The sequence below is a fragment of the Actinophytocola sp. genome, assembly GCF_036378875.1.
Lineage (GTDB): Bacteria > Actinomycetota > Actinomycetes > Mycobacteriales > Pseudonocardiaceae > Actinophytocola.
Map to the genome: position 1 here is coordinate 1 of NZ_DASUVO010000120.1, position 84109 is coordinate 84109.

75 protein-coding genes are annotated in these 84109 nt (G+C 69.5%); 43 read left to right on the forward strand and 32 right to left on the reverse strand.

Translation table 11 applies throughout. The annotated features are described in order from the left end of the window. Nucleotides 1–171: 171 nt before the first annotated feature. Nucleotides 172–921 (reverse strand): MarR family winged helix-turn-helix transcriptional regulator, encoded by a 750-nt coding sequence (locus VF106_RS34665; RefSeq protein ID WP_330844158.1) that lies wholly within the window; start codon nucleotides 919–921, stop codon nucleotides 172–174. An 88-nt stretch (nucleotides 922–1009) separates the two neighbouring features. On the opposite strand from VF106_RS34665, the gene VF106_RS34670 reads away from it, so the two are divergent. Continuing rightward, nucleotides 1010–2140, forward strand: coding sequence for an ABC transporter substrate-binding protein (locus VF106_RS34670; protein ID WP_330844159.1), 1131 nt, complete (start codon nucleotides 1010–1012; stop codon nucleotides 2138–2140). Here the strand turns inward: VF106_RS34670 and VF106_RS34675 are convergent. Next, entirely contained in the window at nucleotides 2134–3147 is a 1014-nt protein-coding gene (locus VF106_RS34675) for an alpha/beta hydrolase (RefSeq protein WP_330844160.1), read from the reverse strand. The genes VF106_RS34670 and VF106_RS34675 overlap by 7 nt on opposite strands. A gap of 185 nt (nucleotides 3148–3332) precedes the next feature. Between VF106_RS34675 and VF106_RS34680 the strand changes: the two genes are divergently transcribed. The 3 genes from VF106_RS34680 to VF106_RS34690 are packed head-to-tail and all read left to right on the forward strand — an operon-like array spanning nucleotide 3333 to nucleotide 6704. Further along, the gene (locus tag VF106_RS34680) at nucleotides 3333–4148 is read left to right on the forward strand and encodes an SAM-dependent methyltransferase (protein WP_330844161.1); all 816 of its coding nucleotides are present in this window, start codon (nucleotides 3333–3335) and stop codon (nucleotides 4146–4148) included. Between the two features lie 4 nt (nucleotides 4149–4152). Then, nucleotides 4153–4968 carry an SAM-dependent methyltransferase gene (locus VF106_RS34685; protein WP_330844226.1) on the forward strand — a complete coding sequence of 272 codons (816 nt, stop codon included), beginning with the start codon at nucleotides 4153–4155 and terminating at the stop codon, nucleotides 4966–4968. Between the two features lie 56 nt (nucleotides 4969–5024). Next, nucleotides 5025–6704: an EAL domain-containing protein gene (locus VF106_RS34690; RefSeq protein WP_330844162.1), complete on the forward strand. Its 1680-nt coding sequence runs from the start codon at nucleotides 5025–5027 to the stop codon at nucleotides 6702–6704. A gap of 5 nt (nucleotides 6705–6709) precedes the next feature. Here the strand turns inward: VF106_RS34690 and VF106_RS34695 are convergent, their stop codons facing one another. Then, nucleotides 6710–6973 (reverse strand): hypothetical protein, encoded by a 264-nt coding sequence (locus VF106_RS34695; RefSeq protein WP_330844163.1) that lies wholly within the window; start codon nucleotides 6971–6973, stop codon nucleotides 6710–6712. Nucleotides 6974–7233: 260 nt separating this feature from the next. Between VF106_RS34695 and VF106_RS34700 the strand changes: the two genes are divergently transcribed. From VF106_RS34700 to VF106_RS34720, 5 genes are read left to right on the forward strand one after another with little or no spacing between them, the layout of a single operon-like run. After that, the gene (locus VF106_RS34700) at nucleotides 7234–8451 is read left to right on the forward strand and encodes a cytochrome P450 (RefSeq protein ID WP_330844164.1); all 1218 of its coding nucleotides are present in this window, start codon (nucleotides 7234–7236) and stop codon (nucleotides 8449–8451) included. Nucleotides 8452–8470: 19 nt separating this feature from the next. Then, nucleotides 8471–10894 (forward strand): sensor histidine kinase, encoded by a 2424-nt coding sequence (locus VF106_RS34705; protein ID WP_330844165.1) that lies wholly within the window; start codon nucleotides 8471–8473, stop codon nucleotides 10892–10894. A gap of 26 nt (nucleotides 10895–10920) precedes the next feature. Then, nucleotides 10921–11316 (forward strand): roadblock/LC7 domain-containing protein, encoded by a 396-nt coding sequence (locus VF106_RS34710; protein ID WP_330844227.1) that lies wholly within the window; start codon nucleotides 10921–10923, stop codon nucleotides 11314–11316. After that, nucleotides 11313–11690: a DUF742 domain-containing protein gene (locus VF106_RS34715; RefSeq protein WP_330844166.1), complete on the forward strand. Its 378-nt coding sequence runs from the start codon at nucleotides 11313–11315 to the stop codon at nucleotides 11688–11690. Before VF106_RS34710 ends, VF106_RS34715 begins: the two co-directional genes overlap by 4 nt. Next, nucleotides 11671–12279 (forward strand): GTP-binding protein, encoded by a 609-nt coding sequence (locus VF106_RS34720; RefSeq protein ID WP_330844167.1) that lies wholly within the window; start codon nucleotides 11671–11673, stop codon nucleotides 12277–12279. The genes VF106_RS34715 and VF106_RS34720 overlap by 20 nt, the downstream gene beginning before the upstream one ends. Nucleotides 12280–12286: 7 nt before the next feature. On the opposite strand, the gene VF106_RS34725 is transcribed toward VF106_RS34720, so the two are convergent. The 3 genes from VF106_RS34725 to VF106_RS34735 form a co-directional block, all read right to left on the reverse strand. After that, entirely contained in the window at nucleotides 12287–13702 is a 1416-nt protein-coding gene (locus VF106_RS34725; RefSeq protein ID WP_330844168.1) for a hypothetical protein, read from the reverse strand. Nucleotides 13703–13764: 62 nt separating this feature from the next. Continuing rightward, nucleotides 13765–14223: a hypothetical protein gene (locus VF106_RS34730; protein ID WP_330844169.1), complete on the reverse strand. Its 459-nt coding sequence runs from the start codon at nucleotides 14221–14223 to the stop codon at nucleotides 13765–13767. Nucleotides 14224–14228: 5 nt separating this feature from the next. Continuing rightward, complete coding sequence (locus tag VF106_RS34735) at nucleotides 14229–16109, reverse strand: bifunctional copper resistance protein CopD/cytochrome c oxidase assembly protein (protein ID WP_330844170.1); 1881 nt, start codon at nucleotides 16107–16109, stop codon at nucleotides 14229–14231. A gap of 57 nt (nucleotides 16110–16166) precedes the next feature. On the opposite strand from VF106_RS34735, the gene VF106_RS34740 reads away from it, so the two are divergent. The 8 genes from VF106_RS34740 to VF106_RS34775 all read left to right on the forward strand — a co-directional run bounded on the left by VF106_RS34740 (nucleotide 16167) and on the right by VF106_RS34775 (nucleotide 24747). Next, nucleotides 16167–16367 carry a DUF2997 domain-containing protein gene (locus tag VF106_RS34740; protein WP_330844171.1) on the forward strand — a complete coding sequence of 67 codons (201 nt, stop codon included), beginning with the start codon at nucleotides 16167–16169 and terminating at the stop codon, nucleotides 16365–16367. Continuing rightward, nucleotides 16358–16942 carry a 4Fe-4S cluster-binding domain-containing protein gene (locus tag VF106_RS34745; RefSeq protein WP_330844172.1) on the forward strand — a complete coding sequence of 195 codons (585 nt, stop codon included), beginning with the start codon at nucleotides 16358–16360 and terminating at the stop codon, nucleotides 16940–16942. Before VF106_RS34740 ends, VF106_RS34745 begins: the two co-directional genes overlap by 10 nt. Next, nucleotides 16939–18477 (forward strand): Ycf46 family AAA ATPase, encoded by a 1539-nt coding sequence (locus VF106_RS34750; protein ID WP_330844173.1) that lies wholly within the window; start codon nucleotides 16939–16941, stop codon nucleotides 18475–18477. Before VF106_RS34745 ends, VF106_RS34750 begins: the two co-directional genes overlap by 4 nt. 7 nt (nucleotides 18478–18484) lie before the next feature. Then, nucleotides 18485–20392, forward strand: a complete 1908-nt coding sequence (locus tag VF106_RS34755; RefSeq protein ID WP_330844174.1) for a hypothetical protein — start codon at nucleotides 18485–18487, stop codon at nucleotides 20390–20392. Beyond that, nucleotides 20389–21978, forward strand: coding sequence for an Hsp70 family protein (locus tag VF106_RS34760; protein WP_330844175.1), 1590 nt, complete (start codon nucleotides 20389–20391; stop codon nucleotides 21976–21978). Before VF106_RS34755 ends, VF106_RS34760 begins: the two co-directional genes overlap by 4 nt. Before the next feature lie 11 nt (nucleotides 21979–21989). Further along, nucleotides 21990–22397: a DUF1257 domain-containing protein gene (locus tag VF106_RS34765; protein WP_330844176.1), complete on the forward strand. Its 408-nt coding sequence runs from the start codon at nucleotides 21990–21992 to the stop codon at nucleotides 22395–22397. Between the two features lie 212 nt (nucleotides 22398–22609). After that, complete coding sequence (locus VF106_RS34770) at nucleotides 22610–23005, forward strand: histone-like nucleoid-structuring protein Lsr2 (protein WP_330844177.1); 396 nt, start codon at nucleotides 22610–22612, stop codon at nucleotides 23003–23005. A gap of 548 nt (nucleotides 23006–23553) precedes the next feature. Beyond that, the gene (locus VF106_RS34775) at nucleotides 23554–24747 is read left to right on the forward strand and encodes an esterase-like activity of phytase family protein (RefSeq protein WP_330844178.1); all 1194 of its coding nucleotides are present in this window, start codon (nucleotides 23554–23556) and stop codon (nucleotides 24745–24747) included. 3 nt (nucleotides 24748–24750) lie between these two features. On the opposite strand, the gene VF106_RS34780 is transcribed toward VF106_RS34775, so the two are convergent. Together VF106_RS34780 and VF106_RS34785 are read right to left on the reverse strand one after the other, a co-directional pair. Continuing rightward, nucleotides 24751–25926: a hypothetical protein gene (locus VF106_RS34780; RefSeq protein ID WP_330844179.1), complete on the reverse strand. Its 1176-nt coding sequence runs from the start codon at nucleotides 25924–25926 to the stop codon at nucleotides 24751–24753. Between the two features lie 126 nt (nucleotides 25927–26052). Further along, nucleotides 26053–29319, reverse strand: coding sequence for an ATP-binding protein (locus VF106_RS34785; protein ID WP_330844180.1), 3267 nt, complete (start codon nucleotides 29317–29319; stop codon nucleotides 26053–26055). 118 nt (nucleotides 29320–29437) lie between these two features. Here VF106_RS34785 and VF106_RS34790 point away from each other — a divergent pair, with 118 nt between their 5' ends. From VF106_RS34790 to VF106_RS34835, 10 genes are all read left to right on the forward strand, one after another. Beyond that, nucleotides 29438–30097 (forward strand): hypothetical protein, encoded by a 660-nt coding sequence (locus tag VF106_RS34790; RefSeq protein WP_330844181.1) that lies wholly within the window; start codon nucleotides 29438–29440, stop codon nucleotides 30095–30097. 142 nt (nucleotides 30098–30239) lie between these two features. Continuing rightward, nucleotides 30240–30584 carry a helix-turn-helix transcriptional regulator gene (locus VF106_RS34795; protein ID WP_330844228.1) on the forward strand — a complete coding sequence of 115 codons (345 nt, stop codon included), beginning with the start codon at nucleotides 30240–30242 and terminating at the stop codon, nucleotides 30582–30584. A 35-nt stretch (nucleotides 30585–30619) separates the two neighbouring features. Then, a complete protein-coding gene (locus VF106_RS34800; protein ID WP_330844182.1) occupies nucleotides 30620–31084 on the forward strand; it encodes a VOC family protein in 465 nt (154 codons plus the stop codon). A 193-nt stretch (nucleotides 31085–31277) separates the two neighbouring features. Next, nucleotides 31278–32942, forward strand: coding sequence for a serine/threonine-protein kinase (locus VF106_RS34805; RefSeq protein ID WP_330844184.1), 1665 nt, complete (start codon nucleotides 31278–31280; stop codon nucleotides 32940–32942). Nucleotides 32943–33002: 60 nt separating this feature from the next. Next, on the forward strand, nucleotides 33003–35042 hold the full coding sequence (locus VF106_RS34810; RefSeq protein ID WP_330844185.1) for a fibronectin type III domain-containing protein: 2040 nt from the start codon (nucleotides 33003–33005) through the stop codon (nucleotides 35040–35042). A 25-nt stretch (nucleotides 35043–35067) separates the two neighbouring features. After that, entirely contained in the window at nucleotides 35068–36018 is a 951-nt protein-coding gene (locus VF106_RS34815) for an AAA family ATPase (protein WP_330844186.1), read from the forward strand. 132 nt (nucleotides 36019–36150) lie between these two features. Next, nucleotides 36151–37272, forward strand: a complete 1122-nt coding sequence (locus VF106_RS34820; protein ID WP_330844187.1) for a DUF58 domain-containing protein — start codon at nucleotides 36151–36153, stop codon at nucleotides 37270–37272. A 65-nt stretch (nucleotides 37273–37337) separates the two neighbouring features. Further along, the gene (locus tag VF106_RS34825) at nucleotides 37338–39335 is read left to right on the forward strand and encodes a transglutaminase TgpA family protein (protein WP_330844188.1); all 1998 of its coding nucleotides are present in this window, start codon (nucleotides 37338–37340) and stop codon (nucleotides 39333–39335) included. Further along, the gene (locus tag VF106_RS34830; RefSeq protein ID WP_330844189.1) at nucleotides 39332–40435 is read left to right on the forward strand and encodes a serine/threonine-protein kinase; all 1104 of its coding nucleotides are present in this window, start codon (nucleotides 39332–39334) and stop codon (nucleotides 40433–40435) included. Before VF106_RS34825 ends, VF106_RS34830 begins: the two co-directional genes overlap by 4 nt. A gap of 10 nt (nucleotides 40436–40445) precedes the next feature. Further along, nucleotides 40446–41234 carry an FHA domain-containing protein gene (locus VF106_RS34835; RefSeq protein ID WP_330844190.1) on the forward strand — a complete coding sequence of 263 codons (789 nt, stop codon included), beginning with the start codon at nucleotides 40446–40448 and terminating at the stop codon, nucleotides 41232–41234. Nucleotides 41235–41238: 4 nt separating this feature from the next. On the opposite strand, the gene VF106_RS34840 is transcribed toward VF106_RS34835, so the two are convergent. Beyond that, complete coding sequence (locus VF106_RS34840) at nucleotides 41239–43782, reverse strand: fibronectin type III domain-containing protein (RefSeq protein ID WP_330844191.1); 2544 nt, start codon at nucleotides 43780–43782, stop codon at nucleotides 41239–41241. Between the two features lie 129 nt (nucleotides 43783–43911). Between VF106_RS34840 and VF106_RS34845 the strand changes: the two genes are divergently transcribed. The 3 genes from VF106_RS34845 (at nucleotide 43912) to VF106_RS34855 (ending at nucleotide 46760) form a co-directional block, all read left to right on the forward strand. Next, complete coding sequence (locus VF106_RS34845) at nucleotides 43912–45546, forward strand: glycosyl hydrolase family 28-related protein (RefSeq protein WP_330844192.1); 1635 nt, start codon at nucleotides 43912–43914, stop codon at nucleotides 45544–45546. A gap of 78 nt (nucleotides 45547–45624) precedes the next feature. Further along, nucleotides 45625–46323: a hypothetical protein gene (locus tag VF106_RS34850; RefSeq protein ID WP_330844193.1), complete on the forward strand. Its 699-nt coding sequence runs from the start codon at nucleotides 45625–45627 to the stop codon at nucleotides 46321–46323. Nucleotides 46324–46394: 71 nt separating this feature from the next. Continuing rightward, complete coding sequence (locus VF106_RS34855) at nucleotides 46395–46760, forward strand: hypothetical protein (RefSeq protein WP_330844194.1); 366 nt, start codon at nucleotides 46395–46397, stop codon at nucleotides 46758–46760. 395 nt (nucleotides 46761–47155) lie between these two features. On the opposite strand, the gene VF106_RS34860 is transcribed toward VF106_RS34855, so the two are convergent. Both VF106_RS34860 and VF106_RS34865 read right to left on the reverse strand, forming a co-directional pair. Continuing rightward, the gene (locus VF106_RS34860; protein WP_330844195.1) at nucleotides 47156–48541 is read right to left on the reverse strand and encodes a DUF2252 domain-containing protein; all 1386 of its coding nucleotides are present in this window, start codon (nucleotides 48539–48541) and stop codon (nucleotides 47156–47158) included. Between the two features lie 41 nt (nucleotides 48542–48582). Continuing rightward, complete coding sequence (locus VF106_RS34865) at nucleotides 48583–49428, reverse strand: helix-turn-helix transcriptional regulator (RefSeq protein ID WP_330844196.1); 846 nt, start codon at nucleotides 49426–49428, stop codon at nucleotides 48583–48585. A 122-nt stretch (nucleotides 49429–49550) separates the two neighbouring features. Between VF106_RS34865 and VF106_RS34870 the strand changes: the two genes are divergently transcribed. After that, on the forward strand, nucleotides 49551–50471 hold the full coding sequence (locus VF106_RS34870; protein ID WP_330844197.1) for an NADP-dependent oxidoreductase: 921 nt from the start codon (nucleotides 49551–49553) through the stop codon (nucleotides 50469–50471). A gap of 53 nt (nucleotides 50472–50524) precedes the next feature. On the opposite strand, the gene VF106_RS34875 is transcribed toward VF106_RS34870, so the two are convergent. From VF106_RS34875 to VF106_RS34895, 5 genes are all read right to left on the reverse strand, one after another. Further along, nucleotides 50525–50731 (reverse strand): helix-turn-helix domain-containing protein, encoded by a 207-nt coding sequence (locus tag VF106_RS34875; protein WP_088962527.1) that lies wholly within the window; start codon nucleotides 50729–50731, stop codon nucleotides 50525–50527. Next, nucleotides 50731–51213, reverse strand: coding sequence for a DUF2975 domain-containing protein (locus tag VF106_RS34880; RefSeq protein ID WP_330844198.1), 483 nt, complete (start codon nucleotides 51211–51213; stop codon nucleotides 50731–50733). Before VF106_RS34880 ends, VF106_RS34875 begins: the two co-directional genes overlap by 1 nt. 31 nt (nucleotides 51214–51244) lie before the next feature. Next, the gene (locus VF106_RS34885) at nucleotides 51245–54661 is read right to left on the reverse strand and encodes an alpha-glucuronidase family glycosyl hydrolase (RefSeq protein WP_330844199.1); all 3417 of its coding nucleotides are present in this window, start codon (nucleotides 54659–54661) and stop codon (nucleotides 51245–51247) included. Between the two features lie 279 nt (nucleotides 54662–54940). Then, nucleotides 54941–55258 carry a hypothetical protein gene (locus tag VF106_RS34890; protein WP_330844200.1) on the reverse strand — a complete coding sequence of 106 codons (318 nt, stop codon included), beginning with the start codon at nucleotides 55256–55258 and terminating at the stop codon, nucleotides 54941–54943. A 47-nt stretch (nucleotides 55259–55305) separates the two neighbouring features. Then, nucleotides 55306–55692: a VOC family protein gene (locus VF106_RS34895; RefSeq protein ID WP_330844201.1), complete on the reverse strand. Its 387-nt coding sequence runs from the start codon at nucleotides 55690–55692 to the stop codon at nucleotides 55306–55308. 127 nt (nucleotides 55693–55819) lie between these two features. On the opposite strand from VF106_RS34895, the gene VF106_RS34900 reads away from it, so the two are divergent. Beyond that, nucleotides 55820–56254: a papain-like cysteine protease family protein gene (locus VF106_RS34900; protein WP_330844202.1), complete on the forward strand. Its 435-nt coding sequence runs from the start codon at nucleotides 55820–55822 to the stop codon at nucleotides 56252–56254. Here the strand turns inward: VF106_RS34900 and VF106_RS34905 are convergent. The 3 genes from VF106_RS34905 to VF106_RS34915 all read right to left on the reverse strand — a co-directional run bounded on the left by VF106_RS34905 (nucleotide 56245) and on the right by VF106_RS34915 (nucleotide 61219). Beyond that, the gene (locus tag VF106_RS34905; RefSeq protein WP_330844203.1) at nucleotides 56245–57270 is read right to left on the reverse strand and encodes a hypothetical protein; all 1026 of its coding nucleotides are present in this window, start codon (nucleotides 57268–57270) and stop codon (nucleotides 56245–56247) included. The genes VF106_RS34900 and VF106_RS34905 overlap by 10 nt on opposite strands. A 78-nt stretch (nucleotides 57271–57348) precedes the next feature. Then, on the reverse strand, nucleotides 57349–59988 hold the full coding sequence (locus tag VF106_RS34910; RefSeq protein ID WP_330844204.1) for an AAA family ATPase: 2640 nt from the start codon (nucleotides 59986–59988) through the stop codon (nucleotides 57349–57351). A 13-nt stretch (nucleotides 59989–60001) separates the two neighbouring features. Further along, nucleotides 60002–61219 (reverse strand): pentapeptide repeat-containing protein, encoded by a 1218-nt coding sequence (locus VF106_RS34915; RefSeq protein WP_330844205.1) that lies wholly within the window; start codon nucleotides 61217–61219, stop codon nucleotides 60002–60004. Between the two features lie 131 nt (nucleotides 61220–61350). Here VF106_RS34915 and VF106_RS34920 point away from each other — a divergent pair, with 131 nt between their 5' ends. The 6 genes from VF106_RS34920 to VF106_RS34945 all read left to right on the forward strand — a co-directional run bounded on the left by VF106_RS34920 (nucleotide 61351) and on the right by VF106_RS34945 (nucleotide 67733). Then, complete coding sequence (locus tag VF106_RS34920) at nucleotides 61351–61632, forward strand: metal-sensitive transcriptional regulator (RefSeq protein WP_330844206.1); 282 nt, start codon at nucleotides 61351–61353, stop codon at nucleotides 61630–61632. Nucleotides 61633–61653: 21 nt separating this feature from the next. Continuing rightward, nucleotides 61654–61860: a heavy-metal-associated domain-containing protein gene (locus VF106_RS34925; protein ID WP_330844207.1), complete on the forward strand. Its 207-nt coding sequence runs from the start codon at nucleotides 61654–61656 to the stop codon at nucleotides 61858–61860. A 29-nt stretch (nucleotides 61861–61889) separates the two neighbouring features. Then, nucleotides 61890–62831, forward strand: a complete 942-nt coding sequence (locus VF106_RS34930; protein ID WP_330844208.1) for a DUF8832 domain-containing protein — start codon at nucleotides 61890–61892, stop codon at nucleotides 62829–62831. A gap of 209 nt (nucleotides 62832–63040) precedes the next feature. Beyond that, the gene (locus VF106_RS34935; protein ID WP_330844229.1) at nucleotides 63041–65239 is read left to right on the forward strand and encodes a heavy metal translocating P-type ATPase; all 2199 of its coding nucleotides are present in this window, start codon (nucleotides 63041–63043) and stop codon (nucleotides 65237–65239) included. A 98-nt stretch (nucleotides 65240–65337) separates the two neighbouring features. Continuing rightward, nucleotides 65338–66324, forward strand: coding sequence for a saccharopine dehydrogenase family protein (locus tag VF106_RS34940; protein ID WP_330844209.1), 987 nt, complete (start codon nucleotides 65338–65340; stop codon nucleotides 66322–66324). 68 nt (nucleotides 66325–66392) lie between these two features. After that, nucleotides 66393–67733 carry a serine hydrolase domain-containing protein gene (locus VF106_RS34945; protein WP_330844210.1) on the forward strand — a complete coding sequence of 447 codons (1341 nt, stop codon included), beginning with the start codon at nucleotides 66393–66395 and terminating at the stop codon, nucleotides 67731–67733. Nucleotides 67734–67735: 2 nt separating this feature from the next. Here the strand turns inward: VF106_RS34945 and VF106_RS34950 are convergent, their stop codons facing one another. Both VF106_RS34950 and VF106_RS34955 read right to left on the reverse strand, forming a co-directional pair. Then, a complete protein-coding gene (locus VF106_RS34950) occupies nucleotides 67736–68686 on the reverse strand; it encodes a M56 family metallopeptidase (RefSeq protein WP_330844211.1) in 951 nt (316 codons plus the stop codon). Beyond that, nucleotides 68683–69048, reverse strand: coding sequence for a BlaI/MecI/CopY family transcriptional regulator (locus VF106_RS34955; protein WP_330844212.1), 366 nt, complete (start codon nucleotides 69046–69048; stop codon nucleotides 68683–68685). The genes VF106_RS34950 and VF106_RS34955 overlap by 4 nt, the downstream gene beginning before the upstream one ends. Nucleotides 69049–69169: 121 nt before the next feature. Here VF106_RS34955 and VF106_RS34960 point away from each other — a divergent pair, with 121 nt between their 5' ends. The 3 genes from VF106_RS34960 to VF106_RS34970 are packed head-to-tail and all read left to right on the forward strand — an operon-like array spanning nucleotide 69170 to nucleotide 71816. Next, complete coding sequence (locus tag VF106_RS34960; RefSeq protein ID WP_330844213.1) at nucleotides 69170–69766, forward strand: DUF4352 domain-containing protein; 597 nt, start codon at nucleotides 69170–69172, stop codon at nucleotides 69764–69766. After that, nucleotides 69766–71331, forward strand: a complete 1566-nt coding sequence (locus tag VF106_RS34965) for a multicopper oxidase family protein (protein WP_330844214.1) — start codon at nucleotides 69766–69768, stop codon at nucleotides 71329–71331. Before VF106_RS34960 ends, VF106_RS34965 begins: the two co-directional genes overlap by 1 nt. Then, entirely contained in the window at nucleotides 71328–71816 is a 489-nt protein-coding gene (locus tag VF106_RS34970; protein WP_330844215.1) for a hypothetical protein, read from the forward strand. The genes VF106_RS34965 and VF106_RS34970 overlap by 4 nt, the downstream gene beginning before the upstream one ends. Here VF106_RS34970 and VF106_RS34975 read toward each other — a convergent pair. From VF106_RS34975 to VF106_RS35005, 7 genes are read right to left on the reverse strand one after another with little or no spacing between them, the layout of a single operon-like run. Beyond that, nucleotides 71722–73134, reverse strand: a complete 1413-nt coding sequence (locus VF106_RS34975) for an NADH-quinone oxidoreductase subunit N (RefSeq protein WP_330844216.1) — start codon at nucleotides 73132–73134, stop codon at nucleotides 71722–71724. The two genes, VF106_RS34970 and VF106_RS34975, sit on opposite strands and share 95 nt — an antisense overlap. Continuing rightward, a complete protein-coding gene (locus tag VF106_RS34980; protein ID WP_330844217.1) occupies nucleotides 73131–74627 on the reverse strand; it encodes a complex I subunit 4 family protein in 1497 nt (498 codons plus the stop codon). The genes VF106_RS34975 and VF106_RS34980 overlap by 4 nt, the downstream gene beginning before the upstream one ends. A gap of 2 nt (nucleotides 74628–74629) precedes the next feature. Next, nucleotides 74630–76447, reverse strand: a complete 1818-nt coding sequence (locus VF106_RS34985) for a proton-conducting transporter transmembrane domain-containing protein (protein ID WP_330844218.1) — start codon at nucleotides 76445–76447, stop codon at nucleotides 74630–74632. Nucleotides 76448–76450: 3 nt separating this feature from the next. Continuing rightward, nucleotides 76451–76756: an NADH-quinone oxidoreductase subunit NuoK gene (gene nuoK, locus VF106_RS34990; RefSeq protein WP_330844219.1), complete on the reverse strand. Its 306-nt coding sequence runs from the start codon at nucleotides 76754–76756 to the stop codon at nucleotides 76451–76453. Further along, nucleotides 76753–77268, reverse strand: a complete 516-nt coding sequence (locus VF106_RS34995; protein WP_414639128.1) for an NADH-quinone oxidoreductase subunit J — start codon at nucleotides 77266–77268, stop codon at nucleotides 76753–76755. The genes nuoK and VF106_RS34995 overlap by 4 nt, the downstream gene beginning before the upstream one ends. Before the next feature lie 52 nt (nucleotides 77269–77320). Further along, nucleotides 77321–78214 (reverse strand): complex I subunit 1 family protein, encoded by an 894-nt coding sequence (locus VF106_RS35000; protein ID WP_330844221.1) that lies wholly within the window; start codon nucleotides 78212–78214, stop codon nucleotides 77321–77323. Further along, entirely contained in the window at nucleotides 78207–78821 is a 615-nt protein-coding gene (locus tag VF106_RS35005) for a hypothetical protein (RefSeq protein ID WP_330844222.1), read from the reverse strand. The genes VF106_RS35000 and VF106_RS35005 overlap by 8 nt, the downstream gene beginning before the upstream one ends. A gap of 27 nt (nucleotides 78822–78848) precedes the next feature. On the opposite strand from VF106_RS35005, the gene VF106_RS35010 reads away from it, so the two are divergent. After that, on the forward strand, nucleotides 78849–79535 hold the full coding sequence (locus VF106_RS35010; RefSeq protein WP_330844223.1) for a hypothetical protein: 687 nt from the start codon (nucleotides 78849–78851) through the stop codon (nucleotides 79533–79535). 8 nt (nucleotides 79536–79543) lie between these two features. Here VF106_RS35010 and VF106_RS35015 read toward each other — a convergent pair whose 3' ends face one another. The 3 genes from VF106_RS35015 to VF106_RS35025 form a co-directional block, all read right to left on the reverse strand. Further along, entirely contained in the window at nucleotides 79544–79963 is a 420-nt protein-coding gene (locus VF106_RS35015) for an NADH-quinone oxidoreductase subunit A (RefSeq protein WP_414639127.1), read from the reverse strand. 73 nt (nucleotides 79964–80036) lie between these two features. Beyond that, nucleotides 80037–80936 (reverse strand): proteasome assembly chaperone family protein, encoded by a 900-nt coding sequence (locus VF106_RS35020; RefSeq protein WP_330844231.1) that lies wholly within the window; start codon nucleotides 80934–80936, stop codon nucleotides 80037–80039. 51 nt (nucleotides 80937–80987) lie between these two features. Next, a complete protein-coding gene (locus VF106_RS35025; protein WP_330844224.1) occupies nucleotides 80988–81920 on the reverse strand; it encodes a LysR family transcriptional regulator in 933 nt (310 codons plus the stop codon). A gap of 22 nt (nucleotides 81921–81942) precedes the next feature. Here VF106_RS35025 and VF106_RS35030 point away from each other — a divergent pair, with 22 nt between their 5' ends. After that, nucleotides 81943–82917, forward strand: coding sequence for a Gfo/Idh/MocA family protein (locus tag VF106_RS35030; protein ID WP_330844225.1), 975 nt, complete (start codon nucleotides 81943–81945; stop codon nucleotides 82915–82917). A 59-nt stretch (nucleotides 82918–82976) separates the two neighbouring features. Here the strand turns inward: VF106_RS35030 and VF106_RS35035 are convergent, their stop codons facing one another. Then, the gene (locus tag VF106_RS35035) at nucleotides 82977–84062 is read right to left on the reverse strand and encodes an IS630 family transposase (RefSeq protein WP_330844232.1); all 1086 of its coding nucleotides are present in this window, start codon (nucleotides 84060–84062) and stop codon (nucleotides 82977–82979) included. Nucleotides 84063–84109 lie beyond the last annotated feature (47 nt).

The window sequence follows — 84109 nt, forward strand, 5'->3', positions numbered from 1 at the left end:
AGAGGGTCTGCTGGAGCACACCGACGTGCTTGAGGGTGGTGGTGTAGGCGATGCCGTCGTACCCACAGGACATCCGGCCCATCCGCGCGGTCATCGTGATCAGAGTGGGCGGCCGCCGGTTGGTGCCGAGCAACAGCTTCGTGCCGTCCAGCAAGCGTTCGCGCGGTGAAACTAGAGCCCTGTGGGTTCGTATTCCGGCCACCGCTCGCGCAGGCGGCGGAACCGGGTCTGTGCCTGGCGGCGGTCGGGCATGCCGAGTGCGGCGGCGATCTGTTCCCAGGTCTGCCCTTGGGCACGGGCACTGTCGATGAGCTGGAGTTCGGTGAGGTCGATGTCGGCGCGGGCGGCAGAGACCCGAGCCAACGCGTCTGTGACGTCCGTCGTGTCCTCAATGTGAGGACGCGCACCAACGTCATCTGCCTGATGACGTTCGTCGTTCTGCCTGGGGTGGCGGCGCGTCTGCCTGTCGCGAATCTCGGGGGGTAGCAGCGCCATGCAGATGCCTTCCAGCTCGTCGAGCTGCTGGGCGCCGAGGGCGTCGAAGATCGTGGCGCGCACCGTGGCCAGATGGCTCGGGGCGATGGCCACGATCTTGGCGTAGCCGACGTCGGTCAGTGTGGCGATGTTGCTCCGGCCGTCCGCGGTGTCGCGCTCCCGGCGGACCCATCCTCGACGCTCGAGGTTGGCGACCACGTGGGACAACCGGGACCGTGAGCCTTGGGCCATGTATGCCAGGTCACTCATCCGCAGTGCTCGCCCAGGTGCCTCCGACAGCGCGGACAGGACGGCATAGCCGAAGTGTGTCAGGTCCGCGTCGCGCTGTAGCGGCGCCTCGACCTCGTCGGGCAGGTAGACGAGCGCGGCCGCGAAGAGCCGCCACACCCGTTCTTCCCTCGGGGTCAACCACCGCGTCTGTCCCACCTCGCCGAGGATAGTTGACAGTTGAAGCAAGTGGCAATACGGTGGCGCCGAGGTAGTTGAAGATTAAATCGAATTGGGAGGAGGTCCCATGACCTCATTGAGCAGGCGGCGGGTGCTCGGCGCGGGTGCCGCGATCGGGGCGGCGGCCCTGGGTACGTCGATCGTCGGCAGTGCCGGCGCGGCCGCGGTGTCGGGCCCCGGCACACGCGAGGAGAGGAGGTCGCTCGACGAGCTGTACGCCGACGCCCGACGGGAGGGCGGCGAGCTGGTCATCTACGCCGGTGGTGACACCTCGGACCAACAGGACGCCACCAAGCAGGCGTTCCTGTCGCGGTTCCCGGACATCAGGCTCACCATGATCGTCGACTACAGCAAGTACCACGACGTGCGCGTCGACAACCAACTCACCACCAACACCCTCGTTCCCGACGTGGTACAGCTGCAGACCCTGCAGGACTTCCCCCGCTGGAAAGCGATGGGCGCGCTGCTGCCGTACAAGCCGGCCGGCTTCTCCGCGCTGTACCCCCAGTTCCGGGACCCGGACGGCGCCTGGGTGAGCATCGCGGTCTACGCGTTCAGCTACATGTACGACGACACCCTCGGCAGCACCGGGCCCGCCACGCCGCAGGACCTGGTCGACCCGCGTTGGCAGGACGCCATCGCCTCCTCCTATCCGCACGACGACGACGCCGTGCTGTACCTGTACAAGCTCTACACGCAGGCCTACGGCTGGGACTGGGTGCGCCGGCTCGCCGCGCGGAATCCGCGGTTCGGCCGCGGCACGCCGACCCCGATCGTCGCGGTGGCCAGCAAGCAGAAGCTGGTCGGCATCGGCGGCGCCGGCTCGCTGACCGGACCCATCGCACCCGGCGTGCGGTGGGCGGTGGCGGACGGGCACCCGTTCATGGCATGGGGGCAGCGGGCGGCGATCCTGGCCCGTGCCAAGCACCCCGCCGCGGCCAAGCTCTACCTGAACTGGCAGCTCTCTCCCGCCGTGCAGCAGACCGCGTTCGACGGCTGGTCCGTGCGCACCGACATCACCCCCGTAGGCGGACTCAAGCCCATCTGGGAGTACCCCAACGCCCACCTCGACGGTTTCCCGCGCTTCATGGCCGACCGCGCCGACGTCGAACGGTGGAAGCAGACCTTCGCGCTCTACTTCGGCGAGGTCCAAGGTCCCCCGTCGCCAGGCTGGCTCGGACCGCATCCAGGTCAGTAGCGCGACACCATCTCGTCCGCCCAGCTGGCGACGGTTCGGTAGAAGGCATCCGCGTTCGGGGCGAAGTTGAACGAGTGGCCATAGCCGGGCTGCAGGTAGGTCCGCAGCTTCGCGGCCGGGGAGAAGTACGGCGCCTCGTCGCGGTGCAGGGTGGCCGGCGAGGTGCAGTCGGTGCCGAGCAGGGGCCCGCATAACAGCTCGTCCCGACCGCCCAGGGCGATCAGCACCGGTACGTCGATCAGTGTCGTGTACGGGGTCAGGGCCGCGACCCCGATGGCGTCGGCCGCTTCGGCGGCGGTGAAGGCGTCCTTTGTGGACTCCTCGTACGCCGCGACCGCCGCGCTCGGGTGGGCTGGGCGGTGGAACGCGCGGGTTCTCGTGCCCGGTCTGGTCGTGAGGTAGCCGGGGTCGTAGTTGCGGTTCGACAGCGCGGGATCCAGTCTTGCCGGGCGCAGCGACGCGACGAGGTCCGTCGCCGAGTCGACCGGGTCGAACGCGTGGGTCGTGCCAGCGGACAGCACACCGTCCACGTCGTGGTAGGTCGCCGCCTCGACGAGGCTGATGGCCGCGCCGAGAGAGTGGCCGCCCGCGATCACCTTCGCGTAGCCGGGGCCGACCGCGCCGGTGCGCAGCTTCCCGACGATCTGGTGCAGCACGCCGGCCTGTGTGAGCGTCGTCAGCTGTGCGCTGACCGGCCTCGAGCTGCGTCCGGTGCCCAGCCGGTCGACCGACAGCGTCGCGTAGCCGAGGTCGTTCATCCCGGCACGGAAGGAAACCAGCCCGAGTCTCGCCGGAAGATCCCAGTATTCGCTGGTGTAGGTGGCGCCCGGCACGAGCACCAGAACTGTCGTCGCCTGTCCTGGCTGGCAGAACCGCCCGAACACGGTCTCCCGCCGCCCGCCGAGTGAGACCGGGATTTTCAGGTCATCGCAGGCGATTTCCGCCGCCGCTCTGGCGGGTGACAACAGGCCACCGATCGTGACGGCGATCAGTGCGGTGGCAACCACGCGGCGTTGCGTGGATTTCAACCGAAAAATACTGAGATATCGCACGAAAGATTCCTTCCCTACGAGCAAGTACGGGCGGGCACTCTATGCCTGTCCACGACAGGAGTGGCATCACCCGATCGGGGTGCTGACACCGGGTTGGCGCATGCGCTGAGATACCTCCGAGCACAAATGGAGGTGCTTTGGTGAAAAGCGACCCGCTCGACAATCCTGGTGTGATCGATCCGAGTGTTCCCAATCTCGCCCGGGTCTATGACTTCCTGCTCGGTGGCGGGCACAACTTCCCGGCGGACCGGCAGTTCGCGGCGGCGGTTGCCGTGAAGGCCCCGTACATCGCCGACGCCGCCCGGGTGAATCGATCCTTCCTGCGACGAGCCGTGCTTTTCATGATTGACAACGGTGTTCGGCAGTTCCTCGACATCGGTTCCGGTATTCCGACGGTCGGCAACGTCCACGAGATCGCGCACCAGGTCGACCCGACCTGCCGGGTCGTCTACGTTGACAAGGAACCCATCGCGGTGGAGCACAGCCGAATCCTCTTGCGCGACAACGCTCGCGCCACCGTCGTACAGGCGGACCTGCGTGATCCCGACCACCTGCTGAGCCGCCCCGAGGTACGGGAGCTGCTGGACTTCAGCCAGCCCGTCGGCCTGCTCACCCTGCTGGTGTGGCACTTCGTGTCCGACGCGGAGGATCCCCCCGGCCTGATGGCCCACTACCGCAAGGAACTCGTGTCCGGCAGTCACGTCGCGCTGACACACATCACGCGGGACGGCGCGTCCCAGGACACGAACCGGGCGATCGACGACACGAGCCGGCGCACGCAGGACGCGATCTACCCGCGCGACCTCGCGGAGATCACCGACCTGTTCAACGGTTTCGAGCTGCTGGAGCCCGGCATCGTCGGGTGTCCCGCCTGGCGCCCAGAGGGTCCCGGTGACTTCTCCGACGAACCCAAGTCCAACAAGCTGCTCTACGCCGGTGTGGGCAACATCCCCTGACGTGATGGACGAAACCGGGAACTCGTCTTCGGCGGGCGCGGACATCACCGCGCCGAGTGCCGCCCGGGTGCTCGACTATCTCCTCGGCGACGCCAACAACTTCCCGGCCGATCGCCGGCTGGCCGAGGAGCTCCAACGCGCCCTGCCCGACATCACGATGCTCGTGCAGCTGGGCCGCACGTTCATGCGGCGCGCGGTGACCCACCTCGTGGCCGCCGGCGTGCGCCAGTTCCTCGACCTGTCCGTCGGCACCACCGCGATGGGCAACGTGCACGAGGTCGCGCAGGGCATCGACCCGACCTGCCGCGTGGTGTACGCGCACATCGACCCGATCTCCGTGGCGCACACCGGACGGCTGATCGCCGGCGTCGAGCGGACGGCCGTACTCCAGGCGGACCCGCGCGACCCCGCGAAGGTCCTGGCACGGGCCGGCGACCTGTTGGACCTCACCGCGCCGGTCGGGCTGTTGATGGTCGCGATACTCGAAGTCCTCCCGGATTCGACCAATCTGGTGAAGATGGTGGCTGGTTACCGCGACCGCGTTGTCCCGGGCAGCCATCTGGTGATATGCCACCTCACCGGTGACCGGCGTCCGGCCGAGATGGCCACGCTAGTCGAGGTCATGAGCGCGAGCCCGGATCTCATCTACCCGCGCACCCGCGAGGAGGTGGTCCGTTTGTTCACCGGCTTCGAGCTGGTGCCACCCGGCGTCGCCGACGCAGGCTGGCGGGCGGAGCGGCCGCTGGACCCGGCCGAGAAGCTGACCGCGACACAGCTGCATGTCGGCGTCGGCCGCAAACCCAGGGCAGGCACGGCATGACCGCGCCACTGCCCGATGATCCTGCGTTTGCGGTCTCGGACTGCGAGCTGGACCGCGTGGCAAGGAAGTGGGCCTACCTGGTCAGCATGCTGTCCTACGTCCCGTTGCCCCACAAGGACATCGAGCGGCGACTGCGCGACCTGGCGCACGAGGTGTTCGACGCGGTGGCGAGCGAGCCGCCCGACGTGGAGCGCGGCGTCGCCGTGGGCGAGCAGCTGGTGAAGATGCACTGTGTCGGCAGGACCAGCCTGCGGTGCAGTGTCGACGTGCTCTGCGACGCCCTGCTGACCGACGAGCGGCGGGGACGGACCGTCGGGCTGGGCGAACGCGTCGCCCGAGTGCTCAGCGCCCTCGCGTGCGGCTACGCCGACTCGGTGCGCTGGTACACCGTGGCACAGCAGGACGGCCTCAACCAGGCGCTGCTCGAGGCCGTGCGCAAGTCGGAGCAGAGCCTGCACGCCCGCGAGGCCGAGTGCGAGGAGGTGCTCACCGAGCTGTCGCTGCTGCGTAACGAGCTCAGCCACCAGCTGCTGCACGACGTGCTCACCGCGCTGCCGAACCGGCAGTTCTTCACGACACGCCTGGAACACGTGCTCAACATGGGCAGCCCGACGAGCGTGTACCACCTGGAGGTCCACGGCCTGGCCACGTTCGCGACCGGCCTCGGCCGGCAGGCGTGCGCACAGCTGCTGCGCATCGTCGCGGACCGTCTTTCCGGCGTGGTGCCCGGCGCGCAGGCGATGGTCGCCCGTTTCGAGGCGGGCCGCTTCGGCCTGCTCGTCGAGAGCGAGGCACCCGCACCCGACCCGACGCCGATCGTCGAGGCGATCCACCGGGCGCTCGCGGAGCCGGTGCACGTCGACGGGCTCGCCGTGGTGGTGTCGGTCAGCGTCGGCGTGGTGCAGAGCCCGCCGTACCGCGACGACCCGGTCGCGGTGCTGCACGCCGCGGACATGGCGCTACGTAAGGCGAAGCTCACCGGGCCCGGCCGTTGGACACTGCTCGAACCGGACCGGGACGGCGATGACCGCAAGGAACTGCGCCTGGCCGCGACCCTTCCGGACGCGTGGTGGACCGGTCGGCTGTACGTGGCGTTCCGGCGACAGGTCCGGTTGACCGACGGGCGGCCGGCCAGGCTCGACGCGCGGCTGCGGTGGGACCACGCGGAGTTGGCCGCACTCCCGCACGAGCGGTGCGTGACGCTCGCCGAACGGGTCGGCTTCGGCGAACGGCTCGGCGCCTGGCTGCTCGACCAGGCCGGCGCACGGCTGCGGTCATGGCCCGGCGAACTTCCGCTGACGGTGGTGCTCCCACCGAGCCTCGCGACGTCCCCGGACCTCCTGGCCGCCGTCGACCGGTCCGGCCTGCCGGCGGAACGGCTTCAGGTGTCCGTGCCGGCCGGCCTGGCCACCCGTGTCCCGACGGCACACAACCTCATCGGTCTCGCCAATGCCGGGGCCGCGGTCGCGGTGCACGACTTCCGCGGTGAGGTGGCTGTCCTGTCGGACGTGCCGGTGCACGCGGTGCGGCTCGCGCCCGCCCTGGTGCGAAGATCCGCGGAACGGGTGATGGGGCACGCGCTGCGCGACATGATCGGCCTCGTGCACGAGGCCGGCGCGGTCGTGGCCGTCGACGACATCTGTTCCGATTCCGAAGCGGACTGGTGGCGGGACGCGGGCGCCGACCTGGCCACCGGTCCACTGTTCACACCGCCCGAGGACCTGCCGCTGCCATGAGATGGCTACGCCGTCTTCCGCCATGATTGTTGGTCGGGTTGTCTGTCCAGTGTGATTTCCTGCGATGATTCCAGCTCTTCGGCGAAAATCCGGTCGATGCGGCGGTTGGCGCGGCGTGCGGCACGGGCCGCGACGGTCACCGAGCAGGCGGCGAAGACTCCCACGGCGACCGTGATCACCAGCGGGTTCGGGCCAAGGACGACGGTGGCGGCGGAACCCAGGAGTCCCACGCACAGCAGGGTTCTGACCGGCAGCGGTCGACGAGTCATGATGTGGCCTCTATATAGGCGGAGAAGAAACAGTTGACTACCTGACCGGGGTTACCGTCAGTCACCGAATTCGTCGTCTTGATATTCCCGTCCGTTACGCTCGGAAACCAGGACGGGTCGGTCGACACCCCTATTTTCTCCTCGTTGCCTGGTTGGGGGTGACAGGTTCCTGCCATGAGGTTGTGCTTGACGCCGGTTGCTCGTGACCGGTTGACTGCGCACCCACCGGGGGTGGCGAACCGAGAGGAGAGCACGGCGCGATGGAGCACGTCGGGCAGGAAGTGCTCAGCTATCCGCTGTCCAGTTCGGCCGCGCTGGAGCCTCCGGTCGAGTGGGACCGGTTGCGTCGTGAATGTCCGGTCGCCGACATCAGATTTCCCAGCGGGGACGCCGGAACTCTGATTACCAGATATGAAGACGTGAAGCAGTTGCTGTCCGACCCGCGGTTCTCCCGCGCGCTCGACGCGCCGGACGCCGCGCGCATCTCCGACACCGAGTCCGGTGGCGTGTTCAACAGTGCGATGTCGACGGTACTCCCACAGACCGGTGAGGCGCACCTGCACTGGCGGCGCCAGATCAGCAAGTGGTTCACCGTCAAGCGGATGAACGAGCTGCGCCCCGCCATCGAGGCCATGGCGGACGGTCTCGTCGACGACATGGTCGCGAACGGATCGCCCGCCGACCTGAAGGCGAGCCTCGGGTTCCCGCTTCCGGTCTGGGTCATCTGCGACATGCTCGGTGTGCCCGACTCCGACCGCGACCGGTTCGCCGGATGGTCGGACATGCTGCTCAACCTGGACCGGTACAGTCAGGACGAAGTCGCCGCCGCGATGGGCGAGTTCTTCGGCTACATCGGCCAGCACCTCGCCGCGAAGCGGGCGGAGCCCGGCGACGACATCCTCAGCGCGCTGATCGGCGGCACGGACGCCGAAGGCGAGCCGATGCCCGATCAGACACTCGCCGCCACCGGAATCGGACTGCTGGTCGCCGGGCACGAGACAACGGCGAACATGATCGGCAAGATGATCGCCATGTTGCTCGCCGACCGCCGTCACTGGGAGCGGCTGCTCGCCGAGCCCGCGCTCGTGCGGACCGCGGTCGAGGAGACGTTGCGGATGGATGCCAACTCCGGGTTCGGCATGGTCCGCTATCTTCCCGTGGAGACAGAAGTCGGGGACAGCGTGCTACCAATGGGGACGACCGTGCTGTGCAGCATGGCCGCGGCGAACCGGGACGAGACCGCGTTCGACCGTGCCGCCGAGCTGGACATCGCACGCAGTCCGAACCCGCACGTGAGCTTCGGCGTCGGTCCGCACTCCTGCCTCGGTCAGGCACTCGCTCGCACCGAGCTGCAGGTGGTGCTGGAAGTATTGCTGCGTAGGCTGCCCACGCTCGAACTCGCCGTCGAGCCGGACGAACTGGTCAAACTGGAAGGTCTGATCGTGGGCGGCCTCACCGAAGTTCCCGTGCGATGGTGAGTGACCGGAGGTTTGACCGGTGAGCGGGTTACGGCTCAGTGTTCGTGCACGCATTCTGTCCATCGCGCTGATTCCCAGCTTCGTGCTGCTCGCGGTCGGTATCGGCGCGTCGACCTACCTGGCGGTGGAGGCGTTCCAGCTGCGGGACGAGGTCTCCGAGTTGGACGCCGCGGTCGCGCCGAGTATCGAGTTCGGCCAGACAGTGCAGGAGGAGCGTCGCCTGTCCCTGGTGCTGCTCTCCGGTGACCAGTCGGTCAAGGAAAGCCTCGCCTCGGCGCGTGAGCGCCTCGACGCGCTGATGAAGTCGCCCGAGCTGGTGCGGGTGCAGAACACGATCAAGGAGGTCGCGCCCGAGACCGCCGGTCAGTTCGACTCGGACACCGAGCTCCTCGAAGCGTTCGGTCAACTCCGGCAGGGCATCGACGTCGGGCTCGTGCCCCCGGACCAGGTCTACCAGGTCTACAACACGGTGATGGACCGATTCAGCATCGGCACGCGAGGCGTGGCGAACGCGCTGCCGGACCCGGACGCGGTGGCGGGCGCCAGCCTCGCCGTCGAGCTGTCCGAGGCGGTGGAGGCGATGTCGCGCAGCAACGCGCTCGGCGTCGCGGTGGTCGGTCGGATGACTCCGGACCAGCTGCGTGAGTACGACCGTCAGGTCGGCTCCTACCACAACCAGCTCAACACGATCATCCCCGCGTTGACCGGCCAGGAGCGCACGCGGGCGGAGGCGCTGGTCGACGGCGCCGCGTGGAAAACGCTGTCCACTGTGGAGAACGCGATCGTGGACCACGGCGTGCAGCCGGGGGACACCTCGTTCCTGCCGGTGACCGTCGCCGAATGGCAGTCCGCCGCGACCACCGTCAACAAGGACCTGTTCGAGCTGTACCAGGACCACTACGCCAAGGTCGTCGACACCTCCATCGACAGCGCCGAGGAACAGGCGACGTGGTGGCTGATCGCCGGTGGCGCGATGCTGCTCGGCGCGGTGCTCGCGAGCATGATCACGCTGCGGATCTCCGGAAAGCTGATCAGGCGGTTGAAGCGGCTGCGTGCCGAGGCGCTCTCGCTGGCGGACGAGCAGCTGCCGCGCATCATGACGCGGCTGCGCAACGGCGAGGACGTCGACGTCAACGCCGAGATGCGGTCACTGGACTTCGGCTCGGACGAGATCGGTGACGTCGCCGACGCGTTCAACAGGGCCGAGTCCGCCGCCGTCGGGGCAGCGGTGGAGGAGGCGAAGACCCGTGGCGGCATCAACGCGCTGTTCCTGAACATCGCCCACCGCAGCCAGGTCGTCGTGCACAAGCAGTTGGAGGTGCTGGACAAGGCCGAGCACGGCGAGGAGGACCCGAACCGGCTCTCGGTCCTGTTCGAGCTCGACCACCTGGCCACCCGGGCAAGGCGCAACGCGGAGAACCTGATCATCCTCGGCGGCGAGCAGCCCGGGCGTCAGTGGCGCCAGCCGGTGCCGCTCGTCGAGCTGGTGCGCAGCGCCATCGCGGAGACCGAGGACTACGCCCGCGTACACGCCGGCCACATGGCCGGGGTGTCCATTGTGGGCAGTGTGGTCGCCGACCTCATCCACCTGATCGCCGAGCTGGTCGAGAACGCGACGTCGTTCTCCCCGCCGGAGTCGCGGGTGGACGTGGTCAGCAACGTCGTCGGCAGGGGAGCGGTCGTCGAGGTCACCGACCAGGGTCTCGGCATGTCCGGCGAGCAGATCGCGCAGGCCAACCAGATCCTGGCCGAGCCGCCGAACTTCAGCGTCGCCAACCTGTCGAGCGACTCACGCATGGGTCTGCTGGTGGTCGGCCAGATCGCCGCCCGCAACGGGGTGAGCATCCGGCTGTCCGATTCGGACTACGGCGGGATCCGGGCGATCGTCCTCATTCCCACGTCGTTGATCGTCGCGAGCGAACAACCCCGGCCCGTCGCCGCCGGTGTGACCGCGAGCGCCGGATTCGGTACGGGAGAGGTGAACGGCGCGCCACTGCGCCACACCGGTCCGATCGACGCGGGATTCCCGCCGCCCACCGCACACTCGACCGTGTCTACCGGATCCAACGGACTGTCCTCCGTATCATGGCCGACCATGGAACCTGGTGAGACGACGCCACCGGCAACTTTTGGGGGTGCTCCGGAATCGAGAGCCACCCGTCACGCTGCCCCTGAACCGCCGGCACCCGTTGCCGGACAAGGATTCCAGCCCACCGCGGGCCGGCCGGCGCTGCCAAGGCGGCGGCGACAGGCGAACCTCGCGCCGGAGCTGACGAACATGCCGCAGCCCCAACAACCACAGCAGAGCGCCGGCCGGCACGAGCGCTCGTCCGAACAGGTGCGGGACCTCTTCTCCGCGATCGAGTCCGGGACCCGCCAAGGACGGATGGCGCGTCCAGAGCCAGGTACGAATTACCACGACCGACGAGAAGGCCCACAGTGAGTTCCAACTCTTCCCGACTGGACTGGATGCTCGACGACCTGGTCAAGCGGTTGGCCAGAGTTAGGTACGCGGTGGTGCTGTCCACCGACGGGTTGATGCTCGGCCGATCCGCGACGATGTCGGTCGAGGACGCGGAGCACTTCAGCGCGATGTCGTCCGCCCTGCAGAGCCTCGCGCGCAGTGCCGGCGCCCGCTTCGACGGCGGTGACGTGCGGCAGACCGTCATCGAGCTCGACCGGGCGGTGCTGTTCCTGACCGCCGCCGGCGACAACGCCTGCCTGGCGTTGCTGAGCGAACAGGGCGCGAGCATGGGCGCGGTCGCCTACGAGATGAACCAGACCGTGCTCCGTCTCGGTGAGCTGCTCAGCACGACCAAGCGGCGCGGGCTGTTCGAACCACCGGTGGGTCCGCTGTCTTCATGACCGGCCCGCGGGAGTCATGGTTCGACGACGCGGCCGGCCCGCTGGTGCGGCCCTACGCGGTGACCCGAGGGCGGACCACCAGCAACTGGCGTGACCTGGACATGATCACGCTGGTGGTGTCGGCGCGTTGGGACGCTCACCTCGAACGGCTGGGGCACGAGTACGCCGCCGTCGTGCGCCTGTGCGGTCGTCCCCTTTCGGTGGCCGAGATTTCCGCCGGGCTCTCGCTTCCACTGGCCGTCACGAAGATCCTCATCGGAGACCTGATCGAGGGCGGCTACCTGATCTTCCGTTCGCCACCGACCCAGATGGCGACCGAAACCCCCGATATCAAGCTTCTACAGGCGGTGCTCGATGGTGTCCGGAAACTCTGACCCGGCGATGGTGTCCTCGGAGGTCACCGCCGCGGCGGTGAAGGTCCTCATCGCCGGGGGTTTCGGTGTCGGTAAGACCACGATGGTCGGCGCGGTGAGCGAGGTCGCCCCCCTGCGCACCGAAGAGGTGCTCAGCGAACTCGGCGAAGGCATCGACGACCTGTCCGGTGTGGAGGCGAAGACCACCACGACCGTCGCGTTGGACTTCGGCCGCATCACCATCAACCCGGACCTCATCCTCTACATCTTCGGCACCCCGGGACAGGAACGCTTCTGGTTCCTGTGGGACGAACTGGCCCGCGGCGCCCTCGGCGCGATCGTCCTGGCCGACACCCGTCGCCTCGACAACTCGTTCGCCGCCGTCGACTTCTTCGAAAGCCGCGGCGTCAGCTTCGTGGTCGCCGTGAACTGCTTCGACGGCGCACCGCTGTACACCCAGGACGAGGTCCGCGACGCACTCGACCTCGACCCGGCCGTCCCCATCCACCTCTGCGACGCCCGCGACCGCGACTCCGCCAAGGCGGTCCTGCTCACGCTGCTGGAACACCTCATGCGCAAGGCCCGCGCCAAGCTCGGCATCGGAGCCTGAGTATGGGTCAGGCGGTCATCACGACGAAGTCGCCGTGGCCGCCGTAGCCCAGGACTGGTTCGGCGTACTGGGTGCCGTCGAACGTGAGCAGGTACCACGTGTTCTTCGCGCGGACGACCATCGGGTGTGGGATGTTCGTGCCGTACGGGGCGTTCAGTGTCCCTTGTGGACGCATCTGTAGGTCGTACACCCGGTACAGGCGCGCGTCGCCGTCGCTGGCCAGTACGTACCACTGGCCGTCGACGCGTTGGATGATCGTGCCCTCGGTCTGGTCGAGGGTCTGGTCGGCGCCGACCGGTGACAGGCTCTCCAGCGTTCGGCCACGGGCCAGCGCCGGGTGGAACACGAACGACGGCGACTGGGCGGGACTCTCCACGAAGGCCACGTGCCACTGGCCGTTGATCCGGGTCATGGCCGGGTCCCACGAGCTCACCGAGGTGGGCAGGGGCAGCGGTGACGTCGGCAGGACATGCACGCCGGACAGCACGTTCGCCCTCGTCCGGACGTAACGCGCGCGCACCCCGGCGAAGTCGAAGTCGCCCCACGAGGACATGGCCAGCACGAACTCGTCACCGTCGAGGACGATCTGGCCGGCGTGGTCGCCGAGGACGAGCCCGTCGCGGGCGAAGAACAGCTGCGCGACCTGTTCGAGGCGTGTCGGGTCGGTCAGGTCGAGCGTCCACACTCCCCAGTGCGCCTGCTGGAAGAATCCCAGGCCCGCGTTGGTGAGCGTCAGGTACAGCTTGTTGTCGCGGATGACCGGCCGCCCGTCCGCGTACTGCACCACGTGCGGATCGCGGACGCCTGCCTGCCCGAAGTATCCCGCCCGCACGCGCCCCAGCAGCACGTCACCGCGGCCGCCGTAGCCGTACGACAGCCGACCCAGCACGTCCGGCACACGCAGGTCGATCAGCGCGCGGACGCCGTTCCGTTCGGTGAGCAGCGGTTGCCACGCGGTGCCGGTGCCGGTGGTGTCGGCGAGCACGGTCACCGCGTTCTCGTTGAACACCACGGCGAACCGGAACGGCGCTGGCAGCGTCACGGGCACCGAACGAACCACGGTGGTCGTGCCGCGCACGGTGATCTCGATGGCGGCCCGCCCGGCGTCGTAGGTGCCCAGCACCCGAGTGCCGTCGTCACCTACCAGCCCGGCCACCACGCCGGCGCCGGACCGGACCTCGACCAGCACCGATCCGTACGGCGCCCGGGGCCGCACGTCGGTGGACACCACGGTGTCGCGGACGGGGGTGGCGACCGTGTCGTACTGCACGAACCGGGGCGCGATCAGGTCGAACGGCCGGTACCTGTGCCGGATCCGGAACTCGAGGTCGGCCGGGTCGGCGGTCGCCTCGCCGGGCAGTGCCAACCCCGCGAGGCCAGCCGCACTCACACCAAGCAACAGGGTCCTCCTGTCGAAAGACATCGCCACACCTCCTCGTCGCCGGTTACCCACTTAACGCGGTTCCTAGCGAACAAGCAACGATGTCAGCGGCGCATCGGGCTTTCCTCGACGACACCGCCGAGTGTCGTGCTGAGGGTCTCCATGGTCTCCTTGGCCCGGCTGGACAACAGCCAGCGCTCGCCGACGAGGTAGGTGCCGCCGTAGAGCATCGCGGTGTCGAGCCAGGCCCGCATTCCTTCGGCGGTGGCGAAGTCGAGGAGGACGTAGTCCTCGGTGGGGGAGTTGCAGACCGCCTGGCGGAAGTCGAGGGTCTTGCCCTGGAACTCGGGTGTGCAGCCGACGGTCGCGGCGAGCTCCTCCACGGTGTAGGGCTTGGCCGGCACGCTCGGGGTCGGGCTCGTCGTCGTGCCCTGTGGCTTGCTCTGGGCAGGCGGGCTGGTTCTCCCCTGGGCGGTGTTCTGGCTGTTGGGCGCGGCGCAGCCCAGCGTCAGCGCACCTACCGCGATGATGATTCCGAGAAGGCGGGTCGTTCCGTGCGGCATGACTTCTACACGGATGCCGCGCCGCGGTCGTTCACCGTGGACCGCGTCGCGAACAGGACGGCCAGGGCGGCCAGCACGGGCAGGCCGCCGCCGACCCAGATGGCGACGGCGCCGAGTCGTTGGTCGGCAAGGAGGTCCTCGGTCCACGGCAGCGCCAGCGACCAGTAGAACCCCTCCCCGAGGATGGTCTGCAGCCTGGTCACGACGAGTGCCACGATGGCGAGGCTCACGAGGAGAAGGACGAGCGCGCGGCGGCGCGTGGTCGTCGAAAGCCTGCGTGGCGCGGGGTCGGCACCGGCGACCGGCCAGAAGAACAGGTAGCCGGCGGTGAGGAAGTACGCGTTCATGGCCAGGTACGCCCAGCGGTTCCCGACCAGCCCGGTGAAGCCGCCCGCGCCGTAGAGCAGCAACAGCGGCGCGACGAGCAGCGTGAGCCCGACGGCGGGACGGGTGAGGAGCCGGCTGACGCGGGAACGCGCCAGCGCGGAGAGCCATTCACGTGGCGCGCTGCCCGGTGCCGCCGCCCGCATCGCGAGCAGTACGGGAGCGCCGCGGACCAGCAGGACCGGCGCCACCACGGCGACGAGCATCTGTTGGAGCAGGTGGACGTTGAACGCGGCCGGCGCGTACCGGCCGATGCCGGACGACGTCGCGACCAGGAGCACCAGGCAGCCGGACAGCCACGCCACCGTGCGCCCGACCGGCCAGCGGTCCAACCGCCGCACGCCAACGAGATAGGCGGCGGCGAGCAGGACGGCCAGGACGCCGAAGAGCAGGTCGAAGCGCCAGTCGAACAGCAGCCGGGCGACGGTCGGCTGACCGGCCAGGTCGTAGCCGATCAGAAGCTCCACAGAGGACGGCAGCAGTGCCGCGCGGGGCGGCGGCGGGGTGCGGCTGAGCGCGGTCGCGATGCCGACGGTGACGAACATGAGGAGGATCTCGAGCGCGGCCAACCGGATCAGCGGCCTGCGGTTCTGGTGCCACGTCAGCGTCCGGATCGTGTGCCGGCGGTGCCGGTAGCCGAACGCCCCGAGGGCCAGCAGCGTGGCGACCTTCGCCAGCAGCAGCCAGCCGTACGAGGTCGTGAACAGGTCGGCCGGCGACACGCGCACCCAGGCGTTGAGCACGCCCGAGACCGCCATGACGACCCAGCACACCAGCGCCAACCGGGAGAACCGGTGCACGGCGGTGACGAGGTGGCGGCTCCGGCTCAGCGCGAGCAACGCGACGAGCCCGCCGATCCACAGCGTCGCGGCGACGAGGTGGTAGATCAGGCTGCTCGTGGCGATGTCGTGCGAGCCGCCGGTGGCGGAATGTCCGGTGACCGCGACCGGCAGCAGCGCGAACAGCGACAGCAGGAACAGGCCGGCGCTCTTCGTCCAGGTCGTGGCGCGCTGGCAGCCGAGCAGAACCACGAGCACGACCGTCGTGGTGACGAGCCAGGCCTTGGCCTGCTCCAGCGCGTTCATCGCCACGAGCAGCCGTCCCGGCGACAGCGCCACCTCCTCGACCGGCGCTCCCACGCTCTCCGCGGTGGTGAACAACAGGGCGGCGAAGCTCGCGACGAGCCACATCGCGGCCGCGACCGCCGCGGTACGCGCCGCCGGGTGCCCGTCGCTGTCGAGCCGACCGGACCGCTGCCGGGGCAGGAGGAACGCCGCCGCCAGCAACGAACCGACACAGACGACCGACGCCACGGTCACCAACACCCTGACGACGGCGACCCCGTTGCGGGTGAGTTCACCCGCGTCCGGCAGCCCGCCCGGCGACCACCACGGCGTCCGCGTCACCAGCAGGACCAGCAACGCGATGGCGACGGCACAGGCCGCCCCGGCGAGGACCAGCGGCCCGGCCCCGGATCGGTCCGGCTCGAAGGTCGACGACATGATCGCGCACTATGCTTGATAGTAGCCAGAGTTGTAAAGGGTCCTACCATTTACGACATGGCGGACGAGGTGATCGAGGTCAACATCGGCCCGGACGGCACCGTCGCGATGTCGGTGCTGGGGGTCGCCGGCATGGAGTGCCTGACCGAGACCGAGGACCTCGTCCAGTTACTGGGTGGGAACATCGAGTCGCGTGAGCTGACCGACGACGCCTACCTCGACGCGGAGCAGGACGACCAGAACCGGTCGTGGCATTGACGGCACTGTCGACGCCGTGGCGGATACACGACGTCGTGCCGCGCAGTGTCGCCAACGGGCCGGGGCAACGGTTCACCATCTGGAGCCAGGGTTGCCCGCTGGCCTGCCCCGGGTGCTTCAACCCGGGAACCCATGCCGGGACCGGCGGTGTGACCCGGTCCGTCGGTGAGCTGGTCGACGCGGTCCTGGACGTGACGGACATCGAGGGCGTCACCCTCACCGGGGGTGAGCCGTTGGAGCAACCAAGAGCGGTCGCGGTGTTCTGTGCGGAGCTGCGTGCGCGGACCGACCTCGGCGTCATCGTGCTGACCGGGTTCACGAGGGCGGAGATCGAGGCCGACCAGGAGAAGCTGGCCGCCGTGGCGGCGGTGGACCTGGTCGTCGCCGGCAGATACAACCGGCGGCGTCGGGTGGCGGCGGGGCTGCGGGGCTCGGCGAACAAGATGTACTGGGACCGCACCGGGCGATACCCCCCAAGTGCACTGGAACCGGTCCCGGCCATGGAGGTCATCCTCGGCGTGGACGGTACGGTCACGGTGACCGGCATGGTGGCGCCCGGGAGGATTGACTCGTGACTACTGGGGACGAGATCCGGTTGTACCTGCGGGCACGGGTCGCGTTGATCGTGCTGGTCACGGTCGAGGAGCAGCGTGCGCTAGAGGTGCTCGACGAGGTCCGCAGAGGGCGGGACAGCGGTTCGGACCTGGTGCTGTGGGACGTCGCCGACCGGTTCGACTCCAAGGCCGGCCGGCAGCTGCCCGACGCCGCGGACCCGCTCGTCGCGCTCGACAAGATCAAGGAGCTGGCGCTGAAGTCGCCTGCCCGGCGAGACCTGTACGTGCTGAAGGACTTCCACGAGTTCTGGGGCAAGGACGCCCGCGTGCGCCGCAAGCTGCGCAGCCTCGCCCAGCAGCTCGTCTACACGGGCGCGTCGCTGGTCGTCACCACCCCGAACCGTGAGGTCCCGATGGAGCTGCGGGACGACGCCGTGGTGTTGGAGATGCCGCTCCCCAAAGCCGATGCGTTGCGGGCCGCGCTGGACAAGCTGATCGACGACACCGACGGGGTTCGCTCGACGCTGACCCCGCAGGGCCGTGCCCGTCTCGTCCAGGCGGCGCTCGGGTTGACCGCCGCGCAGGCCAAACGCGCGTTCGCCAAGGCGATCGTGCGGGACGAGGTGCTCGACGACCGCGGCATCGACGCCGTGGTGGCGGAGAAGAAGGCGATCATCCGGGAGAGCCGCGCGCTGGAGTTCCACGCGGCGCAGGAGTCGCCGGAGGACGTCGGCGGGTTGGACGCGTTGAAACGCTGGCTGGGGCTGCGCGAGCGCGCGTTCACCGAGGAGGCCGCGGCCTACGGCCTGCCCGCGCCGAAAGGCCTTGCCCTGATTGGGATTCCCGGCACCGGCAAGAGCCTCACCGCGAAGATGATCGGCGGCCTGTGGCGCCTTCCGTTGCTGCGACTGGATGTCGGCGCGCTGTTCGGGTCCCTGGTCGGTGAGTCGGAGGAGCGGACTCGTCGGGCGCTGCACCTCGCCGAGACGGTCGCGCCCTGTGTGCTGTGGATCGACGAGCTGGAGAAGGGGCTGTCCGGTGGGGACCTCGACGGCGGCACGTCGCAGCGGGTGTTCGGCACGATCCTGACCTGGATGCAGGAGAAGACCGCCCCGGTGTTCGTCGTCGCCACCGCCAACGACGTCACCGCGCTGCCGCCGGAAACGTTGCGGCGCGGTCGTTTCGACGAGATCTTCTTCCTCGACCTGCCAACAGAGGAGGAGCGCCGCGAGATCATCACCCTGCATCTGCGTAAGCGTCGCCGCGATCCCGGCGCGTTCGACGTGTACCACCTCGCGCAGATCTCGGACGGTTTCACCGGCGCCGAGCTGGAACAGTCCATTGTGGATGCGTTGTACCACGCGTTCTCCGCGGACCGCGACATCCACACCGCCGACATCACCTCGGCGGTGAGCCGGTTGGTGCCGCTTTCCCGTTCACAGCGCGAGGTCATCGAACGGCTGCGCGCGTGGCTGCGGGAGGGGCGCGCCCAGTCGGCCTCCTTCGCCGAGACCGCGCAGGCAGAGCAGGCACAGGTCCGTCTCGAACTGAGCTGAGCGCCGCATGGGGATGAAGTCGTGGACGCGCTACCGGCTGGTGCGGTGGGTAGCCGGACGTGGCCCGCTGGCCTGGTGGGCGTGGTGGCGGCTGATTCGCGCCGGGGACCGCGGTGACACCGAGGTCATCGACGAGGTCTGGGACCTCTGGCTGAGTGAACCGCACGCCAGGCTGTGGATCGCGCTGGAACGGTGGCACCGGCCGCGAACCGGGGGCGGCGCCAGCCTGGTCGCGCTCGGTTCGCAGGCCTCCGTGGAGGAGGTGGTCGCCGCGGCGGCCCTGTACGGGAGTCATCCCGTCGCGGTGGCCGCGCGGGCCAGGATCCTTGCCGGGCCCCAGGAACTCGTGGACGCGGCGTGTGAGGCGGAGTGGCTCGCCGCCTTCTGCGTCGAACACCGGCTGGCGCCGGCGGATCCGCACCGGGCCGCCGTGTTCTTCCTGCTGACCGGGCAACGCGAGCAGTACCACGCGGTCGACCCGGACCACTCGCTGCTCGCCGTCGCCTACCAGGGCGCGGACGCGAGCGAGCGGTCCCGCGTTCTGACCATGGCCGCCGGCCACCCGGATCTCGCGCGGGTGCTGGCCGACACCGTTCGCCGGGGCCGGCTGGCCCGGTTGAGCCAGCGGGAGGCCGAATACCTGGCCGGCGCGTTCGCCCGGCAGCGGGACTGGACGGGCATGTGGGAGCTGACCAGGAGTCTGCCGGTCCTCGACGCGGTCGCGGCGGTCCGGCGGTTCGACGGCTGGCGGCCGGAGGGGCCCGACGCCGCGTTGTTCGACGCCCTCGCCGCCGCCGATCCGGACGAGCTGACACGCGCGCACCGCGCTGTCGTCACGCCGTGGACGGTGTCGGCGCGGGGCACCGTCACCGGCGGCTCGTTCGCGCCGGACGGGCGGCGGATGGCCTTCACCACCGTCACCTCCGTGGACATGGTCACCCTCCCGTCCGGCGTCACCGAGCACTGGCCGGCCAGCCACCACAGCGAGGTGCTGGTGCTCGACGGCGCCGCGCTGCTCATCAGCAGGTGGGATCATGCGGCGAGCGGCCTCTCGAACGGCACCGCCGGGCCCGCCGTGTTCCTCCGCACGGTCGCGTTCGGCCGCACTCCCGACGGCTTCGCCGCGCTGACACTGGGCGAGGAGCGACGCCCCCGTCTCCATCTCATGACCGGCAGCGGCCCGGATTTTCACACCTACGATCAGCGCGTCCTAGACGTGCGCACCGAACTCGGGATCCCCGCCGGCTTCGCGCACCCGTCGTGGACCATGGCCAGCGAACCGGTGCGCGGCCGGATCGCCATCGCCGGCAACGACCTCCACCTGGTGGAGGTCACCGGCGACGGGCTACGCAGGCTGGCCACCGTTCCGTTCGTCTCCGGGCCCGGCTCCCGGCTGTCGTTCGCCCGACCGGATCGGTTACTGGGGGTGGACGACACGCGGATGCTGCGGTTGTGGCGGGCGGACGGGGCCGAGCCGCGGCTGGTCGCCGAGCGGCAACTGTCCGGCGCGAGCATGGCGGACCTGCCCGGCGCCGGCGTGGTCGCCGTGATCGACCCCGCTCGGCGGGTGCGCTACCTCGACGGCGAGACGCTCGCCGACCTCGGTCTTCCCGGCGGATTCGAGTACATGGCCACCTCTCTGTTCGCGTCGCCGGACGGCACCCGGCTCGCGGTCGGCCACAACGGGTTCGTCGAGGTGCTCGACGTGGCCCTGGCCGCGCTCGCCGACCGGCCACTCGCGGCCACCACGCCGGCGGACCTGCACATGCTGCGCACCCGGCTGGACGGGGACTCGCCGTTCGTCGAGCTGCTGCACATATGTCTGGCGCACCGGTTCGGCGTGGACGTCGCGCTCGGCGATCCCGGGCCGGTCCACGCACGGGACGACGACATCGCGCTGGGAGAGCCGGCGTGACCGCCAGGATCGGCATCGACTTCGGCACCGCGAACACGGTGGTCGCGCGGTGGGACGAGGCGCGTGGCCGGGGCGAACCGGTGCCGCTCGACGGGATCGACCTGACCCGCTCCGGCGGGGGAGTCCGCCAGCGGGTGGTGCCGTCGCTGCTCGCCTACAGCAACACCGGGACCCAGCGCTGGCTGGGTGCCCAGGTGGTCGACCGGTTCGCCGACCCGGACGTCACCGTGTTCCAGTCCACCAAGAGCAACGTCACCGGCCGTGCCGTCGACATACCCAGGGCCGTTGGCAGCCGCAGGATCACCGCGCGGGAGGCGGCCACCCAGTTCCTCGGTGACGTCACCGCCCTCGCCGTGCTCGCGGTCGGCGCCGACGACCTGGAGGTCGTGGCCACCGCCCCGGTCGAGACGTTCGACACCTACCGCGACTGGCTGGTCGGCGAGGTGGGCGCCGGGATCGGGGCGGCGCGCCTGCGGGTGGTCGACGAGGCCACCGCGGCCGCCGTCGGCTACAGCGCCCGGATGAGCCCCGGCGACGTGTTCTGCGTGTTCGACTTCGGCGCCGGCACGCTGGACGTCTCGGTCGTGCGGGTCGAGGACGCGGGCGGCGCCGGCGCGGGGGTGCGGTCGATCGCCAAGGTCGGGCTGGACCTCGGCGGCAACCATGTCGACGCGCTGCTCGCCGAGCACGTCGCCGCAGAGACAGGGCTGTGCCACGGCGACCCGGTCACGTTCAACCAGGTGTTCCGCCCGCTGCTGATCGCCGCCGAGGCCGCCAAGGTCGAGCTGACCCACGCCGCCCGGTCCACGGTGGCCACCACGGACCCGGTCAGCGGCCGGGAGTACCGCACGGAGGTCACCCGTTCGCGGTTCGAGCGGCTGCTGCGGGACAAGGACGTGCTGGGCCGGGCCAACCGCGCGCTGCGCAGGGCGCTCGAGGGCGCGGCCGCGAAGGGTTACCCCGCCGACGGGTTCGCCGGCGTGTTCCTCGTCGGCGGCACCAGCCTGATCCCGGCCGTGCGTGACCTGGTGAACCTGCAGTTCGAACCGGAGCTCGTGCACCTCGACCGGCCGCTGGAGGCGGTGGCGGCCGGCGCCGCCGGCATCGCGGGTGGGCGCGAGCTGCACGACCACATCCAGCACGACTACGCGATCCGGCACGTCGACGCGCGCACCGGCACCTACGAGTACGAGGTGCTGGTCGAGGCCGGCACCGCCTATCCGACGCAGGAGCCGGTCCGGTCGATCACGATCAAGGCGATCCACCCGGCGCAGCAGCGGATGGGCATCGCCGTCTACGAGCTGGCCCACGCCACGAGCGGCGCCGACCTGGAGATCGTGTTCGACGCCCTGGGTGGTGCCCGCACGGTGGCGGTGACCCCCCAGCACCGCCAGGAACGGTCCACGCTGTGGCTGAACGAGGACAGCCCGACCTTCCTGACCGCCGACCCGCCGGCCGCCGCCGGCGTCGACCGGTTCCGGCTGGACTTCCGGATCGACGCCCAGAAGCGGCTCACCGTGTCCGCGTTCGACCTCGAGCGGCGCACCTGGGTGCTGGCCGGTCACCCGGTCGTCCAGCTGGCATGAAGGAGATCACGATGTCCCACTTCACCCGTGTCCTGACCCAGCTGCGCAACGTGGACGTGCTGGTCGAGGCGCTGCGGGCGGTCGGCCACCAGCACGTCGAGGTCCACGACCAGCCACAGACCCTGTACGGCTACGAGGGCGACGTCCGCCCCGAGAAGGCCGAGGTGATCATCCGCCGCCGGCACGTCGGCCAGTCCAGCAACGACATCGGCTTCGCCCGCCGCCCGGACGGCGCCTTCGAGGCGATCATCAGCGCGTTCGACCGGTCCAGGTACGACACGACGTGGCTGGCCAGGCTCACCCACTCGTACGGCTACGTCGCCACACTTCGTTACGCCGAGACCCACGGCTACGAGGTCGCCACGGACGAGCTCCAGCCGGACGGCAGCCGCCGTCTCACCCTCCGCCGAACCACCTGACGTGCGAATAGTTCGTCCACTGAGGATGGTCGGGTGCCGAGCGGAATTCCGGGACTACGCATAGTGCAACTTGCTGATCCGCGACCCCGGTGAACTCGCCGCGCCTATTCGGCAACAAAAATTAACGCACCACCACAACCTTTGCTATCGTGTATACAGGAGTGCGTGAAGGCCACTAATGCGCGCTAGTCCAGACCTGGAAAGAGAAGACAATGGCTCAGAAAGTGTTGGTCCAGTTCGTAGACGACCTGGACGGCACGTCATCCGATGACGTCTCGACCGTTCAGTTCGGGCTGGACGGTGTCAGTTACGAGATCGACCTCAACGGCGCGAACGCGGAACATCTTCGCAAGATCTACGCCGACTACGTGGCGGCGGCCCGGCGCACCGGCGGCCGCCTCAAGCGCGGCGGCCGCCCTGGCGAGAAGGGCGGATCCGGTGACGCCGGCGCGATCAGGGAATGGGCGATCGAGAACGGATACGAACTGTCCGGCCGTGGCCGACTCCCCGGTCACATCGTGGAGGCGTACCAGGAAGCGCAGCAGGTGAAGCCAAGGCAGAAGGCCAAGACGGTGGCCGCCAAGCGCCGCGGCGCCGCGAAAGCGTGACCTCACTCCTGGGCGCGACGAAGTGGTCGCACCCAGGAGTCACCCCGTAAGCCTCCCGTAGTCAAAGCACCGCCGTCCGCTGTCCCGATCAGCCAGGAATCATCCTCGATGTCGCATGGGTCCGTTCCGGCCCGGATTCATCGCGAGCAGGAAAGCATTCGGCTAATTGGCCGACAACTGTGACATCGATCAGAGAAGTGACCAACTGGTTCGCGACCCGTCGCCCGCCCACGCAGGGCGGCGGGGACACGCGCCGACTCTTTCCCACCCACCCGGCACACACGGGCCGCCCACGGTCGCGGCGAGGGCGTTTTCACACCACCACGATGCCCCGAATGACCCTCGCCACGACGGCGTCGACTATTTAGCGCCCGAGGCCCGCGGCGCGATGAAGGGAGCCTTCCTCCCGGAGGGCGACGTTCTGCGCGGTCGACGACGGCGTTGATTCCGCACGCCACCAGCATGCCAGCCTGCCGGCCACGCCGCGTTCACCTGATGCCCTTAGCCTTCGCACACCGTAGGTTCACCCGCGAAGGAACGGAACGCCCATGAAGAGACCGTTGGCCGTCGGACTGTCCGCGCTCGCCCTGATCGCGCTCGCCACCCCTGGCTCGGCCGCACCGGCCGACCGTCCCACCACCTTCGGGCAGGCGACCCTGACGCGGTTCGCGGCGCTGCCCGCCGAGACGTACGTGCCGGCGAGCGAGCCGTCCGGTTCCCTGATCGGCACGGCGCCCGTCAACGGCATCACGCCACCGTTCGCCGACCAGCCGATCCAGGGCTTCAGCGGCATCCTGCGCAACGCGGACGGCACGTTCGACGTGTTGTCGGACAACGGTTACGGCAACAAGGCCAACAGTGCGGACTTCGTGCTGCGGATCAACCGGATCGCTCCCGACTTCGCCGAGGGCAGGGTCGACGTGCTGGGCGGGTTCAGCCTGACCGACCCGAACGGGCACGTCCCGTTCCCGCTGACCCGCCCCGACCGGGTGCTGACGGGCGCCGACTTCGACGTCGAGTCCATCGCGCGGGCCGCGGATGGTTCGTACTGGACAGGCGACGAGTTCGGGCCGTACCTGCTGCACTTCGACCGGGCGGGCCGACTGCTCGCACCACCGGTCCCGCTGCCCGGCGTCTTCGCACCGGAGAACCCGGCCGGGCCGACCAACCTGCTCAGCAGCAAGGGGTACGAGGGCCTCGCCATCTCCCCGGACCGTCGCACCCTGAACGCGTTGCTGGAAGGCACGGTCGCGGGCGACGAACCGGGCACCCTGCGTCTCAACGAGTTCGACCTCGTGGCCGGCCGCTACACGGACCGCCGGTGGATCTACCAGCTCGAGACACCGCAGCTCGCCATCGGCGACGCGATCGCCGTCGACCGCAACCGGCTGCTGGTGATCGAGCGGGACGGCGGGCAGGGCGCCGACGCGCGGATCAAGAAGATCTACCTGGCCGACAAGCGCGACCGTGACCACGACGGCAAGCTCGACAAGACTCTCGTGGCCGACCTGATGAACCTGGCCAACCCGGGCGGCGTCGGCGGCTTCGGCGAGGTGTTCACGTTCCCGTTCACCACGATCGAGGACGTCGTGATCCTCGACGACCGCACGATCGGTGTGCTCAACGACAACAACTTCCCGTTCTCGTCAGGTCGCACACCAGGCCGGCCGGACAACAACGAGTTCATCACCGTCCGCCTCAGCGCCCCACTGCACGCCGACCCCAGGGTCCTGCGCCCGTAGCGCTCACAGCCGCCCGGTCGGGCGGCGTCCACTCCTGATGGCCTCGACCTGCTCGGCCGTGAACGGGGGTTCGAGCAGGTCCGGGCGCTGGGCGTAGCAGCGGAACATGTCGGCGATGTAGTGCATGCGGTCGGGCAGGTCCGCCCAGTCCTCGGCCGCGGTGTCGCGCATGCTGTCGGCCGTGGGGTCGACAGTGGCGAGCAACGCCAGCAGTTCGGGGTCGGACAGCTCCGCGAGCACCGGCGGGAACGCGGCGGTGAGGTCGTCGCCCAGGTCGAGGTGTTGGCCGTCCGGGAGCGACAGGGTCATCAGGTGCTCGGTGACGGCTCGGCGGGCGATCACCCGTGCGTAGTCGGCCAGCTGTTCACACGCGATACGTATCGGGTGGCGCCAGCCGAGCAGCTTGCCGAGCGTCAGGCGGAGTCGTTTCCGCAGGCCGTTGCCCGGCAGGAAGACCTCGAGGAGGTGGCGTTCCAGGTCGGCTGGGTCGACGACGGGCGCCACGAGCGCGGCGGCGATCTCCGGCTGGAGCCGGGTCTGCTCGTGCAGGCCGACCTCGAGGTTGGCGAGGAGCAGCAGTTCGGCACGCTGCTTCGGTTCCTGGGTGGACAGTGCCCGGTGGTACCTGGTGAAGGCCTGCCGGAGGTGGCGCTGCCCGTCCGGCGGTTCCCCGGGCCGGAGCGCGTCGCAGAACTCGGCGATGTCGGCGGTGCCGGTCTCTTCGGGGAAGGTGGCCAGGAAGCGCGCGAACTCGCGGGCGATCTCCTCGAAGACCTTCTTGTTCCCGCGGGCCGCCGCGTCGCCGGCCGCGTCGAGCCTCGCCACCATCGCGACGACCCGCAGCACCAGCTTCTCGGCATCGGCCAGCACACCACGCGGAAGGTATCGACGCAGACCACGAACGAACACCTCGGCGACGGCCGCCGCCTCGGGCATGTCGCGCAGCAGCCGTTCGAACGTGCGGGCGAGATCCTCCTGCCGGATCGTCTGGCCGACCTGCTTCGAGGCCCACACCGCGAACGTGCACCAGTTCGCGGAGCCGCCGGTCCGCGCGGCCAGCGCCAGCGACAGCTCGTGGTAACAGTGAGTGATCTGCAGATTGCGCACGACCGCATCGACATTCGCGGCGATCCGGTCGACGTCGGACGTCGTCGGTGGCGCTCCCCAGGTCGTGGTCATCGGCCTGCCCCCTCGTCCTACCCGTCGGCAGCGTAGCTTTCGCGGCCGCCGCACCGGGGAAATCGTGCCCATTCGGGCAGTTCCCGTGGTGAGCCGCCCGCCATTGGCCGCGCCGCGGGTTGGGGCTCAGAAGGTCCAGTGCAGGGGCGCGGTGGGATCGGGCGTGTAGGTGCAGTAAGTGCCGGTCTTGACTGCTTGACTGAGATGTCCGCCCAGGACCGGGTCATGTGATCCGATGTGGGCGATGACTGATCTGATGGCCTTAGTGACGGCCGTGCGCGCCCGTTCGGCGTCCGAGCCGGGCTGCCGGTCGCGGCCGCCGAGCCCGACCGCTGCCGTCAGCTGGTCGGTCAGCGCATCGACGTCGCGACGTATGGCCTCCACCCGGCCCTGGTCTCCGAAGGCCTCGGCCTCGCGCAGGTCCTCGTCCAGTTCGGCCAGCCGCTGCCGGTAGGCGGCCTTTGCCTTGTCGTCCAGGACTGGGCCGAGACTGTTGGAGACCCGGTTTTGATTGGCGGAGTGGCCGGCAACCAGGTCCAGGACGTGGTACTCCCGCCCCGGCTCGGTGAGCAGCCGGGCCAGGTAGCGCATGCCGACCCGGTCCCGGATTCTGACGGGATCCGTGGAGTGTCGGATCGTCCAGTACTCGCCCTCTCGTTGAAGGGTGGCCGACGTCGCATGCACGTCCTGAGGTGGTGTGGTGACCGGTTGGAAGTTCTGGCGTACACCTAGTGCCTGCATGGTGGTCTTCGCTTGCCGTCGGAGTTGGTCGATACGCTGCCGGTCCGCGCCCCGGCCGCGTGCTTCCAGGCAGTCAGCGAGTTTGGCGCGCGCCTGGGCCGCGAACACAGGAGCGCCGATACGGTCGCTGGTCGCGATGGTGGCTTCGATGTGGTGCACGGCTTCGTCCTCGCGGTCCAGCGTGATGGCGAGGAGTCCGAGGTAGTACTCGACGGGCCCACTGCAACCCACCCCGATCTGGCTGGCCCTGACCAGGTAGGACGCGTGGGGCGACAACAGGTCGTACAGGATTTCCGCGCGGGCGCGATCCCCGAGGCAGTGGCAGACCGCTGCGAGACCCGCCATGTTGGCCAACCAGGTGAAATCGTGGACGATACGGGCAAACCGGTCACCTGCCAGCCGCTCCAGTTCGATTGCCGCGTCGTCTGCCCGACCGGTCTCGACCAGGATGAGAGCCAGGAGCGTGCGCAGCGCCGGCACGTTGGGAAACGCGTCGATCAACTGCCGGACAGGGGATTCGAGTTCCTGGCTGCGGCCCTGCCAGAACATCGGGATGCTGGCCACGAGAGACCACATGTCGATGTCAGGACGATTTACTCGTCGTCCGAGTGCCAAGCCCTCTTCGCTCAGCCGACGTGCTTCGGCCAGGCGTCCCGCGATGTGCGCCTCGGTGGCGCGCAGTAGCGACACATGCCAGCGCAGTTCGATCATCCGGTGTTTCCGGACGAGTTGCTCGAAAGTCTGTACCTCCGTGGCGTAGCCGGGCATGTCCCCGAGCTCGAGCAGATTGGCCATGCGCAGGACGCGACCACGGACGAGCAGGTTTCGATCGTCGATCTGTTCGGCCAGGCGAACGATTCGTGTTGCGATGTCGAGCCGTTCCGGCACCGGCGTGAATCCCCAGATGGCCACGAGCCGGTCGACCAACACCCAGCCGAGCACCTCGCGGTCGCCGGCATTCCGGGCAAGTCTGACGGCCTGTTCGCTGAGCCGGGTGCGGGAGTCCAGGTCCGGCGTGAGCACGAGTGCCTTGGCGAGGCGTGCGAGCACGCGTGCCCGCAGCTTCGTCTCGCTTTCCGGCAGGGTTTTCAACGCCGCCTGAAGGAGACCGATTTCCAGGTTGTCGAGGAGGCCGAAGGTGTAGACAGTCCCGACGGCGAGTGCGGCGTGTGCCAGGCGGTCGGGTGCGTCGGCCCGCTGCGCGAGGAACGCGGCGTCCTTGAGTGTCTTCCGTGCCGCGGTGGTGTTGCCGGTGGCCAGTTGAGCGTCGGCCAGCAGGAGCATCACGTCGCACCGCCGCACCGCGGACACCGCCGCGCTGTTCTCGAGGATCTCGACGGCCCTGGTGAACCGATGGACCGCTTCCTCGTAGGCGAACTCGTGCATCGCGGCACGTCCCGCCTCAACGGTGTATTCAGCGGCCTTCCCCGGATCCGTGCCGGCCACCCATAGGTGATGTGCCACCTCGGCGAGCCGCGGAGCCAGATCGTCGCGGTGTCTGCGCTCGATGACCTCGGCCGCGCGGGCGTGCAGATCGACGCGCCGTGATGGCTCCAGTTCGGAATGCAACGTATGCCGAACCAGGTTGTGCACGAATCTGAGCCGGGTGGGCGCACCGGGCACACTCGTCAGAAGTCGGGCGCGGATGGCGTCGGTCGCCTGGGCCAGTGACATCTCGTCCGGCTGGTCGAGGACGGCGCTCACCACGTCCAGTTCGAACTCCTGGCCGAGCACCGCGCCGGCTTGCAGCAGTCGGATGCTGGGGCGGCGCAGGCGGTCGACCCGCCGATTGATCACCGCGGTCAAGCCACCCGGCACGATGAGGTCGTCCGGTGACATGTCGTCGTCGTTCAACAGGCTGTCCTGGCTGGTCAGGGAGCTGACTATCTCGCGGATGAAGAACGGGTTCCCGTCGGTCGAGGCTCGCACCGTTTCAGCGGCCTGCTCGCTGAGTTGGACGCCACTGACCGCGGCGACCAATCTGGTGACGTCCTGCTGGGTCAGCCCGCGCAGCGGAATGTGTTGGCCCCAGGTCAGTTCGCCGAGCATTTGCGCAAGTGGGCCGTCAGCGTCCACTTCGACATCCCGATAGGCGCCCAGGATCAGGACGGGGGAGGTTCGTAGATCCTGCGCGAGGAACCGTAGAAGACGAAGCGAGGGCGCGTCACTCCAGTGGAGGTCGTCCAGTACCACCAGGATGGGCTTGGCTCGGAACACCGTGCGTAACACCTCGCCAACCGCGTCGAAAAGGCGAAACCGCTCCTGCCCGATCTCGATCAGCGGGCCGAGGGCTTGCCTCGTCGACGTCGTTGGTTCGGGAACCAGATGGCTCATCTCGGTGGTTATCGCGCTCAGATCGCGGAGCAGGGAACTGCCGTCGCCTGCGCGAGTCAACGACCGCAGTACCTGTAACCAGGGCCAGAAGCCCGGCGTGCCCTCGCCTTCCCAGCACCCTCCCCAGGCCACCACCGCGCCGAGTGACCGCGCGTAGTCGCTGATTTCCTCTGCCATTCTGGTCTTGCCGACGCCGGGCTCGCCCGCCAGCAGCACCAACCCGCCACGGCCGGTCAACGCGTCGTCCGTGGCCAGCCGCAACGTGTGCAGAACATTTTCCCGTCCGACGAGGACACCTCGCCCGCGTGGCACATTCATCTCGGCCATCTTCCCACTGGCGGGACCGGTACCCAATCGGGTGGCACTCACGTGACGTCACGGTGTGCCGTCGCTTTTCACGCCTTCAGGACAACGGCATGACACCGAAAGGCCTGAAATGACCGATATCTGGCGGCAACAGCCCCACCACCGAGCCATTCTCGCGGTCGACACCGCTGACTCGACGGCGATGACGAATATCGTCAAGGGCCGAGTGCGGCACAGCATGTACGAGGTGTTCGAGCGTGCGCTGTACGCGGCAGGCATCGAAAACGTCCACCACGATCCGCTGATCGACCGCGGCGACGGGGTGCTCGCGCTGATCCATCCGATGGTCCCGAAGACACTGTTGCTGAACACGGTGGTTCCCGAGCTCGGGAAACTGTTGGCGCAGCACGACGGCCTCCGGTTACGAGCGGTGGTACACGCTGGTGAGGTGCATTATGACCACCGAGGGTGCTTCGGTGAATCCCTCGACCTCAGTTTCCGACTTCTCGACGCGCCCGAACTCAAACTCCTGCTCAAGGCGGTCTTGTCGCCGCTGGCCGTTGTCCTGTCCGAGGACATTTACCGAGCCGTCGCACGACATGGTTACGACCGAATCGACGCGGATGGTTTCGCTCCTCTCGTCCGGGTCGAAATCGCCGGTCGTACGCACAGAGGATGGGTGCGGTTGCCGGAGATCGAGCCATCGCCGAGTTGTTCGGCAGTACCGAACATCTCGATCAGTCGCACCGCGACAAGTTACTTACCGTCTGGGCTGCTGGAGGGCCGATGAGCACCCGTTCGTGTTAGGTGCGGTGCCGGCGATCCACCGTGGACTGTTCGCTGATCACCGGCTCTAGGATGGTCCCGTGGTAGCCGCGTCACTGAGCCCGAGTGAGGACCAGAACCGTCGCCTCCTGCGTGCCAGGGACGCGATGGACCGCGACTACGTGCACCCGCTCGACGTGCCCGCGCTCGCGAGGATCGCGCTGATGTCCCCGACCCACTTCACGCGGTCGTTCCGGTCGACGTTCGGTGAGACGCCGCACCGCTACCTGCAGCGGCGCCGGATCGAACGTGCGATGGCGCTGCTGCGCGGCACGTCGGTCACCGTGACCGAGGTGGCCGGGCTGGTCGGCTTCGAGAGCCTCGGGACGTTCAGCCGCACGTTCCGCTCGATCGTGGGCGTCTCGCCGACCGAGTACCGGGCGGGCGCCCGTCCGTTCAACGTCCCGGTCTGCTTCGTCAAGGCGTGGACCACACCGAGTCGTTTTGGATAAGCCGTCGCCCCGTCGTGGTCGATACCGTTCGCGGCATGTTCACACGCATCAGCATTCACTCCGTCACGGTTCTCGACCAGGACGAGGCCCTCGAGTTCTATGTCGGCAAACTCGGTTTCGAGGTGACGGCCGACGTCGACATGGGCTTCATGCGCTGGCTCACGGTGGCGCTGCCGTCGGACCTGGAGCGGCACCTGCTGCTGGAGGTGCCCGGCGCGCCGCGGCACAGCGAGGAGGTCGCCGCGCAGGTCCGTGACCTGGTGACGAAGGGCGCCCTGGGCGTCGCGGCTGTCCTCAACACCGACGACTGCCAGAAGACCTACGAGACCCTCAGCGCCAAGGGCGTCGAGTTCACCGAGGTACCCACCCAGCAGCCCTACGGCATCGACTGCGCCCTACGCGACCCGTTCGGCAACCACATCAGGATCACCCAACTCGGCCCGGGCCCAGTGGAGATCACCGACGCCGACGTAGCCCGCTGGCAAGGCAAGGACGCCTGAAACTTCGCGAGTCTCGCGTTCAGCCCCGGCGAGTCTCGCGTTCAGCACCCCCGAGTTACGTTTTCAGGTACACCCGGGCGTTCACGACAACGCAACTCGCAGGGGCCGAAAGCGCGACTCGCGGTGTTTGCCGTGACGGGGTGGTGATCAGTGGTGGCTTCTGGCCACGGAGGGTGGTCGGTACATTGCAAGCGTGACTGAGGGCGAGGGGCGGCTGGTCGCTGGGCGGTATCGCCTGCGCGAGGCGCTTGGTCGGGGCGGGATGGGAGTCGTATGGCTGGCGAGCGACGAGTTCCTGCACAGAGACGTGGCGATCAAGGAGATCCAGCCGCGGGGGCGGGAGATCCACGACACTGACCCGGAGGTCCGGCGCGCGCTGCGGGAGGCGAGAGCCGCCGCGAAGCTGAGCGAGCACCCCGGGATCATCACCGTGCACGACGTGGTGACCGATGAGCGCGGCCTGCCCTGGATCGTGATGCAGCTGCTGAACGGGCACTCGCTCAACGTGGTGCTCGACGACGAGGGCCCGATGCCGGTCGACCGGGCGGCCCGGATCGGCATCCTGGTGCTGCGGGCCCTCGACTACGCGCACAACGCGGGGGTCCTGCACCGGGACGTCAAACCGGCCAACGTCATGCTCGTCGGCGACGAGGACGACGGTGACAAGGTCGTACTGACCGACTTCGGGATCGCCGTGATCGACGGGGCGTCCGTGCTCACCGCGACCGGGCAGCTGCCGGGCGCGCCGGAGTACATCTCGCCGGAGCGGATCCTCGGCGAGGAGGCGCTGCCCGCGGCCGATCTGTGGTCGGTCGGCATCATGCTCTACGGCATGGTGGTCGGCCGGACGCCGTTCCACCGCGCGGACATCCAGGCAACGCTGGGGGCGGCGCTGACCAGGGAGCCCGATCCGGATCCGAGTGTGGGCCGGCTGGCGCCGGTGATCGAGGGACTGCTTCGCAAGAAGCCGGCCGAGCGGATGACGGCCCGGCAGGCCATCGACAAGCTGAGCGAGATCGCGGTGGTGCCGGCGTCGACGCCGACCGGGGTCAGGGTGCGGCTCGAGTACCCCACCCTGACGGACAACGCGGCCGGGGCGACCACGGTCGTCGACGCCACCCGGCCCAACACCCGGACCGCGCTGCCGCCCTTCGCGCCGCCACCGCCGCCGCAGGTCAGCCACGTCGCCCCGGACGCGCCGACGCTCGACACGGTCCCGCCGCGGCCGACACGGTCGAAGCGGAGTCTGCTCATCGTGGGCGGCGCGCTGGTCGCGGTGGTGGCCGTGGTGGTCACGGCGGTGCTGCTGCTCCAGGGGCGGGACGGTGAGCAGGACCCGTCGGCCAGCGGGTCGACCACGGTCGAGACCACGCCGAACCCGCCGCTGACCGAACACGACGAAAACCTCGGCTTCACCATCGGGATCCCGGAGGGCTGGACGCGCGACTCCTCGGTCGACGCGGAGATCAGCGAGGTCAGCTGGCAGGCCGAACAGGTCGACCCGACCGTTGGCGCCCTGGAGGTACGGGTGCGGCGGGACACGACCAAGCCCGGGGTGGGGGCGGACGCGTACCTGGCCGACGTGGCGCGGGCCCAGGAGACGAACCGGGACATCCTCGACTACAAGCCGGTGCGGACCGTCGTGGGCGACGCCGCGTCGGCGGATCTCGAGTACACCTACCAGGCCGCCGCCGGAGTTCAGCACTACCACGTGTGGGTGCGGGCCATCGCGGCCGGCGACGTCCACTACACGCTGACGTTCCAGCTGTACGCCAACGACGCGGGGACGACGCGGGAACAGTGGGAGGCCGCGCAGCCGCTCGTCGCCGAGATCAGGAACAGCTTCCGCGTGACGTAGTGAAACCGCAGGTAGCGCGTTTGGGGACCGGTCCCGAAGCACCGCTCATACGATCCGCTCATGTCCAGCAAGGCGAGTCGGCCGTACACCCTCCTGGCCGTCGTGTGCGTGGCCGCCGTCGTGGGTGTCCTCACGGGGGCGACCAGTCCGCTGTCGGCCACGAGGTTCGCCGACACGGGCCACTGGGTCTACAACTCGGTGCTGGGCGCGGTGTTCCACGTCGACGGCGCGACCACGAACATCGACGCACAGATGGCGTTGGAAGCCGAGGTGGGTAGCCAGGTCCTGCAGAGCGACGTCAGCGGCTTCGTGGTCGGTCCGAGCCGGATCACCGAGTTCGACAAGGCGTCGCTGACGCCGCAGAAGTCGTCCCAGCCACCCGCGAAGGAGACGCCGCTCGGCATCGAGGTCGTCGGCGGTCCGTACGCGGTCTACCGCAAGGCCGGCAAGATCGTCCGTCTCGGCGACCCGTTCGCGACGATCCCGGCCGACGGACCGATCGGCGTCCCGGTGGTCACCGAGGACGGCACGATGTGGTTGCACCAGACCAAAGACGGCCGGATCTGTCGGCTTGACCGGGCCGCGGTCACGCTGTCCGGCTGCCCACTGTCGGCACCGAGGGACCACGCGGGCGCATTGACCATTGTGGACGGACGACCCGCGTTCCTCGACCTGTTCACCAGTCAGCTGCACGACCTCGGTGGCAGCGGCTTCGGTCGAGGCGTACCGCTCGGCGTCTCGCTGTCGCCCACCGCGCGGCCCGCCGCACAGGACACACACGGCAGGGTCGCCATCCTCGACCCGTCGCGCAGCAGCCTGATCATGGTGGACACCACGAGCCAACCGGCAAAGCCGGTGACGGTGGCGCTGCCGGCCGGCGACTACGACGGCCCGGTCTCCACCGGCGAGGTGGTCGCCCTGGTGGACCGGCAGAAAGGCACCGTGCTGACCTTCGGCGCGGACGGCAAGCCCAAGGACACACAGCCCGTCAAGCCGAACGGCCAACCCAAGCTCAGCCAGGGCGAGGACGACCGGATCTACGTCGAGGACGCCGACGGCACGCAGGTCCTGGTGGTCGACCAGGACGGCAGCGTCAAGGGCGTCGACGTGGCCGAAAAGCCCACCACCCCAACGGAAGCGCCCGCGCCGCCGACGACGGAGAACCCGGCGGGTCCCTCTGGCCCGCCCGCCGGTCCGCCGGTCCGGCCGCAGCCGCCGGTTCAGCCGCCGCCGGTACCGCCTGGTCGCCCCGGCGCTCCGCCCTCGGTCGCCGCGCAGGCCGGCAACGGTTCGGCCACCGTCACCTGGGACACCGCGCCGGACAACCGGGCGCCGATCACCTCCTACGTGGTGACGTGGCAGGGCGGGTCCACCCCGGTCGGCCCTGGCGCCCGGCAGGCGGTGATCGGCAACCTGGCGAACGGCGTGACCTACGTGTTCACCGTGGCCGCGACGAACCAGGTCGGCTCCGGCCCCGGCACCTCGTCCAACCCGGTGACACCGGTCTCGCCGGTCTCGCCGGCCGGGCCGCCTGCCAACCTGCAGGCCAACTACGACGTGGACGACCGACCGACCCGCGACGTCACGCTGACCTGGGGACAGCCCGCGCTGAACGGCGGCACGCTCGTGCGCTACGACGTCACCGCCACCGGCCGTGGCACACAGCCGGTGCCAGGAAACCAGGTCACCTACCCACAGGTGGAGTCCACAGAGGCCATCACGTTCACGGTCGTCGCGATCACCAGGAGCCCGGACGGGCAGGAACTCGTCGGCCAGCCCGCGTCGACGACGCATCAAGCGGATCCGCCGCCGCGGATGAACCTGAGCAAAGGCCGTCTCACCGAGGACAGTTGCGGGCAGGACGACGACTGCGCCTGGATGTACGTCGAGCTGATCGGGTTCGCCCCCAACACCTTCTACGACGTCGAGGTGTACAGCTCCGATCCCGGTTACGAGAACACCGGGCACGGGACGACGACGGATGCGAACGGATACGCGGACTTCAATCAGTTCGCCTACTCGGGTCAGGGTGACACCGTCTGGGTCGATGTGACTCTCCCCAACGGCACCGTCGTCCGTTCCGCAAACCTCGAGTGGTGACTTTCAGTTGAGCGAAAGGGAAAACGTGACTCAGACTCCTGGTCAGGTCTACGAGCTGATCGCGGCGAACGTCCAGGGTGTCATCCGGGGCAAGCCGCAGGTGGTGCGGTTGGCGGTCGCCGCGCTGTTCTGCGAGGGACACCTGCTCATCGAGGACGTGCCGGGACTCGGCAAGACCACGCTCGCCAGGTGTCTCGCCCGCAGCATCGGCGGCAGCTGGAACCGGATCCAGTTCACGCCAGACCTGTTGCCGGGGGACATCACGGGTGTCCAGGTCTACCACCAGAACGACGAGAAGTTCGCCTTCCACCATGGCAGCGTGTTCGCCAACGTGGTGCTGGCCGACGAGATCAACCGCGGCACGCCGAAGACGCAGTCGGCGCTGCTCGAGGTGATGTCGGAGCGGCGCGTCACGGTCGACGCGGTTCGCCACGAGGTGCCCAGGCCGTTCCTGGTGATCGCCACGCAGAACCCGATCGAGATGGCCGGTACGTACCGGTTGCCGGAGGCGCAGCTGGACCGGTTCCTGATGCGGCTGCGGATGGGGTACCCGGACCGGGCGTCCGAGGTCATGGTGGTCATGGGCGACTGCGCGGGGGTCGACCCGGACGACCTGCCGTCCGTTGTGGACATTCCGACGCTGCGGGCCGCGGTCGTGCAGGTCCGTGGCGCGCGGATCGACCACGCGGTCGTCGACTACGCGGCGACCATCACGTCCGCGACCAGGGAGCACTCGGAGGTCCGGTACGGCGCGAGCCCACGCGGCACGATCGCGCTCGTCCGTGCCGCACAAGCGATCGCGGCGACCTACGACCGCGACTTCGTGACGGTCGACGACATCAAGGAGGTCGCGCACCCGGTGCTCGACCACCGGCTGATCCTCAAGCCGGACGCGGAACTGCGGCAACGCAAGGCCGAGGACATCGTGACCGACCTGCTGGCCAAGCTCCCCGTCCCGGTAGCGGCAGGGCCCTGATATGAGCGCAGGCCGAGTGCTTCGCAACCGCGCCTCAGGGGAACGTGACGCAAGCCAGCCACAAGTACGTGAACAAACAGGATCCTCTGTTCCCAACGTGACCAACACATTTAATTCCGGTGAGGCGGAACTGTGACCGCACGAGGTGTGACTACTTTGGTGGCCGCCGTCGTGCTCGTCGTGCTCGGCCTGGTCGCGGGCTATCCGGTGCTGGTCACGCTCGGCGCGGTCGCGGTGGGCGCGGTCGTCGCGGCGCTGGGAGTCGCGGGGCGGCGGCCACGGGTGGAGGTCGTCCGGGAGCTGTTTCCCGACCGGGTCGAACGGGGTGGCCGGGCCGGCATCACGTTGCGCGTGCACAACCCGGGCAGTCGACGCCAGGCCGGTTTCACGGCGGTCGACCGCGTCGGTCAGGACCGGGTGACCGTCGCGGTCCGCGCGCTCGCGGCCGGTTCGGAACAGTCCTATTTGAACGAACTGCCGACCGGGCGGCGCGGCAGGCACGAGGTCGGACCGCTGAGCCTGCGTCGCGTCGACGCCCTCGGGCTCGGCAGGTCCGAACTCCTCATCGGGGAGACGGCGACGTTCTGGGTGTACCCCAGGACGCACCCGGTCCGGGCCGTCGCGGGCGGACTTCCGTTGCACCACCACGACGGCGAGGCCACGGAGAGCTCGCCGCGCGGTTCGCTCGACATCCGCGAGGTGCGTGCGTACCTGCCCGGGGACGAGGTCCGCCACCTGCACTGGAAGGCGACAGCACGCACCGGGCAGCTGATGATCCGCGACTACGCGGACCCGCACCAGCCGAGGTTCACGGTGCTGCTGGACAACCGGACCCCGCCGGCCGCCGAGTTCGAGGAGGCCGTCGAGCTCACGGCGTCCCTGGTGGTCGCGGCCGCGGGTGCCGACCACCGCTGCCAGCTGGTGACGCCGAGCGGCGTCGACGTCACCACGAACTCGGGTTCCGACGCGGTCCCGAGGTACCTGGAGGAGCTGTGCGTCGTGGCACGGGCGGAGGAAGCGGACCTGCCACTCGTACCGGCCGCACTGGCCCGAACCGGCGGCGGCACGCTCGTCGTCGTGTCCGCCACGATCTCGCCGGATGACGGCGCCGCGCTCGTCGCCATCCGCCCCCGGTACGCGGACGTGGTCGTGGTCGCGCTCGGCGGTGCCGCACCGCAGGTCCCGGGAGTCCGAGTCCTGCGCGCGCTCGACGCGGTGGACGCCATCCAGCAGTGGCAAACGGTGATCGCATGAGCAATGGGCGACGTCCTGAAGGTGCCCTTCAGGGCATCCGGGATCGGGGTCGGGCGCTGTGGGTCTTGCTCGCAACTGCTGTGGCGGGGCTGTTGTTCGCGCCCGTGTTCGGGTTCTGGTCGTTGGTGGCGCCGGTCGCCGCTGTGGCTGTGGCCTGCTACGTGGTTGTCGAGCTGTGCGTGCGGTTTCCCGCCTTGCGGCCGTGGCGGCCGGTGCTTGCGCTCGTCGTCGGTCTGTTCGCGTTGACCGAGGTGTCGCTGAGCCACACCACGCGCGGCGGGCTGCCCACAATGGACAGTCTCCGCGCGCTTCTCGCCGGCGTCACCGACTCCTGGCAGCTCGCCCTGCAGTCGACCTGGCCGGTGCGGCCGGACGCGGAGCTGTTGCTGTTCGTGCCGATGTTGGTGTTGTTCGCCGCCATGGTGGGGATCGAGTTGCTGCGGTGGCCGGCCGTGGCCGTGTTGCCGAGCCTCGTGCTTCTCCTGCTGAGCCAGGCTTTCGTCGCCGTGTCGGGCACCGTCGCGACGCTGGTGGCGCTGGGTTACGCGGCCGTCGTCGCCGGGTTGTTCTACACCCGGGCACGGACGGCGGTCGTGTTGACGGTCGTGCTGAGCGTGGTGGCCGGGCTCGCGACCCTGACCGTCCACACCGGACCAGCCTATTCGGTGCAGCGGAGCCAGTCCGCGCAGGTGGCGTTGCCGAGGACGGTCAACCCGCTGAGCGAGGTCGCCGCGCGGATGGCGGATCCGGACACGCCGGTGTTCAGCTACACGAGCGACGCGCCGGTGGATCGCTGGCGGCTCGTGGTGCTCGACGACTTCGACGGCGTCACCTGGACGGCGAGCGATCAGTACCGCAGGCTCGGCGCCGAGATCGGACCACGGACGGATGTGCCGGCGGCCTCCTACTCCGCGCGGCTCACGGTGCCAGGCGACAGCCAGTGGGTGCCGAGCCAGGCCATGCCGGAGTCGGTCACCGGCATCGCGCCCCTGATCGACCAGGACACCGGCACGTTGCTGCTGCCGGCACGGACCGGGCCGGTGGAGTACGAACTGCGGTGGTGGGAACAGAACGGTGACCTGGAAGGGATCGCCGACGCCGCGGTGGCCTCCGACATCGAACCCGGTGGCCTCGGCGCCGTGCCGTCCGGCATCGCCGAGCTGGCTCGCGAGGCGACCGGGGGTGCGCGGCCGACGGTCAAGACCGCGCTCGTGCTGGAGCAGTTCCTGAGCCGCGGGTACAAGTTCGCCACGGGAGACGAGCTGCCCACCGGGAGCAGTTGGCCGCAGCTGCGGTCGTTCCTGCTCGACACCAAGCGCGGCACGAGCGAGCAGTTCGCCGCGTCCTATGTGGTCCTCGCCAGGATCGTCGGCATCCCCGCCCGGCTGGCCGTCGGGTACCGCGCGCCCGCGGGTACTGACGGCCGCGTCGTGGTGCGCAACGAGGACGTGCTCGCCTGGCCCGAGATCGCGGTGGCGGGGGTCGGCTGGGTGCCGCTGGACCCGATCGGCGCCGCGAGTGGCGCGGACGCGGCGCCGTCCCCGTTGGCGGAGGTCATGGCGAAGGCCCGCGCACAGCTGCCGCCACCCGACCAGAAACTGCCCGACCCACCGCTGCCCGAGGCGGAGCCGGCGCCCGGCCCGGGGTTCGGGGTCGGCGTCGGGACGATGGCCGCGTGGCTCGGGTCCGGCCTGCTCGGGCTGTTCGTGTTTGTGGTGCTTGCCATCCCGGTGGCGAAACTGGTCCGGACGGTGCGCCGCAGGCGTTTCACCGGCGTTCGCGGCGTGGTCGGCGCCTGGTCGGAGGCCCGGGACCTGCTGCGTGCGCACGGCACGCGGGTCACGCCCGGCATGACCCCGCGTGACCTCGCCGCGGTCACCGGAGGCTCCATTGTGGACAGTCTACACCGCCTGGCGGTCAACCTGGACATCGCCCTGTGGTCGGGCAAGGGGGCGAACGAGAGCACGGTCGCCGAGTCGTGGTCGGCCGTACGGGAGATCCGCGGCACGCTGGCGAGACGGTCCCTCGCCGCACGCATCAGGGCGGTGTTCGTGATCCGATGAACGTTCTGGTTGGTCGGGGCCCGGTCGCCGAGGTGTACGCCGTCGAGAAGGCGGCGTTGAAGCTGTTTCCGGGCAAGTTCGACCGGCGCACGCTCGCGACGATCGAGCGGGAACGGACCAGGCTGGCGTCGGCGCCGGTGTTGCGGTTCGACGGCGTCGAGGTGGTCAAGGGCAGGCACGCGCTGCGGATGGAGCTGTGCGCCGACTCACTGGCCGCTCGTGTGGCGCGGGACGGACCGCTGGCCTCGGAGGAAGTGGCCGCGCTGTGCGAGGTCCTGTCCCGCGCGTTGGCCGCGGCGCACGGGCGCGGCGTCCTGCACGGCGGGGTGAGCCCGGCGAACGTCCTGTACCGCACGACCGGTGAACCCGTGCTGGCGGACTTCGGTGTGGCGCAACGGCAGGCGTTCCGGCGGGACCCGCTGGACGGCGTCGAATGGGTGTCGCCGGAGACGTTGCGCACCGGCGAGGTGACCGCGAAGACCGACCTGTACGGCCTCGGCGCGGTCCTGCACTTCGCGCTGACGGGCGAGTCGCCGCACCCGAGCCGGATCGGGGAGACGACCGGCGAGCGGATCCTTCGCGTGCTCGGCGAACCGGTGCCCGCGATCAGCCGGCCGGATGTCCCGATCGGACTGTCCACGACGATCGGTCGCCTGCTGGCGCCGGATCCGGCGAAGCGGACCGCGCCGTGGACGGAGGACGTGCCCGAGACACGGCCGCCGTCCGGGCCACGGGTGTGGTGGTGGGCCGCGGTCGTGGTGCTGGCGGTGGTGTCGGCGGTGGTCTTCTGGCCGCGACAAGGGACATCGCCGCCTCCCGCGCCCGTTTCGTCAGCACCGGTGATCGAACTCGACGAGCCCGTCGATCTCACCGATCAGGTGTCGCTGCGCTGGACCACGACCGACGACTCGCTGTACTTCGCCGTGATCTTCTGGGTCGAGGGCGCGGAGCGGAAGTCGGAGCTGGCGGAGTTCAATCGCGCGATGACCGTACCCGTCGAGCCGGACCGCGCGTACTGCTTCTTCGTCCGCGGCACCAACGGGGACAAGTCCTACGAAAGCCAGTCCAGGGCCGTACGGGGAGCGGTCTGCAATCGCTGAGGAGGCCGGCATGGAGCCGGAACTGCTGCACAAAGGTGGAATCCTGTTACCAAGAGGGCACAGCAGCCTGGCGAACGGCGTCGTGCGTGCCGCGCCGGGCGCGGTGCATGCCCTCGCGCTCGGCGGTGGTTACACGGTCGGTCCCAGCGAGGGCCGCATGGTCTACTTCGGACGCAACCGTCCGCTGGTGCACGTCTGCATCGGCGAGGACGACCAGCAGGTCAGCCGCGTGCACGGCGAGCTCACCCACCACCGCGGCCGCTGGTGGCTGCGCAACACGGGCCGCAGGCCGATTCGGCTGCCCCGCTCGCAGTGGCTGTTCGCCGACGAAGGCGCCATCCCGCTGGCCGATGGCTTCACCCCGTTGCACGTGCCCGGTTCCCGTGACCGCGAGCACCTGCTCGAGATCTTCGTGACCGGCGCCGACGGCGACCAACCCCGCTCCCGCCACGCCGACGACACCGACCCGCCGAGGCCGCACGCGCTCACCGCGGACGAGCAGCTGATGCTCGTCGTACTGGGCCAGCGCTACCTCCTGCGCGAGCCCAACCCCAAACCGTTGACATGGAAGGAAGCCGCCCGCCAACTGGCCGAGCTCCAACCGGCGGCGGGCTGGACCCCCAAGAAGCTCGAGCACCGGGTCGGCGTCGTGCGCGATCGCCTGTCCCGCCGCGGCGTGCCCCAACTGACCCGCGAGGAGGTGGGCGAACCCGTGGGGAACGCCCTCAACGACAACCTTCTCCGCGAGCTGGTGCGCTCGACCGCGTTGACTCCCAAGGACCTGGACCTGCTGGACTAGGTGGTCAGCCGCCGAGCATCGCGGGCACCGAGACGGAGTAGACGCCGATCGGGAGGCACTCCGCGTCCTGGATACTGGTGAGGCAGCGCTCCCAGCCGACCACCGTGCTGCCGTCGGCGCTGATCATCGGGTCGTTCAGGAACGCGATGTCCCGCGCCTGCGGCAGCATGACCTCCCGCTGGTTCACCAGGTCGAACACGTACCCTGGCGCGGAGCCGTACCACTGGCCGTCGCCACGCTGACGTTCGAACGTGAGCAGGGTGCCGTCGTGGTTGACCCAGTACGGGTTCACCACCCAGGTGTACCCGTCCGTCCAGGCCTTGACGGTCGTCGGGACCGCGCCGGGAGTGGTGGCGACCTTCCTGATCACGAACCGGTCGGGGCAGGTCTCGCAGCTGTAGAAGACCCACTGCCCGTCGCCGCTGATGGCGTAGGTGCTCCGCTCGCCCTCCGGCAGGGTTCGCAGCTCGCCGGTGTCGGCGTTCAGCAGCGTGAGCCGGCTGGTCTCGGTAGGGGTCCGCCGGTAGTCCAACACGAACGTGGTGCCGTCGGCGTCGGCCTTGGGATTGCTCAGTGCGCAACCGTGGATCGGTTCGGGGCAGTTCAGGAGTTCCTCGGTCACGCCGGTCGTGAGGTCGTGCCGGTACACACCATCGGCGGCCCCGAACGTCAGCCGGCGTTCGTCGGCGGACAGAGCCAGGTTGGTCGTGCTGGTGGGCGCGGGAACCACGTGCACGGCGCCGGTCGTGAGATCTCGGACGTAGATGCCGAAGACGTCGTCGGGGGAGTAGCCCTCATAGACGACCGTGTCGCCGTCCCGGCTGATGGCCCCTGTCAGCATGCGCACCAGTCTGCCGGCAGGATCCAGGCCGACCAGCTCCAGCTCACCCGTGCGCAGGTCCTTGCGCATCGCGTAGGAGCCCTGCGACTGGGCGGTGCGGAACGGCTCGGGCACCAGCACGCTGCTGCTGCGGACCGAGAGAAGCACGTATCGGCCGTCGGCCGACAGCCCTCTCGGGAAGACGCCGTTGGTCGTGTCGGGTGTGCCGGCGGCGTCCTTGTCGATCCGGGTCATGGCGGGGCCGGGGCCGGTCGGCCTCGACGTGGCCTGGCCGGTGCCCGCGAAGTTCGTGGCCGCCACCGACACCGTGTACCGCTCCCCGTTGACGGTGCCGTCGACCGTGACCTTGTTCTGGTGCCCGCCAACGGTGATCGTGCGCCCGCCGGGCCGCAGGGTGACCGTGTAGCCCGTGAGGGGAAGCCCGCCGTCGTCGCTGGGTGGCGTCCATGCGAGCTGGACACGGGCACCGCTGTTCCGAACCTGCGTCAGGGTCGGGGCGCTGGGCACGGTCGGCTCGGCCCTGGTCGGTGTGTAGAAGTAGCCCGCCGCGTCCACGATCCCGTCGACCTCGCCGCGGTGGTTGTACACCGAGACGCCGGCGCCCTCGACGATCGTCGCGTTGGACACGATCTTTCCGGCCGGCAGGTTGAGCGTGGAGGTCTGCGGTTGCGCGCCGCCCTGGGGCCACGTAATCAGGTGCGTGTCCTCGGTCGGGTAGGCGGCGGTGACGGTGAGCAGCGCGGCGGTGCGCCCGCCGGGTGGCACGGCCGCGCTCGCGAGCGCGGCCGACCTGGTCTCGCCTGCCTCGATCGGGTTGAGCGGGATCAGCCGGGTGTCCATCACGCGCGCGGGCGCCGGGGCCGCGATGTACCTGCCGCCGGCGCCGGGCGCGAACCAGCCGACCACGTCGGCGATGACATGGGTGTCGCCCGCGAGGTTGGCGATCCGGATGGCGCCGTCGGACCCGATCCCGGCCACCGCGAGGTTCGCCCGCGTGACACCGGCGGCCAGGTTCAGCGTGGAGGTGCTGGCGCCGCCGCTGGGCGTGACGCGGAGGAAAGTGTTGGCCGTGGGAGTCACCCCGGTCAGGTTGACCACGACCGAGGTCGCCGTCGTGGGCACACCCGCGACACCGCGCACCGGCAGCGTCAGCTGCTGCCCCGGCCCGAGCGCGCTGGGGTGCCCGCCGTTGGTCGCGCGGGTGTCGAGGATCCGGGTCGGCGACGCGGCCGAGGCGAACCCGTCCCCGCCACCGGTGCCGAGGTAGCCGACCAGGTCGACGACCATGTCGATGGATCCGTTGCGGTTGAGCACGCGGAAAGCGCGGTCGGGCCCGAGCGTCACGACCGCCGCGACGGCCGCGGTCTCACCGAGCGCCAGGTTCAGCGTCGAGGTGTTCGCGAACTGCGTGGGGAAGGCGCTCAGGAACGTGTCGCTGGTGCCTCCGGTCCCGGTCAGGTTGATCACGACGGCGGTCGCGTCGGCCGGCACGCCGGGCACCGCGACGGTCATGGTCTCGCCCGCCCCGAGTGGCTTGGGGTGCCCACCGGTGTCGGTGCGCGTGTCCACGATCCGGGTCGGTGTGGCGAGTGCCGTGTAGCGGGCGCCGGGTAACTCGGCGGCCGCGGCGGCTCCGGCGGCCGGCAGCCATCCGATGGCGACCGCGACCGTGGTCAGGACAACAGCAAGTCTTCGTGCGGAACTCATCGACGCCCCCAGGAGTACACAGTGGAGCAAAGCCTGTCACGGCACCCACAGCGTCGCCAAGTGAGATCTTTGCCTCTTGTCGCCCGAGGCCTTACGCTGACTGATACATCCGATGTCTCGGAGGTGTCGATGGATCGGCGTGACTTCCTGCGTGCCGCGACTACGGTAGCGGCCACCGGATATCTGCTCGGCGCCGAAACCGCCGTTGCTGATCGGCGGACAGTACATCGGATGTGGCGGGAGTATCTGGCCGCACCCGACACACATCCGTTGATCCCTAACGTCTCCTACGCCGGCTACCGGCGGGGCGAGCACCGGTTGCCGCGACCGCCGGTGCGCGCGACCGTGACCCGGTTCGGTGCCGTCGGGGACGGGGTGACCGACTCGACGGCCGCGTTCCGGGCCGCGATCGACGCGGTCGGCGCCGCTGGTGGCGGGGCGGTGCTGGTCCCGCCAGGGCGTTACCGGCTGACCGGGGTGATCTGGATGCACCACAGTCGCGTCGTCCTGCGCGGCGCCGGTCGTGGCCGCACCACGTTGTTCTTCGACGAGTCCCTGACCTCCAGCTACCGCCCGCCGGGCCGGCGCGAGTGGTCGTTCTCCGGCGGCATGGTGTGGTTCATCCCGCGCGAACTTCGGGAATCGTTGGAAGCCAGGGACTTCAACGGCAACGAGGGCTGGATGGACAACAGGGACCTCTCCGAGGTCACCGCCGCCGTGCCGCGAGGCGCCCGGCGGATCCCCGTGGCCGACCCGTCCGCGTTCACCGCGGGCCAGCATGTGTTGCTGCTGGCCGAGAACACGCCGGACAGCAGCCTGCTGGCACACCTCGCAGGCGACGTGCCGGGCGCCGCGGCCTATCCGTGGGCGACGGCCGGGCTCCGGCTGCGGCCGGACCTGTCCGACTGGGTGCTGGTCGAGAACTTCAGCCACTACCGCTTCCCCGTGCGGATCGCGCGGGTCGAACGGGGTGCCGTGGTGCTGGCGCAACCGCTCAAGATCGACCTGCGCCCGGCGTGGCGGCCGCGGTTCGTCACGCTCGGGCCGGTCGTCACGGAGTCCGGCATCGAGGACCTGACCATCGAGATGCGGCAGGCCCCGCAGGCGCTGCACAACGCGGATCCCGGCTTCAACGGGCCGAACTTCCAGGCGGCGCTGAACTGCTGGGCGCGCGACGTCGACCTCTGGCACGCCGACAACGGCTTCGGGCTGACCACGTCGAAGGGGATCACGCTGACGAACGTGCGGGTGGGCGGCCGTGCCCGGCACCATTCCTTCGTGTGCCGAGTGCAGTCCCACGACATGCTCGTCGACAGGTTCGAGATCCTCCCGGCCACCACCCCGCTCGCGGCGGGCGCGGTGTACCACGGCATCAACACCGAGGGGTTCACGTCGGGCAACGTGTGGTCCAACGGCACGATGGACGGCACCTTCGACTCGCACCGCGCGCTGCCGTTCGAGAGCGTCCGGACCGCGATCACCGTGAACAATACGGGAAACACCGGCGGCGCGAACGACGCCGGACCGCGGTGGGGCGCCAGGTTCTGCCACTGGAACATCGACGTCACGAACGGCCGCTCGCACGCCATCCGCCTGGAGGAACACGCGCCACGCAGCGCCATGATCGGCGTGCGCGGCACCACCGCCCCGACCGACCACCCGAAGGACTTCGGCGGCGAACTGTCCAGTGTGGTCGACGCGCTGGACGAGCGGGTGACACCGGTCAACCTGTACGAGGCCCAACTGAGGGCGCGCCTGCGGTGACCCCTGGCCCGAACTCAGGGTAGATCCAGGGGGTTTACCGGATCACCGGCGTGCCGTGGCGGGGAATCCTCTTCGGACATGAGAACTCTTCGAGGGGCCGCACTGGCGGCGCTTGCCATGATCGGTCTGGCCACGACGGCGTCCGCCGACCCGGTGCCCACCTTCGACTTCGCCGACTGCCCCACGATTCCCGAGGCCGCCGACCCGGCGCAGTGGCGCTGCGAGGTGCTGATGTCGAACGGCACCGTCAAGTTCGGCGCCATCGCGGAACAGCCCAGCGGTGCCATGCGCCTGACGTTCGCCGAAGGTCAGCTGGACGGTCAGTACGCCCAGGTCTTCGGCGCGCTGCGGGCCGAGCCGACCCGCGTGCCCGGCGGACTGGTCGGCGGCGAGGACCGGAACCCGTTGCTCCGTATGGACATCCAGATCGAGTACGCGGGCTACGCCGACTTCCTCTCCGTCGGCGACCAGATGGGCGAACAACATCTGAAGCTCAGGGTGATCTCCCCGCTGCTGCCGAACACCTGCACGATCGGCAGCGACGAGGATCCCATCAGGTTCAAACCCGTCAGGACGAGCGGGCCCGACGTGATCTCCACCAACCCGAGGGTGCTCAGGTTCACCATCGAGGACAAGACGTTCGCGGTACCGAGGGCGCAGGGCTGCGGCGTGCTCAACCGGTTGGTGGACAAGCGGTTCGGTCTACCAGCCCCGGCCGGCACCAACGCGATCACGTTCACCACGCTGGTGGGACTGAAGAGTTACCAACAGAGTTGACAGTGCGCGGCGGCGTCTGGTGACCTGTTGACGCGGACCGAACGCGGTTCGGCTCTCTGGGGAGGCTGGCTGTGAAGAACCTTGCCCTCGTCCTTGGCGCGACTGTCGCGATCACCGGACTCTCGGCGTCACCCGCGAGCGCGGACGACCCGCCGGGCACATCGGACGACTGCACACTCCTGTGGGTCACGGCGGAGTCGTTCGGTTCCGGCGTGCACTTCGGCGACTCGCGGCTGCAGTGCCCGGTCGTCACCGACACCGGCTGGCGCTGGGAACTCGACGGAGTCCAGATCGAGCGCGGCTTCCAAAGTCCGCTCGGCCCCGGTGAGGTGCCGGTCTTCGCCGACATCGAACGGGCCACCTCACCGGGGCGGGAGCTGTGCTTCTTTCCCCAGGCCTGGGGAAACGACAAGGGAAAGGCCTGCGTCACGACCTGAGCGGTCCTGCCCGAGGGGTCACGTCGCCTCAGCCTCGAAAGACGCGCTCATGTCGTTCAACCCAGATCCACCGATAATCATGCTGCCCGTGCGCGGTTCTGTGGATCCGGCGGGCGAAGTCCGCTTCGCTGGCGGTTTCCGCGCGCTGGCGCTGTCCCGAAAGACGCTTTCGGGTCGTTGAACGTCATCAGCGCGTCTTTCGAGACATCGGCGATGCCCCGAACGCGTCTTTCGGGACCCAGCGGGTGCGCGTCGGGCGCTGTGCGCCCGACGCCCGCGAAGTGTCTGACCAGGCCCACAACTCTCTCGCAAGGTGCGACCTCCCGACAAGATCATCGGCGGATTCAGGTTCAACGACATCAGCGCGTCTTTCAGGACATCGGCCATGCCTCGAACTAGTCTTCCTCGATCAACGCCGGTAGCTTGCCGGTCTTCACCAACTCGGCGAGTTCCGCGTGGTCGGCTTCTGTTCGGTCCGCGTAGGCGAAGGCGTATCTCGTGAACGCCTCGTCCACCTCCTCGCCGTCCTTGCCGTCGAAGTAGCCGGCCAGCAGCCGGGGGTCCACCGATCGGTTGTGTGCTCGGGCGAGGAGGGAACCGGCGAGTCGGCCGTAGTCGTCGAGGTCGTCGCGTTTGAGCGTCGTGGTGTCGATCTCGCCCTTGCGGTTGCGGAACTGTCGCACGATGAACGGGCGGCCCTCGATGGTCGTCCAGCCGAGCAGGATGTCCGTCTCCACCTGGACCAGCCGCGCGCCGTGCACGATGCGCTTTCCTTCGTGCTTCACCGGTGGCACGTCGAGGAACGGCGCGAGCGCTGATCGTCGCGCTTCCTTGGCTTGCAGCACAAGGGCTTCTTGTCCGTTGCCGTGTAGCAGGATCAGGTAGTTACGTAGGCCGACGCTGCCCGTGCCGACGACGCGGGCGGCCACGTCCGACACGCCGTACCGCATGATGAGGTTGCGGCGCGACTCGCGCAGAGTGTCCACATAGGAGGGCAGCGCGGAGACCACGGCGTCGGCGGTCGCGTCTGGTACGGCGGTGAGCGTCGGCGGGTTCGTGATGAACCGCCACCGTTCGCCGTCGTGTGCCGTCCATTTCGTGGCGAAGCGGGCGCTGGTGTTCCTGCGGGACTTCTCCGCCGCCTTGGCGAAGTCGTTGACGAGGTCGTCGGCCTTGACCTGCGACAGCACTGACTCGTCCGCCAGCGCGGACCACGAGTCCAGGAACGGGATCTCCGCAAGGTGGCGGACACCCGTGCGGTAGGCGCGCACGGCGTCCTCGGCGGCGTCGCGGCAGCCCTTGTCCGACACGCCGCCGGTGCGGCCCGCGAGCACCAGCGAGGCCACCAACCGCTTGAGGTCCCACTCCCACGGGCCCGGCAGCGTCTCGTCGAAGTCGTTGATGTCCATGACGATCTGGCCGTCGGGCGTGCCGTACAGACCGAAGTTGGCCGCGTGCGCGTCCCCGCACAGCTGCGCGGTGAGCCCGGTCGACACACCGGCGGCCAGGTCGCCGGCCATCAGCCCGGCGGAGCCGCGGAAGAACGCGAACGGGGACGCCAGCATCCGCCCGACCCGTAGCGGGATGAGCTCGTCGAGCCGGCCGACGTTGCTGGCGTGCATGAACTCCAGGACGGACGGGCGGTCGGGCGCCAGCGACATCGCGCGGTGGTCGTCGAAGTCCACTGTCGAGCGCAGTGCGCGACCACGCGCGTACACCTCTGCCGGCTCGGTCCACGTGCCAAGCGCGGCGGCGGTCCGCGCCCGTGTGCGTTCACCCATGCGTTCCATCATGCCTGGTCACACACCGGGGTCAGACGATTTCAGAACTGCTCGCTGCCCACGACCCTGAGCAGCTCCAGCTGGTCGAGGTCCTGTGTGCCGGGTGGCGCGGTGAAGATGAACAGCCGCTGGTCCTCGCTGGGCGTCAGCAGGATCTCGCAGTCCAGCACGATCGGCCCGATCGCCGGGTGCAGCACCCGCATGCGGCTGTGCCGGGGCACGGCCACCTCGTGCAGCTCCCACAGCGCGGCGAACTCCTCGCTGCTCGCGGAGAGCCGCTTGACCAGCGCGGCGGCGTCGGCGTCGTCGCCGCGCCGGGCCACGGCCGCGCGTAGGTCGGCGACGAGACGGTGGCCGTGCTCGTCCCGCTCCTCGGCCGGGTACGCCTCCGGCACCGCGGGGTCGTTGAACCAACGCCACACGATGTTGTGGTCCTGGCCGCAGTCGTGGCGGCGCACCGAGCAGATCGTGCCGAAAAGCGCCTGTGCCAGAGCGTTCTGCGCGAGCAGGTCGCCGAGATCGGTGAGGATCTGTGCCGGCGTGGCGGTGAGCTGGTCCAGTAGGTACAGCAGGCCGGGCCGGACGTGGTTGCCGGCCAGGCGCCCCGCGGGCGGGCGGTGGCCGGCGAGCACGTGGAGATGGTCGCGTTCGTCCTCGGTCAGGCGCAGTGCGCGAGCCAGCGCGGTGAGTACCTGGGTGGACGGTTGCGGGCCGCGCGCCTGCTCCAGGCGCATGAGGTAGTCGGTGGAAATCCCGGCGAGCTGCGTGACCTCTTCGCGCCGCAGCCCCGGGGTGCGCCGCCGTGGCCCGGTCGGCAGCCCGACCTCGTGTGGACGGAGCCGCTCCCGCGATCGGCGGAGGAAGTCGGCCAGCTCGCGACGGTCCATGACGCCATGATCCCGCCGTGCGCGGCGCCGAGCCAAGGATCGCCGGTCCTAGGGTGAACGGTCCGCTGCCGGACGGCAGGACACGGTGCCAGCCTGGTGGCATCCGACAGAGAGGGAATGTCATGCCACAGGCAGTACGGTTCGACGGGTACGGCGATGTCGACGTCCTTCAGGTCGTGGACGTGCCCCGGCCGGTCCCCGGTCGTGGTCAGGTGCTGGTCGAGGTGAAGGCCGCGGGGATCAACCCTGGGGAGATCGCCATCCGTTCCGGTGTGTTCGCGGAGCGTTGGCCATCGACGTTCCCGTCGGGGCAGGGCAGCGACCTTGCCGGCGTGGTGGCCGAGGTCGGTGATGGCGTGACGGGAGTCGCGGCCGGCGACGAGGTGATCGGGTTCACCGACAACCGCGCCAGCCACGCCCAGTTCGTGCTCGTCGATGCGGAGAACCTCACGCCACGCCTGTCCGGCGTGTCCTGGGAGGTGGCCGGCGGACTGTACGTGGCCGGGACGACGGCCTACGCGGCCGTCCGGGCGGTGTCCCTGACGCCGGGCGACACGGTCGTGGTGTCGGCAGCGGCGGGCGGGGTCGGTTCGATCGTCGTGCAGCTCGCCAAGCTCGCCGGCGTCACGGTCATCGGGCTGGCCGGCCCGGCCAACCACGAGTGGCTCGCCGAGCACGGCGTCGTCCCGGTCACGTACGGCGATGGCGTTGCCGACCGAATCCGGGAGGCCGCCGGCGGCCCCGTGAACGCGTTCGTCGACCTTTTCGGCGGCGGTTACGTCGACCTGGCGATCGAGCTGGGCGTCGCCCCGGACCGCATCGACACGATCATCGACATGGCGGCCGCGGCGAAGTACGGCACCAAGACGGAGGGCAACGCCGCCGCGGCGACCGCCGACGTGCTCGCGGAACTCGCCGCCCTGGTCGACAAGGGTGCCCTGGACGTCCCGATCGCGAAGGTCTACCCGCTCACCGAGGTCCGCGCCGCCTACGAGGATCTGGCGAACCGGCACACCCGCGGCAAGATCGTGCTGCTTCCCTGACGGGCCGGGGGGTCACGTCGCACGGGCAGCCCGGCTGCCTGTGCGACGCCCGCTTAGTCCTCGACCCACTCGAGTAAGTCGCCTGGTTGGCAGTCGAGCACCCGGCACATGGCTTCCAGTGTGCTGAAGCGGACCGCCTTGGCGCGGCCGTTCTTCAGTACCGCCACGTTCGCCGGCGTGAGGCCGACCCGTTCGGCGAACTCGCCGACGCTCATCTTTCGCTTGGCCAGCTCGACGTCGATGCGCACCACGATCGGCATCAGATCACCGAGTCCATGTCGGTACGCAGGATCGTGGCCTGCCGGAGCAGTGCACGCATCACCACCATCAAAAGACCCACCACAGCAACGACCATCACCATCAGCAACAGCAACATTGGTGCTCCGGGGTCGTCCGCGGTGATGCCGACGAAGAGGAACACACCCACGAGCACCGTCCACCCCGCTGCGATGGCCCACACGATCGTGTCCACCCATCGCAACGCGGCCTCGGTGAAGATGCGGTCCTTCTGGACCAGGGTGAGCAGCTTCCAGGTGCACACGATCACCACCTGGACGCACAGCACCATGAACACCGACGCGGCGGTCATCGGCCACCTCGCGTAGCTCAGGTCCGGGGACTCCTCGGCCATGTACCGGACCTGCCCGGGCAGCGACAGGAACTGGAACACGAGCAGGACCCCGAACAGCAGCACGAGGAAGACTCTGAGCGGCACGACGACCACCCGATGCGCTGAGATCATGCATCGAGTGTCGCTCGATATCTATCGAATGTCAATCGATAGCGACGCCGTGGCTCTGGATTCGGAAGTAGTCGGCGGCGACGTCGAGGTCCGTGGCGGTGCCGGCGCGGGTGAAGGCCACGAGCCCGGCGCCGGTCGGCGCCGCGGCCAGCGTGGTGGCACCCATGAACTTGTAGACGCTGCCGTCGCGTGAGTAGTACGCCCGGTAGGTGTCACCCCTCTTGGTGAGTCGCAGCCACACGGCGCCGTCGTCCCCGACGAGCCGCTGCGCCTCCGCCCCGGTGACCTGTGTCGTGGTCACCACGCCGTTCTCCTCCCGGAGGAGCACCAGGCGTCGCTTGTTGATGGGAGCGCTCGCATCCGCCATCTCCCACGCCAGCTTCACGTAGTTGTCGTCGTCGGCGTAGGCGATCACACCGCCCTGTTCGTTGTTGCCGGCCAGCGGACGGGAGAACACGAGCCGCGACTCCGCGGTCCAGTCGCCGTTCACGTCCTGCAGCGCCACGTTCCGCGTGGTGTTCACGTTCTCCTGGAGGTCGCCGGTCCGTGCCGCGATCACGAGTGCTCCGCCGGACAGGCGCCACGTGCCGGCGTCCGGACGCACCCAGCGCCACTGGGGGCCGAGCGTGGTTGCGTCGAACTCGTCGCTTCCCGTGATCGCGGTGTCGAAGTCGACGGTGTGGACCGCTGTCTCACCGCCGTTCGTGACGGTCACCCTCGCCTGGCCGTTCGGCTCGCTCGCCTGCGTGACGGTGACCGTGGCGGCCGGGTCGGTGGCGGCGGCCGCGACCGTCGCCACCGGTGCTCCCGCCGGCAGGAGCACGTGGGACCCGGTGAGTTCCTTGCCGTTCACGGTCAGGCTCTTCAGTGTCGTGTCGGGGACGAAGTCGAAGACGTAGTTCTTCACGATCGACCCGAACCGGCTCTCCTTGGCCACCTTCACGACGGCACGCCCTGCCACTTGCGACACGATCTGGTACCTGGCCGCGGGATCGGCCGGGATGACCTTCGTGATCGCCGGCGAACCGCCGCCGGCCACGGGCACACGGTAGGACGCGGCGGACAGGTCGAAGCCGCCGATCGTCCGCCCGTCGACCACGATCTTGATCGACAGCGGACCGTCGTCCACCGGGATCGCCCTGCCGCTGAACTCCTGCCAGTACCGCACGCTGGTGTCGCGCCAGCCGGCCGCGTCGGCCTCGTGCAGCGCGAGCTTCGCCCGGACCTCCGCGAAGCGCCGGATGTCCACATGGGATTCGAGCGAGTCCCACGTCTCCCGCAGCCAGGTCACGTACTGGACGCCGGTCTGGTAGCGGTTGACCAGTTCCGCCCACAGCGTTCTGCCGCTGCGCATCGGGTGGTCCCACGGTACGTGGTGGAACCACATCAACAGGTTCTCCGGCACCGTGTCGATGTCGCCGTACCGGTCCGCGAGCGTGGGGAAGTACTGGGCGGCGAGGTCGCTCCCGGTCGGCGAGCGGTCGTAGCCCAACCCGACGCTGTCCGCCCGGTTGTAGTACACCGGGCTCCAGTCGTCGCGGATGAACCACTGGGCCGGGTCGGGTCCATAGTGGTCACTGGACCGGAACTGGTGCGCGACGCCGAGCGGTGTCTGGTAGTTCACCAGCGCTTCCCAGGAGCCCATCATCATCGTCACGATGGTCTGCACCACGTGTTTGTTGTTGCTCCAGGTCATCCTGGTCCAGTCGGTCGCGATGTCGCGGGAGCCCAGCGTCCAGTCCCAGGCCTGCCGGCCGAACGCGAACAGGTTCGCCTGGGCGAAGTGGTGCCCGGTCACGTTGTCCGCGTTGCCAAGGTTGGCCACGCCCACGATCGCGGTGTCCCGGTGCCCCTGCGCGGTTCCGTCGACGATGTCGCCGACCCGTCGCTCGTCGAGCAGCCTGCCCTGCGCGTCGGTCGCGAACGTGTCGGTCTTGAGGACCTCCTCCCACATCGGACCGAGGTAGCAGAGCATCCGGCTCTGGCCCGTGTACTCCTGGGTGATCTGCAGTTCGATCGCCTGGTTGGTGTTCTCCATGCGGCCGAACATGGGGTGGAGGGGTTCGCGTGCCTGGAAGTCCAGCGGCCCGTTCTTGGTCTGCAGGAACACGTTGTCCCGGAAGCGGCCGCGCGTTCCGTCGGCTTGCGGCTCGTCGTCGATGTAGCCGAACTCGAGGTAGGCGCGCTTCAACCGGTCGCCGTCCACCTCCGGGTTGTAGACGAACGTGCGCCAGTAGATCGTCATACCCAGTGGCGCCACCGCGTCCGCGAGACCGTTGGCGCCGTCGCCGTGGTCGTAGCCGAAGTCCTGCGGGCCCGGCCGGCCTTCGGAGTTGGCCTTCACGGTGAAGCCGACGAAGTCCGGAATGGACGCCTGGATGCCCGCCGCCCTGCGGTGCCACCAACCCTGGAACTCGGCGCTGTAGGGGTCGAGCTGCTGGTTGGTCAGCGTGTCCGGCGCGAACCGGGGATCCGTTGGTGCCGTGTAGTTGATGGAGATGGCAAGCCTGATCCCGTAGGGCCGCAGGGCATCCGCCAGCGCGGCCGCCTTCTCCACGTACTCCGGGGTGAGGTAGGCGTTGTTGGCGTTCACGTTGTTGATCGTGATGCCGTTGATGCCCACGGACGCCAACGCCCGCGCCGTCACCAGGTAGCGGTCGAGGATGACCGGCAGGTTCTTCCCGGCGCTGGCGCCGGTGGCGGCGAAGTTGAAGATCGCCCCGGTCTCGCCGTCCAGCCCGCCGGTCCCGGCCGGGTCGTTGCCGGCGTAGAGGCGCTCGGTCTCCCAGTAGTTCAGGTGGCGATGGCGCACCTTGGGGGAGTCGGTGATGTCCAGATGTGCGATGGGTTGCCACGTCTGCATACGGCGTAGGAAGGCGAACGTCCCGTACAGCGCGCCGATGTCGGTCCGGCCGGCGATCACGGTGAAGCTGTGCCGACCACGGTTGACCGTGCGGATGAGGTAGCCGTCGTCGGCGACGGCCGAGAGGTCACGGGCGGAGATGTGCCGCCGCACGACGGGCGAGCTGTCCCGCGTGCCGACGACCACCGCGCCGTCCGGAACCTCGCCGCCGTCCCGCACCGGCACCGCACGGTCGGTCAGCCCGCCCAGCCCCCGGACCAGTTCCGCCCTGGCCGCGGCCAAAGTGGACTCCGACAACGCCTCGGTCGACCCCGGCGCCATGCCCAGGCCCGGCGTGTGGCGGTGCGCCTTGACGCGATCAGCGTTCTCCACGACGATCGCCGTGGTCGACTCCCGGTACCGCCGGAGCAGGCGAGGGTCGCTCACCGGAACGTAGCGTAGCCACAGGTCCGACCCGTCGTACGTGTCGTCCCGCGGGGTGGCGACGGCCGGCGGTGCCACGGTCATCAGCGCGACTCCCATCACGAAGGCCACGAACGTCGCGAGGATGCTTCTCCACCAACGGGAACCGGAACTTTCGCTCATCGCGGACCACCCTCCCTGTTCGGGAGCGTACGTGGTTTTGGGAGCGCTCTCAATGCGCCGACCGCGCGACGGGCACGACGCCGACGATCACGATCAGTGGCAGGGCCCGAACCAGCCGTAGAGGCTGACCAGTTCGTTGATGGCGTACCTGCGTCGCCTACGCTCGCGCCACCGGGTCGCGCAAGATCACGTGTGGGTTGTCGTGTCCGTCGAGAGCCGCCCCGCGCCGATGATCCAAATAGGACACAGGCCTGACGAGTTGGAATAGTCCGCGTAGCTTCAACGCGGTTCCTGCTGAGTCTCGAGGACGGCTTGGGCGAGATCGCCCAGCGCGGAGTAGTAGTGGCGCTCAGCTTGATCGGTGAGGGAAGGAAGGAGGAGTCGGTGCAGGTCGTCGAGGCACTCGCGGAGGATTCGTTGGCGGTCGGGATCAAGGTCTCCCTGACGGCTGAGCCACGCGGAAACGCATCCCGCGATGTCGGCGTCCAACAGTACGAAGTCAATCCCGTCGATGTCCTTACCGCGTAGCCGCGGCGGGAAGGGACGACGCAGGTGTTCGTTCCACAGCACCGCTATGCGCTCGTGAGAAACGGTCATGGTCACTCCTGGAGATCCGGGACGTCGATCGAACGTCGGAAGAGTCGTCAGGTCCGCTGGACGCAGAACTCGTTGCCCTCGGGGTCGGTGAGCGTGACCCATCCGTCGTACCTGGCCACGACCGACGCCCCCAGTGCCACGAGACGCTCGACTTCCGCGTCGAGGTCGGTGCATGTCAGGTCCAGGTGGACCCGGTTCTTCACGGTCTTGGGCTCGGGAACCGACTGGAAGAACAACCGAGGGCGGACTCCCGGCCCGGCTTCCACCACCACCGTCGGGTCGTCCTCCGGATCGTCGATGCCCTTGCCGCGCAGGCGGGCCAGCTCGGCATCGTCGTAGGGGGCCACCTGGTGGTCGTCGAGGGCGGCTGCCCAGAACCGGGCGAGCGACGCCGGGTGGGCGCAGTCGAACACGACGTCATGGATCTTCGCCACGGCGTCACTATCCCACGGTGCTGCCCTTTCGGGCGCCGGGCGTCGCCCGTGCGACGGCGCTTCGGGCAGTCGGCGAGGTGCAGGGCCGTGCGACAACTTCCCTAGTACCCCAGCGAAGGAGAACGTCATGCCCGGTCATCTTGTCGCTCATGTTCCCCAGAGCCAGACGATGTCGTGTTGGGCCGCGGCCGCCGCCATGTTGCTCGGCTGGCGCGACAGCGTGTGCTACGACGACGACACCATTCTCGAGCGGTTCCCGCAGTTCGGCACCGACGGCCAGGACGAGGCCGAGTGCCGCGTGATGGTGAAGGAACTCGGCATGTTCGAACATCCCGAGTTATGCCGCACCCCCGCGGCGTGGTGGCAGGTTCTCGAGGCCGCGCCGGTCATGGTGGCCATCCCCGGCCACTGGATCGTCGTGTCGGCGATCGAGGGCGACGACGAGAGCGGCTGGTACCTGTACGTCCTCGACCCCGCCGCCGGCGAGGGTTGGCAGACCTACGAACAGGTCGAGCAGAACTACGAGCTGGACACCCTCGCCTGCGACATGCTTCAGCTCTGAGGCCGCCCGTAGTCCAGGGGCAGCGCCTGCAGCCGTTCCACCGGGATGTCCGCCAGCGTCAGCCAGGTGTAGGAGTCGTCGTCGGGGATCTCGTTGGTCGGGTCGGTCAGCAGGTGGTACGGGTTCACGCCGCCGTACGGGCGCGGGTCCTCGGCCTGGGTGGCGAGCGAGCCGGACTTGTCGGACATGATCAGCCCGTACTCCTGCATGGCCCTGGCGATGGTGCGTGCGGCGGGGGAGCGCAGGGTGTTCACGTCGAAGGCGGGGTCGAGCCGGAAACGTTGCCCCTCGCACGGGAAGTCCGCGCCCTCGGTGTTGCCGTCGTTGCGGTTCGCCGGCCAGGAGTTGCAGTTCGCCCGCACGCGGACGGTCTGGATGTTGAGCGCGTGGTCGATGCGTCCCCGCCGCAGCTCCTCGATGCGGATCAGGAACGCGCCGAACGGGAGGCCGGTGGCGGCCGCGCCGAGCGGGTTGTCGAAGATGCCGGGGTTGCGGGAGTAGTGCTCGATCTTCCCGCCCCAGCAGGCGGACCAGTTTCCCTCGCTGTCCTGCTCTGCGCGCCAGAAGTCCCAGTAGGTGTCGGTGGACGGCTGGTAGATCGCGACCGTGTTGTCGGTGCCCTGCGACACCAGCATCCCGGGCGGTGTCGGCACGGACGACAGCGTGTCGGCGATCACCGGCGCCAGGTGCGGCAGATCGAGGCAGTCGGAGAAGGTCCAGCGCAGCCGTGGCGTGTGCCGCCCGACGGTGTAGACCGGGGACGACCAGGTGTGCGTGTTGAACGCCCACACCTGGAAGTTCTCGTCCTTGTCCTGCTTGATGTTCGCCACGATCGCCGCCGAGTTCTCCGCGAGCGGCACGTGTCGGGGCAGCTTGGTGTTCCACGGACCGGACCTGGCGAAGCCGTTGCTCGGCCGGTGCGGGGCCGTTTCGCTCCGCGCGGGTGACAGCAGCCCGCCGGTCAGGATCAGGGACAGGGAAAGGGCGGCCAGCACGGCCCTCACGTTCCGGCGCATGACCGGCACTCTATGAACGTGGGCGTGGTCGTGTCGCCCGAGTCCGACCCTGGTGTTTTCCCGCCACCACCCTGGGTTCTAATCCGCGAGGACGCGTCGCAGCTCGCCCCGGTCGGCGACGTCCAGCTTGCGGAACACGTTGGTCAGGTGGAACTCGACGGTCTTCGTGCTCAACACCAACCGTTCCGCGATCTCCCGGTTCGACAGGCCGTGGCACACCAGGGTCACGACGGCCCGTTCCGCGCGGGTGAGGTCGTCGAGCGCGGCCGGCGGCGCCTCCAGCGACAGGCCCGCGGCGTCGCTCACGGCCAGGGTCTGCGCCGCATACGCCCACGCGCCAAGGAACCTGAACTGCCGGAGCACCGACCGCAGTGTCCGTTCCGCCGCGGCTCGCCTGCCGAGAGCGGCCTGACAGACGCCGGCCAGCAGTTCGGCGCGCGCGGCCTCGATCGGCAACCCGACCGTGCGGGCAAGGCCGAGCGCCCGCACGCACTCGTCGAGTGCCTGCCCGTGGCGTTCGGCGGCGAGCGCGAGCCGTGCCCGCACCCGCGCGATCGCGACCTGTGTGGACAGTCGATCCTGGTGGACCAGCGTGGCGGTGAAGGCATCCAGCGCCTTGGCGGCTTCCGCGACGCGACCCAGCTGGGACAGCGCGTCGGCACGTAACGGCCCGAGCAGGCTGGTGCCGGACTCGCGGCCGGGGTAGTACAACGCCAGCTCCTCGGCCGCCGCCAGCAGAGCGGAGCCGTCGCCGCGTGCCTGGGCGATCCCGGCCTTGGCGGCGGCCGCGTAGGACAGCGCCGACGGCGTGCCGACCTTGCGGGCCCACGTGGCCGCCGTGGCCGCGTGGGACTCCGCCTTCTCCCATTCACCTTGTGCCGCCAACGGATAGCTGGCCAGGGCGTGCAGCATGGCGTAGTCCCAGAACCGGTTGTTCTCCTCGGCGTCACCGACCGCGAGCTCGGCGTGCAGGACGGCCTCGTCCAGCGCGCCACGCCGGTACTCGACCTCACCGAGAAAGCCGAGCGCCTGGGCGGTGCGCAGGGTCTCGCCGCCGATGGCCCGAGCCACGGCCGTGGTCAGGTCCCGGTGGGCCCCGTCGAGGTCGTCGGTCCACAACCGGGTCATGCCGCGTGCCACCAGACCGTCGATGCCAGACGGCGCACCCGGTTCGTCCACAGCGGACAGTTCGGCCAGCGCCTCGGTGCCCCGCCCGGCCACCGCCAACCCGACGGTTCTGGCAAGCCACGCGTGCGCCGCCACCCACGGGGTGCGTGCGGTGGCCACCGCCGTGGCGCCGTGGGTGATCATCTCCTGCCACGACAGGGTCAGCACCGCGATGATCGTCAACTGGGTGGCGATCCGTGCCTCGAGATCGTCCGGCTGACCCGGCTCGCTCGTGTGGACCGCCGCCAGCGCGCGGTCGAGCAGGGTCTTCGCGTCGGCGATCTGGCCGGTCAGCATGAGCTGGTAGCCCGCCACGTAGTCCGACCACGGCCCCGACCCGGTGGCCAGGTCACCCTGGTACCGCGCCGTGGTGGCGACGTCGCCGACGACGAGCAGCGCCTCGACCGCGGTCAGCAGGCGGCGACGCCGGGCCGGCCCCGGTGGCGTGAGGTCGAGCGCGTGCCGCAGGTGCACGGCGGCCGGCAGCAACCGCCCTTCCCTGACGTGCTCGTGGGCCGCCTGTTCGATGTCGTCCGCGAGCCGCGCGTCCGGTCCGTGCGCGGCGGCGACGCGGTGCCAGACGGCCCCGGAACCACCGCTGCGCGCGGCCCGCAGGTGCAGGTCCCGGCGCCGCGTCCGGTCGAGGTCGTGGTAGACCAACCCGCGCACCAGGGTGCTGGTGAACGCGAGGTCCTGCCCCATCGAGCCGGGGATCTCCTCAAGCAGCCGCGCCTCGACCGCCTCGGCGACCGCGTCGGCGGTGACGTCGCCCAGTTGGCGTGCCTGGGCCAGGCTGAACCGCCGCCCGATCACCGCGCCCGCGGCGACCAGCTCCCGGGTCGCCGTCTGACACGAGGCGAGTCGCGACCGCACGGTCGTCGCGATTTCCCTTGGCGCGGGCAGCGAGCCGTGCCCGAAGACGATGGAGTGCATGGGCAGCTCGTCGAGCAGGTGCCGCACGTGCAACGGATGGCCCCCCGTGTGCTCGTGGAGGCGAGCGGCCCCCGCGAGCGACAGCCCAGGGTGACCGGCGCCGACCGCGAGCCGCACCAGGTCCGCCGGCGGCAGACCGGCCAGGTCAAGGCGGACGCCCCGGTCCGAGTCGAGCAACCGCCGCCACCCGTCGTCGAGCCCGCCGCCCTGCCGGACGACGATGACCATCACGGGCTCGCCGGCCAACCGCCGCACCGTGAGCCGCACCGCCGCCATCGACGACCGATCCGCCCACTGCGCGTCGTCGATCACGACCACCCGCTCGGTCCCCCTGAGGAACGCGGCCAACGTGTGCGCGAGGAAAACCGGACTGGCAGAGCCCTCAGCCGGTATGAGCTGCGACAGCACTGCCCACGGCAGTTCCGCTTCCTCCTCGTCACCGCTGGCCCAGACCGAGACCGCCCCGGTCGTGCCGAGGAAGTGGCGCACCAGGGCGGTCTTCCCCACCCCGGCGTCGCCCGAGACCCCCACGACGCGAACGTCCCCGCGTCGCACCGTCTCCCACACCCGTTGCAGGACAGCGAGTTCCCGATGACGTCCGACGAACCGGGGTCCCATGTCTCACATGGTGTCACTCGGTCCGTGACGTTTCGCCCTCCTGCTGGCCGGCATCGACGACCGGCGGGGACCAGAACGGTGCCGCCTCCGGAGGTACGGCGACCGCGAACTGCGTCCCGTTGAACGCGGGAGTGCTGGTGAACAACGCCCCCTCGAACGTGGCAGAGCCGGTGAACCGGGCCTCGCGGAAGATGCTCTCGTTGAACCCGGTTTCCTTGAACGAGGCGTCCCGGGTGAACTGCGCCGAGGAGAACGACGTGGCGCCGGTGAACCGGGCTTCGTCGAACCAGGTGTCGTGGCTGAACGTGGCCGCGTGGAACGTGGTGGTGCCGGTGAACAGGGCCCTGATGTACGAGGCGCTGTCGGTGAAGTGGGCGTTGCTGAACCAGACGCTGTCGGTGAACCGCGCCTCGCGGAACGAGGCGAAGCCGGTGAACCGGGCGCCGTGGAACACCGCCGCGCCGGTGAACTCGGCCTTGTCGAAAGAGGTTCGGCCGGTGAGGTGGGCGTTGGTGAACCTGATCGTGTTGGCCCGGCAGCCGATGAGGTCGAGGTTGATGAGGGTGGCACCGGTGAGGTCGAGGTCGATGTCCTCCCAGAAGGTGGCCACAGGACGGGAGCGGGAGCCGCCGGGACGCAGGTGGATGGTGAGGAGGCGTTGTGCGGTAAGGCGGACCTCGCGTTCCTGCACCTGCTCCACGGTGAGCGTCGTGTCGTCGTCGGGTGGGGCGTCGGGCATGCGGAGGTAGGCGCAGAGCACGTTGACGATGGTCTGCCGCTGCTTGACGTGGTCCTGGGCGAGGCGTTCCAGGGCGTACAACCCGCCCAACCGGACCGGGGCCTTCTCCGAGCCGAGCTGCTCGACCGCCTTGGTGTACAGGTCGGTGATCCGTCGCGCCTCGGCATCGGCTTCGGTGGTCAGCGCGACCCGCTCCTGCAGGAACTGGTCGCGCTCCTTCTGCTTGAGGGCGATCTCCGTGCTGCGCTGCCGGCGGGCGGCGAGCAGCAGCGCGGCCGCGCCGCCGGTGCCGACCACGATGGTGCCCGCGGTGCGGATCGCGTCCAGCCGCACACGGTTGGCCTCGGCGTCCCCGCCGGTGTAGGCGAGCAGCAACCACACCGCCACGCCGACCCCGGCCAGCACGACGCCGACCGCCCACACCAGGATCGTCCGCTCCGACAGGACCTCGTAGTGCGGAGCGGCCCGCCAACCTCGTAATTCAGTCGTCACATCGACACATGTCGCGATCCGGGCGGCCGGTGCAACGCCCTTCCCACCAGATGATCCGCCCGGCTTGACAGAGGTACCCCCCAGGGGTATATCTTCTACCCGTACCGGGTACCCCTAAGGAGGAGGTCGAGATGCGAGGGTACACAGCCGGCAAGGACGACTACCTGAAGCGTCTGCGTCGGATCGAGGGCCAGATCCGCGGCTTGCAGCGGATGGTCGAGAGCGACGAGTACTGCATCGACGTGCTCACGCAGATCTCGGCCGCCACCAAGGCGTTGCAGTCGGTGTCGCTGGGCCTGCTCGACGAGCACCTCAAGCACTGTGTCGCCGAGGCGGTCGCCGAGGGCGGCGAGATCGCCGACCTGAAAGTTCGCGAGGCGAGCGACGCGATCGCCCGTCTTGTCCGTTCCTGAAACAGGAGAAGGAGTCCTCTGATGATCGAGAAGACCTACACCGTGACCGGTATGACCTGCGGCCACTGCGCTACCTCGGTGCGTGAGGAGGTCGGCGCCATCACGGGCGTGACCGATGTGGCCGTGGACGTGCCCACCGGGAAGGTGACCGTCAGCAGCGAGTCCGAGCTCGGTGTCGACGAGGTGCGTGCGGCTGTCGAAGAAGCCGGGTACCAGCTGACCGCCTGAGTGCGGACAGCCACGAGACAAGGATTGCCATGAACACTGCAACGAAGCTCTCCGCCTACGGTGTAGCGCTCGCCCTGGTCGCCGGTGGCGCCTGGGCGGTCGGCAGCGCTGTCGGTCCCATCAAGAGCGAGGCGACGAACGAGGGCGCCGCGCACGGGGACACTCACAGCGACACCGTCGCGGAGACTCAGCAGGTCGCCGACCTGCCCGCGGGCCTCGCGTCGTCCAGGGGCGGATACACCCTCGCGCCCACCAGCACGACGCTGACCACGGGAACCAACACCTTCACCTTCCGCATCACCGGCCCCGACGACAAGCCGGTGACCCGGTTCGACGTCGAGCACGAGAAGCGGCTGCACCTGATCGTGGTGCGCCGGGACACCGCCGGTTTCCAGCACGTGCACCCGGAGATGGACGCCGACGGCACCTGGTCCGTGCCGCTCACGCTCCCGAGGGCCGGCAGCTATCGGGCCTTCGCCGACTTCGCGCCCACCGGGGGCGAGGCGACCACGCTCGGTGTCGACCTGTCCGTACCGGGTGACTACCAGCCGAGTGACTACCAGCCCTCGCGGGTCGCGACCGTGGACGGCTACGAGGTGAAGCTCGAGGGCGACCTCGTCCCCGGCAAGACCGCCGAGCTGGACCTGACCGTCAGCAAGGACGGGCAACCGGTCACCGATCTGCAGCCCTACCTAGGGGCCTACGGGCACCTGGTGGCGTTGCGCGTCGGCGACCTCGCCTACCTGCACGTGCACCCCGACGGCGAACCCGGCGACGGCGAAACGAAGCCCGGCCCGACCGTCACGTTCTTCGCGGAGGTCCCCTCGGCCGGCGCCTACCGGTTGTTCCTGGACTTCCAGCACGGCGGCACCGTGCGCACGGCCGAGTTCACCCTCGCCACCGACGGGCACGTCCCGGCACAACCGGCGCCGACGACCGGTCACGCCGACGACGGCCACGGCCACAACTGAGCTGGGGAGGAGAAGCCATGACATTTCCTGTGCCAACCTCAGGATCGAAGGCAGGCCGAGTGCTTCGCAACCGCACCTCAGGGGAACGTGACGCAAGCCAGCCACAAGTACGTGACCAGACAGAACCGTCTGTCCGCGACGTGACCAACACATTGAATTCCGGGGAGGCGGAACAGCAGCCACGCGAGATCGAACTTGCCATCGGTGGCATGACCTGCGCGTCGTGCGCCAACCGGATCGAACGGAAGCTGAACAAGCTCGACGGCGTGACGGCGACCGTCAACTATGCCACCGAGAAGGCCAAGGTCACCTTCGCCGACGACGTGGACACGACCACGCTCGTCGAGCAGGTAGAGGCGGCCGGCTACACGGCCACGCTGCCCCAGCCGCCGACACCCGACGCGACGGACGAGCCAGAGGAGGACCCGACCCGCTCGCTGCGGCAGCGGCTGATCGGCTCGACGGTGCTGGCGGTGCCGGTGATCCTGCTGGCCATGATCCCGGCCATCCAGTTCACCAACTGGCAGTGGATCTCCCTCACCCTCGCCGCGCCGGTGATCGTCTGGGCGGCGTGGCCCTTCCACAAGGCGGCGTGGGCGAACCTGCGGCACGGCGCGGCCACCATGGACACGCTCATCTCGATGGGCACCCTGGCCGCGTTCGCCTGGTCGCTGTACGCGCTGCTGTGGGGTGGCGCGGGCGTGCCGGGCATGACGCACCCGTTCGAGCTGACGATCGAGCGGATGACCGGTAGCGCGAGTATCTACCTGGAGGTCGCGGCCGGGGTGACCACGTTCATCCTCGCCGGCCGCTACTTCGAGGCGCGTTCCAAGCGTCGGGCGGGCGCCGCGTTGCGGGCTCTGCTCGAGCTGGGCGCGAAGGACGTGGCGGTGCTGCGTGACGGCCGCGAGGAACGCATCCCGGTCGAGGCGCTCGTGGTGGGGGACCGGTTCGTGGTCCGTCCTGGCGAGAAGATCGCGACCGACGGTGTGGTCGAGGAGGGCAGCTCGGCGGTCGACGCGAGCATGCTCACCGGCGAGTCCGTCCCGGTCGAGATCGGCCCGGGTGACCACGTCGTGGGCGCCACGGTCAACGCGGGCGGCCGGCTGGTCGTGCGTGCCACGCGGGTCGGCGCGGACACCCAGCTGTCGCAGATGGCCAAGCTGGTCGAGGAAGCGCAGACCGGCAAGGCGGCGGTGCAGAGGCTGGCCGACCGGATCTCCGGCGTGTTCGTCCCGATCGTGATCGCGCTGTCGGTGGCGACCCTGGCGTTCTGGCTCGGCTCGGGCGGCTCCCCGGCGGCGGCGTTCACGGCGGCGGTCGCTGTCCTGATCATCGCCTGCCCGTGCGCGCTCGGCCTGGCGACGCCGACGGCGTTGCTGGTCGGTACCGGACGGGGTGCGCAGCTCGGCATCCTGATCAAGGGCCCGGAAGTGCTGGAGTCGACCCGTCGCGTGGACACGGTGGTGCTGGACAAGACCGGCACCGTCACGACCGGTCAGATGTCCCTGGTGGACGTGCACGTGGCCGACGGGGTCGCGGTCGACGAGGCCCTGCGGTTGGCGGGCGCGCTGGAGAAGGCGTCGGAGCACCCGATCGCGGCGGCCATCGCCCGAGGCGCCGAGGACAAGGTCGGCGAACTCCCGGCCATCGAGGACTTCGCGAACATCGAAGGCCTTGGGGTGCAAGGGATCGTGGAAGGTCACGCGGTCGTCGTCGGCAGGACCGCGCTGCTCGAGGACTGGGCGCAGCACCTGACGCCCGACCTGGCGGCCGCCAAGGCCGAGGCGGAACGCGCCGGCAGGACCGCGGTCGCCGTCGGATGGGACGGCGAGGCACGCGCTGTGCTCGTGGTGTCCGACACCGTCAAGCCGACCTCGGCGGAGGCCGTCGCCGGCCTGCGTCGGCTCGGCCTGACCCCGGTGTTGCTGACCGGCGACAACGAGGCCGTGGCCAGGACAGTGGCCGCCGAGGTGGGCATCGACGAGGTGATCGCCGAGGTCCTGCCGAAGGACAAGGTGGACGTCGTCAAGCGGCTGCAGTCCGAGGGCCGCGTGGTCGCGATGGTCGGCGACGGGGTCAACGACGCGGCCGCGCTCGCCCAGGCCGATCTGGGTCTGGCCATGGGGACCGGCACGGACGTCGCGATCGAGGCCAGCGACCTGACGCTGGTCCGTGGCGACCTGCGGGCCGCGGTGGACGCCATCCGCCTGTCCCGCAGGACACTGCGGACGATCAAGGGCAACCTGTTCTGGGCGTTCGGCTACAACGTCGCGGCACTGCCGCTGGCGGCGGCAGGCTTCCTGAACCCGATGATCGCCGGCGCCGCGATGGCGTTCAGCTCGGTGTTCGTCGTCGGCAACAGCCTGCGGTTGCGTGGCTTCCGGAGCAGCGTCCCCACCGGGTAGCGCCAAGAGAACGTGTGCCCGCCGACCAGGATCGCGGTCGGCGGGCACACGCGTCTCCGTGATAACTTGGACATAACTGTCCAGGTTGTGGAGGTGGGATGGCGACGATCCTCATCCTCGGCGGGTACGGCGCGGTCGGCCGGGAGGCGGCCGTGGCGCTGGTGCGTCACCTGCCGACCGCCTCGGTGATCGTCGCGGGGCGAAACCCGGACCACGCCCAGCCCATCCCCGGCGCCACGCCCCTGCGGGTGGACGCCGCCGATCCCGCCGACCTGGCGAGGGCGTTGACGGGCGTGGACACCGTGCTCATGTGCGCCGAGCGCGACAACGTCGACGTGGCCCGTGCCTGTCTGGAGCGGGGCATCGACTATCTCGACGTGTCGGCCTCCCGCGAGGTGCTCGCCGGGATCGCGGAGTTGGGGGACCTGGCCAGAAGGAAAGACGCGAGGGCGGTGCTCAGCGTCGGTCTGGCCCCCGGCGTCACGAACCTCCTGGCACGGCGGTGCCTCGAACACTCGGGACTGCGGGAGGCCCGCATCGGCGTGCTGCTCGGCTCGGGTGAACGGCACGGCCCGGCGGCACTCGGCTGGACGCTGGACGGGCTCGGTCAACTCGACGGCCGGTGGCCCATGCCCTTCCCGGCCCCGTACGGCGTCCGCACTGTTCACCGCTTCCCGTTCTCCGACCAGTACACGCTGCCCGGCACCCTCGGGGTCACCTCGGTCAGCACGGGCCTGTGCCTGGACTCCCGGCTCCTCACCACCCTCCTGGCCGCCGCGGGCAGGCCGGCTGTCGCCCGCCTGCTGCGCCGTCCCCCGGTGCGCAAGCTCGTCCTCGCGCTCCTGGGCGGGATCCACCTCGGCGGGGACGGGTTCGCCGTGACCGTCCACTCCGGAACCGTCGCGGCATCCTTCAGCGGTGCCAGGCAAAGCCGCGCCACCGGTGTCACGGCCGCCCTGTTGGTACGGCGTTTGCCGAGCATGCCACCGGGTGTCGCCCACATCGAGCAGCTCGTCGAGCCCGCCGCCTTCCTCGCTGAGTTGGCGGCCGAGGGTTTCGACCTGAACCTCACGTGTGTCCGGTGACACCGTGTCAGAGCCCGTGTCAGTGCGGTGACCGTGCTGTGTCAGGGAAGCGGGTCATCGTTGCCGCCATGACCTCAGGAAACGAAAACCGCATGGCAGGCGAACACGGACACGTTCGACGCCGGACCCTGTTGGGGGGCGTGCTCGGCGCCGGCGCGCTCGCCGGCTTCGCGAGCGGCGGCACCGCCTCCGCGAGTAGCGGTGACTGTGTCGAGCCCGGCTGGGGAAAGGTCGCCGACGCGTTCCGCGCCAACTTCGATGGACCCGGCGAGGTCGGCGCGGCGTGCAGCGTCTACGTGGGCGGTCGCCCCGTCGTCAACCTGTGGGACGGCCTCGCCGATCGCGAGGCGAACCGCCCGTGGCGCAAGAACACCATCATGCAGGTCGCGTCCACGACGAAGGGCGCCACCGCGATCTGTGCCCACATGCTGGTGCAGCGCGGCCTGCTGGACCTGGACGCCCCGGTGGTCCGGTACTGGCCGGAGTTCGGTGCGAACGGTAAGGACCAGATCCCGGTCCGCTGGCTGCTGTCCCACCAGGCCGGTCTGCCGGTCGTCGACGGACCGCTGACGTTCGAGCAGGCGTGCGCCTGGGACCCGGTCATCCGGGCACTCGAGGCGCAGCGGCCGCTGTGGCAGCCGGGCACGGCGCACATCTACCACGCCAACACGTACGGGTTCCTGGTCGGCGAGGTCGTGCGTCGGATCACCGGCAAGTCTCTCGGCACGTTCTTCGCCGAGGAGGTGGCCCGTCCGCTCGGGCTCAGCGCCTGGATCGGGCTGCCCGAACGGCACGAGAGCCGGGTCGCCAAGATCCACAACGCCGCGCCGTTCAGCGTGGAGGAGCTGCTCGCCGGGATGATCAAGGTGACCGGGCTGGACGCGGACACGGTCACCGCATGGGTCAACGCCCTGTACAGCCCCGGTTCCGTCGCGATCCGCGCTGGCGAGCTCGGCGGCGCCTTCACCTCGGCCGACTACTTCCTGACGCGTGCCTGGCGCGCGGCGGAGTTCCCGGCCGCGAACATGGTCGCGGACGCGCAGTCGATCGCCAGGATGTACGCCGCCACGGTCAGCCGCGTCGACGGGATTCGGCTGCTCAACCGGGCGACGGTCGCGAGGGCGACGGAGGTCCAGACCGACACGACGCCGATGTACGGGCTGCCGCCGGGGCTGAACGTCCCGGCTGACCGCTCCTTCTACATGTCGCTCGGGTTCTGGCGAGCCTGCCCGCCCTACCAGATGCTCGGCCCGGCCTCGTTCGGCCACCCGGGCTCCGGCGGCTCGGTCGGCTTCGCGGACCCGGAGGCCGGCGTCGGCTTCGGCTACGTCACGAACCTCTGGAACTTCCGGCCCGACGACCCGAGGGCGTCGAACCTGGCCGCGGCCGTCCGATCATGCCTCGGATGACGTCAGCCGCCGAGTGGGCAGGTGAGGACCGCGATGCCGAGGAGGAACGCGGTCCCCGCCAGGAACGGCACCGCCGCTGCCATGACACCCACTAGTCCACACGAGACGGTCCGGCGCAGGCCGCTGCGCTGCGGGGGACCGCGGCGCAGCCGGGCGAGACGGAGCGCGACGGCGTCCCGGGCCATCGCGAGGGACGTGCTGGGGAGGTTGTCGTGCCGGGTCACCCGCAGCAGTGCGGTGCGGACGGCGGCGGGCCCGCAGGCCCGTGCGGCGGTGCCGTCGGCGGCCAGCTCGGCCAAGGCGCGGATCGCTCGGGGGGCCTGGCGGCACAGGGGCACGAACGGCGCCGCGGCGCGGAGCGCGTCGGCGATCGCGATCAGCAGGTGATGCCGGCCGGTGAGGTGTGCCATCTCGTGGGCGAGCACGGCCGCGACCGCACGTCGGTCGAGGTGCCGGGTCAGTCCTTCGGTGGCGACCACGACGCCGGGCCGGCCGGTCATGCTGAACGCCAGCGGTTCGTCGTGCGCGAGCCACAGGATGTCCCCGGTGGCCGGCCGCGCCACCATGCGCAGTACCGCGAGGTTGTCCTGTCGTTTGCGGCCGCGCTGCCGGAAACCACGCGCGGAGACCACCACCAGCCGCGCGACCAGTGCCACCAGCAGCGCCACCCCGACCAGGCCGGCGACCTCCTCGACGCGGGGTGGTGAGCCGTGCTGGACCGCCGACCAGCAACTGTGCGCGGCGGCGAGCAACGAGGGGCTCGGGCCGTGGTTCGGCAGCAGCAACAGCACCACCCCGACGGCGGCGGCGAGCAGCACCGCGGTACCCGACACCAGCCACGCCACGATCAGCGGCACGGGATCGCGCCGTCGCAGGTCCGCCCGCGCGAGAAGGCCAGGGACGAGCCAACCGGCGACGGCCGCGCCGGCGAGCAACGTCAGCGCGGCGTTCACCTGCGGCGGACCCGCTTCCTGCGTAGCGCGGTGCGCAGCAGGTCGGTCTCCTCGTCGGACACGGTCTCGACGAACCGCATGAGGACTGCGTGGGGGTCCTGCGAGGAGTCGAGCACGTCGCGCAGCGCCCGCGCGGAGGCTTCCTCACGACCCAGGGCCGGCTCGTAGTGGAAGGCCCTGCCGATCCGTTGCCGCCGCACCCACTGCTTGCGGTTCAGGTTGTCCAGCACCGTCATCACCGTGGTGTAGGCCAGCTGCCTGCCGGTGTCGAGGCGCTCCAGCACGTCCCGGACCTTCAGTGGCTGGCCGGTGCTCCAGAGCACGTTCATCACGGCGGCTTCCAGCTCACCAAGACCCCGCATGCCACCTCCTCATGGCGAGTCATGCTACGCGTCGGCCCAGCACACTAACGGCGGTAGTACTAGCCTCCCTAGGTATTTTTGGCTACTCCCGAAAGATCACGGCGTAACTAGGCTGAAAGCCATGCCCGCCATGGTGAAGGCAGAAACAAAGCCGCGTGCCGGCATCGTGGTCCTGGTTCTGGTCGCGGTCGCCGCCGCGACGTTCGGCATCGTCCAACTGGTCGACACGTGGACCGCACCGGCCTCCGTTGGTCACGAAGGCACCCTGGACGGCCTGCACACGCGCATCGACAAGGCCGGCTGGGTGGACCTGGAGGACATGGCGAAAGGGATGGCCCCCGGCATGCCGATGAACCAGATGCAGGGCATGCCCGACGAAGGTGACGGCCGCGTCGAGGTCAAGGTGACGGTCGTGAACGCGACCAGCCAGACCCACCAGTTCCTCGCCGCCGAGGAGTTCGCGCTGCGCGCGGAGAAGGGCGACAAACGCTGGACGCCGAGCGCGGACACCTTCGGTGACCTGCCGCGCCTCGCCCCGAGGAACGCGGTCAGCGGCCTGCTCTTCTTCGACATGCCGCCCGACGAGGTCAAGGACACCACCGTGTGGCTCGAATGGAAGCGCGACGGTGGGAGTGCCGCGCTGAGCGTGTCCCTGTCGGGGACCGGCGGCGGGATGATGGACCACTCCGAGGGTGAGATGGGTTCGGGCGGCAAGTGATGCCGGAGATCGACCGCCGTTCGCTGATGCGGTGGGGTGCGGCGGGTGTCCTCGGGGTCGTGCTGCCGGCGACGACCGCCGTGCTCGCCAGCGGCCGTGCCCGTCCGGCGGCCGCGCCATCCGCGGCCAAGCCGCCCGCACAGGCCTTCACCCGGCCGCTGCCGATACCGGCGGTGCTGCGCCCGACCTCCACCGAGGGTGGGGTCGACCGCTACGAGATCCGTCAAACCGTTGGCAAACAACAGTTCCTGCCCGACATCCAGACCGAGATCTGGGGCTACGACGGCACCTTCCCCGGACCGACGGTCGAAGCCCGCCGCGGCCGCCCGGTCATGATGACCCACCACAACGAGCTCACCGTGCCGACCGTGGTGCACCTGCACGGCGGGGTCATCCCGCCAGAAGAAGACGGCTACCCGGTGGACTTCCTCACCCCGGCGACCGGACCGGTCGACCCGGCGCTGGCGCGACACGCCCAACACGGTGTGGCCGGCATCGCGACCGGTAGCCGCCTCTACACCTACGCCAACGACCAGGCCGCGGCCACGCTCTGGTACCACGACCACCGGATGGAGTTCACCGGCCCGCAGCAGTACATGGGGTTGGCCGGCTTCTATCTCATCCGGGACGACGTCGAGGACACGCTGCCGCTGCCGGGCGGCGCGCGGGACATCCCGCTGATGATCGCCGACCGGCAGGTCGACGAGGACGGGTCGCTGTTCTACCCATGGGAGGACCCCAGCAAGCGCACGCCCGGGGTGAAGCTGGAGTACCACCACAGCGGCATGGTCGCCCAGACGATCACCGTCAACGGCGTCGCCTGGCCCTTCCTCGAGGTGGACGCCGCGCTGTACCGGTTGCGGTTCCTCAACGCCTCCAACGCCCAGACCTATCGGCTCGAGCTCGACCCACCACCACCGGGCGGCAACGGTTTCACACAGATCGGCAGCGACCTCGGGCTGCTGCCGGAACCGGTGGCCTACGACATGTTCGCCATCTCCCCGGGCGAGCGCTACGACATCCTCATCGACTTCTCGCAGTACCGTCCCGGCACCCGGGTCACGCTGAAGAACAACCTGGGCGACGGCGACAACTCCTACGTCATGCGCTTCGACGTCGCTCGCCGCGCCAGCGACGACGCCCGCATCCCGGACACCCTCACCGAGGCGCCGCCGCCTCCGCCACGCACCGAAGGCACCGCCGACCGCCGGTTCAGCTTCTTCATCGGCCCACAAGGTGTCCGTGGCCCCGCGATGACCAACGGCGCGGTGTTCGACCTGACACGAATCGACGCCAACCCCACTCTCGGGTCCACCGAGATCTGGGACTTCACCGCCGATCCCATCCACCCCGTCCACCTGCACGGTGCCCATTTCCGGATCCTCCAACGAAACGGCAAACCACCCGAACCGCAGGACGGCGGCTGGAAGGACACCGTGTTCGTGCCAACCGGCGCGATGCGCCTGGCCGTCACGTTCACCGGGCACCGCGGCAAGTACGTCTTCCACTGCCACAACCTCGAACACGAGGATGCCGGCATGATGGCCAACATGGACATCCAGTGACCACCCGCAGCAGACCTCGGGGCGCCAACACCTACACCGCCCGCCTCCAGCAACGCAGCGCCGCGGCCCGGCGTCGGCGTGAGCGTCCCCGCTGGCGCACTGTCCGGTCACTGTCGGCACTTCTCGCGTTCGCCGGGGAAGCCGGACACCTGGCCGCCGCGATGATCGAATGGCCAGGTGCTCCGGTCCGCGGTCTGGCCCACGTCCTGGCCGCCGCCGGCCTCGGGGTCCTCAGTGCCTTACTCTGTTTCGGACAGTCCCGAGTGGAGCTGATCCTCGGGACCGTGCTGACACTGGTCATTCCGGTCGCCTGGTTCGCCGGCCTCTACCGCGACTTCCCGCTGGCCGCCGCCATTGCCGTGTCGACCGTCGAGGTGGCCGCCGCCGCGCTCATGGGAGCAGGAGCCCGCCGCCGACCAGAGCCAGTACCGGCCCGGCGAGCAGCCCCACGGCGACCGACAGCGGCGCGGCCACGTAAGCGGTGACGGTGGCGGGCCGGTCGGGCCGTCCGAACGTCGACGATGTCCGCATGGCTGGGGCGATCCAGCGCAGGTAGTAGAAGACGCTGGCCACGGTGTTGACCGCGGCGAGGACGACCAGCCAGCCCAGCCCGGCGTCGAACGCGGCGGTGAACACCGTGAGCTTGCCGGCGAAGACGCCGGTCGGTGGGGTGCCGACGAGGCCGAGCAGGCACACGACGAGGCTGACCGCGAGCCACGGCCGGTGCCGTCGCAGCCCGGTGTAGTCGTCGAGCGTGCGGGCGTCGGGAAGAGCGCAGACCACGGCGAACGCGCCGAGGTTGGTGACGGCGTAGGCGGCGAGGTAGAGCACCACGCTTGGGAGGGCCAGCTCCGCCCGTCCCGCGGCCGCGACCGCCATGAGCAGGTAGCCGACCTGGCTGATCGTGGAGTAGGCCAGCAGGCGGCGGACGTCGGTCTGGAAGAACGCGGCGAGGTTGCCGAGCGTCATCGTGACCGCGGCGATCACGGCGACCAGCAGCGACCAGTTCATGGCCACGGCGTCGAACGGCACCGCGACGAGCCGGTACAGCGCGACCACGGCGCCGATCTTCGGGATCGTCGTGACGATCGCGCCGACCGCGGGGCGGGCGCCCTCGGTGACGTCCGGCACCCAGAAGTGCGCGGGCACCGCACCGGCCTTGAACAGCAGGCCGCCGAGCAGCAGGACCGCGCCCACCGCCACCGCGATGGCCGGCGCGTCCGACAGGCCGTGGTGCAGCATCGGATAGTCCGTGCCGCGGCCCACCCCGGACACGAGCATGACGCCGAACAGCATCGTGGTGCCGAGCAAGGCGCCGAGCAGGTAGAACTTGAGGCTGGCCTCGGTGCCGGGCGCGTCCTTGGCGAACCCGACCAGCGCGTACAGGGGCACGCTGGCCAGCAGGTAGGCGGCCGCGAGCAACAGGATGTCGTTGGTGCCCGCCAGCAGCACCGCACCCAGCGCGGCGAGCAGCAGGAGCACCACGAACTCGGTTTCCCTGGCGTGGCCACGAACTCGCGCCATGGCCAGCACCAGGAGCACCGAGGCGAGCACGACCACGCGGGTCGCGTTGGTCGCGGGGTCCACGGCATAGCTGCCCGCGAACACCGCCATGCTCTCGCCGGACCAGTCGACCGCGGTGGCGACGATCCCGGCCAGACAGGTGGCCGCCGCGAGCACACCGACGACCCACTGGTGGCGACGGGGGAGGAACGAGCCGAGCAACAGCAGGAACACGGCGGCGCCGGCCAGGAACAGCTCGGGTAGCAACCGGTCCAGCTCCAGGGACATCATCCCGTTCATCGGCTGACCAACGTGCCGAGCGTGTGGGCCGCGGGTTCGACGAGGTCGAGCAGGAAGCGCGGGAACAGCCCGAGTACGACCGCGAGCACCATCAGCGGCGCGATGGCGACGGTTTCGGTGGCGGTGAGGTCGGCGGCCACGGTTTTCGTTGGCGGGCCGAGGAAAAGTCGTTGGAACGCGCGCAGGAACAGGGCCGCGGTGACGAGGATGCCCAGGAACGAGAGCGCGGTCGCGACGGGCGCGCCGGGCAGCGAGCCGGTGAAGATCTGGAACTCCGCGATGAACCCGGAGAACCCGGGCAGTCCCAGCGAGGCGAACGCGGCGACGGCCGTCAGACCGGCGAAACGGGGCGTGCTGGCGGCAAGACCCCCGTAGGAGCCGAGATCGTAGGTGCCGCCGCGTTCGTAGAGGACACCGGCGAGGAGGAACAGCGCGCCCGTGATGAGCCCGTGGCTGACCATCTGCGTGACCGCGCCGGTGCTCGCCAGTGACTGCGCCTGTTCATCCGATGTGGACACCAGGCCGGCGGCGCCGACGGCCAGGACGATGTAGCCCATGTGGTTGACCGATGTATAGGCGATCATGCGTTTGAAGTTCTGCTGTGCCAGGGCGACCAGCGCGCCGTAGAGCACGCTGACCACGCCGACGGCGATGATCGCCCACGCCCAGTCCCGCCAGGTGTCCGGCAGCATGGGCATCGCGATGCGCACGAACCCGTATGTGCCGAGTTTCAGCAGCACGCCAGCCAGGATCGCCGAACCCGCCGCAGGTGCCTCGGTGTGCGCGGGTGGCAGCCAGGTGTGGAACGGGACGGTCGGCGTCTTGATGGCGAGCCCGACGAAGATCGCGAGGAGTACCAGCGCGGCGACGGTGCCCTTGCCCGCCAAGGGGTTCTGCTCGGTGAGCGCGACCATGTCGAACGTGTTGGGCTCGGCGGCGAGGTACAGACCGATGAACCCGAGCAGCAGCGCGAGCGAGCCGAGGAACGTGTAGAGGAAGAACTGCAGTGCTGCCCTGACCCGATCGCGATGCCCCCAGCCGGCGATCACGAAGTACATGCCCACAATGGACAGGTCGAAGAAGACGAAGAACAGGATCAGGTCCAGCGACACGAACACGCCGAGGCACACGGTCTCGAGGAACAGGAACAGCACGGCGAACGAGCGGATCCGGTCCGTCATGCGCAGCGAGTAGACCGCGCAGGCCAGGAACAGCACGGCGGTGAGCGCGATCAGCGGCAGGCTGATGCCGTCGACGCCGATGTGGTAACCCGAGCTGACGCTGGGGATCCACCGCCGGTTCACCTCGTAGCCGTAGCCGTAGCCGGCGCCTGCGGTGTTGTCGCGGTAGCCGACCCAGAGCACGACGGCGAGCACGACCTCGACCGCGCTGGCGACAACCCACGTCCAGCGCACCACCGCGTCACCGAGCCGCGGCACGGCCAGGAGGACGGCCGCGACCGCCAACGGCAGGAACACCACGATGCTGAGCACGTTCACCGTCCGTTCGAGAGCATGAGCAGCAGCACGGCGAGCACGGCCAGTGCGACCACCGCCTGCGCGTAGTAGTGGTGGAGCTGACCGGTCTGCGGCCGGCGTGCCAGCCGCCCCAGAGCGCGGAACATCCGTGCGAGTCCGCGGACGAGCCCGTCGACCGTCCATTCGACACGGTTGTCGACCACCCGCGCGAACGCGGCGCCGAGTGCCGCGCTGGTGCGGACACCGCCGTCGACCACGCGGTCGTCGAACCGGGCGAGAGCGTTCGCGGTGGCGTCCAGGGGTTTGGCGACGAGCGTTCGCGCGGCCGTCTCCAGTCCCAGCCAACCGCGTAGCGCCGCGGGCGCTGGCACCTTGTCGACGAAGACGGCGACCGCGCCCGCGACGGCCAGCGCGACGACCCCAGAGACGAGCAGCTCCCACCAGGAGGGCGATGGTCCTTCCTGCACGGACACGATCTCCGCGAACCGTTGCCAGACAGTGGGAACCGCCAGGACCCCGAGCAGTGCCGCACCGGCGGCGAGCGGCGGAAGGGCCGCCTGATGCCATCTGGTGACCTGGCCCGGCAGTTCGTTCGGCTCCCGGGCCCAGACCAGCGCCACCGCCCTGGCCGCGTAGGCCGCGCTCAACGCCGCGGCGGCGAGCCCGACCAGGTACAGCGGAGTCGACTCGTGCCACGCGTTCGCGAGCACGTGGTCCTTGGTGGCCCAGATGGACAGTGGCGGCACACCGGCCAGCGCCACGGCGGCGACGGTGAACGAGATCCCCACGACGGGGAAGCGGCGCGCGACACCCCGCAGCGCCGGCAGGGTCTTGGCGCCCAGAGCGGTCAGCCACGCGCCGGCGCAGAGGAACAGCACGCTCTTGGTGAGCGCGTGCGCGACGAGCTGTCCGGTGCCGGCGGCCACTCCCGCCGTGCCGGCCGCGAGCACCATGAACCCGACCTGTGCACACGTCGAGGCCGCGAGCAGCTGCTTGAGGTCCGTCTGCGCCACCGCCACCGCGCCAAGCAGCAGGGCGGTCAGCGCGCCGCCCCACGCGACCACCGCCGCCGCCCACGGTGTGGCACCCAGCAACGGTTGTAGCCGCAGCAACAGATAGCCGCCCGCCGCGACCATGGTCGCCGAGTGCAGCAGGGCGGACACCGGGCTGGGACCGTCCATGGCCCGCGACAGCCAGAAGCTGAACGGGAACTGCGCCGACTTGCCCAGCGCTGCGAGCACCACACCGGCCGCGACCACGTCCCGCCAGCCGTCCGGCAGGCTGGCCAGGTCACCCAGCCCGAGGCTCGCGGCACCACCCGCCAGCGCCGCACCGGCCGCCAGGTACAGCCCCAGATCGGCGCCACGGGTGGTCAGGAACGCCACGGTGCCGGAGCTTGCCCGCCGCGACTCCCGCCACCAGTACCCGATGAGCGCGTAGGACGCCGCGCCCATGACCTCCCACGCCATCAGCAGCGTGACGAAGGTCGTGGCCGTGACGGTGACCAGCATCGCGCCGGCGAACACGAGCATGAGCCCGTGGAACCGGGCGTTGAGTTCGGGCTCACCGGCGGCGAACACCAGCACGGCAACGAGCACGACCGACACCGTGATCACCATGACGGCCGAGAGACCGTCGACGTTCAGTCCGAACGACACACCATCCAAATAGGACGCGGACACCGCTGGTCTTCGTGCCGCGACGGTGATCGAGGTGCCGAGCGCGATGACGGCGGCCATGATCCCGATGGGTGCGGCGAACCGGTCGGCGCGCCGGCCCGCGAGCAGGAGAGCGCCGCCGGCCAGGAGCGGAACCGCGACGAGGAGCCAGAGCATGCGTCAGTCCTTGAGGTCCGCGGCCATGTCGGTCGTGTCCACGTCGCGAGCCCGGAACACCGCTGTGGTGACCGCGAAGCCGGCCGCCATCTCGATGGCCATGGCGGTCACCGCCAGCACGACGACCACCTGCCCGTCCGGCCGGTCCGGCGACGTGAAGTACCAGAACGCGGCGGCACCGACGATCACCGCGTTCACCATCAGCTCGATGCCCATCATGATCATGACGATGGACTGCTGCGAGAGAGCGCCGTAGAGGCCGACGCTGAACAGCGCGGCCGCGAGCAGAAGGTAGTCCTGTAGGCTCATCGGTCGATGCCTCCCCGTACGGGATCGCGCGGGCTCCTGTGTTCCAGCCGGTCGCCGTACCGGTCGTAGCGGCCGCGGTTCGTCGCGAGGACGACCGTGGCGATGATCGTGGCGAACAACGCGAGCCCCAGGACGATCATCGTGAGCATGTTCGGCCCCATCAGCGCCTCGCCCAGTTGCATCGTCGGCTCGTCCGGCCGTGATGCTTGCGACGTGGGCCAGTCGACGAGGTAGATCCCGGCCGCGAGCACCGCGAACGTGCCGACCGCGATGGCGAGCGAGCCCTTCTGGTTGTGCACCATGGTCATCGGCATCAGCCCGGCCGGGTTCATCATGTACATCACCATGAACACGGCCATGACGACCATCTCCATGATCATCATGAGGATGACGAGCACACCAAGGTAGGTCAGCTCGACCAGGAGCACGGTGACCCCGGCGAACAGGAACGACGCCAGCAGCGCGAACGTCGCCCGCGCCATCGAGTCCACCCGGAACACCGCGATCCCCATCGCGACGGCGCCGACCGCACACACCCAGAACACGATCTCCACGCGCACCTCCCTAGATGACCACAATGGACACGAACAACGCCTGGAGCAGCGTGACCGGAACGAGCACCATCCAGGCGATCTCGGTGAACCGCTCCATCCGGATCGTCGGCGACCGCCGCCCGACCCAGACGAGCAGGGCCAGCACGGCGGCGGTCTTCACCAGTGACCACAGCCAGTCCGGCAGAATCGGCCCGTCGCCACCACCGAGGAACAACGGCACCGCCATCGCCGCACCGGACACCAGCAACACCCACCGCCCGGCGAGGAACACCAGCCGGTCCACACCGGACAGCTCGGCGACGGCCCCACCGGCGAGGTCGTTGCCGACCGCCTGGTCGAAGGGCCGAAGGAACGCCATGGCCAGCACCGAAACGAGATACACGACGAACGCGACGGGCATCCACACCACGAACCACAGGTCCTGCTGGGCGGCCACGATGTCCCCGACGCGAAGCGACCCGGCCCCGATGGCGGCGGTGGTGAGCACGAACATGTGCGGCAACTCGTAGGCCAAGCCCTGTGCCACGAACCGGTATCCGCCCACGAGCCCGAACGCCGTGTTGCCACCCCATCCCGCGAGCCACACCGCTGCCCAGGCCACGATCTCCATGGCGTTGAACCACACCAGGCCGACGGACAGATCCCCGACCACCCACCGTCCAAGCGGAACAACCGAAGCGGCAAGCACAGCGGCGACGAGCAACACGATCCCTGCCGTGCGCCACAGGACCGTGTCCGCGGCGAGCGTCCGACGCCGTTGCTGCACCAGAAGCCCAGCCACCGACCGCAACGGCAACGTAGCCCCACCCCGCCCAACGGCGTCCCACGAGGCGGCCGCGAGCGCGAACAACCCGAGCACGACCGGTAGCACGATCGCGCCCCACCACGCTGTTTGCTCAACCATGGTGTGCCCCGTGGTGTGCCAGGAGATCGAGATCCGGATCGAGGCTGGCCACGACCAGACGTGCGGTGGCCAGTTCGGTGCCGGCGAGCATGGCAGGCAGGTTGTCCAGGATCCACTGGGTCTCATGTGGACCTTTTGCGGGTGGCGAGTGGAGCCGAGTCAGGGCGTCCCCGGCCAACGGACCGTCCGAGACGGTGCCGACTCCGGCGAGCAACCAGCGAAGCGTACGTGACCGACACACCCGCCGGGTCCACTTCTGGAGCCGGGCGTCCGACAGCGTGCCGTCGAGCGCGTCGTCCCGCAACCGCTGAGCCTCGACAGCCGCGTCGGTCCAACCGGCGAGCGCCAACAGCCGCGAGTGGGAGTCCAACCGACGGGCCAGGCCCCGGTCCTCCGTCGCCCAGAACGACACACCGGGGGAGCCGACAACCTCGACGGTGGCCTCCTGGATGACATCGCCCTGCAGTCGCGTGTGGACAATGAGCCCGGCGGGCCACAACGGCAGAACCGGCCCGAGGGGCACATGGAGCACGTCAAGCATGAGCCCGTCCCGATCCTCGGCCCGATCGGCCATCGGCACCCCACCAGGCATCTCCATGCCACCCATGTGATGACTGTGCCCACTGTGTCCCTGGTGCCCACTGTGCTGGTCGTGCGGGCTGTGCTCGGCATGCCCGCTGTGTTCCTGGTGCCCGCCGTGCTCGGCATGCCCGCTGTGCTCTTGGTGCCCGCCGTGCTCGGCATGCCCGCCGTGTTCTTCGTGCCCGTTGTGCTGGTCGTGCCCGCCGTGCTCTTGGTGCCCGCCGTCGTGCTCGGTGTGCTCGCTGTGTTCCTGGTGCCCGCTGTGTTGGTTGTGCGAATCGTGCCCACTGTGCTCGTCATGCCCGGGCGCGGTGTGCTCGGTGTGTTCCTGGTGCTGGTCGTGCCTGGCGTGTTCCTCGTGTTCGGTGTGCCCGCTTTGGCCGTCTGGCGTGGCGTGTTGGTCGTGGTTGCTGTGTTCGTTGGGTATGCCTTGTGGGGCAACAGCGTTCGCGCGTTGGCGGGCGGTGTCCCGGAGTTCGGCAACGGCGAGATCCAGTTGCCGCGGCACCTCGGTCGCCTCCGAGACCGCCAGCCGCACGCGCGGCGCTGGCATCGCGTGCCACACGCGCTCCACATAGGCGTCAAGACCATCGCCGACGACGAGGAGGATGTTCGCCTCGGCGGGGTTCAACGCGGGCCGCCAACCTCGTTCGCGGATGGCGCGTTCGGCGGCCAGTCGTGCCGCCGTGCCACCCAACCCGGTCGCCACAAGGGGGCGGGGCGGGGTGAGCCGCAGTAACCACGCCGTCATGTCCACCGCAGCACGCCCTCCCGCCACGCGTACGTCACGCCGGCGAAGAGAATGCCGAGAAAGACGAACATCTCCACCACGGCGGTAGTCCCCTCCTCGGCGACGACGAGCGTCCACGGATACATGAACACCATCTCCATGTCGAACGCCAGGAAGAGCATCGTCACGGCATACCAGCGCACGTGATATCGGGACACCGCGTGCTCCACCGGCGCGTGCCCGGACAGGAATGGCCTTACCTCTAGCGCAGCCTTACCGAGCCGAACCAACGCGGCGACCCCGTACAACCCGCCGACGACGACAGTCACCAAGGCGAGGAGTACCACAATGCCGCCCAACGCCAGCACCTCCTCCGATACGGGATACCCGGTGGGGGTAAAGCTAGCATGCGGGGCGCCCGGCTGTGCACGGGTCATGCGATACGACGAAGGACGCCTTCCTCGCGCTGGTCGTGAGGAAGGCGTCCTTCAGCGCACCTGGCTGGCGGGCTCAGATGTCTCGTTGCTGCTCGGCGAGGAAGCGTTCGAACTCGGCACCCAACTCCTCCGCGCTGGGGACGGGCTCACCCTCGGAGATCAGCAGGTTCTCCGACGCCTGGGTGAACGAGTCGTACTGCTGCTCCAGCGCCTCGACGACCTGCGCGACCTCCGACGACTCGGACACCTGGCGGTTGATCTCCGCGTCGGTCCGCCGTGCCGCCTCGTACAGGGCGACGGCGGGGAACGCCAGGCCCGTCGCCTTCGTGACGGCCTCGAGCAGGTTGACCGAGGCGGTCGGGTAGGCGCCCTGTGCGAGGTAGTGCGGGACGTACGCGGCGAAGCCCATGGCGTCCTGGCCGACCTCCCCGAGGCGCAGTTCCAGCAGCGCCGACAGGTTGCCCGGCACCTGTACCCGGTTGAACGGCGACTTCTCCATGACCAGCTCGGGCCTGGTGGCGTGGGAGATCACCGACAGCTTGCGGGTGTGCGGGACACCCATGGGAATGCCGTGGAAGCTGACGGTGAGCCGCACGCCCCACCGCTCGATCAGCGCGTGCACGGCGGCCGCGACCGCCTCCCACCGCCGGTCCGGTTCAGGGCCCGTCATCAGCAGGAACGGGGTGCCGATGGCGTCGTGCAGCAGGTGCACGACCAGCTCGGGGCGGTCGTAGTGCTCCCACCGGTCGGTGTCGTAGGTCATCGCGGGGCGTCGCGTTCGGTAGTCGATCAGTTCGTCCACGTCGAACCGCGCGACCACTCGGTGCTCGTACGCCTCCAGGAGGTGGTCGACCAGCGTCGAACCGGCCGAACCGGCATCCATGAAGCCGCTGAAGTGGTGCAACAGCACCGCTCCGGTCAGGTCCGGGACGTCGGAGTCCACCTCGAACAGTTCCTCCGGGTCCAGAGCCACCTCGTCCTCCCAACACATGATCACGTCTTAGGGGTAGTCAACGCCCCACGTCTATCGTTCATTCCCGCCGTACGTGGCACGTAACTGACCCAACACCAGGTCGACCACCGGCGACGCCTGCGACCCTTCCGGTACCGCGGCGAAGAGCTGCCGCCGGGGTGCCGGCCCGGCGATCGGCCGGATGACCAGGCCTTCTGGTAGCGCCCGTTGCGCAAGGCGCGGGATCAACGCCACTCCGTGACCGTGCGCGACGAGCTGGGCCACGGCCTGCCAGTCGTTGGTGCGGTGCACGACGTCGGGGACGAACCCGGCAGCGGCGCACGCCGTCGCGGTGATGGCGCCACAGCAGCCCTCGCCGTCGCCGGAGATCCACGGTTCGGCCGCCAGTTCGGTGAGTTCGAGCTGGTCACGCGCCGTGAGTGGGTGATCGGCTGGCAGCGCGGCGTCCAGTTCGTCCGAGCCAAGGTCGACGCGGTGGTACCGCGGGTCGGTCGTGGCTGGCGACCCGGCGAAGCTCACCGCGAGCGCGACCGTGAGCCGGCCGGCGTCGAGCTGGTCGAACAGGGCAGGCGGTTCGGCCTCGCGCAACCGGACCCTGAGCTTGGGCGCGGTCACGCGGAGGTCGTCCAGGAACCGCGGCAACAGCCCGGTGATCGCGGTGGGGAACGCGCCGATCGTGACGGTGCCGTGCGTGACGTCGTCCCACGAGTCCAGGTCGTGGCGGGCGCGTTCGATGTGGGCGAAGACGGCGTCGGCGTGCGCCAGCAGCGTCTCCGCGCGGGGTGTGAGCACCACCCGCCGGCCGTCGGGGCGGGTCACGGGGAAACCGAGGTGACGGGACAGCCCGGCCAGTTGCTGGGACACCGCCGAGGTGGTCAGGTGCAGCGCCTTGGCCGTGGCGGTGATGCTGCCCCGTTCCCGGAACTCGCGGAGCACCCGCAGGCGACGCAGGTCATCCATGAAGTCCGCACTTAACGGTTTCATGCAGACATCGTAGCTTGATCTTATGATTGGCTGGCGCGAGGCTGACCGCATGCAGGAGATCAGGCTGGGCATCGTCGGACTGGGCGCGATGGGCATGGAGATGCTCGACACCGCCGTGAAGCACCCCGACTTCACGCTGGTGCGTGCGGTCGACCTCGACCAGCGAACGCTCGACCGTCTCGCCCCCGTTCATCCCGAGGTCTCATTCGGCACGGACGCCTCGGCGGTGGTCGACGCCCCCGACCTCGACGCCGTCTACCTCGCCACCCCGCCGTCGTCCCACGCCGCGCTGACCCTCCGCGCGCTGGACTCGGGCAAGGCGGTGTTCTGCGAGAAGCCGCTCGCGATCGACCTGGCCGACGGTCAGCGGATGCATGCCGCGGCCACGCGCACCGGCCTGGCCAACGCGGTGAACTTCGCCCTGTCCGACCGGCTCGCCGTGCTCGAAATCGAACGACACCTGCGCCGCGGCGACGCCGGCACCGTCCGTGGCGTCGACATCCGCCTGCAGTTCCCGCTCTGGCCCCGCGACTTCCAGTCCGCGGCGACGTGGGTGGCCGGCCGCGAGCAGGGCGGTTTCGTGCGCGAGGTGCTGTCCCACTTCGCCTACCTGACCGATCGTCTTCTCGGCCCCCTGCGGCCGGAGTACGTCAGCGTCGACTACCCGGACAGCGGCAGCGAGACCGCCGCGCGTGGTCTGCTGCGGGCTGGCGAGGTGCCGGTGCACGTGTCCGCGATCGCGGGCCAGGCGGGCCCGGAGGTCTACGAGTGGACGTTGTGGGGCACCCGACGCTCCTACCGCCTCCGCGACTGGGCCGATCTGTCCATTTGGGACGCTGGGTCGTGGCGTCCGGTTGGCTTGGCAGGCGAACGCGGCTCGGAGTACACGCGCCTCTCACAGTTCGCCGCCGCGATCCGCGGCACGAGCCAGGCGAACCTGGCCGACTTCGCCACCGCATTGCGTGTCCAGGAGGTCATCGAGGCTTTCCATCGGTGAAAACCGCACCGATGGGGTGGACTTCACGTGGCGTGCCTGGGGTTTCGCCGGTGCTGGACCTAGTGTCCCGAGTCGTTAATTAGGCCGCAGTATGCCGCGAGGGTTTCGAGGATCTCGTCGGCGGTTTTGGTCCAGACGAAGGGTTTGGGGTCGGTGTTCCATTCGTTGATCCATGTGCGGACGTCGGTTTCGAGTTCGGTGACGCTGCGGTGGGCGGAGCGGCGGAGCTTGCGGTTGGTCAGCTCAGCGAACCAGCGTTCCACCAGGTTCATCCAGGAGCTGCTGGTGGGGGTGAAGTGCAGGTGGAACCGTGGGTGGCGGATCAGCCACTCCTTGACCTTCGGGGTCTTGTGCGTGGCGTAGTTGTCCAACACCAGATGAAGGTCGAGGTCCTTGGGCACCGCGGTGTCGATGACCTTGAGGAACCGCAGGAACTCCTGCTGGCGATGGCGGCGGTAGTGGTGGGCGATCACCGAGCCACTGGAGATGTCGAAGGCGGCGAACAGGCTGGTGGTGCCGTGGCGGATGTAGTCGTGGGTCATCCGCGCCGGGGTGGTCGGCATGATCGGTAGAATCGGCGCGGTCCGGTCAATCGCCTGCATCTGTGACTTCTCATCCACCGCCAACACCAACGCGTTCTCCGGCGGCGCCATGTATAAGCCGACGACGTCGCGGACCTTCTCGATGAACTGCGGATCGGTCGAGAGCTTCCAGGTCTCCACCAGATGCGGTTTGAGCCCAAAAGCCCGCCAGATTCGGGAGACCGCCGACTGAGACATCCCGGTCGCCGAGGCCATCGACCGGGTCGACCAGTGCGTGTCCTGCCCCGGCGTCTCCTCCAACGTCTTCGTGATCACCTGCTCAACCTGCTCATCACCGATCAGCCGCGGCCGACCCGGACGAGGCTCATCAGTCAGGCCTTCCAGCCGGCGAGCCAGAAACCGCGACCGCCACTTGGACACCATGTCCCGAGACACACCCAAATCCGCGGCTACTTGCCCAATCGTGCCACCCTCGGCACACCGCAACACAATCCGCGACCGCGCAGCCAACGCCTGCGCCGTCTTCCGTCGACGTAACCATCCACTCAGGACGCTACGTTCCTCGTCGGACAACACCACCGGGGCGACTTTCGGGCTCGGCACGCCCACACTCTACCAACTACCGACGAACTAATGACTCAGGACACTAG

Coding starts and splice junctions, on each gene's coding strand:
- VF106_RS34790 (WP_330844181.1), top strand. CDS start 29,438: ATGACCGATATCTGGCGGCAACAGCCCCACCACCGAGCCATTCTCGCG.
- VF106_RS35000 (WP_330844221.1), bottom strand. CDS start 78,214: ATGGTTGAGCAAACAGCGTGGTGGGGCGCGATCGTGCTACCGGTCGTG.
- VF106_RS34865 (WP_330844196.1), bottom strand. CDS start 49,428: ATGGACCGTCGCGAGCTGGCCGACTTCCTCCGCCGATCGCGGGAGCGG.
- VF106_RS34775 (WP_330844178.1), top strand. CDS start 23,554: ATGAAGAGACCGTTGGCCGTCGGACTGTCCGCGCTCGCCCTGATCGCG.
- VF106_RS34850 (WP_330844193.1), top strand. CDS start 45,625: ATGAGAACTCTTCGAGGGGCCGCACTGGCGGCGCTTGCCATGATCGGT.
- VF106_RS35005 (WP_330844222.1), bottom strand. CDS start 78,821: ATGGGTGGCATGGAGATGCCTGGTGGGGTGCCGATGGCCGATCGGGCC.
- VF106_RS34940 (WP_330844209.1), top strand. CDS start 65,338: ATGGCGACGATCCTCATCCTCGGCGGGTACGGCGCGGTCGGCCGGGAG.
- VF106_RS34780 (WP_330844179.1), bottom strand. CDS start 25,926: ATGACCACGACCTGGGGAGCGCCACCGACGACGTCCGACGTCGACCGG.
- VF106_RS34765 (WP_330844176.1), top strand. CDS start 21,990: ATGTCCCACTTCACCCGTGTCCTGACCCAGCTGCGCAACGTGGACGTG.
- VF106_RS34880 (WP_330844198.1), bottom strand. CDS start 51,213: ATGATCTCAGCGCATCGGGTGGTCGTCGTGCCGCTCAGAGTCTTCCTC.
- VF106_RS34835 (WP_330844190.1), top strand. CDS start 40,446: ATGGAGCCGGAACTGCTGCACAAAGGTGGAATCCTGTTACCAAGAGGG.
- VF106_RS34740 (WP_330844171.1), top strand. CDS start 16,167: ATGGCGGACGAGGTGATCGAGGTCAACATCGGCCCGGACGGCACCGTC.
- VF106_RS34885 (WP_330844199.1), bottom strand. CDS start 54,661: ATGAGCGAAAGTTCCGGTTCCCGTTGGTGGAGAAGCATCCTCGCGACG.
- VF106_RS34830 (WP_330844189.1), top strand. CDS start 39,332: ATGAACGTTCTGGTTGGTCGGGGCCCGGTCGCCGAGGTGTACGCCGTC.
- VF106_RS34785 (WP_330844180.1), bottom strand. CDS start 29,319: ATGAATGTGCCACGCGGGCGAGGTGTCCTCGTCGGACGGGAAAATGTT.
- VF106_RS34670 (WP_330844159.1), top strand. CDS start 1,010: ATGACCTCATTGAGCAGGCGGCGGGTGCTCGGCGCGGGTGCCGCGATC.
- VF106_RS34720 (WP_330844167.1), top strand. CDS start 11,671: ATGGTGTCCGGAAACTCTGACCCGGCGATGGTGTCCTCGGAGGTCACC.
- VF106_RS34900 (WP_330844202.1), top strand. CDS start 55,820: ATGCCCGGTCATCTTGTCGCTCATGTTCCCCAGAGCCAGACGATGTCG.
- VF106_RS34795 (WP_330844228.1), top strand. CDS start 30,240: ATGGACCGCGACTACGTGCACCCGCTCGACGTGCCCGCGCTCGCGAGG.
- VF106_RS34960 (WP_330844213.1), top strand. CDS start 69,170: ATGCCCGCCATGGTGAAGGCAGAAACAAAGCCGCGTGCCGGCATCGTG.
- VF106_RS34810 (WP_330844185.1), top strand. CDS start 33,003: ATGTCCAGCAAGGCGAGTCGGCCGTACACCCTCCTGGCCGTCGTGTGC.
- VF106_RS34710 (WP_330844227.1), top strand. CDS start 10,921: ATGCTCGACGACCTGGTCAAGCGGTTGGCCAGAGTTAGGTACGCGGTG.
- VF106_RS34890 (WP_330844200.1), bottom strand. CDS start 55,258: ATGACCGTTTCTCACGAGCGCATAGCGGTGCTGTGGAACGAACACCTG.
- VF106_RS34985 (WP_330844218.1), bottom strand. CDS start 76,447: ATGCTCTGGCTCCTCGTCGCGGTTCCGCTCCTGGCCGGCGGCGCTCTC.
- VF106_RS34695 (WP_330844163.1), bottom strand. CDS start 6,973: ATGACTCGTCGACCGCTGCCGGTCAGAACCCTGCTGTGCGTGGGACTC.
- VF106_RS34955 (WP_330844212.1), bottom strand. CDS start 69,048: ATGCGGGGTCTTGGTGAGCTGGAAGCCGCCGTGATGAACGTGCTCTGG.
- VF106_RS34845 (WP_330844192.1), top strand. CDS start 43,912: ATGGATCGGCGTGACTTCCTGCGTGCCGCGACTACGGTAGCGGCCACC.
- VF106_RS34725 (WP_330844168.1), bottom strand. CDS start 13,702: ATGTCTTTCGACAGGAGGACCCTGTTGCTTGGTGTGAGTGCGGCTGGC.
- VF106_RS34730 (WP_330844169.1), bottom strand. CDS start 14,223: ATGCCGCACGGAACGACCCGCCTTCTCGGAATCATCATCGCGGTAGGT.
- VF106_RS34770 (WP_330844177.1), top strand. CDS start 22,610: ATGGCTCAGAAAGTGTTGGTCCAGTTCGTAGACGACCTGGACGGCACG.
- VF106_RS34840 (WP_330844191.1), bottom strand. CDS start 43,782: ATGAGTTCCGCACGAAGACTTGCTGTTGTCCTGACCACGGTCGCGGTC.
- VF106_RS34935 (WP_330844229.1), top strand. CDS start 63,041: ATGACCTGCGCGTCGTGCGCCAACCGGATCGAACGGAAGCTGAACAAG.
- VF106_RS34945 (WP_330844210.1), top strand. CDS start 66,393: ATGACCTCAGGAAACGAAAACCGCATGGCAGGCGAACACGGACACGTT.
- VF106_RS34920 (WP_330844206.1), top strand. CDS start 61,351: ATGCGAGGGTACACAGCCGGCAAGGACGACTACCTGAAGCGTCTGCGT.
- VF106_RS34800 (WP_330844182.1), top strand. CDS start 30,620: ATGTTCACACGCATCAGCATTCACTCCGTCACGGTTCTCGACCAGGAC.
- VF106_RS34685 (WP_330844226.1), top strand. CDS start 4,153: ATGGACGAAACCGGGAACTCGTCTTCGGCGGGCGCGGACATCACCGCG.
- nuoK (WP_330844219.1), bottom strand. CDS start 76,756: ATGAGCCTACAGGACTACCTTCTGCTCGCGGCCGCGCTGTTCAGCGTC.
- VF106_RS35015 (WP_414639127.1), bottom strand. CDS start 79,963: ATGACCCGTGCACAGCCGGGCGCCCCGCATGCTAGCTTTACCCCCACC.
- VF106_RS34715 (WP_330844166.1), top strand. CDS start 11,313: ATGACCGGCCCGCGGGAGTCATGGTTCGACGACGCGGCCGGCCCGCTG.
- VF106_RS34995 (WP_414639128.1), bottom strand. CDS start 77,268: ATGGGGATCGCGGTGTTCCGGGTGGACTCGATGGCGCGGGCGACGTTC.
- VF106_RS34860 (WP_330844195.1), bottom strand. CDS start 48,541: ATGGGTGAACGCACACGGGCGCGGACCGCCGCCGCGCTTGGCACGTGG.
- VF106_RS34975 (WP_330844216.1), bottom strand. CDS start 73,134: ATGAACGGGATGATGTCCCTGGAGCTGGACCGGTTGCTACCCGAGCTG.
- VF106_RS34870 (WP_330844197.1), top strand. CDS start 49,551: ATGCCACAGGCAGTACGGTTCGACGGGTACGGCGATGTCGACGTCCTT.
- VF106_RS34875 (WP_088962527.1), bottom strand. CDS start 50,731: ATGCCGATCGTGGTGCGCATCGACGTCGAGCTGGCCAAGCGAAAGATG.
- VF106_RS35025 (WP_330844224.1), bottom strand. CDS start 81,920: ATGAAACCGTTAAGTGCGGACTTCATGGATGACCTGCGTCGCCTGCGG.
- VF106_RS34905 (WP_330844203.1), bottom strand. CDS start 57,270: ATGCGCCGGAACGTGAGGGCCGTGCTGGCCGCCCTTTCCCTGTCCCTG.
- VF106_RS34735 (WP_330844170.1), bottom strand. CDS start 16,109: ATGTCGTCGACCTTCGAGCCGGACCGATCCGGGGCCGGGCCGCTGGTC.
- VF106_RS34755 (WP_330844174.1), top strand. CDS start 18,485: ATGGGGATGAAGTCGTGGACGCGCTACCGGCTGGTGCGGTGGGTAGCC.
- VF106_RS34925 (WP_330844207.1), top strand. CDS start 61,654: ATGATCGAGAAGACCTACACCGTGACCGGTATGACCTGCGGCCACTGC.
- VF106_RS34930 (WP_330844208.1), top strand. CDS start 61,890: ATGAACACTGCAACGAAGCTCTCCGCCTACGGTGTAGCGCTCGCCCTG.
- VF106_RS34965 (WP_330844214.1), top strand. CDS start 69,766: ATGCCGGAGATCGACCGCCGTTCGCTGATGCGGTGGGGTGCGGCGGGT.
- VF106_RS34700 (WP_330844164.1), top strand. CDS start 7,234: ATGGAGCACGTCGGGCAGGAAGTGCTCAGCTATCCGCTGTCCAGTTCG.
- VF106_RS34910 (WP_330844204.1), bottom strand. CDS start 59,988: ATGGGACCCCGGTTCGTCGGACGTCATCGGGAACTCGCTGTCCTGCAA.
- VF106_RS35030 (WP_330844225.1), top strand. CDS start 81,943: ATGATTGGCTGGCGCGAGGCTGACCGCATGCAGGAGATCAGGCTGGGC.